Below are 113770 nucleotides of genomic sequence, written 5' to 3'. Positions count from 1 at the left end.
CTTTCTCATCGCCGCCGGGCGCTGGTTGCTGCTGGGCGCCCTGGCCGATCACCTGGCGGTGCTGCTGTTCGCCCAGTTGCTGCATGCGGCCACCTTCGGCTGCTTCCATGCCGCCGCCATCCAGTTCGTCCAGTCCCATTTCGACCGCCGCCGCCAGGGCCAGGCCCAGTCGCTCTATGCCGCCCTGTCCGGGGCTGGCGGGGCGCTCGGCGCGCTGTATGCTGGCTATGCCTGGCAGGTGTCCGGTGCCCTTGCCGCCTTTGCCGGCGCCTCCCTGGCGGCGCTGGCCGGGGCCTTCCTCATCCTCTTGTCCGTTAGGTCCAGTACGAAAAGTGCCTGCGCTCGGTGATGCTTCGTTGAAAAACACTTCGGAATGCTCATTTACCTCTCGTAAACTCCGCTTCCTCAGCGTTTTTCGCCTCGCCTGACCGTCGCTCGGCGACTTTTCGTACAGAACCAAGGAGAACCCTCCATGATCCAGCAGCGTGAGCAACTGGCCCGGGAAATCATCGATGCCGGTCGCTTCCTCTATGGCCGCGGCTGGTCGCCGGCCACCAGCAGCAACTATTCGGTGCGGCTGTCCGACAGCCGCCTGTTGCTGACCGTGTCCGGCAAGCACAAGGGCCAGCTGGAGCTGGACGACATCCTCGCCACCGATCTCGATGGCACGCCGTTGGAGGCCAAGAAGCCGTCCGCGGAAACCGCGCTGCACACCCAGCTCTATCGCTGGCAGCCCGAGATCGGTGCCGTGCTGCACACCCATTCGGTGAACTCGACGGTGCTGTCGCGCCAGCTCGAAGGGGATCGCCTGCTGCTGGACGGCTACGAGCTGCAGAAGGCGCTGCACGGCGTCACCACCCACGAGGTGCGGGTGGAAATCCCGGTGTTCGACAACGACCAGGACATCCCGCGCCTGGCCGACAAGGTGCAGACCTGGCTGGACGTGCACCCCGACTGCGTGGGGTACCTGATCCGCGGACACGGCCTCTATACTTGGGGCCCGCGCATGGCCGATGCCCTGCGCCACGTGGAAGCCTTCGAATTCCTCTTCGAATGCGAACTCAAGACCCGGAGCCTGCGTCCATGAGCCGACTGACCGTCTACCACGATGCCGAACCGCGCCAGCCGCTGAAGGTGATCAGCGATGGCGAGCACATCGCCGCCACCCTGGCCGAGGTCGGGGTGCGTTTCGAGCGCTGGCAGGCCACCGCCCCGGTGGCACCCGGCGCCAGCCAGGATGAGGTGATCGCCGCCTATCGGCCGGAGATCGATCGCCTCATCCAGGAGCGCGGCTACCAGACCGTCGACGTCATCAGCATGCATCCCGAGCATCCGCAGAAGGAGGCGCTGCGCGCCAAGTTCCTCGAAGAGCACCGGCACAACGAGGACGAGGTGCGCTTCTTCGTCGCCGGGCAGGGGCTCTTCACCCTGCACATCTACGATCACGTCTACGCCGTGCTTTGCGAGAAGGACGACCTCATCTCGGTGCCGGCCGGCACCCCGCACTGGTTCGACATGAGCGAGTCGCCGTCCTTTGTCGCCATTCGCCTGTTCGACAATCCCGACGGCTGGGTGGCCCACTTCACGGGCGTCGACATCGCCCAGCGCTTCCCGCGCCTGGAGGTCGAGGCGTGACGATCAAGGCCATCCTCACCGATATCGAAGGCACCACCAGCGCCGTCAGCTTCGTCTTCGACGTGCTCTTTCCCTATGCCCGCGAGCACCTCCCGGCGCTGGTGCGCGCCCAGGCCGGGGAGCCGGCGGTGGCGGAGCAGCTCGACGCCGTGCGCGCCGAAGCCGGCGAGCTGGACGCCGACGTGGAGCGGGTGATCGCCATCCTCCTGGAATGGATCGCCACCGACCGCAAGGCCACCCCGCTCAAGGCCCTGCAGGGGAAGGTGTGGGAGCAGGGCTATCGCGCCGGCACCCTCAAGGGGCACGTCTATCCCGACGCGGTCCAGGCGCTGCGCCAGTGGCACGCGGCCGGGCTGCCGCTGTACGTCTATTCCTCGGGCTCGATACAGGCGCAGAAGCTGATCTTCGGCTGCTCGGAGCACGGCGATCTCACCCCTTTGTTTTCCGGGTATTTCGATACCCTGACCGGCGGCAAGCGCGAGGCCGCGTCCTATGCGCGCATCGCCTCGGCCACCACCCACGAGCCATCGGACCTGCTGTTTCTCTCCGACGTGGTGGAAGAGCTGGATGCCGCGCGCCAGGCGGGTCTGCCGACCTGTGGCCTGGTGCGTGCCGGTGGCCAGCTCGGCGATCATCCGTGCGTGGCGTCCTTCGCTGACATCGATCTCGCGGCCTTCAGCTGAAGCCCACGACCGGCGCCGCTGCCAAGCGAGCCGGCCGAACTCGACGCCGCTCTTGCCAGTCCCAATTGACGAGACCTGTGTCCTCGCAACGGGAGTCGCGACATGATCAATTCCACCATTGGCGGTGTACTGGGCTTCATCGTCTTCCTGCTCGACATCTGGGCCATCGTCAACGTCATCCGCAGTGACAGCACCAGCAACGCCAAGATCGGCTGGACCGTGCTCATCATCGTGCTGCCGGTGATCGGCCTGATCGCCTGGGCGGCCGCCGGCCCGCGCGGCAATCGCTCGGCCACCGCGCCCACCCACAAGGGTTAGCCAGCACAACACTGGAGCCTGTCACATCCAGCTCTTACAATGCCCGGCTTTTGGCCGGGCATTGCTCGTCTCGGCCTGCCACCTGCGGAGATCGACATGAGCGACTACCTGGAAACCCTCTACGACGGCTATGGCCAGCGCTTCACCGTCGAGCGCATGCTGCACGAGGTGCGCACCGAGCATCAGCACCTGGTGATCTTCCAGAACGCCGTGCTGGGCAAGGTCATGGCCCTGGATGGCGTGATCCAGACCACCGAGGCCGACGAATTCATCTATCACGAGATGCTCACCCACGTGCCCCTGCTGGCCCATCCGGCGCCCAAGCGGGTGCTCATCATCGGCGGCGGCGACGGCGGCATCCTGCGCGAAGTGGCCAAGCACCAGGGGGTCGAGCACATCACCATGGTCGAGATCGACGGTTCGGTGGTGGAGATGTGCAAGGAGCACTTCCCCGGCCATTCCGCGGGTGCCTTCGAGGATCCGCGGCTGAATCTGGTGATCGACGACGGCATGAACTTCGTCGCCAACACCACCGAGCGCTACGACGTCATCATCTCCGACTCGACCGATCCCATCGGCCCGGCCGAGGTGCTGTTCTCGGAAAACTTCTACCAGGCCTGCCATCGCTGCCTGAACGAGGGCGGCGTGATGGTGGCCCAGAACGGTACCCCCTTCCTGCAACTGGACGAGGTCAGGACCACTGCCGGCCGGATGTCCGGGCTGTTCGCCGACTGGCACTTTTATCTGTCAGCGGTGCCTACCTACATAGGGGGCGTCATGACCCTCGCCTGGGGCAGCAAGGACGTGACCTTGCGTCGGCAAGATGCCGAAACCCTGGCGCAGCGCTACAGTGATACAGGCATCCAGACCCGTTACTACACCCCGGAGCTGCATGCTGCTGCCTTTGCTCTACCTCGATACGTGCTGGAGGCCATCGGCAAGGCGTAAGCCCTGGCGGTCGCGGCACCGTTCGAGTTTTCAGCCGCGACTCGCCGGACGTCGGTAGCGACGCTTCGGCGAGAAGATCATCCGAACCAGAGGAGGGTTGTCCTATGTCCTTGTCGTTTGCCGATGATGTGAGCTTGAACCTGCTGCAGCGGATGAAGGAGGGCGGCTTCGATTTCGCCCGCTTCCATCCAATCGACTTCTTCGCCATCTTCGCCGATGAAGGCAAGGCCCGCATCGCTGCGGACCAGTTTCACGGCGAGTCCCTCAATGCCCAGGTGATGCCGCACGAAGAGGGGGGTTGGCATCTGCAGGTCAGCAAAGTGATGTTCGCCACCCACGCCACCATCGACGATTTCGAAAGCGATCTGGAAGCGGTGGTGGTGCCCCTGGGCGGCCAGCTCGACGGCTGGGGCGTGACCCAGGAAGTCAGCCGCAGCTCTGCCTGATCCAAGCCCTGCCGAGGCGGCATCCCGCCGGGGATGCCCGTCTCACCCTCTGAAATCACCCCGCCGCTCAATCATCGCACTTTCCGCCCGCCGCACCGTCTTAGGCTCATGACGGAAACGTTGCGGTGCATGCGCACGCTTACGTGCCTGGCTTTGGTGCACCGCGCGACCCGATGCCGCGCAAGAGCTTGATCTACAAGCCTCTTGCGCTGGCACGCGGCTTGCGAAGCTGCACCGTGGGTGACAAGGAGATCGGCATGAGCCGCCAACTGTATAACGAGATGTATGACGTCCAGGCGCAATGCCGACCGCACTATGGTCGCTATGCGCAATGGCTGAGCGAGACACCCCCGGAACTCCTGGCCCAGCGGCGGCGTGAAGCCGACCTGCTGTTTCATCGCGCCGGTATCACCTTCACCCTCTATGGCGACGAGCAGGGTACGGAGCGCCTGATTCCCTTCGATGCGCTACCGCGGGCCATTCCCGCCAGCGAATGGCAGATCATCGAGCGCGGCTGCATCCAGCGCGTCCAGGCGCTGAATCTCTTTCTCCACGACCTCTATCACGACCAGCGCATCATCAAGGCCGGGGTCATTCCCGCCGAGCAGGTGCTGGCCAACGACCAGTACCAGCTGGCGATGCAGGGGCTGGACCTGCCCAACGGCATCTATGCCCATATCGCCGGGGTCGACTTGGTGCGCGATGGCGACGGAGCCTACTACGTGCTGGAGGACAACCTGCGCACCCCCAGCGGGGTGTCCTACATGCTCGAGAACCGCAAGATGATGATGCGGCTGTTTCCCGAGCTGTTCACCCTGGAGCGCATCGCGCCCATCGACCACTATCCGAATCTGCTGCTCGACACCCTGCGCAGTTCCACCCCGGTCAACAACCCCACGGTGGCGGTCCTCACCCCGGGTCGCTTCAACAGCGCCTACTTCGAGCATGCCTTCCTGGCCCGGGAGATGGGCGTGGAGCTGGTGGAGGGCGCCGATCTGCTGGTACGCGACGAACAGGTGTTCATGCGCACCACCTCGGGCTTCCAGAAGGTCGACGTCATCTATCGCCGCCTCGACGACGCCTTCCTCGATCCCCTGGCTTTCAATCCGGATTCCCTGCTTGGCGTCCCTGGCCTGCTGGCGGCCTATCGCGCCGGCAACGTCATCCTGGCCAATGCCATCGGCACCGGAGTGGCCGACGACAAGTCGATCTATCCCTATGTCCCGGAGATGATCCGCTTCTATCTCAGCGAAGAGCCGATCCTCTACAACGTGCCCACCTGGCAGTGTCGCAAGCCGGACGAACTGTCCCATGTGCTGGCCAACCTGCCCGAGCTGGTGGTCAAGGAAGTCCATGGCTCCGGCGGCTACGGCATGCTGGTCGGCCCCACCGCCAGCAGCATGGAGATCGAAGCCTTCCGCGCCCGGCTCAAGGCCAATCCCAGCGCCTACATCGCCCAGCCCACCCTGTCGCTGTCCACTTGCCCGACCTTCGTCGAGAACGGCATCGCGCCGCGGCACATCGACCTGCGGCCCTTCGTGCTGTCCGGTCGCAAGACGCGCCTGGTGCCCGGTGGCCTGACCCGGGTCGCCCTGCGCGAAGGTTCGCTGGTGGTGAATTCCTCCCAGGGCGGTGGCACCAAGGACACCTGGGTGGTGCAGGACTAGATCGCCACAGAACAGTGGCCGCCCCGGCGGCCTCGCAAGGACCTTTGAAAGGCGACCCCACCATGTTGAGTCGTACCGCTGCCGATCTGTACTGGATGTCCCGCAACCTGGAGCGCGCCGAGAATCTCGCGCGGATGCTGGACGTCAGCTATTCGCTGTCGATGATGCCGCAGAGCGGGCAGGGCGGAGGCCTGGACGAGCTGGCCATGCCGCTGCTCATCACCGGCACCCTGGATGACTACCGGGAAAAGCACGGCGCTCTGCACCCCGAGCGCCTGCTGCATTTCTTCGCCCTGGACGAGCGCAACCCCGGCAGCATCTATTGCTGCCTGCAGGCCGCGCGCAGCAATGCCCACGCGGTGCGTGGACGCATCACCGCCGACATGTGGGAGAACGTCAACTCCACCTGGCTGGAGATGCGCGAGATTGCCGTCACCGGTCTGATCCGCTTCGGCATCAGCCGCTTCTGCGAATGGGTCAAGGAGCGCTCCCACCTGTTCCGCGGCGCCACCGTCGGCACCATCATGAGAAACGACGCCTATCGCTTCATCCGCCTGGGCACCTTCGTCGAGCGCGCCGACAACACCCTGCGCATGCTCGACGCCCGCTACCAGGTACTGGGGGAAGAGGAGGCGGAAGCCATCAGCGACGCCTCCGCCCGCGGCTTCTATCAGTGGAGCGCCCTGTTGCGCGCCCTTAGCGCCTTCGAGGCCTACACCGAGCTCTATCGCGATGCCCTCAACGTGCGCAATGGCGCCGAACTGCTGCTGTTGCAGGAAGACCTGCCGCGCTCGCTGCTGGCCTGCGTGATCGAACTGCACCGGGTGCTGGCCAGTCTGCCCGGCGAGAACGGCCGCGAGGCCAAGCGCCTGGCGGCCGGTCTCGAGGCGCGGCTGCGCTATACCAGCATCGACGAGGTGCTCGAAGAAGGACTCCATGCCTGGATCGGCGACTTCATCGTCCATGTCCGCCAGCTCGGCAGCGCCATCAATACCGCTTACCTGGAGACCGTATGAGACTCGCGATTCATCACGAAACCCTGTATCGCTACGCCGACCAGGTACGCGCGAGCATCCAGTACCTGCGGCTCACGCCCCAGGATGATGCCCGTCAGCGGATCCTCGGCTGGGAGCTGGCCTTGCCACGGCCGGCGCGGGCGCAGCGCGATCCCTTCGGCAACATCCTGCATGTGCTGACCCTGGATACGCCGCACGACGCCATCACCATCACCGCCAGCGGCCAGGTGGAGATCGACGAGACCTTCGAGGCGGAACCCTGCCAGGCCTCGGCCTTTCCCTTCCTGCGCCAGACCCGGCTGACCGAGGCCGACGAGGCGCTGACCGCCTTCGCCCGCGAGGTCTGCGACGGTCGCCGCGATCGCGACACCCTTATCCAGCTGATGGAGCGCCTGCACGAGCGCATGACCTATGTGCCCGGCTCCACCGAGGTGGACGGCAATGCCGCCCAGGCCTTCGCCAAGGGCGCCGGGGTCTGCCAGGACCATGCCCATGCCTTCCTGGCTTGCGCCCGCAGCCTGGGGATCCCGGCGCGCTATGTGTCCGGCTATCTGTGCACCGACGACAGCGCGCACCTCTCCAGCCATGCCTGGGCGGAAGCCTGGCATGACGGCGCCTGGTACAGCTACGACGTCACCAATCGCCTGGCCCGGCCGGAGCGGCACCTACGGCTGGCCATCGGTCTGGACTACCTGGACGCCTGTCCCGTGCGCGGCATGCGCCGCGGCGGCGGGGTGGAGCACATGGAGGCCAGGGTGATGGTCGAGCCCTTGCAGCAGGCGCAGCAACAGCAATAATCGGCGCTGCCCATAGCAGACGAAAAGGCGGCCAGGGGCCGTCTTTTCTTTTGCTGTCGGGCGCTGTCGCGTCGACCGTTCGATCAGCCGAGGTTCGCATGACCTATTGCGTCGCCATGAAACTGCAAGATGGCCTGGTATTCGTCGCCGATTCCCGTACCAATGCCGGGGTCGACAACATCGCCACCTTTCGCAAGCTGCACCTGTTCCGTATCCCTGGCGAGCGCCTGATCGTCATCCAGTCGGCAGGCAATCTGGCCACCTCCCAGGCGGTGATCAGTCTGCTGCGACAGCGCCTGGACAGCGAGCAGGACAACCTGCACGGCGTACCCACCCTGTACGACGCCGCCCGGCTGCTGGGGCAGACCCTGCGCGAGGTCCTGCAGCGCGATGCCGAGGATGCGCCCAGCGGTCACGGCCTGGACCTGAGCTGTTCCTTTCTGCTGGGTGGGCAGATCCGCGGGGCGGAGCCGGAGCTGTTCAATCTCTATCCCCATGGCAACTTCATCAGCGCCACCGAGGACACGCCTTACTTCCAGATCGGCGAGAGCAAATACGGCAAGCCCATCCTGGATCGGGCGCTGACCTTCGCGACGCCGCTGGAAGAAGCCCTGCGCTGTGCGTTGCTGTCCTACGACGCCACCATTCGCAGCAACCTGTCGGTGGGGCTACCGCTGGATCTGGTGGTCTATCCGCGTGATCGACTGGCGCAGGTCAGCAGTCATCGGATCGACGAACAGGATCCCTACTTCCAGGCCCTGCGCACGGGCTGGGGGGAGGGGCTGCGTGATCTGCTGGCAGCCTTGCCGGCAGCGCCTGCGGATTACTGGCGCTAGGGATCAGCCAAAGAACCGCGAGAGGTTGGGGATGACCAGCACGACGGTGGTGACGATGAGCACGAAACTCGCCTGGCGCCACTTGGGGACGGGATTCTTGAACATGACTCGGGGCCTTTATTGTTAGCTGTTTAGAGCCTTTACGTCTTCAGCGGGAAGCGCTTGCGCAACAGCGGCATGCAGTTACTGATACCCGCAGGCTTGAGCACTATCCAGTAGCTATAGAACATAAATTTCAGTTTTGTGGCGGTAACCGGCCAGGCGGTTATCAGAAATGTCGTACCAGGGGATTTTTCCTTTGCTTTCAGGTGATTAGGAAACTGCGTGCGACGCTACCGTTGGTCGGAGGTATCAATGGTTTGGAGCGAGGGAGGAGCGACCAGCCGGTCATCCCGTGAACGGGGCAGGGCGCAGGCCCTTCCAGGTCGTGAATGCAAATGTATGAATCGATTGAAGAAAAAGCTTGCCATCGAAATCGCCTTTGCCTATAGTTGCGCGCCTCGGTGATGCAGATGCAGCCACTGAGCAAATCTGGTGAGGTGTCCGAGCGGTTGAAGGAGCACGCCTGGAAAGTGTGTATAGGAGAAATCTTATCGAGGGTTCGAATCCCTCCCTCACCGCCAGATTAAGAAACCCCTGAGAGCCTAGCTCCAGGGGTTTTTTCTTGCCTGCGATTTGGCCAGGCCCTCCGGGGATCAGGCAGCCTGGGCAAAGGTCGCGGCGGTATCCCGGGCGTTGGGCAGCACGGCCGTCAGCTGTTCCAGGTCGATGCTGGCGAACAGCGGGCCGCTCAGGTCCTGCACCTTGCTGTCGCCGGCATTCTCGTGCAGCACCTCGGCCACGGCGACCGCCTGAGCCACGATCAGCGCATAGCCGTTGCCTTCCGGCGCCTGCAGCGGGCGGGCCTGATAGCCGATCGCATCGCGCAGCACCTGGGGCAGTTGCCAACGACGGGCCAGCTCGGCGCCCACTTCCGGATAGCCGAAGCCCAGTTGCAGGGTCTCGTCGGCGGCGCGATGGCTGCTGGCTGTGGCACGACCGGCCAGGCTGGGGGCCAGCTCCGGCGCACCGCTCTGGATCAGCAACTCGCCGATGTCATGCAGCATGCCGCAGGTAAAGGCGGTTTCCTGATCCAGGCCGGCCTGCTTGGCCAGCGGCTTGCACAGGCTGGCGACCAGGAAGCTGTTGTACCAGAAGGCCTGCAGATCGAAGCCGGGTGCGGCCTTGAAGCCGCCGGCGAAGGCCGAAGCCAGGACCAGGGTGCGCAGGGTGTTGAAGCCCAGGCGCAGGGCGGCGTCTTCGATGCTGGTGGATTCGCGGGCGCCGCGGAAGCGCGCCGAGTTGGCCAGGCGCAGCACCTTGGCGGCGATGACCGGGTCACGCGCCACGGTGCGCGACAGGGTTTCGATGCTGGTGTTGGGGTCGTCGAATTGCCGGATCAGGACCTGCGCCACTTCGGGGACGTTGGGCAGGTTGTGCAGCTGGGCAAAGAGGGTGTCGAGTTGCATGGGCGTCTCCGCGGAAAAGGGTTACATCTCCTTACACCCTCGTCATCGGTCGCCTGCGCGGATTTCTGTAGTCGCCATGTGACGATCGGTCGCAGCCCGGGCGACCAGCACCAGGTGGCCGCGCAGGATTGCCTTGCCGGTCAGGGACTTGCCGCACGCAAGCCAGGCTTGCCTGGCTGCGTCATTACCGTTCGTCGAGGGCGAAATCGACCTGGCTCAGGCCCGCCGCGCTGGCTTCCAGCACCCAGCCGCGACGGTCCCAATCGCCCAGCACGATACGTTCGGCCGGCTGGCCATCGAGCAGCAGCTCATGACGGGCGGGTCTGTGGGTATGGCCGTGGATCAGCGTGGTCACCCGGGCGGCGCGCATTTCCCGCTCGACCTCCGCCTCGGTGACATCGGTGATGTCCATGGCCTTGGCTCGGGTCTGCTGGCGACTTTCGCTGCGCAACTTGCGCGCCAGCTTCTGGCGGCTGGCCAGCGGCAGGTGGCGCAGGACGAAGAGGGTGAGGGGGTTGCGCAGGATGCGGCGCAGCTTCTGGTAGCCCTCGTCGCGGGTGCAGAGGGTATCGCCGTGCATCAGCAGCACGCGACGGCCGTGGAAGTCGGCGATATGGCGATCCGGCAGCAAACGGCAGCCAGCCTGGCGGCAAAAGGCCTTGCCGATGAGAAAGTCGCGATTGCCGTGCATCAGGTAGAGGGCCGTGCCGCTGTCAGCCAGCTGGCGCAGGGCCGTGGCGATCTCCTGCTCGAAGGCACCCATGGCGTCGTCGCCGATCCAGGCTTCGAACAGATCGCCAAGGATGTACAGGGCCTCGGCACCGCGGGCGCGGGTTTCGAGGAGATGCAAAAACGCCCGGACCAGGTCCGGGCGTTGCGGTTCGAGATGCAGGTCGGAGACCAGTAGGATCACTCGACGATCTCGGCCTTCTCGATGATCACGTCTTCGCTCGGCACGTCCTGGTGACCGGCCTTGCTGGTGGTGGCGACGCCCTTGATGGCGTTGACCACGTCCATGCCTTCGACGACCTTGCCGAACACCGCATAGCCCCAGCCCTGGCTGGTGGGCGCGGTGTGGTTGAGGAAGGTGTTGTCGGACACGTTGATGAAGAACTGCGCCGAGGCGGAGTGCGGGTCCATGGTGCGGGCCATGGCGACGGTGCCGATCGCGTTGGAGACGCCATTGTTGGCTTCGTTCTTGATCGGGGCGCGGGTCGGCTTCTGCTTCATGCCCGGCTCGAAACCACCGCCCTGGACCATGAAGTTGCTGATCACACGGTGGAAGATGGTGCCGTCGTAGTGACCGCTCTTGACGTATTCCTTGAAATTGGCCGCGGTTTCGGGCGCCTTGTCCTCGAAGAGTTCCAGGGTGATGACGCCGTGGTTGGTGTGCAGCTTGATCATGGCAGCGAATCCGTAGCTAAGGGGGACAGCATCCAGACCCGGCGAAGGCCTCAAGGGTTTCGCCGGGACTTGACGGGTTGGGCTATGATACGGGTTTACCTTTGCCCGGCCTACCCTGGCCGCGCGTCTGCCCAGTTAAGGATCCCATGAGCAAGCCGACTTCCGACTCGTCCACCGCCGCCAAAGCCGCCCCCGCGCATTTCCTGCGGCAGATCGTCCAGGCTGACCTGGACGCCGGCAAGCAGGCCAAGATCGTCACCCGCTTCCCCCCGGAGCCCAACGGCTACCTGCACATCGGCCACGCCAAGTCGATCTGCGTGAACTTCGGCCTGGCCAAGGAATTCGGCGGCGACTGCCATCTGCGCTTCGACGACACCAACCCGGCCAAGGAAGACCAGGAATACATCGACGCCATCAAGAGCGATGTGCACTGGCTGGGCTTCGACTGGGCCGGCGAGGTGCGCTACGCCTCCAGCTACTTCGACCAGCTCTACGCCTGGGCCGTCAATCTGATCGAACAGGGCCTGGCCTATGTCTGCGACCTCACCCCCGAGCAGGCCCGCGAATACCGCGGCAGCCTCACCGAGCCGGGTCGCAACAGCCCCTTCCGCGACCGTTCGGTGGCCGAGAACCTGGACCTGTTCGCCCGCATGAAGGCCGGCGAATTCAAGGACGGCGAGAAGGTGCTGCGCGCCAAGATCGACATGGCCTCGCCCAACATGAATCTGCGCGATCCCATCCTCTATCGCATCCGCCACGCTCATCACCACCAGACCGGCGATGCCTGGTGCATCTATCCGAGCTATGACTTCACCCATGGCCAGTCCGATGCCCTGGAGGGCGTGACCCACTCCATCTGCACCCTGGAGTTCGAGGACCATCGCCCGCTGTACGAGTGGTTCCTGGCCAAGCTGCCGGTGCCGGCGCAGCCGCGCCAGTACGAATTCGCCCGCCTCAACCTGAACTACACCGTCACCAGCAAGCGCAAGCTCAAGCAGCTGGTGGACGAGGGCCACGTGCACGGTTGGGACGATCCGCGCATGTCGACCCTGTCGGGCTATCGCCGTCGTGGCTACACCCCGGCCGCCATCCGCAACTTCTGCGAGATGATCGGTGTGACCCGCTCCAACGGCGTGGTCGACGTCGCCATGCTGGAATTCGCCATCCGCGAGGACCTGGACCAGAATGCCCCGCGCGCCATGTGCGTGCTGAAGCCCCTCAAGGTGGTGATCACCAACTACCCCGAGGGCCAGGTGGAAAATCTGGAACTGGCGCGGCATCCCAAGCAGGACCTGGGCGTGCGCCAGCTGCCCTTCACCCGCGAGCTGTACATCGACCAGGGCGACTACGAAGAGAATCCGCCCAAGGGCTACAAGCGCCTGGAGCCGGGTGGCGAGGTGCGCCTGCGCGGCAGCTACGTGATCCGCGCCGACGAAGCCATCAAGGACGCCGACGGCAAGGTCATCGAGCTGCGCTGCAGCTACGATCCGGACACCCTGGGCAAGAACCCCGAAGGCCGCAAGGTCAAGGGCGTGATCCATTGGGTGCCGGCCGAGGGTAGCGTGGAGTGCGAGGTACGCCTCTACGATCGCCTGTTCCGTTCGGCCCAGCCGGAGAAGAGCGAAGAGGGCGGCAGCTTCCTCGACAACATCAACCCCGAGTCCCTGGTGGTGCTCAAGGGCTGCCGCGCCGAGCCGTCCCTGGCCCAGGCCCAGCCGGAAGACCGCTTCCAGTTCGAGCGCGAAGGCTACTTCTGCGTCGATCTCAAGGATTCGGCGCCTGGCAAGCCGGTATTCAACCGCACCGTGACCCTGCGCGACTCCTGGGGGCAATGATGGCGCTGCACCTCTACAACACCCTGACCAAGACCAAGGAAGCCTTCACGCCGCTGGTGCCGGGGCAGGTGCGCATGTACGTCTGCGGCATGACCGTCTATGACTACTGCCACCTGGGCCATGGCCGCAGCATGGTGGCCTTCGACGTCATCACGCGCTGGCTGCGCCATAGCGGCTATGACCTGACCTACGTGCGCAACATCACGGACATCGACGACAAGATCATCAACCGCGCCAACGCCAACGGCGAGCCCTTCACCGACCTGGTGGCGCGGATGATCGAGGCGATGCACGAGGACGAGGCGCGGCTGAACATTCGCAAGCCCGACCAGGAGCCGCGCGCCACCGATCATATCGACGGCATGCACGCCATGATCCAGACCCTGATCGACAAGGGCTACGCCTATGCCGCGGGCAATGGCGACGTCTACTACCGGGTCAATCGCTTCGCCGGCTACGGCAAGCTGTCGCGGCGGCGCGTCGAGGACCTGCGCATCGGTGCCCGCATCGAGCCGGGCGAGGCCAAGGAAGATCCGCTGGACTTCGTGCTGTGGAAGGCCGCCAAGCCGGGCGAGCCGAGCTGGCCGTCGCCCTGGGGCGCCGGGCGTCCGGGTTGGCACATCGAGTGCTCGGTGATGTCCACCTGCTGCCTGGGCGAGACCTTCGACATCCACGGCGGCGGCAACGACCTGGAATTCCCGCACCACGAGAACGAGATCGCCCAGAGCGAGGCGGCCACCGGCAAGACCTACGCCAATGCCTGGCTGCACTGCGGGATGATCACCATCAACGGCGAGAAGATGTCCAAGTCGCTGGGCAACTTCTTCACCCTGCGCGAGGTGCTGGAGAAGTACCACCCCGAGGTGGTGCGCTACCTGCTGATCGCCAGCCACTACCGCAGTCCGATCAACTATTCGGAAGACAACCTGCGCGAAGCCAAGGGCGCCCTGGAGCGTTTTTACCACTCGCTCAAGGGGCTGCCGCAGGCTCCTGCGCAAGGCGGCGAGGGCTACGCCGAGCGCTTCGCCCAGTGCATGGACGACGACTTCAACACCGCCGGTGCCTGTGGCGTGCTGTTCGAGCTGGCCCGCGAGATCAATCGCCTGCGCGAGAGCGATCCCGCCGCGGCGGCCGGCCTGGCCGGACGTCTGCGCGAACTGGGTGAGGTGCTGGGCGTGCTGCAACTGGAGCCGGAAGCCTTCCTGCGCGCCGATGCGGCGGGCCGGGTGGATGCGGCCGAGGTCGAGGCGCTGATCCAGGCGCGCCTTGCTGCTCGTGCCGAGAAGAACTGGGCGGAATCCGACCGTATCCGCGACCAGCTCACCGCCCTGGGCGTGGTGCTGGAAGACGGCAAGGGCGGCACCACCTGGCGCCTGGCGGAGTAGGTCTGCGATCAGGCGGATGACGGTTCCGCGTCATCCGCCTGCTCTGGCCGGGTCCACCATCCCCGGAAAACGCTGCGCGGTTTTCCAGGCTACAAGGTGGGGGCCGTAGGGTGGACAACGGCGCAGCCTTGTCCACCATTCCTGGGCTCAGGGCTTCTTGCGCGCCTTGCCGAAACCCGGCGCCTTGCGCACCGACTTGACCTTGGGCTTGCCGTCTTCTACCCAGCGGCCCAGGGGCTTGTCGGATGCCGGACCGCCCACCTTGGGTTTCTTCGGCTTCTTGGGTTTCTTCATGACCAGGCCGCCCGGGCCGGTCTGGGGCACGCGATGGTCGGGGATGAAGTCCGGCTCGTCGCGGCGCATGAGGATCTGGCCGATCAGGGTCTCGATGGCCGCCAGCTGCTCCACTTCATCGGCGCACACCAGGGACACCGCCTGGCCCTGGTTGCCGGCGCGGCCGGTCCGGCCGATGCGGTGGACATAGTCTTCCGCCACGATGGGCAGGTCCAGGTTGACCACCAGTGGCAGGTCCTGGATGTCCAGGCCACGGGCGGCCACGTCGGTGGCGACCAGGATGTCGGCCTCGCCGGCCTTGAAGCGGGCGAGGGAACGCAGCCGCGCGGGCTGGGGCTTGTCGCCATGGATGGATTCCGCCGCCAGCCCCTCGGCCTGCAGCGCCTCTACCAGTTGCTCCACACCCTTGCGGGTCTTGGCGAACACCAGCACCTGGCCATGGCGACCGCTGCGATAGAGGTGCAGGAAGAGTTCGGTCTTGCGCTTCTTGTCGACCGGCACCACCCACTGCTTGACGGTGACCGCGGCGGTGTTGCGCGGACTGGCGTCGATAGTCTGGGGATCACGCAGTACCGGGGCGGCCAGCTGACGCACGGCGTCGGAGAAGGTCGCCGAGAACAGCAGGGTCTGGCGCTTGCGCGGCAGCATGACGAACAGCTCGCCCAGTTGCCGGGAGAAGCCCAGGTCGAGCATGCGATCGGCTTCGTCCAGCACCAGCAGCTGTACCTGGTCGAAGCGCACGGCGTTCTGGTTGAACAGGTCGAGCAGGCGCCCGGGGGTCGCCACCAGCACGTCCACGCCCTTGCGCAGCTTCATCATCTGCGGATTGATGCTCACGCCACCGTAGGCCACGGCCGTGCGCAGTGGCAGGTGCTGGGCATAGTCGCGCAGACTGGCATGGACCTGCTCGGCCAGCTCGCGGGTGGGGGTGAGGATCAGGGCGCGAATATGGTTTGGCGCCACCGCCGGGCCTTCCTGCACCAGTCGCTGCAGGAGCGGCAGTCCGAAGGCGCCGGTCTTGCCGGTGCCGGTCTGGGCGGCGGCCAGCAGGTCGCGACCGGCCAGCACCGCCGGGATGGCCTGGCGCTGGATGGGCGTGGGGGAGCTGTGCTCCAGGGCGGTGAGCGCCTGCAGCAGCGGATCTATGAGGCCGAGGTCGGCAAAGGTCATGACAGGCCCGGATGGCGTCGAAAAGGGAGCGAATTCTAGGCCGACTGTGAAGCGCGCTCAAACTTTGTAGCCAGGCGGCGGCTGCAGCCGGAATCCCGGCACGGCATAGTGGTAAGTTGCGTGGCTACAGGAGACCCCATGAGCGCTACCCCTACCTTGCCCCCGGTGTTGGCCGGCCCTTTGCTGCGGCGCACCGAAGCGTCCCGGTTGCTGCTGTGGCTGGTGACCCGCTCGGCCGAGACGCCCGTGCCGCGGCTGTGGCAAGGGGCGACCGAGCTCGGCGTGCAGGGGGAGACCCAGTGCCTGCGCCTGGGCGAGCAGGCCTATCTGCAGCTGATCGAGGTCCGGCCGGAGACCGAGTTGCCCACGGACACCTTCCTCCGCTACGACCTGCAGCTGAGCGCCGGTGGAATCCGCGACTGGGCGCCGCATCTGCTCTCCGCCGAGGGCGAATTGCCGCGCTTCGTCCTGCGCGCGCGTTTCGATCATCTGCTGCACGGCTCCTGCCGCAAGCCTCACCATGCCTCGGCCGACGGCCTGATCGCCGTGGATCGCCTGCTGCAGGGCTGCACGATCCCTGAGGAGTCGCCGGCGGCGCTGCTGCTCACGGGCGACCAAGTCTATGCCGATGACGTCGCCGGGCCGATGCTGCTGGCGGTGCAGGCGCTGATCCGCCGCCTCGGGCTCTATGGCGAGGACCTCGAAGGGGCGGTAGTGGCGGACAGCGAGGCGCTGATGGCCCATGCCGCCAACCTCTACCACCGCGAGGACCTGCTGCCGGCCTTCAAGTCCAACCGGGCGCTGCGCGAGAAATTCTTCGGTGGGGTGGAGAAACCCATCTTCACCTCCACCAATGCCCACAACCACCTGGTGACCCTGAGCGAGGTGCTGGCGCTCTATCTGCTCTGCTGGTCGCCGACACCCTGGACGCTGATCGAGGTGGTGCCACCGGCGCTCGACGCCAAGGACGATGAGCGCTACGCCGCCGAGTTGCGCTGCATCGAGGGCTTCGTCGCGACCCTGCCGCAGGCGGCGCGGGCCCTGGCCGGCGTGCCGACGCTGATGATCTTCGACGACCACGACGTCACCGACGACTGGAACCTCTCCGCGCGCTGGGAAGAGACCGCCTACGGCCATCCCTTTTCCCGGCGCATCCTCGGCAATGCGTTGCTGGCCTATCTGCTCTGCCAGGCCTGGGGCAACGCCCCGGAAGCCGTGGCCGAACCCCTGGCGGCCACGGCCCGGCTGCTGGACACGGCGGGTGACGACGGCAAGCTGGAGTGCCCGACGCAGAACGCCTGCATCGACGACCTGCTGCGCTTCCAGGGCTGGCACTACGTGCTCAAGACCAGCCCGCCGCTGATCGTGCTGGACACCCGGACGCGTCGCTGGCGCAGCGAGCGGCGCCTGGAGCACCCCTCGGGGCTGATGGACTGGGAAGCCCTCTGCGAATTGCAGCAGGACCTGCTGGACCATCCCTCGGCGGTGATCGTCTCGGCTGCGCCCATGTTCGGGGTCAAGCTGATCGAGGCGGTGCAGCGCATCTTTACCTGGTTCGGCCAGCCGCTGATGGTGGATGCCGAGAACTGGATGGCCCACCCCGGGGCGGCCAAGACCATGCTCAACATCTTTCGCCACCGCCGCACCCCGGGCAACTACGTGGTGCTTTCCGGCGACGTGCACTATTCCTTCGTCTACGACATCCGCATCCGGGACCGGCGCGGTGAGCCGCGGCTCTGGCAGATCACCAGCAGCGGCATCAAGAACGAATTCCCACCGCGCCTGCTGGCCACCCTGGACCGACTCAATCGCTGGCTCTATGCGCCCTGGTCGCCGCTCAACGGCTTCACCAAGCGCCGCCGGTGGGAGCTGCAGCCGCGCCTGCCGGATCGCCGCGAGGCTGGCGAGCGACTGTGGAACGGTGCCGGCATCGGCCAGGTGCTGCTGGACGGGGAAGGGCGCCCGGCGGTGATCCGCCAGCACAATGCCGATGGCTCGCCGGCCACCGAGTTCGTCGAGCGCCCGGCCTGAGCTCGGCGCCGCGGCGCCCTAGGGGCTTCCGGGTGACAGGCGCCTGATCAGCCAGGTCGAGAGCCAGTACACCGGCTCCAGCACCAGAAAACCCAGCAGGATGCCGCCCAGTCGTGCCATGCCTGCCACCGGGTCGATATGGTCATAGTGGTCAGGCACCATCACCACCAGAAACGCCAGCGCGAACTGCATGCCGAGATAGCCGATACCGAGCGGACCATTCTCGAGGTGTCTGCCGATCAGCACACCGAGCGCAACGCCCGCCAGCGTCAGCCAGAGGCTTTCCTGGCTGACCAGCAGCAGAAGGGCCGCCAGGCCACCGCCGAGCAGGCAGCCGAGCATTCGATGCAACAGCCTTCTGGAAACCGCCTTGCCGGCGCTGCTCAGGCCGTCGAAGGGAACCACCATGACCGCCAGGATGGTGATGGCCGCCTGGCTGACATCCACCCCGATCTCTGCCGTCGCGCCCAGGGACAACAGGGCCAGAGCCAGACCTCCCTGCAGCGCATGGCGCAACGCCAGGGGCTGCCAGACACCCAGGGTTCGCGGTGTCGAGGCCACCGTGGTCGGCACCTTGGGCCACAGGCGCGCACGGACGCCGTAGGTGGAAAGGGCGCTCACCAGCACGCACGCCGAGGTGCCGAGCGCCACCTCCAACAAGCGTGACAGGGCGTATTGCTCGAGCTGCTCGGGCGCCTGGAGGCTCGCCAGGACCACCATGGCGTAGGTGAGGCCGCCCAGCAACCAGGCATAGCCATAGCGGCCCACCAGTGTCAGATAGAGGGTGATGCTGCCCACGGTGCCCAGCAGGACGGCCTGCTCGTAGGGGTTCAGCTGCAGGTGGCGCAGGACCAACAGAGCGCCTGCGGCGCCGATACAGGTACCCAGCACCCGAAGGCAGCCGCGCGAGAAACTGTCGCGGACATCTGACCTCATCACGATATAGCCGCTGAACGCCGCCCAACCGACATGCTGAACCCCGGCCAGGTGGCCGAGCAGGATCGCCAGCAGGACCGAGGTCAGGGTTTCCAGTTCGTCGACCAGGCGGCGCCGGTCGCGGCCGAACTGGCGGAGATCGCCTGCCAGATCGCGCAACAACTGCCTGAATTCCGACAACGCCTGAGAGGGAGACATGGATCCCTGATGAGTACCGTGATCGCTGCCTATGTTACCGCCGCTGATCGCCGTCTGGCAGCACGGGAGCCGGCCGCGAACGGTAGAGGCGCATCGCGACGGGACCGCTCAGGCCGAGCTGCCACCAGTGGCCAGCCAGCGCAGCACGCCCTGGCCCGCCGCGCGGCCACTGGCGAAGCAGGCCGTGAGCAGATAGCCGCCGGTGGGCGCCTCCCAGTCGAGCATCTCGCCGGCGCAGAAGACGCCCGGCAGCTGCCGGAGCATCAGGCCGTCGTCCAGCGCTTCCAGGGGTACACCGCCCGCGCTGCTGATGGCTTCCGCCAGGGGCCGCGCTCTGACCACGGTGAGGGAGACGGCCTTGCAGGCCTCGGCCAACCGGCCCATGTCCTGGAAGGTCTCCGGTGGGGCCAGCTCGCGGAGCAGGGCGGCCCGGGCGCCGTCGATCCCGGCATGGCGCCGCAGGTGGTTGGCCAGAGACTGGCTGCCGCGGGGCTTGGCCAGGGCCCGGCCGAGTTCCGTCAGGTCCCGCTGCGGCGCCAGATCCAGGGTCAGGGTCGCTTGGCCATCCCGTTCGATTGCCGTGCGGATCTCGGCGGACAGCGCATAGACCAGGCTGCCCTCGATCCCGGTGTCGGTCAGCACGAATTCGCCCTGGCGTGGCGGCTGACCCGCCAGGGCCAGGGCCGCGGGCTTGATTGGCGCGCCAGCATGGCGGGTCTTGAGGAAATTGCTCCAGCCGGCCACCTCGAAACCGCAATTGGCCGGTTCCAGCGGACGCAGTCCAACTCCTCGCGCGGAGAGCAGGGCCTGCCAGGCACCATCCGAGCCCAGCCGCGGCCAGCTGCCACCGCCCAACGCCAGTACCGTAGCCTGGGGCTGCAGGAGCCGCTCACCCTCCAGGGTGGCCAGGCGCAGCCGGCCCTCGGCGTCCCAGCCCAGCCAGCGACTGCGAGTGTGGATGCGTACGCCTTGCTCGCGCAGGCGATGCAGCCAGGCACGCAGCAGGGGTGCGGCCTTCATGTCGGCGGGAAACACCCGGCCCGAGGTGCCGACAAAGGTCTCGATACCCAGCTCATGGATCCAGGCGCGCAGGGCATCGCTGTCGAAGCTATCGAGCCAGGGGCTGACGCCGCTCTCACGCTCGCGATAACGCTGACGAAAGGCAGACTGCTCCTCGGCATGGGTGATGTTCATGCCACCCACGCCGGCCAGCAAAAACTTGCGGCCTACCGAAGGCATGGCATCGACGAGGTCCACAGGGACGCCTGCGGCGGCCAGGGTCTCGGCCGCCATCAGCCCGGCAGGGCCGCCCCCGATGACAGCGACGACGGGCGTGGCAGAAAGGAGAGACATGGCGGCATCCAGGAGCTGAGGAAAACCGCCATTGTACGCGACGCGACTAGACCACGCCGGCCTGGCCCAGGGGCGCCGCCAGGGGTTCTTCCAGTCGTTCGGGAATCAGCGGCTCGCTGCGTCCGGGCGTCAGGATCACCTTGCGGCAGTCCTCCTGCTTCTTGTCGAAGATCTTGTAGCCCTCGACCGCCTGCTCCAGGGACATCCGGTGGGTAATGATAGCCTCCGGCGCCAGGTCACCGCGCTCGATGTGTTCGAGCAGCTCCGGCAGATAGCGCTGCACGTGGGTCTGGCCCATCTTGAAGGTCAGGCCCTTGTCGAAGGCGTCACCGAACAGGAAACCGTGGATGAAGCCGGCATAGACGCCCGGTACGCTCACGGTACCGCCACGGCGTACCGCGGCGATGCACTGGCGCAGGGCCTTGCCGCTGCTGCCTTCCAGCTTGAGGTTGGCGAGGATGGTTTCGGTGGTGCTGCCCTTGGCCTCGAAGCCCACCGCATCCACCACGCCGTCGACGCCGCGCTTGCCGGGCGTCTGCTCGATGATGGTGGCGGCCGGGTCGTCGTCTTCGTCGAAGTTGATCGGGATGACGCCATAGGTCTGCTGGGCATAGGCCAGCCGATAGGGGTGGTGATCGACCATGAAGATGCGCTCGGCGCCCAGCATCCGCGCACAGGCCGCAGACAGCAGGCCGACCGGGCCGGCGCCATAGATGGCGATGCTCGATCCCTGGCCGATGCCGGTGTTGAGCACGGCCTGCCAGGCGGTGGGCAGGATGTCGGACAGGAACAGCACCTTTTCGTCGGCCAGGGTGCCGGGCACCTTGAAGGGACCGGTGTTGGCCTTGGGCACCCGCACGTATTCGGCCTGGCCGCCCGGCACGCCGCCATAGAGATGGCTGAAGCCGAACAGCGCGGCGCCCGGCGGGATCTGTTTCTTGTTGAGGATGGCGCCGCGACCGGTATTGGTGGTCTCGCAGGCGGCGTAGAGATCCTGGTTGCAGAAGAAGCAGCTGCCACAGGCGATGACGAAGGGAATCACCACCCGGTCGCCTTTCTGCACGGCAGTGACGGCCGGGCCGGTTTCCTCGACGATGCCCATGAATTCGTGGCCGAAGATATCGCCGTGTTCGACGGTGGGAATCTTGCCGCGGTAGAGGTGCAGGTCCGAACCGCAGATGGCCGTGGCCGTCACCCGCAGGACGATGTCGTCGGCGTCCTGGATGGTCGGATCGGGGACGGTATCGACGCGGACATCGTGGGCACCGTGGTAGGTCAAGGCTCGCATGGCGGTCTCCGTAGGGCGGTAAGCACCTAGGGTGGAGGCCGCCGTCAGCCGAGCGGTTCCGTGAGGTCGGACCGGTGGTATGGCGATCTGATAGCGACAGTTCGCGACTTTTCGCCGCTATTGCCCGGGCCAGAGCCGGGCAGGCGCAGCGGCGTCAGCGGTTGCGGATATAGACGGCCTTGCCGGCGCTGCCGTCGGCGGGATCGCGTTCCTGGACTTCGAAACGATCGCCATGGGCCTTGACCAGGCCGCTGAATTTGCGGTGCCCATAGAGGCGGGCGTCGAAATCCGGACGCACCTTGCCGAGGTTGGCCCCGACCATGCCCAGATTGGCCCAGCCGCCTTCGTCGGAGGCGTCTTCCACCGCCTGCTCGATGAGCTTGAGGATGGTGCTCAGCTTGGGCTTGCCGCGGTTGGTGGTGGCGGGCTTGTCGCTGGCGCCGGCGGCCTCGCGCGGCTCTTCCCGCGGCTTGGACCTGAGGATCTCGGTGTAGATGAATCTGTCGCAGGCCGAAACGAAGGGATCCGGCGTCTTCTCCTCGCCGAAGCCGTAGACCGTCAGCCCTTCCTCGCGCAGTCGCGCCGCCAGGCGGGTGAAGTCGCTGTCGCTGGAGACCAGGCAGAAGCCATCGAAGCGGCGGGTGTAGAGCAGGTCCATGGCGTCGATGATCAGGGCGCTGTCGGTGGCGTTCTTGCCCTTGGTGTAGCCGAATTGCTGCACCGGCTGGATGGAGTGGTCGAGCAGTACCTTCTTCCAGCTGTTGAGCTGGGGTTGGGTCCAGTCACCGTAGATGCGCTTGACGCTGGCCACGCCGAAGCGGGCGATCTCGGCCATGAGACCATCGACGATGGCCGCGGGGGCGTTGTCGGCGTCGATCAGCACGGCCAGGCGTGCCTGGCTGGATTCGGGTGTCTTGGCGGTCTTGCTCATGGAAACTCCTGTTCAATGCAGGCCGAGCTCGTGCCAGACCTGGGTCGCCGTGTGATGGAGGATGCCGTGACGACGGGCCAGGGCCAGGCGATCGGCCGAATAGCCGCCGCCGATCACCCCCACCACGGGTATATCCGCCGCCAGGCAGCGCCGCAAGACGAAACCGTCGCGCGCCGCGAGACCGGCATCGGTCAATTCGAGGTAGCCCAGGGCGTCGTCGCGATGGACGTCCACCCCGGCGTCGTAGAGCACCACGTCGGGCTGGTGGAGCGGCAGCAGGTAACCCAGGGCGTCGTCGAGCACCCGCAGGTAGCCGGCGTCGTCCAGGCCGCGGGGCAGGGGGATGTCCCAGTCGCTTTGCGCCTTCCGCGCCGGATAGTTGGTGGCGCAGTGCAGGGAGACGGTGACGGCGTCGGGCACCTCGGCCAGGATGCGCGCCGTGCCGTCGCCCTGGTGGACGTCGCAGTCCAGGATCAGCACTCGTCCGGCGCGTCCGCTTTCCAGCAGCGACAGCGCCAGGATCGCCAGGTCGTTGAAGATGCAGAAGCCGGCTGGATAGTCGTGATGGGCATGGTGGGTACCCCCGGCGAGGTGACAGGCCAGGCCATGACGCAGCGCCAGCTCCAGGGTGAGCAGGGAACCGCCCACGGCGCGGATGGTGCGGCGCACCAGGGCTGCGCTCCAGGGCAGGCCCAGCTGGCGTTGTAGCGGCGGCGGCAGTTCGCCGGCCTTGAACGCCTGGATGTAATCGGGGGCATGCGCCAGCGCCAGTAGCTCGTCCGGGCAGAGTTCGGGCCGTTGCCAGTTGTCCGCGCCCAGGATGCCGCTGGCACTCAGGTGTTCGTGCAGCAGCCGGAATTTCTCCATCGGAAAACGATGGCCAGCGGGGAAGGGCGGACTGTAGTCCTCGTGGTAGACCAGGGGCAGGCGTGTGCTCAAAACACCAGAAGCTCCAGGATGAACCAGAGGATACCGGTACAGAAACCCAGCGCCAGGAGAAACAGCAGGCCGTCGCGGGCGATCAGCGACAGGGCGAAGGAGGTCAGCGCCAGCCCCGCCGTGGTGTTGGCGAAGGGCACCAGATCCAGCACCGGCATGGTCGCGGCGATGAGGATGCAGAGCAGGGCGGTGACGAAGTGCGCCGGGCGCGAGGTGAGTACCCGCAGCCGCGACTTGACCACCTTGTCGACCCAGCGCGCCGGCTTCTGCAGCAGCCGCAGCGACTTGCGCAGCTTGCCACGGGAGACGGAGCGCTGCAGCACCCAGCGCGGCAGCCAGAAGTGGTCGCGCCCCAGTAGCAGCTGACCGCTCACCAGCATCACGAAGACGGCGATGGCGGTGGCGATACCGGGAATGCCGGTGAGCGGCGAGATCGCCAGCACGCCCGGCAGGAGGATCATGGGGCCGAAGGAGCGACTGCCGATGGCGTCGATCAGGTGCTGCACCGAAACCTGGCTGGGGCTGTGGCCCACCCGCTCCAGGCAGGCCAGAAAGCTCTGGAGGTCCACCGGGCCATCCTGCCCGGTGTCGCAGCTGGCGGGCTCGCGCTCCAGGGCCTCCTCTTTCATGGCTGGGCGCTGTCCAGCATACGGCGGATCCAGCGGGTCAGGTCCTGGCGGCCATAGGGCTTGTTGAGGATGGGGAAACGCTCGCCGTTGCCTTCTTCCAGTTCCAGGGCGTTGTTGGCGTAGCCGGTGGTGAGCAGGATGCGCAACTCGGGCTGCCGCCGCTGGGCCTCCTTGGCCAGCATCACGCCATTCATGCCGCCAGGCATGATCAGGTCGCTGAACAGCAGGTCGATGGTGGGTTCGCGCGCGAGAATGTCCAGCGCCTGCTGGCCATTGTGGGCGACCAGCACCTGATAGCCGGTCTCTTCCAGGATGGCCTGGGCCAGGGCCGCCACGTCCGGGCGATCGTCCACCACCAGGATGGTCTCGGAACCGCCGCTGTCCTCGTGCGGGGTCGGCAGGGGCGCCGGGTGTTCGCGCGCCTCCTCTTCGGAAACGGGGAAGTAGAGACGCACCGAGGTGCCTATACCGACTTCGGAATAGAGCCTGACCAGGCCGCCCGACTGCTTGAGGAAGCCGTAGACCATGGACAGGCCCAGGCCGCTGCCCTGGCCTTCGTCGCGGGTGGTGAAGAAGGGGTCCAGGGCGCGCCCGAGCACGTCGGTCGACATGCCGCAGCCGGTGTCGGTCAAGGCGATGCAGACATAATGCCCCTGGGCCAGGCCGCCATGGGCCAGGTCCTGGCCATTGACCTCGACGTTGAGGGTTTCCAGGGTCAGGGTGCCGGTGCCGCGCTCCTGCATGGCCAGGCGAGCGTTGTCGACGATGTTGAGCAGCGCCGTCTCCAGCTGGATCGGATCGAGCCGGCAATTCCACAGCGCCGGTGCCGGGCGGAAGATGAAGCGGAAGGGACCGCCCAGGGCCTGGGCCAGGCGACTCTGGCGGGCATTGATGAGCTTGTTCAGGTCCACCGCGCGCCCGGTCAGGCGCTGCTTGCGGGCGAAGGCCAGCAGCTGCTGGGTGAGGGTCGCCGCCCGGTTCACCGCGTCGCGGGTGTTGTCGACATGGCGCTTGGCCTTGTCCCTGTCCAGTTCCGGACGGTCCAGGTTGATCCTCAGGATATCCAGGTAGCCGACCATCACCTGTAGCAGGTTGTTGAAATCGTGGGCGATGCCGCCGGTGAGCTGACCCAGGGCTTCCATCTTCTGCGCCTGGCGCAGGGCGTCTTCGGCGTCGCGGCGGCGGGAGACGTCCAGCTGCGAGGCGAAGAAATAGCGCAGCTGGCCGGCGGGATCGAGCACCGGCGAGATGAACAGCGCATTCCAGAAGGTCGAGCCGTCCTTGCGGTAATTGAGCAACTCGATGTCGCAATCGCGCTGCTCGCGGATGGCGTTGCGGATCTCGGCGATGTGCTCCTGGCGAGTGTCGGGTCCCTGCAGGAAGCGGCAATTGCGACCCAGCACCTCGTCCAGGGCATAACCGGTGGTACGCAGGAAGGACTCGTTGGCAAAGATGATCGGGTTATCCGGCTGGTGCGGATCCGTCACGATCATCGGCATCCGGGTCTTCTTCACGGCGGCAAAGAAGATGTCGTCGTGGCCGAGACCCTTGCCCAGCTCCGCGATCTGGGCCGCGGCGGGGTGGGAAGACGAAGCGTTTGCGGTTTCGGTCATGGAGAGGAAGCCTGCGAGCGGACAGCGATACCTTTATTGTGACCCTTTATACGGCCACAAGCTCCACCAGTTATCGTCATACGATGAGCAATGTGTCTGGAAGCACGGCGAACGCACAGGATTTGACCGGTTTTGCGTATGATGATCGCTCTCTGTCAAGGAACCCTACCCATGAGCAAGGTGCTGGACAACCTGGTCGATCTACTGACCCTCGAATCCCTGGCCCCCGATCTGTATCGGGGCGGCAGCCAGGATCTGGGCTTTCCCCAGCTCTTTGGTGGTCAGGTCCTGGGGCAGGCGCTGTCGGCGGCCAGCCAGACCGTGCCGGTGGAGCGTCGGGTGCACTCGCTGCACGGTTACTTCCTGCGCGCCGGGTCGGCGGTGGAGGCGGTGACCTACCAGGTGGATCGCATTCGCGACGGCGGAAGCTTTTCCACGCGCCGGGTCACCGCCTTCCAGGGCGAGCAGCCGATCTTCTTCTGCAGCGCTTCCTTCCATATCGAGGAGCCGGGTTTCGAGCATCAGACGACCATGCCGGAGGTACCGGCACCCGAGACCCTGCAATCGGAAATCGCCCACGCCCAGCGCTATGCCGAGCTGATTCCTGCGCCGCTGCGCGACAAGCTGCTCGGCCCGCGCCCGATCGAGATGCGCCCGGTGGTCTTTACCGACCCCTTCCAGCCGCAGCCCACCGAACCGGTCCGCCACGTCTGGTTCCGCGCCACCGGCGACCTGCCGGACCAGCCGGCCCTGCATCGCTATCTGCTGGCCTACGCTTCGGACTTCAATCTGCTGCCCAGTTCTCTGCTGCCCCATGGCACCAGCTTCTGGGACCGCTCGCTGCAGATCGCCAGCCTCGACCATGCGGTCTGGTTCCACCGCGATTTCCGCCTGGACGACTGGCTGCTGTACGCCATCGACAGCCCCTGGGCCGGCGGCGCCCGCGGTCTGTGCCGCGGCAGCATCTACAACCGCGCAGGTCAGCTGGTGGCCTCGGTGGCCCAGGAAGGACTGATTCGCAAACGCGGCTGAGATCCAGCCGTCCGGCTGGCTATTTGGTTATCACCCTTATAGGCTCTTGCCTGCGAAGGACTGGATGCCCGCGGCTGGGCGTCCCAGGCACAACATTAGTTTGAGGCATCGTTCTTGAATCGACTCGCGCGCGTCGTAACCGGTATCCAGGGGCTGGATGAGATCTTGAAGGGAGGCCTGGTTGCAGGTGCGTCCTATGTCATCCAGGGGCGTCCGGGTTCCGGCAAATCGATCATGGCCAACCAGATCGCCTTCAACCATGTGCGCGGTGGTGGGCGGGTTCTGTTCGCCACCATGCTGTCGGAAACCCACGAGCGGATGTTCCAGTTCTTTTCCACGCTGGATTTCTTCGACCGCTCCTGCATCGGCGACCAGGTCCAATACCTGAGTGCCTTCGACACCATGGAAGGTGAGGGGCTGGACGAGGTGGTCCGCCTGCTGCGTCGCGAGATCAGCCGGCAGAAGGCCAGTCTGCTGGTGGTCGATGGCCTGCTCAATGCCCGGTCGCGCGCGGAAACGCCGATCGACACCAAGAAATTCATCGCCGAGTTGCAGGGGCATGCGGCCTTTGCCGGTTGCACGGTCATCTTTCTCACCAGCGCGCGTCTCGAGGACGGCAGCCCGGAACACACCATGGTCGATGGTGTGCTGGATCTGCACGAGGAAGAAATCGGCAGTCGCACCATCCGCCGCCTGGCGTTGCGCAAGACCCGTGGCAGCGGCGCGCTGCCGGGCTTTCACGAATTCACCATCTCCGATGCCGGCATCACCGTGTTTCCGCGCCTCGAGGCGCTGTATCGCGATCCTTCGGCCGGCGCGACCTATCGCGTCGGTCACCAGCGCGTGCCCAGTGGCATGGCGTCGCTGGATGCGATGATCGAAAACGGCCTGCCGGAGAGTTCGACCACCCTGCTCATGGGGCCATCGGGTGCCGGCAAGACCTCCATCAGTCTCAACTTCCTGGCGGCCTCGACGCCGGAAGCGCCCGCGCTGATGTTCGGCTTCTACGAGCCCCCGGAGCGACTGCTGCTCAAGGCGAGTGCCCTGGGCCTCGATCTGGCCAGCCGGGTCGACGAGGGCGCCTTGCATCTGCACTGGCAACCGACCACCGAGATGCGCCTCGACGAGGTCGGTCTCGAGCTGCTGGCCATGGTCAGACGGCACGGCATCAAGCGGCTGGTGATCGACAGCCTGGGCGCCATCGCCCGCTTCGCCCTGCCGCAAGGACGGCTCATCGAATACTTCAGCGCGCTACTGAACGAGCTGCGCACCCAGGGCGTCACAGTTCTAGCCACCTGGGAGTTGCGTGACGTCTTTGGCGCGGACATCGCCGCGCCGGCGCCCGAACTTTCCAGCATGGTGGACAATCTGATTTTGCTGCGATTCGTCGAGGCCGAGGCCGAGATCAAGCGGGTGCTGTCGATCCTCAAGGTCAGGGACAGCATCTACGATCCAGCGCTGTGCGAACTGATCATCGACGACTCGGGAATCGAACTGAAAAAGGCATTCAAAGACATGGTGAAGGTACTTTCAGGTTCAGCCATGCCCTCCACACAACCATGATCGCGTCGGGTGGGAGAATCTCCAGATGACGACGATACTGGTAGTCGATGACGAATTCCTGATAGCGGACATCCTGGCCTTCGCCCTCGAAGACGAAGGCTACATGGTGGTCAAGGCGAGCAATGGTCGCCGAGCGCTTGACGTCTTCGATCGCGAACTACCGTCCCTGGTCATCACCGATTTCATGATGCCGGTGATGAACGGCCGCGAGCTGGCAGAGGCCCTGCGTGAACGTCAGGGCTTGCAGCATCTGCCCATTATCCTCATGAGCGGCGCCCAGGCGCATCTGGCTCAGGAGAGTTCGGAGCTGTTCGATTCCGTGTTTCAGAAGCCGTTCAACATCAGCGACATCGTCGATGCGGTGCACAAGCACCTAGTGACCCTGGAGCAATGACGAACCCATAGCAAAAAGGCCTGTCTAGACAGGCCTTTTTGCTATGGGGCTGGCGCAGCGGCCAGCCCCGCGTCTCCGATCAGGAGCGCGAAAGCAGTACGCCCAGCACGAAGCCGACGCCGCCGGCGATGGCCAGGGCAGTGAAGGGCTTGTCGGCGGTCACGTTGCGCGCGCAGTCGATGGCCTGGCCATACTGCTCCTGCAGCTTGCCTTCCAGCTGACGGGCCTTGCCCTGGGCTTGCCAGTCGGCATTGCCGGTCGCCGCGCCAAAGCTATCCTGGACCTTGCCGGTAGCGTCCTTGGCATTGCCTATGATCTGATCGGTATTCATAAATGCACCTCGTGTGGGAAAACGGGGGAGGTCATGCCAAGCGGCATGCTTCCTTTATTGATCCGCGCCAGACGCATTTCGTTCAGGTCAATTTGCTGTTCGCGACGTGTATCGCGGTTCCCTGCCGAGAGGATCCATGATCTCCAGCCGTTTTTCCGCCCTTTGCCTGCTGTCGCTCCTGGCGGGCTGCAGCACTCAGCAGCCGCCGGCCGAAGCCCCGACCGGGGCCGATGACCTCTTCGCCCGTCCTATCATCGCCGAGAGCGTTCTGCGCGAGGGTTCGCGTCTGCAGATGGCGCTCGCCCTGGCCGATGGCGGCTCCGCCCTGGTCTCCCTGGATTGCGTGGCTGACCAGGCCGAGTTGCTCTACCTGGATGGCGCTCAGCGGGTCTATCCGGGGCGGGTGAATGCCTATGCCGCGCCCTTGCCGTTGAGCGCGGCCAAGGTCGCGGCGCTCAAGCAGCGTCCCGATGTGGCGGCGCTCTGCGCCCGGCCCGCCAACGCCGACTGGCGCGCCCTCGCCAGGGGCCCCGGCGGCGACACCCTGGTGATTGATCGCAACAGCCTGGTGGACGATAACGGCGTGCGCCGTTTCTGGGCGGGTCAGCAACTGCCCGTCGTCCTGCAGACGCCACGCTACGGTGCTCCGGTGCGCCAGTGGCGCGAATCCCTGGCGGCCGACTGCACGGCGCGCCGTTACCTGCTACTGGCGCGCTACGGCCTGGACGATGCGGGGCGGGTGACCGATAGCCAGCCGAGCGCCCAGGGCCAGGAAGCCTTCACGGCGGCGCCGGCCGAACGGCGTACCCTGCTGGAAGCCGCCTGTGATCGGCGAGACGCCTTGTTGGCTACGCCGCGCATGGAAGAGGTCAGGGCCGCCGCCACACCGCCGGCTGCTCCGCCGCCTCCCGGCGAACTACCCGCGGCCCAGGCGCAGCCCCTGCAGGCGCTCAAGGCGTTGGCGCTGCCCGCGCCGCGGGTGGCTGTGCAGCGCTTCGTGGAGGAGGGCGAGAGCCGCTACGAAGGCCAGACCCATGCCTATCGCGAAGAGGTGCAGGTCAGCCCTGGCGCCCAGCCCGGACTGCTGCGCTTCAGTGCCCAGGGCAAGGCGGCCCGGGTCGATTCGCTCACCTGGCGCGGGCTGATCGACCTGGTACGCCGTACCCGTATCGACAACGGCAACCTGCCGGTGGAAGAAGTCGCCAGCCTGGATCAGCTGACCTTCAGCGGCGACTGGCGCGCCCTCGCCGTTGGCAGCCAGGTCGGTTACCAGGCGCGGCAGACCCTGACCGGCAATCTCAAGGGCGCCGAGCAGCGCGAGATCAGGCTGTCTTGCAAGGTGGTGGGCGACGGCGAGGCGCGCCGGGTATTGGCCAGCCTCAGCGGCCGGGCCAAGACCCTGGAGTGCCGGCATGGCGAGGCGGGCCATGGCCCCCTGAGTCGCTGGACCTACCTGGAGGACTACGGCTTCTTCCACCTGACCAGTGTCGGAGCCGGACGCGCCATGGGCCTGGAAAAGCACCTTAGCGACCTGCGATAGCCGGCCCAGAGCCCCTGGTCAGGCCGGGGGCTGCTGCATGAGGTCTGGAAGTTCCCAGGTGATATTTTCCTCAGAGGTAAATATTACTCTCTAAAAGGACTCTTTTTGGCGAATTAGTACTGGGAGTACGCTGTGTCTATCGAAACAGCACAACCAAGAGGTATTCGCTATGAAAGTCCTGGGTGTCCAAGCCATCGTCGCCGTCCTGTTCATGGGCCTGCTGTCGGGCACGGCGTCCGCCGCCAGCCGCGATATGTCGAGCAAGTCGATTCGCGCCAACGCTCAAGCCCAATTCCAGTCGGAGCATCCCAACCGGGTCTCCGCGCTCTACCAGAACAACGCCAACTAATCTGGCGGCTGTCTCGACGCCCCGGCGACCCACTCATCGCCGGGGTGTCGTCCTGTCTGGCCCCTTATCAGCCGGACTATCCATGTCTTCCCCCTCCGGTAACGTCGCTCCCTCAGCCCCCTGACCGTCTTCCATCCTTGCTGCGGCGGCTCCGGCACGGCAGGCTGTGCACCTCAGCTCAACGAGACAGGATGATGAAGATCGGCGAATTGGCCAGGCGCACCGATTGCGCCGTCGAGACCATCAGGTACTACGAGCGCGAAGGGCTGCTGAGTCCGGCGGCGCGCAGCAGCAGCAACTACCGCAGCTATGACGAAAGCCAGGTCGAGCGCCTGGTCTTCGTTCGCCATTGCCGGTCGCTGGACATGACGCTGGAAGAGATTCGCGCCCTGCTGGCCCTGCGCGATACCCGCGAACCCGGCTGCGCCCAGGTGGACGCCCTGATCGGCGACCATCTGCATCATGTCGAGGTGCGTATCCGCGAGTTGAATCAGCTGCGTGAACAGCTGGTGACCCTGAGGCGCCACTGCCAGGGAGAGGGCGAAGGGGACCGTTGCGGCATCCTGCGCGAACTCGGTCAGCCGGCGGCGCCATCGGCGACCACCGCCAGCTGCAGTGCGGCCGGGCACGCCCATGTGCCCGGCACCCACCGCCTGCATGACTAGCTAGGAATCAGAGCGCCTCTGCCCAGAGGTCGTACTCGTCGGCGTCGGTGACCCGCACCCAGACCTTGTCACCCGGCTTCAGCGGATTGGCGCTGTCGACATAGACGTTGCCGTCGATTTCCGGGGCATCGGCATAGGAACGGCCGATGGCGCCCTGGTCGTCCACCTCGTCGATCAGCACCTCGATCTCGCGACCGATCTTGAGCTGCAGGCGCGCGGCGGAGATGGCCTGCTGGTGCGCCATGAAGCGCTCCCAGCGCTCCTGCTTGACCTCGTCCGCAACCGGCTCCAGGCCCAGCTCGTTGGCGGGTGCGCCCTCGACCGGCGAGTACTGGAAGCAGCCGACGCGATCGAGCTGGGCCTCGGTGAGCCAGTCCAGCAGGTACTGGAAGTCTTCCTCGGTCTCGCCGGGAAAGCCGACGATGAAGGTAGAGCGGATGGTCAGCTCCGGGCAGATCTCGCGCCAGCGCTTGATGCGCGCCAGGGTCTTGTCCTCGAACGCCGGGCGCTTCATGGACTTGAGCACCTTGGGGCTGGCGTGCTGGAAGGGGATGTCCAGGTAGGGCAGCAGCTTGCCGGCGGCCATCAGCGGAATGACGTCGTCGACATTGGGGTAGGGGTAGACATAGTGCAGGCGCACCCAGACGCCCATGCCCGACAGCGCCTCGCACAGCTCCAGCATGCGCGTCTTGACCGGCTGGCCGTTCCAGAAGTCCAGCTTGTACTTGAGGTCGACGCCGTAGGCACTGGTGTCCTGGGAGATCACCAGCAGCTCCTTGACGCCGGCCTTGACCAGGCGCTCGGCCTCGGACAGCACGTCGCCCACCGGGCGGCTGACCAGCTTGCCGCGCATGGAGGGGATGATGCAGAAGCTGCAGCTGTGGTTGCAGCCTTCGGAAATCTTCAGGTAGGCGTAGTGGCGCGGGGTCAGCTTGATGCCCTGGGGCGGCACCAGATCGATCAGCGGATTGTGCTCCAGCTGCGGCGGGACCACCTCGTGCACGGCGCTGACCACCTGCTCGTACTGCTGCGGACCGGTCACCGCCAGCACGCTGGGATGCACGCCACGGATGTTGCCCTCGTCCACACCCATGCACCCGGTGACGATCACCTTGCCGTTCTCGGCGATGGCCTCGCCAATGGCGTCCAGGGACTCGGCCTTGGCGCTGTCGATGAAGCCGCAGGTGTTGACCACCACTACGTCGGCGTCTTCATAGGTCGGCACGATCTCGTAGCCTTCCATGCGCAGCTGGGTGAGGATGCGTTCGGAGTCGACGGTGGCCTTGGGACAGCCGAGGCTGACGAAACCGACCTTGGGGGCGGACGTTTGGATGGACATGGGCTAACCTCGGCGGGCGCTCAGGAGGCGCCTTGATCAAAAAACGCGCGATTCTAGCCATCTCTGCCGCTGCTTGGAAGGGGCAGGCAGGTCCTGGCGACCGCGCAGAGCTTTTTGCCGACCAAGGAGTCTATGGTGCTGGAAGCGCTGCGCTGAGAGGTTGCGCGCGCCACGCTACCGGCCTTTTCAACTTGATCCTGACGCCGCTTCGGCGCAGGATGCGCCGATTTTAGACTCTAGGAGCCCTGCATGAGCCGTCCGGAACACGAGCACGGTGGTAAAGCCCCTTCGGCCTTGGGAATGATCGTGCTCGCCACCGGTGTGGTATACGGCGACATCGGCACCAGTCCTCTCTATACCCTCAAGGAAGTCTTTTCGCCGCACTACGGCTTGCCGCTGAATCACGACAGTGTGCTCGGCATCCTGTCGCTGATCTTCTGGTCGCTCATCTGGGTCGTCACCCTCAAGTACATCACCTTCGTCATGCGTGCCGACAACCAGGGCGAGGGCGGCATCATGGCGCTCACCGCCCTGGCCCGGCGTGCCGCCCAGGGCTCGCCGCGCCTGGCCACCACCCTGGTGCTGCTGGGGCTGTTCGGCGCCGCACTCTTCTACGGCGACAGCATGATCACCCCGGCGGTCTCGGTGCTGTCGGCGGTGGAGGGTCTGGAACTGGCCTTCGATGGTCTGGAAGCCTGGGTGGTGCCCATCGCGCTGGTGATCCTGGTCGGCATCTTCGCCATCCAGAAGCGCGGTACCGCCACCATCGGCAAGTTCTTCGGGCCGGTGATGGTGCTCTGGTTCACCACCCTGGGCGCCCTGGGTGTCTATGGCATTGTCCAGCAGCCCGAGGTGCTCAAGGCCTTCAATCCCTACTGGGCGGTGCAATTCTTCGCCGATAACCCGGTGAAGGGCTTCATCGTGCTGGGCGCGGCGGTGCTGGCGCTGACCGGCGCCGAGGCGCTCTACGCCGACATGGGGCACTTCGGCCGCAAGCCCATCGCCCGGGCCTGGCTGCTGCTGGTGCTGCCGGGGCTGGTGCTCAACTACTTCGGTCAGGGCGCGCTGCTGCTCGCCGATCCCGCGGCGGTGCGCAATCCCTTCTATCTGCTGGCCCCGGAATGGCTGCTGCTGCCGATGATCGGCCTGGCGACCCTGGCCACCGTCATCGCCTCCCAGGCGGTGATCACCGGCGCCTTCTCCATGACCCGCCAGGCCATCCAGCTGGGCTACATCCCGCGCATGCAGATCCAGCACACCTCCAGCCAGGAGCAGGGGCAGATCTACATTCCGCTGATGAACTGGGCGCTGATGCTGGGGGTGATCTTCCTGATCCTGACCTTCCAGTCCTCGGCCAACCTGGCCGAAGCCTACGGTGTGGCGGTGACCGGCACCATGCTGATCACCAGCTGCCTGGTGTCGGCGGTGATCCTGCTGCTATGGAAATGGCCACGCTGGATCATGGTGCCGCTGCTGATCGGCTTCCTGCTGGTGGACGTGCTGTACTTCTCCGCCAATGCGCCGAAGATCTTTTCCGGCGGCTCCTTCCCGGTGATCGCCGGTATCGTCATCTTCATCCTGCTGACCACTTGGAAGCGGGGCCGGCAACTGGTGGTGGAGCGCCTGGATGACGGCGCGCTGCCGCTGCCGATCTTCATCAGCAGCATCCGCGCCCAACCGCCGTTCCGTGCCAAGGGCACCGCGGTGTTCCTGACCGCCCGTACCGACGTGGTCCCTCACGCCATGCTGCACAACCTGCTGCACAACCAGGTGCTGCACGAGCAGGTGGTGCTGCTCACGGTGCGCTACGAGGATCGTCCGCGGGTGTCGCGCGGCGAGCGCATGGAGGTCGAGGACTTCGGTGATGGCTTCTATCGGGTGGTGTTGCACTACGGCTTCATGGACGAACCGGACATTCCCCTGGCGCTCAGCCATTGCCCCTATCCGGGACTGGATTTCACGCCGATGCGTACCACCTACTTCCTCAGCCGGGAGACGGTCATCGCCTCCAAGCGCCTGGGCATGGCGCCCTGGCGCGAGAATCTCTTCGTCTTCCTGATGAAGAACGCCAACGGCAACCTGAGATTCTTCAAGCTGCCGGTGAACCGGGTGATCGAACTGGGTACCCAGGTCGAGATCTAGCCGAGCGCGAAAAGCACAAAGGCCCCAGCAGGGGCCTTTTCTTTGCCTAGTTTAACACTGGCGGGGGAAGGGCGTCGGGATCGGTGATGAAGGGCATCTGCCAGCTGTCGAGGGTCTGGCCGCGGCTCTCCAGCTCGCTGCGTACCGTGCCGATATAGCCGGCCAGGCGCAGGGGATCGGCGTAGTCCGCTTCGCCGAGCTGTTCTTCGGTATAGAGTGTCTTGCCCTGGGCATCCACCACGCCCAGTGCCAGGTCATGGCCATCCGCACCGGACGACACCACGCAGCCAAGGGGTTGGAAGGCATCCACCAGGATCTTGCTGGCGGCATCGGCGGAAAGCGGTGTGCTCATGTCGTGGGTCTCCGTGGCTGTTGCAGCCATAGACCGCGGGAGACCGGCTCCTTGTTCCGGCCGTTCGTCCGGGCCCGCAGGCCCGGACGGGATACGCTATTGCGGCGTACGGGCCTCGATGGCCTTGACCATGAAGTCGGCCAGCTTGTCGTAGTTCTCGTCGAAGTGGTGACCGCCCGGGCGGCCCAGCTTCTCGCCCGGCTGGCCCGGCTGGGTACAACCGCTGTCGTCCTTCTCTTCCTCGCCATAGACGCAGAACAGCTTGGCGGCGGGGATCTTGCTGGTTTCCGGCAGGGTGTCGGCTTCGTCACCCGGCTTGCCCAGCCAGCCTTCCACGGCGATCTCGAAGTTGCTCTTGCGGCTGAAAGCCAGCAGCAGCAGCGAGGTCACCTGGTCCTGATCCGCCTTCGGCAGGCGGTTGTAGACCGCCGGCAGGATGTCGGCACCAAAGGAGTAACCGGCCAGCACGAAGTGCTTGGCGTTCCACTTCTCGCGGTATTCCTGCATCAGGTTGGCCAGGTCGGCGGCCACCTGTTCCGGACTCTTGTGCTGCCAGAAGTAGCGCAGCGCATCCACGCCTACCACCGGATAGCCCGCTTCGTTCATGGCCTGGGCGGAGAGCCGGTCGATGTCGCGCCAGCCGCCGTCACCGGAGTAGAAGATGGTCACCACGTCGGGATGGCCGGGCTTGACGTCGGGATCGGCCGGCATCTCGATGGTCGGGATGTCGTTGTGCTGACCCAGCAGGCGGTTCTTGAGCTGGGTACGCAGCACCACCGGCAGGGCGGTGCCGTAGTCGGCGATGGTCAGGTCGGCGTTGCTCTGCTGGCGCACGAAGATCGCCGAATCATCGGTCGGATGATCGTTCCAGGCGATGTGCCACTGGCCGGCTGCCGCCTTGGCGGGCAGGGCGTCCGGGCAATCCAGGGTTTCCAGGTTGAAGCCGACGCTCAGGGCGGCGGCCTTCGGGTTGTCCCGGGTGGCCAGCCAGCGCCAGGCGCGGGCAGCGCCCGGGCCGATGCCGCCGACAAAGGTCGGCGCGCCGCTCAGCTGCTTGGCGGCGTTGGCGAAGTCGTCGTTCTGCGCCTGGCAGTTGTTGGAGACCTGGACCTCGTACTGGACGATCTCGGCGCCGGTGTTGGTCGCCAGCCCCAGCAGATCGGCGTCCGCCAGCTGCAGATCCGCAGGTGTGGCCAGAACCACGCGAGCGTGTGGCTCGCCCTTGGGCGCGGCCATGGTCAGCAGGCGACCGTCCGGCTGCGCCATGACCTTGACCTGGGGCGCCGAGGGCCAGCGATGGAGCCACCACCAGCCGAGGCCCCCCGCGATCAGCAGGATGACGAGCAGTACTGCGAGTGCACGTTTCAGCATAGGAGTCTCAACGTTTGACCAGGCCGGTATAACCCCCGGCGATTAGGGCGGCGGTATCGGCGAAGGCGACCAGGGGGTCCAGGCCGGCGGGGACCGCCATGTAGCGCGGTTCCCATTCCGGATCGAACTTGTCCTTGAAGCGGCGCAACCCCTGGAAGTTATAGAACTGTTCGCCACGTCTGAACACCATGGCGCCCAGACGCTGGGTGATGGGGGCGCCGCGGCGGGGATGCAGGCCGGCCAGCGGGACCATGCCCAGGGAGAAGCGCGCGAAGCCGGCGGCCTTGAAGTGCAGGATCAGCCCGAGCATGAGGAATTCCATGGTCTGCTTGGGCGCATCCGCGGTGACCCGCATCAGGTCGATGCTGGCCAGATCCGGGCGTTCGGTCTCCAGGAGGTTGGCGAAGGCCACCGCCTTGCCCTGGAAGCGCACCACGGCGATGCGGAAGTGCCTGAGATAGGTCGGATCGAAGCGACCCAGGGAAAAGCCCTTCTCGCGCACCTGCTTGCTTTCCAGCCAGACGTCGGAGATGGCCTTGAGCTCGTCCAGGGGCGCCTCGCCCGGGGCGTGGAATTCGATGGCCAGGCCATCGCGCTGACCACGATTCCAGGTGTATCTGAGGTCCTTCTTGCCCTTGCTGTCGAGATCGAAGGCATGCAAGTCGACCCGCGCCTCTTCGCCGAGCTTGAGCGCGGTGAGACCGATGTCCATGTAGAAGGGCAGGTTCTCCGCCCGTACCTGGTAGAACACCGGGCGTGCATGGTGCAGGTCGCAGAGGTCGCGGAATTTCCAGATCAGCTCGGCGCGGGGCTGGGAGCGGCCGATGGGATCGAACAGGGCGATCAGGCTGCGGCCCCGCCGTCCGTACATCAGGAAGGCATCGTCGCTTTCGTGGAAGAGCAGGGCCTTGTCCCCGGTCATCACCAGGCCGCCATCCGGCTGGCTGGACTTGCGCACGATGCCGAAGGCGCGCTCGAGCTCGGCGCCGGTGGGCGCTTCGATGGGCGGCGGCGCGGCGCGCAGCAGCCAGCCCAGGGCGATGATCAGCAGCAGGACGGAGCTGCCCAGGGCGGCCCGCAGGCCGCGCGGGGCATCGGCGTCCAGCGCGAATTGCCACCACAGACGCGTTTCGTAGGGGACATCCTGGTAGGCGAACAGCAGCAGCCACACCGAGGCGGCGACCACGCAGATGCTGGCGGTCACGTACAGCGGCGAGAAGGGCTGCTCCATCAGCCGGCTGCGGCGATAGAAGGATTTACGAAAGATGGCGAGCAGCGCGGCCGTCATCGCCAGAATGGAGGCTTCCTCCCAGTCGAAACCTTTCAACAGGGACAGCAGGCAGCCCAGCAGCAGCAAAACCAAGGTCACCGCCCAAGCCGCGGAGAGGCGCCGGCGCAATCCCTGCGCCAGCAATAGACAGACGACGCCGATCAGGCTCGCGCCCAGGTGGGAGGCATCGATCAGCCGCTGGGGGAGCAGGAAGTCCATACCCTCCAGGCGGGTGTCTATTTCAGGGGTGACCCCAGAAAAAAGCAGCACCACCCCAGAAAAAAAAACCAGGATGGCGAGGATGGGTGCGGCCAGGCCGGAGGCGACCCGTACGGCCGGGCTGTTCGACAGCAGGCGCCGGCCTTCGCTGAACAGCAGCACCAGGCAGGCGATCACGAACGGCAGCAGCACATAGAAGAGGCGGTAGACCACCAGCGCCGCGGCTAGCTGCGCGGCGCCCAGCTCATTGGCGAAGGCGGCCAGCAGTACCGCTTCGAACACGCCGACACCGCCTGGAACATGGCTGAGCACCCCGGCGGCCAGGGCCAGCAGGTAGACCAGCAGGAAGGCACCGAAGGGCGGCGCCGTGGGCAGCAATAGATAGAGCACCATCGAGGCGGCGGTCACGTCGAGGATGGTGATCACCAGCTGCAGCACGGACAGCCGCAGGGTCGGCAGGCGCAGGGCGCGCTTGCCGATGCGGAAGTGCAGGGCATGGGCGCACGGCTGCTCGGGCGCGCGCCAGCGACGCAGCGCCAGGATGCCCACGGCATAGCCGATCAGGATCAGGGCAGCCACCGTGACGATGACCGCTTCCGGCACGCGCAGGGCCTGGGTGGAGGCCGGCAGGTTGGTCAGGGCGGCGATGGCGGCCAGCGGCGGCAGGGCGGTGCCCAGCGCCAGACTGGAGAATACCGTCATCTGCGCCACTTCCAGGGCACTGAGCCCCTGACGGGCATAGAGGCGATAGCGCACCGAGCCGCCGGACAGCATGGACAGGCCGATCGCGTTGCCGATGGCGAAGGCGGTAAGACCACCCATGGTCCAGGTGCGGGCCGGCAACTTGACGTCGGCGAAGCGCATGGCCGACCACTCGTAACCGAGCAGGATGGTGAAACCGGCGGCCGCGGCGATGAGGGCGCCGATCAGCGAGGAATGGGGGATATCGTGGAGGGCATCGTGAAGGGCTTCGCCATCGATGCTGCTGAGCAGGTGCCAGCAGACCACCAAGGCGGCGGCGAACAGTACCAGGGTGACGCCCAGTTCGATGGGTTGTCGATAGGCCGTCAACCGCTCCAGAAGGCGCCAGGGTAGCGCTTGAGGGGGCGCTACGGGGTGGTCCGCAGGGGATGCCGGCTTCGAGGAGACCTCTTTGGCTGGATCAGGTGCAGTCATGCAAACTCCTCTAGACAGGAACGCGCGTCAGATTACTGGTCGCGCGCGGTTTGCCAAGCCTTGTACAGATAAAAAAGCTCTATACCAACCTTTGTAGCTCTTGCAGCTGCCAAGTTCGCACCGCTTGGATCTGACCTGGGTCAAATTCAGCGCAAAAAAAAACCACTCAAGAGAGTGGTTTTTTCGAATTTGGTTGCGGGAGCTGGATTTGAACCAACGACCTTCGGGTTATGAGCCCGACGAGCTACCAGACTGCTCCATCCCGCGTCCGATGGGGCTCAGTATAGGGCCAAGAAAAAATTCGTCAAGAAAAATTTAATAGCGATCAAAGGCTTATTTACCAAGCAAGGGCGGGCCTACTTGTCGCCGTCGCTTTTCTGCATCTGCACGGATGCCTTTTCACCGCTCGAGCGATTCTGTTGATCCGACTGGTCGCGATCGAAGCAGCCACCCAGCATGAGGCTGAGGAGCAGGGCGGAGGACAGGAATAGAGGGCGTTTCATGAGGGTTCTCCTAGAGGTACGTCCTCAGTCGACCTGTCCTGGCGGCAAAGAGTCCGGAAACCCGATGAGAGTGCCTCTTCGATCAAGTGAGAAGGTGATAGCAAAACGCCGCTAAGCGGTTAAGGCGGGTGGTGGCCATGTGCTACCCTTGATGAGTGTTATGGAGAACCTCATGCAGCCTTCCCAGGATTCGAGTTGTCTGGATCAGCGCATCATGCGCGTGATGGATCACGATATAGCGACACTGGTCGCCCAGTTGTGCAATCTTTCCCTGGCGCTCACCGGCAGCAGTGCCAAAGGCGCGGCGGAGATGGCACTTCAGGTCGTGGAGAAAGTCGAATTGCTCGTCGACGACATGCAGACGCTCCGCGCCGCTGCGCAGGAATTGCTGGACACCACGTCCCGCCATGTTCGCTCCGGCCATATAGAAGATCGGACCGCCATCGCCGGCGACGAGAGTGCACCTTTCGACGATGGGCAGCGCGACCGGACCGTTTGACCAGGAAAGTCCGAGGGGCCGCCATGAATCTCCTGCTGGAAACCTTGCTCCACCATCTCCAGGGCCTGGGTCGCATCGAGTTCTTCGAGCGCAGCGAGCATTTCGCACGATTGATGATCACCACACCCGACGGCGTGATCGCCGAACGCCACCTTTATTACGATCAGCTGCACCACGCCCACGATCTCAAGGCGGTGGTCGATGAGCTGCGCGAAGAGGTCGTGCACCGGCAACGCCTGCTGCAAGACGTCGGTTGACGGGTGATTCGTCGTTCGCCATGGACAAATCCGGGCGGTCTTGGCTTACTGTACGGATAATCAGCCGTCATGCCCGGCCCGGCATCTCCTCCCATGGCTCCGGACACTTCTCCCGCCCAGCTCCCACCCAAGCGCCAGCGCAAGATCATCCATGTCGACTGTGACTGCTTCTATGCGTCCATCGAGATGCGTGACGATCCGCGCCTGGGCGGCAAGCCGCTGGCGGTAGGCGGGACCCCCGATCGGCGCGGGGTGGTCGCCACCTGCAACTACGAAGCCCGGGCCTTCGGGGTGCGTTCGGCCATGTCCTCCCATCAGGCGCAGAAACTCTGTCCCGACCTGGTGTTCGTCAAGCCGCGCTTCGAGGTCTACAAGGAGGTGTCGCGGCAGATCCACGGGATCTTCCAGGACTACACCGAGCTGATCGAGCCGCTGTCCCTCGACGAAGCCTACCTGGATGTCACCCAGTGTGAGCTGTTCAATGGCAGCGCTACCCTGATCGCCCGTGATATCCGCAGGCGGGTGTGGCAGGAGCTCAACATCACGGTGTCCGCCGGGGTCGCGCCCAACAAGTTTCTCGCCAAGATCGCCAGCGACTGGAAAAAGCCCAACGGGCTGTTCGTCATCGCTCCCCACGAGGTGGCTGACTTCGTCGCCGCGCTGCCGGTGGCCAAGCTGCACGGCGTCGGCAAGGTCACCGCCGACAAGCTCAAGCGTCGCGGCATCGTCCTCTGCAGCGATCTGCATACTTGGTCGCGCTTCGATCTGCTGCGCGAATTCGGCAGCTTCGGCGAGCGCCTCTGGTCGCTGGCCCATGGCATCGACGAGCGCCAGGTCAAGGTGGACAGCCAGCGGCAGTCGGCCAGCGTGGAACGCACCTATGACCGCGACCTGCCCGACGCTGCCGCCTGTGCACAGGAATTGCCCGACTTGCTGGCCAAGCTCGAAGAGCGCCTGACGCGGCTGGCGGACCGCTATCGCCCGGAGCGGCCCTTCATCAAGGTCAAATTCCACGACTTCACCCAGACCACCCTGGAGCAGCAGGGCGCCGGTCGCGATCTCGACAGTTATCGGCGCCTGCTGGAGCAGGCCTACCGCCGGGGCAATCGGCCGGTACGGCTGCTGGGCGTGGGCGTGCGCCTGACCGATCTGCGCGAGGCGGCGCTGCAGCTGAGGCTGTTCGAGGACTAGCCCGCTAGAGCGGGCTCTTGGCCTGGGTCGACAGATTGACGATGGCCGCGTCCAGTTCTTCCAGCGCCGGGCTGGAGGTGGGAGCGCCCTGCTTGAGCAGGGTTTCGCTGTGCTGGCAGGCCGCGCGCAGCTGGGGTACGCCACAATAGCGGGTGGCGCCATGCAGGCGGTGAACACGCTCGATGAGGGCGATCCGATCGCCGTCTTCGCGGGCCTGGCGGATGGCCTGGCGATCCGCGGCCAGGGAGGCGAGCAGCATGCTCAGGAGATCCTTGGCCAGATCCGGCTTGTTGGCGGCCAGCCGCAGGCCTTCGTCGGCATCCATTACCGGCAGGGTGGAGATGTCCTGGCCACCGCTGTTGAGGCTGGTGACCTCGGGCGCCGAGCTGTGCAGCAGGCGCAGGCCGGTCCACTTGAGGATGACCTGGGCCAGTTGCCGATCGCTGATCGGCTTGGTGAGGTAGTCGTCCATGCCGCTCTGCAGCAGCGCGCGTTTCTCGTTGGCCATGGCGTGGGCGGTGAGGGCGACGATGGGCACCGGGGTGCCGCCCTCGCTGGCTTCCCAGTCGCGGATCGCCTCGGTGGCCTGGCGTCCGTCCATGCCGGGCATCTGCACGTCCATGAACACCAGGTCGAAGCGCTCCTGCTGCACCGCTTCCACCGCGGCATAGCCGCTTTCCACCGCCGTGACCTGGGCGCCCAGGTCGGTCAGCAGGGTCTCCACCAGCAGCAGGTTGGCCGGATTGTCGTCCACGCAGAGCAGTCGCGGCGGGCGGTCGGTGATGCCCAGGCCACCGCTTTCGTTGCGCTGCGGCCGCTGGTTGAGCAATTCGGCCACCGCCTGCTCCAGCTTGCGACTGCAGGCCGGTTTGGAATGCAGCTGGCAATGGACATCGGGCAGCGAGGCATGGAAGACCGCCTGGTCAGTGGTCGGGCAATAGACCAGGGTGTTGCAGTCCTGGCGGCCCAGTTCCCAGATGCGCTCGGTGAGCAGATCCGGCGGAATGCTGCGGGCGCTGACGCCGAGTACCGCCAGGCTGACCGGCAACTTGCCGGAGGCCGGATGGGCGACGGCTTCGCTGAGCTGCTCGAGGGTCTCGAACGGCTCCACGCTCAGGCCGCATTCTTCCAGCTGGTGCTGCAGCGCCTGGCGGGTGAGGGGGTGGGGCTCCACCAGGCCGACGCGGCGACCGGCCAGGGCGATGCGCTTGTGACTCTCGACGCTGCCGTGGGCCTTGGGCAGGTTGAGGGTGATCCAGAATTCCGAGCCCTCGCCGGGGATGCTCTCCAGGCCGATCTCGCCGCCCATCTGCTCGATCAGGCGCTTGGAGATGACCAGGCCGAGGCCGGTGCCGCCGGCCTGGCGGGTCAGGGAGTTGTCTGCCTGGGAGAAGGCCTGGAACAGCATCTGCCGGTCTTCGTCGGTGAGGCCGACGCCGGTGTCCTGGACGCTGATGCGCAGCTGGGCGTGGTCGTCGGTCTCTTCCTCGACCATGGCACGCACGGCGATGGTGCCGGAGTGGGTGAACTTGATGGCATTGCTCACCAGGTTGGTGAGCACCTGGCGCAGACGCTGCGGATCGCCGACCAGGTGGGTCGGGGTGTCGCGATAGACCAGGCAGACCAGTTCCAGGTGCTTCTCATGGGCCGAGGGCGCCAGGATGGTCAGGGTGTCCTGGATCATGTCGCGCAGGTTGAACGGCAGATTCTCCAGCACCAGCTTGCCGGCTTCGATCTTCGAGAAGTCGAGGATCTCGTTGATGATGCCCAGCAGGCTCTCGGCGGAATTCTGGATGGTGCTCAGGTAATCCTGCTGGCGCGGGGTCAGTTCGCTCTTTTGCATCAGGTTGGTGAAGCCGATGATGCCGTTGAGCGGGGTGCGGATCTCGTGGCTCATGTTGGCCAGGAATTCCGACTTGATGCGGCTGGCCTCCAGCGCGGCCTTGCGCGCCAGATCCAGCTCGATGTTCTGGATCTCGATGGTCTCCAGATTCTGGCGCACGTCCTCGGTGGCCTGGTCGATGTTGTTCTGCATCTCGAACTGGGCGTTTTCCATGGCCTCGGCCATGCGATTGATGCCGGTGGCCAGTTCGTCGAATTCGGGACTGCCGAGCTGGGTCGGCAGGCGGGTCTCCAGGCGACCTTCCTGCAGCTGGCTGACGCCCTGGGCGATCACCTGCAGCGGTCGGTTGATGCGCCGACCCATGCGCACCGCGATGAAGGCGGTGAAGGCCAGGCCGAGCAGGATCAGCAGGAGGCCGGCCACCAGGTTGCGATAGCCGCGCAGCAGGGTGGCGTGATGGGAGAGTTCGAGCTGGATCCAGCCCAGCGTCTGGGGGGTGGCCGGGCTGCCGTCGCTGCGGGTCAGGCGCAGGTCGTGGGTCTGCACCGGCAGGTTGAAGTGGGTGATGTCCAGACCGGATCTCATGCTGATGGTCTGGTAGTCGCGCCCGGTGAGCTCCACCGTCATCGAGGGGCCGGCATGGGCGAGGACGTTGCCGTCGGCATCCAGGAAGGTGATGGCGCGGACATCGGCCTGGTCGAGGGCGCGCTGGGCGATGCGGTTGAGCTGGTCGTTGTCGCCGGTGCGCATGGCCGGGGCGATGAGCGGCGCCATCTGCTGAGCCACCAGCTGGCCGTGCTCGATGAGCTGGCTGCGCATGTCGGACAGCTGCACCCAGCTGAAGTAGACCCCCAGCAGGGCCGCCATGCAGCAGGTCGGGAGGACGCTCAACAGCAGGATGCGCCCCTTGAGTCCCAATTCGTCCAGCACTGCACGTCCCCCAAAGGAAATTTGGCCAGTCTAACCCCTTTACCAAATGTAAAGAGAGTCTTTGCGAAAGGGGTCGCACCCCCTGGCGCTCTGATTCGAGAAAATCCGCGAAGGCTGCCACGGTCCCTGGCCGCGGTGCACAACCATTGAACCCATCGGCGGTCTGGTAGGGACTGCCGGTCGTTCCGGTGCGGTTGCGTTCGAGGAGATCCTTTGAAGAAGAGTTGCAGTCTGATGCTGGCGGGCGCCCTGTTGCTGGGGACCGGCTGGCTGGCGCCGACCCAGGCCCAGGAGCCGAAGAAGACCACCCTGGTGGAGCGGGGGTCGATGTACTACAGCTTCGAGACGCACCTGCTCGACTCTGCGGATGGCAAGCGCCGCTATCGGGTCTATATCGGTATTCCCAAGCAGCCGGCGCCGATGATGGGCTATCCCGCGCTGTTCCTGCTCGATGGCGATGCCGCCCTGGCGCAACTCCAGGATGTCTGGCTGTCGCCCCATAAGCTGAAGAGTGCCCCGGTGCTGGTGGCGATCGGCTACGCCGATGCCGCGGACGCCATGCAGGAGCGCACCTACGACTACACCCCGGCGGTGGGCAATGGCCGCGCCCGCGATGACGTGCGCAAGGACTGGCCGGCAGGAGGCTCGCGGGCCTTTCTCGACCTGATCGAGCAGCGCATCAAGCCGCTGCTGACCCAGAGCGTGCCGGTGGACCCCAATCGCCAGACGCTGTGGGGCCATGGCTACGGCGGCCTCTTCGTGCTCGACACCCTTTATAGACAGCCGCAGGCGTTCCAGCGCTATGTGGCGAGCGATGTCGCCTTTGGCTGGCAGCAGGGCTTCATTCTCAAGCGCGCGCAGGAATTCCAGGGCGTGGGCGGGGCCCGGCCGGTGCAGCTCTGGCTGTATTCCGGTACCGAGGACCTGACCCGCAAGGTGGCGCCCGATGCCGCCAAGCGACTGGCCGAGCGTCTGGCCGGACTGCCGGGGATGCAGGTGACGCCCGAGATACGTCCCAACCTGGGTCCGGAGGGCGTGCTGTCAGTGAGCCTGCCCGCGGCCTTGGAAGTGGCCAGCGACGGTGCCGCCACGCGCCGACCCTAGCCAGGCGCCGGACGGGTAGGGTCAGCGGGGCTTTGGGAGTATCATGGAAGGCTTTCACCCTTGGCGGAACGAGCTGATTCATGAGTCTGCACTATCCCACCATCGCCGATTGCATCGGTAACACACCGCTGGTGCGCCTGCAGCGCCTGGCCGGCGACACCCGCAGTACCGTGCTGCTCAAGCTGGAAGGCAACAACCCGGCGGGCTCGGTCAAGGACCGCCCGGCGCTGTCGATGATCCGCCAGGCCGAGGCCCGCGGCGACATCCAGCCCGGGGATACCCTGATCGAGGCCACCTCCGGCAATACCGGGATCGCTCTGGCCATGGCGGCGGCCATCATGGGCTACCGCATGATCCTGATCATGCCCGACAACTCCAGTGCCGAGCGCAAGGCGGCCATGACCGCCTATGGCGCCGAGTTGATCCTGGTGAGCAGGGAAGACGGCATGGAAGGGGCGCGGGATCTGGCCACCCGCATGCAGGCCGAAGGCCGCGGCAAGGTGCTCGATCAATTCGGCAACGGCGACAATCCGGTGGCCCACTACCTGGGTACCGGTCCGGAAATCTGGCGCCAGACTCATGGCAGCATCACCCATTTCGTCAGCTCCATGGGCACCACCGGGACCATCATGGGCACCTCGCGCTACCTCAAGGAGCAGAATCCCAAGGTGCAGATCGTCGGTCTGCAGCCGGAGGAGGGCGCGGCCATCCCCGGCATCCGTCGCTGGCCGGAGGCCTATCTGCCAAAGATCTACGAGGCCAGCCGCGTGGATCGCATCATCGACATGGGCCAGCAGGAAGCCGAGGACACCATGCGCCGCCTGGCGCGGGAAGAAGGCATCTTCTGCGGCGTGTCGTCCGGCGGTTCGGTGGCGGGCGCCCTGCGCATCGCCCGGGAAGTGGACAATGCGGTGATCGTCGCGATCATCTGTGACCGAGGCGATCGCTACCTGTCGACCGGCGTCTATGACGCGCGCTAAGCGGGGCGGTGGCGGACTGCGCTTCCAGCCGGCCGGTGGCGCCCGGGCGACCGGGGTACCGACCGGCAAACGGCAGCTGCTGGGCATCGAGCGGCTGTCCCATGACGGGCGCGGCATCGCTCACGAAGGCGGGCGGACCTGGTTCGTCGCCGGCGCCCTGCCGGGCGAACGGGTCGAGGCGCGGGTGCTCGGTGCCCGCAGCCAGGTGGTCGAAGCCCGTACCCTTAGAGTGCTGGAGGCCAGTCCGCTGCGGCGTACGCCGCCCTGCAGCGTGGCCGACCGCTGCGGCGGTTGCACCCTGCAGCACCTGCCCCATGCCGATCAGCTGACCCTCAAGCAGGAGGCCCTGGCCGAGCAGTTCCGCCGGCTGGCCGGGGTGCAGCCGCTGGCCTGGGCCGCGCCCATGGTCGGACCCGAATTCGGCTATCGCCGTCGCGCCCGCATCGCGGTGCGCTGGGACGAACGCCAGGGCCGCCTGGAGGTGGGCTTTCGCACCGAAGCCAGCCAGGACATCGTCACCCCCGACGACTGCCTGGTGCTGGTGCCGGAACTGCAGCCCCTGCTGCGGGCGCTGCCGGAGCTGCTGAGCGGGCTGGAACGGCCCCAGGCGATCGGACATGTCGAACTCTTCCAGGGGACGGCAACCGCCTTGCTGGTGCGCCATACCCAGGCGCTGCTGCCGGGTGACCAGGCGCGCCTGCGCGACTTCTGCGCGGCGGCCGGCGTCCAGCTCTGGTGGCAGGGCAAGGGCGAGCCGCAACCGGACCAGGCCGACGCCAGGCTGGGCTATCGGCTGGCGCCCTGGGACCTGACGCTGGCCTATCAGCCGGGCGACTTCGTCCAGGTCAATGCCGCCATCAACGAAGCCATGGTCGCCCAGGCGCTGGACTGGCTGGCGCCCAAGGCCGACGACCGGGTCCTCGATCTCTTCTCCGGCCTCGGCAACTTCGCCTTGCCGCTGGCGCGGCAGGCGGCGGCCGTCACCGGGATCGAAGGGGTCGCGGCGATGACATCCCGGGCAATACAAAATGCGCGTGACAACGGCATCGGCAACGCGCACTTTCTACAGGTGGACCTGTCGAACCCGCTACCCGCCGATCTGGGCAGCCATTCGCTGGCGCTGCTGGATCCGCCGCGCGACGGTGCGCTGGAAGTGGTCCGGCAACTCAGCGGCCTGGGTATCGGGCGACTGGTCTATGTCTCCTGCAATCCGGCCACCCTGGCGCGGGACGCGGGAGAGCTGGTCCGACAGGGCTATCGCATGACAAGAGCGGGCATTCTCGACATGTTCCCGCAGACCGCCCATGTGGAAGCCATGGTGTTGTTCGAAGCGGGCGGGATGCCCGGGTAACGACGGCTCGCCAACCGATGCGAGCCAATCCGGCGAAGGCACCGCCGTGAGGAAGGGGTAGATGGTACAGGTCAGAGCGCATCAGCCAGTCAACGTCGATGGCAGCATCAACCTTCACGCCTGGCTGGATCACATCCAGAGCGTGGATCCGAATCTCGATCGCGAGACCTTGCTGGATGCCTGCGGCTTCGCCCGCACGGCGGAGGAGAATTCCGGCCAGGTCGAGCACACCTGGGCGGAGGGCACCTCCAGTTTCCATACCGGGCTGGAGATGGCCGAGATCCTGGCCGATCTCAAGCTGGATCAGGACAGCCTGATCGCGGCCATCGTCTACCGGGCGGTGCGCGAGGGCAAGGCGACCCTGGAGTCGGCCGCGGAGCATTTCGGGCCGGTGGTGGCCAAGCTGATCGAAGGCGTGCTGCGCATGGCGGCGATCAGCGAGAGTCTCAATCCGCGCAAGTCCATGGTGCTGGGCAGCCAGACCCAGGTCGACAACCTGCGGCGCATGCTGGTGGCCATGGTCGACGACGTGCGCGTGGCCCTGATCAAGCTGGCCGAGCGCACCTGCGCCATCCGTGCGGTCAAGAACGCCACCGAAGAACGCCGCAACCGGGTGGCTCGCGAGGTGGCCGACATCTATGCACCCCTGGCCCACCGCCTGGGCATCGGTCATATCAAGTGGGAGCTGGAGGACCTGTCCTTCCGTTACCTGGAGCCCCAGCAGTACAAGCAGATCGCGACCCTGCTGCACGAGCGGCGGCTGGATCGCGAGCAGTACATCGCCGATGTCATGCAGCAGCTGCGTGACGAACTCACCGCCACCGGTATCAAGTCCGACATCAGTGGCCGGGCCAAGCACATCTATTCCATCTGGCGGAAGATGCAGCGCAAGGGCCTGGAATTCAGCCAGATCTACGACGTGCGCGCGGTGCGGGTGTTGGTACCCGAGGTGCGTGACTGCTACACCGCGCTGGGTATCGTGCATACCCTGTGGCGGCACATTCCCCGCGAGTTCGACGACTATATCGCCAACCCGAAGGAGAACGGCTACCGTTCCCTGCACACCGCGGTGATCGGTCCTGAGGGCAAGGTGCTGGAGGTGCAGATCCGCACCCACGCCATGCACGAAGAGGCCGAACTGGGGGTCTGCGCCCACTGGCGCTACAAGGGCACCGACGTCAAGTCGGCCTCCAACCACTACGAAGAGAAGATCTCCTGGCTGCGCCAGGTGCTGGAATGGCACGAAGAGCTGGGCGACATCGGCGGCCTGGCCGACCAGTTGCGCGTCGACATCGAGCCGGACCGGGTCTATGTCTTTACCCCCGACGGCCACGCCATCGACCTGCCCAAGGGCGCGACGCCGTTGGACTTCGCCTACCGGGTGCACACCGAGATCGGCCACAACTGCCGCGGCGCCAAGATCAACGGCCGCATCGTGCCGCTGAACTACCAGCTGCAGACCGGCGAGCAGGTGGAAATCATCACCGGCAAGCAGGGCTCGCCCAGCCGCGACTGGCTCAACCCCAACCTCGGCTACGTCAACACCTCGCGGGCCCGGGCCAAGATCGTCCACTGGTTCAAGTTCCAGGCGCGTGACCAGAACGTCGCCGCCGGCAAGGCCATGGTCGAGCGAGAGTTGTCGCGCCTGGCGCTGCCGCCGGTGGACTTCAATACGCTGGCCGAGAAGGTCAACTACAAGGGTGCCGAGGACATGCTGGCAGCCCTGGGCGCCGGTGACCTGCGCCTGGCCCATGTGATGCACGCCGCCCAGCAGCTGGTGGAGCCGGACAAGGGCGTCGATACCCTCGATCTCCTGCCGCGCAAGCCGACCAACAAGCCGGGCAAGCGCGGCGATGTGCAGATCCAGGGCGTGGGCAACCTGCTCACCCAGATCGCCGGTTGCTGCCAGCCGGTGCCGGGCGATGCCATCGTCGGCTACATCACCCTGGGGCGCGGCGTGACCATCCACCGGCAGGACTGCGCCAACGCCCTGCAGCTGGCCAGTCGCGAGCCGGAGCGGACCATTCAGGTGAGCTGGGGCCCGGTGCCGGTGCAGACCTATCCGGTCGATATCGTCATCAAGGCCTTCGACCGCTCCGGTCTGTTGCGCGATGTCTCGCAGATCCTGCTCAACGAGCGGATCAACGTGCTGGCGGTGAACACCCGCTCCAATCGCGAGGAAAACACCGCCAACATGCTGCTGACCATCGAGATCCCCGGCCTGGACGCCCTCGGTCGTCTGCTCGGGCGAATCTCCCAGCTGCCCAACATCATCGAAGCCCGGCGCAATCGCGCCGCCTGAGCCGGTGACGATGCCCCGACGAGGCGCCTCCTGGCGCCTCGTTCTTTTTCCAGTGACAGGATTCACCCAATGTACAAGCTCGACGACCTGCTGCACCTCATGGCCCGGTTGCGCGACCCCCAACACGGCTGCCCCTGGGACCTGCGCCAGGACTACGCCAGCATCGTGCCCCACACCCTGGAAGAGGCCTACGAGGTCGCCGACGCCATCGCCCGGCGGGATTTTCCGCAGCTGCGCGACGAGCTGGGCGATCTGCTGTTCCAGGTCGTCTACTACAGCCAGCTGGGGCGCGAGGATGGCCATTTCGACTTTGCCCAGGTGGTGGATGGCATCACCCGCAAGCTGGTGCGGCGCCACCCCCATGTCTTTCCCGATGGCGACCTGCATGGCCCGCTGGACCTGCCGCGGCTGGACGAGGCGACCATCAAGCGCCGCTGGGAAGAGATCAAGGCCGAGGAGCGCGCGGAAAAGGCCGCGGCGCCCGAGCAGCTGTCGCTGCTGGACGACGTGCCGGCCGCGCTGCCGGCCCTGAGTCGCGCGGCCAAGCTGCAGAAGCGTGCGGCCAATGTCGGCTTCGACTGGGCCGATGCCACGCCGGTGGTGGCCAAGATCCAGGAGGAACTGGATGAGGTGCGCGAGGCCATGGCCAACGGCCAGGCGGCCCAGGTGGCGGAAGAGGTCGGCGATCTGCTGTTCGTGATGGTCAACCTGGCGCGGCACCTGCAGGTCGACGCCGAAGACGCCCTGCGCCAGGCCAACGCCAAGTTCGAGCGGCGCTTCCGCTTCATCGAAGAGGCGCTGAAAGCCCAGGACCGCACGCCCCAGGAGGCCAGTCTGGAGGAGATGGATGCCCTGTGGGACGCCGCCAAGGTGGAAGAGAAGGGCGCCGTCGGGCATTCGTTGCGGCGGGGGTAGGGGAGGTTTTTGCGGGTTTTGTCGCGGCCATGCCGGTGCGCCGTAGCGACCGCTCTGACGTGGACTATCGCGGCCATGGGCCGCTCCTACAAGAGCATCACTCCCTGTAGGAGCGGCCCATGACCGCGATAAGAGAATTGAGCTGGATATCTACGGCATCCGCTCCCAACCGTACGACAGATCCGGCTGGTCGGCCAAGTGTGCCGGACACTTGCCCTTGAGGTGCCAGGCGAAGGCGATGATCTCGGCCAGGGTGCGATAGAGCGCCTCGGGGATTTCCGCGCCCAGCTCCAGGCGCGCCAGGATGCGCACCAGGTCGGCGTTCTCATAGATGGGCACCTCGTGCTCCCGGGCGGTGGCCAGGATGAGTTCCGCCAGTTCGGCGTCGCCCTTGGCGGAGAGGATGGGGGCGCTGCTGCCGTCATAGGACAGTGCGATGGCCTGGCGGGCGGCGGTCGTGCTCATGCGGTGTCGTCGATCCAGCGTTGTTCGAGGGAGGTGCGCGGATGGCGTGCGGGACGGCCCTGGCGGCTGCTGAGGTCGCCGACCACGAAGCCGGCGGCCAGCAGGCGCTCGCGCAGATGGGGCAATTCGGTATCGATCAGGGTGGCGGTGGCGCCTTTTTCCGCCCAGAACTCGCTCGACAGCCGGCCACTGGCCAGTTGCGCGCGTACCTGCAGCGGGCCGAGCGGCGCCAGATCGAAGGCCAGTTCCACCTTCCACAGGCTGTCGCGGGCTTCGCCGCGGCTGTCCGGCGGCGGTCGTTCCTCCTGGAAGCGCACCTGCACCGCGCCAAGGCGCTCGCCATCGCGCCAGGGGATCTCGGTCTGCCAGGTGGAGAGGTAATAGCCGTCGGGCAAGACCTGGGTCTGCGCCAGGCTGGCGAGCTGGTGGGTCTGCAGCCGGGCGATGACGCCAGTGGCCAGTTGCAGCAATTCGTCGAGTTCGGCGTTGGCGGCACTGAGGCCGCGACCGTCGCGCTCACCCAGGGGAAAGTCCAGGGCGGTGGGCTGGCGACTGGCGGTGGCGGCGTCGCCCAGCGCCCGGCGCAAGGCATCGGGCAGATTCTGCTGGGCGGTTTGGATCGCGACCTGGGGATTGCGCAGGGTCTCGCCCGGTACGCTGGCCAGCAGCCGATCCACCAGGCGCAGCAGGTTGGCCTTGAAGTCTTCCTGCAGCTCGGGACCGCCGCGATCCAGCAGTTGCTGCTCCAGTTGCAGACCGCTGCGCGCCAGGGCGCGCGCCCAGCCCTGCGGGGTGGTCAGGGCCTCGGTGTGTTCCAGATTGGCCAGCAGGGACTTGAGCGCCGCACCCACCGACGGTGGCAGGTCCGCCTCGGGGACGTCCTCCAGCCATTGCAGCAGGGCATTCATCGACAGCTGGCGCTGTCCCTGGCCCTGCAGTTGGCGGTCGATGTCGAGCTGGTCGAGACGCTGGGCCATGGGCAGCACCGTGACCTCCTGGCTGTCCTTGATCACCACGGTCAGCAGGCTGCCCACCGGCACCGGGCGGGGCGATTCCAGCTTGAGCTGGCGACCTTCGAGACTGGAGCTCAGGGCCTTGGCGATCACCTCGTAGGTAGGCGCCGCACCGGGTGGCTGTTGCAGCAGGCTGCTCAGCACCCGCAATTGCAGGGTGGTGCCCACCGGCAACTGGCGCAGGTCCAGTTGCTGCAGCGGCGGCGGTGGCGCGTCGCCCTCCAGGCTCTGCAGCAGTACTGCCAGCTGGGTGGAGCCAAGGGTGCTCACCAGCAGCTGGCTGCCCACCGGCAGGTTGTTGGTCGGACTCTGGGTGGTGAGCAGGACGCTGCCGCCCTCGGCCAGCTGCAGTTGCAGCAGGAACTGGAAGCTCTGGCCGGCCGGACGGGTGGCCAGCACCTCGGCGGTGGCCGTGCTGCCGGGCGGAATCAGGTCGTCGAGGGATTGCAGGGCCTGCAGGATCTGCGCCCCCGCGTCCGACGCCTGCGCCGCCGCGGCCCGCACGGGCAGGGCGGGCGAGACGCCAGCGCTGGGTTGGATCGCGGAGATGGAGGTCATCGGGCAGGTCCGGTGGAATCGCCTGTGTATAATGGCGCGCCTTCAAGGGCGTGTGCCGGGTTAACGGCCAGCGCCCGACCGACTTTAGTGCCGTGAGAACCCCTGTCTTGAATCAGCCCCTGCTCGACGCCGTCGCGCTCCGTTGCGAACGGGGCGGTCGCCTGCTGTTCGACGACCTGAGTCTGAGCGTGGCGGCGGGCGAATCGCTGCAGATCGGGGGCGTCAACGGCAGTGGCAAGACCAGCCTGCTGCGCATCCTGGCGGGACTGCTGCCGGCGGATGCCGGTACGGTACGCCGGCCCGCCGCCGCCGAACTGCTCTGGCTGGGGCATGCGCCCGGCATCGCCGAGGGGCTGACCGCGGCGGAAAATCTCCATAGCCTGGCCAATCTGTGGCGCCCGACGACGCGGGAGGCCTGCCGGACCGCCCTGGCGGCCGAGGGACTGGCCGACTGGGCGGACGAGCCCTGCCGGCAGCTCTCGGCGGGTCAGCGTCGCCGCGTCGCCCTGGCCCGTCTCCAGCTGCCCGAACCGCCGCGGCTCTGGTTGCTGGACGAACCCTTCACCGCCCTCGACGCCAGCACCTGCGCGCGGCTGGAAGCGCGCCTGCAGGCGCATTGCGCCGCGGGTGGCGCCCTGGTGCTGACCAGTCACCGCGAGCTGGAAGCCGCCCCGGCCGCCCATCGCCTGCTCTGGCTGGACGCTGGTCGATGAGCGGCGCCTGGCTGGCCATCCTCGGGCGCGAAGGGCGCCTGGCCTGGCGCCGACCGGCGCTGTGGCTCACGCCTCTGGCTTTCCATGCCCTGGTGGTGACCCTCTTTCCCCTGGCCCTGGGGCCAGATAGCCAGCAGCTGGCCGCCCTGGCGCCGGGCTTGCTGTGGATCGCGCTGTTGCTGGCCCTGCTGCTCGGTCAGGAAGCCCTGTTTCGCAGCGAGTGGCAGGACGGCTCCCTGGAACTCTGGCTGCTGGCGCCCCAGCCCTTGCCGCTGCTGGTCCTGCTCAAGCTGCTGGTGCACTGGTGCTTCGCCGGCCTCGGCCTGGTGGCCCTGACGCCGGTACTGGCGCTGATGCTGGGGCTGCCCGCCGCGGCCCTGCCGGCGACCCTGGCGGCCCTGACCCTGGGCAGTCTGGCCCTGACCCTGATCGGCGCCATCGGCGCGGCCCTCACCGTGGGCCTGGCCCGTGGCGGGCTGCTGCTGGCGCTGCTCAATCTGCCGCTACAGATCCCGGTGCTGATCCTTGGCGCCAGCACCCTGGACGCGGCGCGGCTGGGCCTGCCGGTAGCGGGGCTGCTGCTCTGGCTGGGCTGCCTCACCCTGCTGGCCCTGACCCTGGCCCCCCTGGCGATCGCCGCCGGCCTGCGCATCGGCGCGGCCCAATGACGAGGACGACATGAACTGGACCTGGCTGCATCGCCTGGGCTCTCCCGCCATCTTCTATCGCCTGGCCGGCCGGCTGCAGGGGCCCTGCCTGGCGCTGGCCGGACTGCTGCTGGCCGTCGGCCTGAGCTGGGGGCTGTTCCTGGCGCCGCCGGACTATCAGCAGGGCGACAGCTTTCGCATCATCTATGTGCATGTGCCGGCGGCCTTTCTGGCGCAGTCCTGCTATCTGCTGCTGGCGGTCGCCGGGGCCATCGGCCTGGTCTGGCGCCTCAAGCTGGCCGATGTGGCCCTGCGCTCGGCCGCGCCTATCGGCGCCTGGATGACGGTGATCGCCCTGGCCACGGGGTCGCTGTGGGGCATTCCCACCTGGGGCACCTGGTGGATATGGGACGCCCGGCTCACCTCGATGCTGGTGCTGCTGTTTCTCTATCTGGGCGTGATCGCCCTGGGGCAGGCCATCGACCATCGCGAGAGCGCCGCCCGGGCCTGCGCCATCCTGGCGCTGGTGGGCTCGGTCAATCTGCCGATCATCAAGTATTCGGTGGAGTGGTGGAGCACCCTGCACCAGCCGGCCACCTTCAGCCTGGTGGAGCGTCCCCCGATGCCGGCGGCCATGTGGCTGCCGCTGCTAGTGATGGTGCTGGCGTTCTACCTGTTCTTTGCCGGCGTGCTGCTGCAGCGCATGCGTCTGGAAGTGCTCAGGCGCGAATGGCGCAGTCGCTGGGTACGCCTGGAACTGGGCGAGGAGGGCGCGTGAGCGGCGTGGACTGGGCGCAAGCCCTTGGCATGGGGCGTCATGGCCTCTATGTCTGGCCGGCCTTCGGCCTGACCCTGATCGTCCTCGGCGGCCTGCTGCTGCACGGCTGGCAGGCGCGTCGCCGGCTGCAGCGGGAGTTGCGCCAGCGCTGGCGGCGGGAGCGGCGTCCATGAATCCGGTTCGTCGTCGTCGGCTGCTGTGGATCCTGCTGCTGTTGCTGGGCGTAGGGGGCGCAGCGGCGCTGGCCCTCAGCGCCCTGCAGCAGAATATCAACCTCTTCTATACCCCGAGCCAGATCGCCCGAGGCGAGGCGCCGCGCGATACCCGCATCCGCGCCGGCGGCATGGTGGAGCAGGGCAGCCTGGTACGCGCCGCGGATTCCCTGGCGGTGAGTTTCGTCATCACCGATTTCCAGCAGGAGGTGCGGGTGAGCTATGCCGGCATCCTGCCGGATCTGTTCCGTGAGGGGCAGGGCGTGGTGGCCCTGGGTCGACTCGACGACCAGGGGCGCCTGGTGGCCGACCAGATCCTTGCCAAGCACGACGAGAAATACATGCCCCCCGAAGTGAGCCAGGCGCTGCGCCAGGCCGGACGGCCGCTCGACGGCGCGAGGCCGGCGCCATGATCCCGGAACTCGGACAACTCTGCCTGCTGCTGGGGCTGGCCATGGCTCTGGTGCAGGGCACCCTGCCGCTGCTGGGCGCCTGGCGCGGTCAGGTCGACTGGATGCGCCTGGCGCGCCCGGCCGCCTTCGGCCAGTGGCTGTTCCTGGCGCTGGCCTTTGCGGCCCTGACCTGGGCCTTTCTGCAGGACGACTTCTCGGTGGCCTATGTGGCGGCCAACTCCAACAGTCGCCTGCCCTGGTACTACAAGGTCAGCGCCACCTGGGGCGCCCACGAGGGCTCCCTGCTGCTCTGGGCGCTGATCCTGGCGGGCTGGAGTCTGGCGGTGGCGTGCTGTTCGCGATCCTTGCCCCAGGCGCTGCTGGCGCGGGTGCTGGGCATCCTCGGGCTGGTGGCCACCGGATTCCTGACCTTTCTGGTCGCCACCTCCAATCCCTTCGCCCGCCTGCTGCCGCAATTTCCGCGGGAGGGCAACGACCTCAATCCGCTGCTGCAGGACCCCGGGCTGATCCTGCATCCGCCCATGCTCTACATGGGCTACGTCGGCTTTTCGGTGGCCTTCGCCTTCGCCCTGGCGGCGCTGCTGGAAGGCCGGCTGGACGCCGCCTGGGCGCGCTGGGCCCGGCCCTGGACCCTGCTCGCCTGGGCCTTTCTCGGCTGCGGCATCGTGCTCGGCTCCTGGTGGGCCTACTACGAACTGGGCTGGGGTGGCTGGTGGTTCTGGGATCCGGTGGAAAACGCATCCTTCATGCCCTGGCTGGTGGGCACGGCGCTCCTGCACTCCCTGGCGGTGACCGAGAAACGCAGCCTGTTCAAGGGCTGGACGGTGCTGCTGGCCATCGCCGCCTTTTCCCTCAGCCTGCTGGGGACCTTTCTGGTGCGCTCGGGGGTGCTGACCTCGGTGCATGCCTTCGCCAGCGATCCCACCCGCGGCGTCTTCATCCTGGCCTTCCTGCTGCTGGTGGTCGGCGGCTCCCTGGCGCTGTTCGCCTGGCGCGCGCCGGCGCTCAGCGGCTCGGCGTCCTTTGGCCTGGCGTCGCGCGAGGCGCTGCTGCTGATCAACAACCTGATCCTGGTGACCGCCGCCGCCACGGTCCTGCTCGGCACCCTCTATCCGCTGGTGATCGACAGCCTGACCGGCGCCAAGCTGTCGGTGGGCCCGCCGTATTTCGACCTGCTGTTCGTGCCGCTGATGGCGCTGCTGATGCTGGCCCTGGGCGTCGGGGTGCTGGTGCGCTGGAAAAGCAGCCCGGGTCGCTGGCTGGCGCGCCTGCTGGCACCCATCCTGCTGGGCTGCGCGGCCTTGGCCGGTCTGCTTGGCTGGTGGCTGGATCAGCCCAGGGCGGCGATCCTGGCGGTGCTCGCGTTGGCGGCCTGGATCCTGTTGACCGCGCTGCGCGACGCGCTGGGCAAGGTGGCGGCGCTGGGCTGGCGCCGCGGCCTGCGCAGTCAGCCCCGCAGCTACTGGGGCATGCACCTGGCCCACCTGGGGCTGGCGGTGCTGGCCCTGGGCGTGGTGCTGGCCAGCCAGCTAGATGTGCAGCGCGATCTGCGCCTGGCGCCAGGCGAGCACGTCGAACTCCAGGGCTATCGCTTCGGCTTCGCCGGTACCCAGCGTTACGAAGGGCCCAACTTCACCGCCGAGCGCGCCCTGCTGCAGGTCGAGCGCGAGGGCCGGGTGGTCGCCCTGCTGACCCCGGAAAAACGCCGCTATCTGGCCAGTGGCGCGGTGATGACCGAAGCCGCCATCGACGCCGGCCTGACCCGCGATCTCTATGTGGCCCTCGGCGAGCCGCTGGGGCAGGGCGCCTGGGCCGTGCGCCTGCAGATCAAGCCCTTCGTCCGGCTGATCTGGCTTGGTGGCCTGCTCACCGCCCTGGGCGGCCTGCTGGCCCTGGCCGATCCGCGCTATCGCCGCCGCCGGTCGTCTTCCCCTGCCTCTGCCGCGGAGTCCCGCTGATGCGCCGTCGCCTGTTGCTCTGCCTGCCACTGCTGGCCTTTCTGGTGCTGGCCGGCTTTCTCTTTCGCGGGCTCTATCGCGATCCCCAGGTCCTGCCGTCGGCGCTGGTCGGCCAACCCTTTCCGGCGTTTTCGCTGCCAGGCGTGCAGGACGACCGCCTGTTCACCCGGCAGGACCTGCTCGGCCGCCCGGCGCTGGTCAATGTCTGGGGCACCTGGTGCGTGGCCTGCCGGGACGAGCACCCGCTGCTCACTCGACTCAAGGCCGAGGGCGTGGTGATCCACGGCATCAACTACAAGGATGACAACGCCAGCGCCCGCCGCTGGCTGGCGGAGTTCCACGATCCCTACCAGCTCGATATTCGCGACGACGAAGGCCGGCTGGGGCTGGACCTGGGCGTCTATGGCGCGCCGGAGACCTTTCTCATCGATGCCCGGGGCGTGGTGCGCTATCGCCATGTCGGGGTGATCGATCAGCGCGTCTGGAACGCAGACCTCGGGCCGCGCTATCGCGCCCTGGTAGCGACGCCATGAGGGCCGGCTGGCTGCTGCTGTTGCTGCTCTGGTCGACCCTGAGCCAGGCGGCCATCGACCCCTATGGCTTTCGCGACGACGCTGAGCGTGCGCGCTTCCAGGCGCTGACCCGCGAACTGCGCTGCCCCAAGTGCCAGAACCAGGACCTGGCCGATTCCAATGCGCCCATCGCCGGCGATCTGCGCCGCGAGATCCAGCGCCTGATGGCGGCCGGGCAGAGCGATGCCGAGATCATCGCCCACCTGGAGCAGCGCTACGGTGAATTCATCCGCTATCGACCGCCTTTCGAGGGGCGCACCCTGCTGCTGTGGCTGCTGCCGGGCCTGGGCCTGCTGGGCGGTGCCGGCCTGCTGCTGGTCCTGACGCGGCGGCGCCGGCCGGAGCAGGCCTTGAGCGAGGCCGAACGCCAGCGCCTGGCCGCGCTGCAGGCGGAGGAGGAGCCATGATGCCGACCTTCTTGGGATTGGCGGGGCTGCTGCTGATCCTGGCGCTGCTGATCCTGCTGGTACCGCTCCTGCGCGGCGGACCCGCCACGGCGGACCAGCGCGCGGTGCTCAATCGCACCCTCTATCAGGAGCGCCTGGCCGAAGCTCGGGCGCGGGCGGCCCGGGGCGAGCTGGACGACCAGGCCCTGGCGCTGGCCGAAGCCGAGGCCGGCCGCAGCCTGCTCGCCGACAGTCCTGCCGAGGAGGCTTCGCCCCAGCGCCGCGGCCGTCGCCTGGGGGTCGCGGTCGCCCTGGGTGGCCCGGCCCTGGCCCTGGGGCTCTACCTGCTGCTGGGCGGCTGGCCGGCCTGGCAACTGAGTCAGCGTCTCGCCGCGCCGCCGGCCTCGCCCCAGGCGCTGCTGGCCGATCTGGAGGCAGCGACGCGACTGCAACCCCAGGCGGCCGACAACTGGTACCTGCTGGCACGCGCCTATGCCGGCCTGGGTCGCTACCGGGATGCCGTGGCCGCCTTCGAACAGGTCATTCCTCGTGATGGCCGGCGCGCGGAGGTCCTTGGGCAACTGGCCCAGGCCCGCTTCTTCGCCGCCGGGCGCCAGCTGGATGCCCAGGCCCGGGCGCTGGCCGACGAAGCCCTGGCGGCCAATCCCGGGGAGCCCACCACCCTGGGGCTGCTGGGCATGGCTGCCTACGAACGGGGGGGCTACGCCGAGGCGGCAGGCTACTGGCAGCGGCTGGTCGCCGTGCTGCCAGCGGGCGATCCCCTGCGCGCCACCCTCGCCCAGGGGATCGCCCGGGCGGAGACGGCGGCGCGGGCGGCCGGTCAGGCGCTGGCCAAGCCGGGGCTCGAAGTGGAGGTCCGCCTGGCGCCCGCGGTGGCGCAGCGGGTACGGCCCGAGGACAGCGTCTTCGTGCTGGCCCTGGCGGTGGATCAGCCCGGCCCACCGCTGGCGGTACGGCGATTGCGGGTTGCCGATCTGCCCCTCCGGGTGCGCCTGGACGATCGCGACGCCATGCTGCCGCAGCGCAAGCTGTCCGACCACCGGCGGGTAAGACCCGTGGTGGTGATCGCCCGGGGCGGCGATCCGCTCAGGGGCGACTGGCGGCATGAGGGACAGCCACTGGAGCTCCCTTCTAGTGCGTTCAGCCTATTGCGCGTGGAGGCCGGTGATGCCATTGCGCCATGATCGGCCAGGATTCCAACACGCAGGGCAGGGAAGGCATGTACACCTATGAAGACGCCGTCGCGGCGACCCGCGAACTCTGTCGCCAGATCGAGAACGTGCCTGTCCGGCGGCGGGCGGTCCGCGAGGACTTCTACAGGAGCTTTGGCGACGCCGACAACGATGGCCTGAGCTATGGCGATTCGGAGCTGGCCTTTCTCGACTGGGAAATCCAGGCCGGTGTCCTGGATCCCGTGACCGGCAGCGCCTGGTGGCGCAACGTCAATCTGCACTTCATCTATCTGTCCGAGCTGGCCGGTTGCCTGGCGCAGCATGGCCTGGCCGGTGACCAGGCGCCCTATCCGACGCGCTGCTGGCTGACCTTCATCGCCGATCCCACCCCGCGTCACTGGTACCGGGCGCACAACGCCTCCATCCTCGCCGGCTTCGCCCTGCATCAGGAAGAGGCTCGCGCGGAGAACGCGGTAGGTCAGCTGTTCCTCAACATCACCCTCTATCGGCTGATGTTCGCCCAGGCGCTGGTGGAGGAGGCGACGCTGTTCGCCGAGCTGGGGGCCCTGCTGGCCGATCCGCGCGGCTTCTCGGTCAAGCTGCTGGTCAGCCTCGCCGAGTTCTATCCCCCGCATTATCCCCTCACCGAGGCGGATCGCGAGGTCATCGAGGGGCACGGGCTGGGTATCGAGGAACTGGGCGTGCGCCTCATGGACGGCTGGATTCGCTTCGAATTACCCAAGCTCTACAGCGAGGCCGCCGTCTGGAACCAGGCGCCCGAATTGCTGGCTTACCTGGACGGCGGCGAGCCGTGCTATCCGCCTGCCGTGGACCGCTGCACCGAGCGCGCAGCGGCCCAGACGGTGGCGCTACTGGAAGGCGTCCTCGCCGGGCAGGACCTCACGGTGGCCGAGCAGGGCGCGAGCGGTCTGCAGGCCGGATAGGGTCGCCGACTCCACGCAGCCCATGTTGAAGCCGTTGTCGATCCAGTCGCCGGTCAGGTAGAGGTTGCGGCAGACGCTGCCGTCGGTGGTCAGCCGATGGCGGCTGCTGCCGGCCACGCTCTGCACATAGCGCTCGCTGGGATCGACGTTGGCGCGCCAATATTGATAGTCGAAGCGCGCCTGGCCCTGGACCTCGGGGGGTGCCAGCAGGAAGTCCCAGCGATAGCCCGCCGGGGTCACGGCTTCCGGCCAATAGGCACCCAGCTTGCCGTTCATGAGGTCGAGGAAGGCCTGCTTCACCTTGGCGGCTTCCTGCTGCGGATAGTCATCCTTTTTGCCGATGGGTGGGGCGGCCGCGGCGGCGAGCACCCCGCAGAAATAGCTGATGTCCGCCGGCGGCGTGCCGCTCGACCAGTCCTCCCGCTCCACCAGGTAGCTGACATCGGCCCAGGAGTCCATCGCCTGGGCGGCGAAGCCCAGCAGCTCGGGGGCCTGGCCGCCCTCGGGCGAGCCGCTCCAGCCCAGTTGCCAGGCGTCGCGATTCTGCCAGAGTTGCACCGCCTGGGTGGCGACGGTGGCCACCTGCCGGGTCATGCGCGCGAACGCCGGGTCCAGGGCGCACAGGCTGGGGGCCAGGTCGGCCAGGCCGGCCACGGAGATCCCCAGCACCACCTCGTCGAAGTCGCGGTCGACCTGCAGTTCCAGCCGCTCGACGCCCTGCCAGCCGCTCCAGTTGGATTCCAGGTTGATCTGGCCCTCCTGCAGGTCCCGGGCGATCTGGTCGTCGAGCTGCTCGTACAGCGGCGCCGAGGGCCAGCAGGGCAGGCCCTTGACGTCCACTAGCGGCTGGTAGGCGGCGCCCTTGAGCCTGACCTGGCGCTGGATCTGGAGGCGCGTCACCCGCGGGCCCTGGCCGTCGTCGGCGGCTTCGATGGCGGTCACCTGGTGGAAGAAGCGGAAGTCCACCCCGCGGCGCGCGAGCACCTCGTAGTAGGGCGCGAAGACCACGTCGCCCATGCCGGCCTGCATGCGCCAGATAAAGGAGCCCTTGGCCGTGGTCAGGGCCAGCAGGGCGGCGCGCAGCACGGTGCCGGCCTCGACGTCGGGCTGGGCGAGATCGCCGTCGCGATAGGCGAAGATGCCGCCGTGCAGGGACTTGAACACCGCGCCGTCCAGGGTCGCGGTGCTGGCGCCATGACGGCTCAGCCAGGCCTGGAAGGTTTCTGCGTTGAGCGCCGCGAAGCCCTTGGCATAGACCTCGTCGGCGAGCATGCCGATCAGCACGGTCAGGCCGAAGTCCATCAGCAGCCACAGCCGGTGGGCCTTGACGTGGGTCTGACTGCGGTCGTGCAGGATGTCGCCGAGCAGGCCGCGGAGCTTGCGCAGCAGCGCCAGCAGCACGGGATGGTCGACGCCGTCGGACAGCGCCGTGCGGGCCTGCTGCAGCTGGCGCTCCGCCTCGTTCAGGAGTCGCTCATGCAGCTCCTCGCGGCAATGTGCGCGCAGCCGGGCAAACAGGCCACCTGACGCAGCGGCAGTCGGGGTGTCGTCCACCTCGCCCAGCCGCAGCAGCCACTCCAGCAGATCGCCGAGGGCGGCCATGAAGGGCTTGGGATTCCAGCCCTCGCCGGGCTTGCCGGGCAACGCCAGGGTGTCGATGGGCCAGGTGGTCCACTGCGCCTGGAAGTCGTCGGCGAAGGCGGTGTGGGAATGCGGGAAGAAGGCCTCATCGAGCGTCGCCAGCGGCGCGCCAGCGGGCCGGCCCAATTCCTCGTAGCACTGCCTCAGGCTATGGAAGGCGTTGTAATAGAAGCCGAACCAGACATGGATGCCGTGTTCCTCGATGCGCTGGTGGTCGGCGGCATTGCGTCCGCTGGCCCCCTTGCCGCCGAGACGCCAGCCCTGCTGATACAGGGTGATCTGGTAACGCTCCTGCCAGTTGGGCTCACTAGTAAGACGAAAGGCGGTGGTGACGGCGGACACGCCGCCGCCCAAGATGGCGATCTTGCGGACAGAAGGTACAGCGTCCATGCCTATTGCTCCGAAGTGTGCAAATTGTTGCACCAGTGGACGAATACCAGATGATGGCTAGGGTAATATCACTTTATCGAAAAGTTCCCTTGAGACTTTAGCAAGGCAACGGAAATAGTTGAGGCGCTGGCCCGGCGAAGACCGGTCGGCCGAGGATCGAGGCGAACGCGGTGTTGAGGATTCCAGGCTACAGCTGCAAGACGCGGGTGAGCGAAAGCCGCCATGCCCTGATCTACCGCGGCACACGCCTGGTCGATGGCCAGCCGGTGATCCTCAAGCAGCTGGCCGCCGACTATCCCACGCCCCAGGCCCAGGCCGGGCTGCGCCATGAATTCGAGCTGACCCGCCGCGCCAGTGCCAGCGGGGCGGTGAGCGCCGCCCTGGAACTGCTGGAATACCAGGGTCGCCAGGTGCTGGTGCTCGAAGACATCGGTGGTAGCGACCTGGCCGAGTTGCTCGCCGCCGGACCGCTGGCGCTGGACGACTTCTTCGACTGGGCACTGGCCATTGTCCGCGCCCTGGCGCGGCTGCACCGGCTGCGCATCGCCCACAACGACCTCAATCCGCGCAACATCGTCTGCAACTGCACCACCGGCAGCCTAAGACTCACCGATCTGGGCATCGCCACGGCCTTTGGCGCCGTCCAGGGCAGCGACAGCCGCCTGGAGGGCTCGCTGACCTATCTCGCCCCGGAACAGAGCGGACGGACCGGGCGGCACCAGGACTACCGCAGCGACTTCTATGCGCTGGGCGTGACCTTCTACGAGATGCTCGCTGGCGAGCCGCCGTTCCGCGCCCAGGATCCGCTGGAGCTGGTGCATGCGCACCTGGCGATGCGCGCACCCTCGCTGGTCGAGCGGGTGCCGACGGTACCGCCGATGCTGGCGGCGCTGGTGGACAAGCTCATGGCCAAGGCCGCCGAAGAGCGCTACCAGGGCTGCTTCGGCATCCTGCGCGATCTGCAGCGCTGCCAGGCGGCCCATCAGGCCGGTGAGCGGACGCCCTTCGCCCTCGGGGAGCAGGATCCGCCCGCGCGACTGGTGCCGGTGCGTACCCTGCAGGGGCGCGGCGCGCCGCTGCGCTTGCTGGAAGAGGCACTGGCCCGGGCGACCCTGGGTCGGAGCGAAGCCGTCTTTGTCAGCGGCCAGTCCGGGGTGGGCAAATCGGCGCTGGTGCAGGCCTTCGTCCGCCGCCAGGGCGATCGGGTGCTGCTCGCCCACGGCAAGTTCGAGACCCTTGGCAAGGAGGTGCCCTATGGCGCCCTGCGCCAGGCCGTGCGCGAACTGGTGGAGATCGGCCAGACCCTGGACGAGGCCTTTGCCGACCGCCTGGTGGAGGGCCTGGGGGGCAACGCCGGGGTGCTGACCGAGGTCTCGCCCGAGCTGGCCAGCTGGCTCGGGCCCCAGGCACCGGTGGCCGAGTTGCCGCCGCTGCAGGCCGAGCAACGTTTCGACGAAGCCGTGATCGCGCTGCTGCTGGCCTTTGCCGCGGACTCCCGGCCGCTGCTGCTGTGGCTGGACGATCTGCAGTGGGCCGACAGCCCGTCGCTGCGGCTGATCGAGCGCCTGCTGGCCCGCGGCGATCAGGGGCCGCTGCTGCTGGTGGCGACCCATCGTGAAGAGCAGCTGTCGGGCAGTGCCCTGGAACGGTTGCTGGGTGCGGCGCTGATCCGCAATGTGTCGCTGGGACCGCTGTCGCGGGTGGAAATCGAGCGACTGATCGCCGAGCTGCTGCCGGCACCGGCGGAAGACCAGGCGGCCCTGGCCGGCCTCTGCCTGGACAAGACCCTTGGCAATCCCTTCTTCATCGAGCAGTTGCTGCGCAGCCTGCAGCAGGAAGGCCTGCTGGAATTCGACGGCGAGACCGGCCAGTGGCACTGGGAGCTGGCCCGGCTCCAGGCGCTGGACGTCTACGACAACGTCGTCGACTTCATGGTGGGCAAGCTCAAGGACCTGCCGGCCGCCACCTCGCAGCTGCTGCAATGGGCAGCCTGCCTGGGCACCCATTTCTCCAGCGACCGCCTGGCCGCGCTGATGGCGGAATCGCCCGCGGACATCCGCCGGCGCTGCCAGTCGCTGGTGCAGGAAGGCCTGCTCACCGAGCCCGAGGGTGGCCAGGCGGGTGAGCAGACGCCCACCCACTACAGCTTCCTGCACGATCAGGTACGCCATGCCGCCCATTCGCTGCTGGCGCCCGCCGAGCGCGAACGGGTCCATCTGCGCGCCGGGCAGCTGTATCTGGCCGAAGGCAGCGCCACGCGACTGGACGCGGTCAGTCACCTCAACCTGGCCGTCGCCCTGATCGAGACGCCCGCCGAGCGGCTGCAGCTGCTGGAGCTAAACCTGGACGCCGCCCGCAAGGCGCGCCAGGCCAATGCCTATCCGGCCGCCCAGGATTTCCTGCGCACGGCCGTTACGCTGATCGACGCCGCCGCCTGGGAGAGCTGCCACGCGCTGCTGTTCCAGCTGCATCGGGAATGGGCCGAGGTCGCGCACCTCTGTGGCGATGCCAACGAGGCCCTGCGCATCTGCGAACTGCTGTTGCCGCGCGCGCGCAGCACCTTCGAGGAAGCCGGGGTGCGGGCCCTGCAGATCGATCTCTACAGCGGCCTCGGGCGCTTCACCGAAGCCTTGACCGTGGCCAAGGCCGGTATCCAGGCACTGGACGAGCCTTGGCCGGAGGCACCGGACGCCATCAATCAGGCCATTGGCGCCGACAGCGCCGAGGTCGAGGCCTGGCTGGCCACGCGCAACCCGGCGGCGCTGCTCGACCTGCCGCGCATGGAAGACCCGCGCGCCCAGTTGCTGATCCGCCTGCTGGGCCTGCTCTGGGGGCCGGCGATCAACGTCGACCTGCCAATGAGCCTGCTGGCGGTCATGCGCATCGTCAAGCTGTCGATCCAGTACGGCAACGGCGATCTCTCGCCCTTCGGCTATGCCAACTACGGCTCGCTGCTGTCGGCCTTCCACGGTCGCTACGAGCTGGGTTATCAGGTCGGGCGGCTGGCCGTCGACCTGGTCGACCGCACCGGCAATCTGCCGCTCAAGTGCAAGGTCTACACCATGTTCGCGGTGACCAACAGCCCCTGGTCGAGCCCCATAGCGGACAACGTCGCCCTGCTGCGCGAGGCCCTGGCGGCCGGTCAGCGCACCGGTGAGATCATCTTCACCGCCTACAGCGCCTTCCACATCCTCAAGCACCTGCAGCACGCCGGCGCGCCGCTGGACGACATCCTCGGCGAGACGGCGGAGATCGAGCGGATCCTGCTGGGGATCGGCGATCCCAACACCCTGGAGATATTTACCATCCTGCGCCAGTCGCTGCGCCTGCTGCAGGGCCTCACCCCAAGTCAGGAGACCTGGGACGAGGAGGGCCAGGACGAAGCGGCGCTGGTGCGGCAGATGCAGGACAGCGGGCATGTCCTCTGCCTGAACTACTACGACTTCAACAAGATGCAGGCGGCGCTGCTGTTCCGCCGACTGCCCCAGGCCCGGCAGCACGCCGAAGCCATGGAGGCCTCGCTGGCGGCCAGCTTCGGCTGGTTCAGCATCGCCGAGCACGCCTTCTATCAGGCGCTGATCCTGCTCGCCGAGGGCGAACTGGCAGGCGAGACCCTGGCCAAGATCGAGACCGCCCAGGAGCGGTTGAGTGGTTGGGCGGCGCACTGCCCGGAAAACTTCGCCCACAAGCGCGACCTGGTGGCCGCTGAACGGGCGCGCCGTGAGGGCCGCGCTGACGCCGCCATGGACCTCTATGAGCAGGCCCTGGAATCCGCGCGGCTGCATGGCTTCCGCCAGGGTGCGGCGCTGGCCGAGGAACTCTATGGGCGTTTCTGGCTGGAACAGCAGCGTCCGCGCATCGCCCGGACCTACCTGCAGGACGCCCAGCGCAGCTATCTGCACTGGGGCGCCGCAGCCAAGGCCCAGGCGCTGGAAAACGAATTTCCCCACTGGTTGCGCGTGGCCGAGGCCGCTCCCCTGACGGTGCAGCGCACCCAGGCCCAGTCCACCAGCGACATCATGCGCCTGGACTGGCTGTCGGTGCTCAAGTCGCTGCAGACCATCTCCAACGAACTGGCGCTGGATCAGCTGCTGGCGCGGATGATGCGCATCATCCTGGAGGAGGGCGGCGCTCAGCATGGCTTGCTGCTGTTGCCCGAGGGCGGGCGCTGGCTGGTGCAGGCCTCGGTCTGCAGTGGCGCCGCCGAGCCCAAGGTGCTGCAGGGACTGCCGCTGGCGCTGAACGAGCAGGATGCCGGCGAGGGTCTGGTGCCCCTGACCCTGGTGTCCCATGTGATCCGCCATCGCGAGCCGGTGATTCTCGACGACGCCGCCCGTGCCGGTCGGTTCGTCCGCGACGCCTACATGCGCGCGCGCCGTCCGCGGTCGGTCTGCTGCCTGCCGGTGCTGCGCCAGAATCGCCTGATCGGCATCCTCTATCTGGAAAACAACCTGCTGGCCCAGGCCTTCACCCCGGGGCGGTTGCAGGTGCTGAGCATCCTGGCCACCCAGGCGGCGATCTCTCTGGAACACGCGCAGATTTACGAGACCCTGGAGCAGCGCGTCGGCGAGCGCACCCTCGAACTGGACCAGGCGCGCATTCGCGCCGAAGAGGCGGCCGCGGCCAAGTCGCTGTTCCTGGCGACCATGAGCCACGAGATCCGCACCCCGCTCAATGCGGTGATCGGCCTCAGCCGCCTGACCCTGGGTACCCGGCTGTCCGGCGAACAGCGCGGCCATGTCGGCAAGATCCTCGATTCCGGCGAGACCCTGCTGAGCGTGATCAACGACGTGCTCGACTATTCGCGCAACGAAGCCGGCGGTACCCAGCTCGAACAGCTGGGCTTCAACCTGGCCAAGGTGCTCGAACGAACCCTCAATCTCTGCGCCCTCAAGGCCCATGAGAAGGGTGTCGAACTGGTGCTGGATTGCGGTCCGGACATTCCCCTGGCGCTGGAAGGCGATCCGCTGCGCCTGCAGCAGGTGCTGGTCAATCTGCTGAGCAATGCGGTCAAGTTCACCGAGCGGGGCCATGTGCTGATCCGGGTCGGCGCGGTCTGCGAAGCCGGTCGTGCCCATTTCAGTTTGGCGGTGGAAGACACCGGCATCGGCCTGACCGAGGCCCAGCAGGCACAACTCTTCCAGCCCTTCACCCAGGCGGACGGCTCCATCAGCCGCCGCTATGGCGGGACTGGCCTGGGCCTGGCGATCTCCCGCCAGCTCACCGAACTCATGGGCGGCACCCTCGACGTCCACAGCGAAGCCGGGCGCGGCTCCTGCTTTACCCTGCGGCTGACCCTGCCCGTGGTGGGCGAGCCCGAGCGGCTGCCCAGCCAGACCCCGCGCCAGGTCCTGCTGGTGGACGACCACGGCCTGGCCCGGCGCACCCTGGGGCAACGGCTACGCGAACTGGGCATGCAGGTGGTGGAAGCCGAATCCACCGAGCAGGCCCTGTCGGCCATGGCCACGTCGGTCTTCGAACTGGCCATCGTCGACTGGCGCCTGGGCGGCGAAGACGGCCTGGCCCTGGCGCGCCAGCTGCGCGCCCGGCAGCCGGAGTTGGCAGTGACCCTGCTGGCCTCGCCCTACGAGGCGGAAGAGGTGCGCAGCCTGGGCGAGGATCTGCCGGGTCTGGAGCTTCTCGACAAACCGGTCACCGGTCCCGCCGTGCAGCGACTGCTGTCCGGACTGGGCCTGGCGCCGGTCGCCGCGCCGACGGTGGGCCAGAGTGTGGTGGATCTGCAGGGCATCCGCCTGCTGCTGGTGGACGACAACGCCATCAACCGCCAGGTGGTCATCGGCTTCCTGCAGGGCAGCGGCATCCTGATCGACGTGGCCGAAGACGGCCAGGCCGCGCTGGACCAGCTGGAACAGCAGCGCTACGACCTGGTACTGATGGACGTCCATATGCCACGCCTGGACGGCCTGTCGGCCACCCGCGAATTGCGTACCCGACCGGCGCTGGCTGGGTTGCCGGTCATCGCCATGACCGCCAACGGCCTGCCGGGCGATCGCGAGCGCTGCCTGGATGCCGGCATGAACGATCATCTGGTCAAGCCGCTCGATCCCGCCGAACTGTTCCGCATCATCGCCGCCTGGGCCAATCTCGAGCAGCTGCAACGGGCCGAGCGCAAGGCGGTGGAAGAGGTCGTGGAGGTCAAGGAGATCGGCGTGCTGGCGCGGGCGCGTGCCAGTGCGGTGCTCGAACCCGAGTCGGCGCTGCGCCTGCTGCGCGGCAGCGCCGAACTCTATGAACAGCTGATCCGCGATTTCCGCGTGCAACAGGCCGAATTGCCGGGGCGGATCTCCGCCTGGCGTGCGGCGGACGATGTCACCGCGCTGTTCGAGTGCGCCCACGGCCTGCAGGCCACCGCCGCCTATGTCGGCGCCATCGACCTGCAGGAAGCGGCGCAACGCCTGACCAACAGGATCCGCCTGGCCCAGCCCATCGGCGAGGACGTGCGCCGCCTGCACGCCGAGGCTGAGCGCTGCCTGGCGTCTCTCGACGAGATCCTGGTCGAGGTGGCCGGTGGCGAGGAGGGCACGGTCGAGGAGCTGGAGGCCCTGCTCGAACGCCTGATCGCCCTGCTGCAAACGTCGGATTTCGCTGCCGAGGAGGTCCTCGACACCCTGCTGCGCGCCTGCGTGAGCACGCCCCACAGCGCCGACGTGGTACGCATTCGCGAATGGGTGAACGAGGTGGAGTTCGAGCATGCCGCCGATGCCACCGCGGATCTGCTGCGACGGGTGCGGCAGGCCGGACAGCGGTCGAGCTAGGTGCCCATGGAGGGGCGCCGTCCGGACCTGCCGTTGATCCTCATCGTCGACGATCAGAAGAGCAATCTGCGCGTCCTCGGCGACCTGCTGCGCGACGAGGCGCGCATCATGCTGGCCAAGAGCGGGGTGCAGGCCCTGACCAAGGCCGCCCGCGAGCACCCCGACCTCATCCTGCTGGACGTGGTGATGCCCGGCATCGACGGCCTGCAACTGATCCAGCTGTTCAAGCGCCGCGCCGAGACCAGTGCCATCCCGGTGATCTTCATTACCGCGGCCAATGACCTGCACCGCGAGGTGGAGTGTTTCGAACTGGGCGCCAGCGACTTCATCCAGAAGCCCTTCAATCCTATGGCCGTGCTGGCGCGGGTGCGGCTGCACCTGCAACTGGCCCGCCAGCGGCGACTGCTCGAAGAGCTGGCGCACATGGATCCGCTGACCGCAGTGGGCAATCGCCGCCGCTTCGACGAGCAGCTGGCGATCGAGTGGCAGCTGGCGGTCAGCCGGCGGGGCTCGCTGGCCATCGCCATGCTCGATATCGACTACTTCAAGCAGTACAACGATACCCATGGCCATGGCGCCGGCGATCAGGCGCTGGCGCGGGTCGCCCAGGTGCTGGAACAGCGTATCCGCGAGCGGGACTGCCTGGCGCGTTATGGTGGGGAGGAGTTCGTGCTGCTGCTACCGGGCGCCTCGCGCACGGCCGCCGAAGCGGTGCTGGAACGCTGTCGGCAGGGCATCGCCGAATTGCGCATCGCTCATCCGCTGGCCGAGGACCGGCTCTGGCTGACCATGAGCATGGGCCTGGCCTGCTGTAATCCGACCCCCGAGCAGACCCCGGAGGGCCTGCTCAAGGCCGCCGACAACCTGCTCTACCAGGCCAAGGCCGAAGGGCGTAATCGCCTGGTCAGTCGCAGCTTCTAGGTTGCAGCCGCCGCGTCCCTAGGCCGGGAGGTCCTTGCCGCTGCCCTTGACCAGGTGCACCCGGTTGCGGCCTTCGGCCTTGGCCTGGTACAGCGCCTGGTCGGTGCGCTCGATGAAGGCTTCGTGGTCGTCACCGCTCTGCGGCTGGATGCTGCCGACGCCGATGGAGATGGTGACGAAGCCCAGGTCGCTGCCGGAGTGGGCCACCTGCAACCGCTCGACACCGGCCCGGCAGGCCTCGGCGACCTTGAGCGCGCCCTCGGCGTCGGTCTCCGGCAGCACCATGGCGAATTCCTCGCCCCCGTAGCGGGCCACCAGGTCGGCCGGTCGCTTGAGTTGCTCGGTGAGCACCGCCGCCACCTTCTTCAGGCAGAGATCGCCGCTGAGGTGGCCATAGGTGTCGTTGTAGCGCTTGAAGTGGTCGACGTCGCACAGCAGCAGGGCCAGCGGCTGGCGATTGCGCCGGGCGCGCAGCCATTCGCCTTCGTAGGTCTGGTCGAAATGGCGGCGGTTGTTGATGCCGGTGAGGCTGTCGATGGCCACCAGCTTCTGCAGCTGGATATTGGCCTCGGCAAGCTGGCGCTGGCTTTCGCGCAGGAAGCGAAAGGCCTCGTCGCGCTGGGCGCGCAGCACATGGGCCTCGGAGTGGTAGCGCACCCGCGCCAGCAGTTCCAGCTTGTCGGGCAACTTGACCAGATAGTCGTTGGCGCCGGTGGCGAAGCTCTGCGCCTTGACCTGGGGGTCCTCCTTGGAGGAGAGCACCACGATGGGCACGTCGCGCAGCGCTGGTTCGGCACGGAAACGCTTGACCGTTTCCAGGCCGTCGATCTCCGGCATGATCAGGTCCTGCAGGACCACCGTGGGCTTGAGTTGCAGGGCCATGCTGACCGCCTGGTGGGCGTCCAGGCAGTAATGCAGCTCGATGTCGGGCTGATCGGCGATCATCCGCCGCAGGGCTTCGATGATGATCAGCTGATCGTCCACCAGCAGCAGGCGCACCTTGGGTGCGGTCAGGCTGTCCAGGGTATTACCCTCGTGCGTGGCCATTACTGCGAGTCCTTGTGCGGGCGGGGTCAAACGTCCCGCGTCTCTTCTTGGCCAGTCCCTGCCACTGCGTCGTCCAACGCTCCTGTTGGCGACCTGTCATATGCTGTTCCGCGAGCCGTTGCCGAAGCGTCGTTGCAGCCAGGCACCGATCTGCGTGGGGCTGAGTACGCGCTCCGCGGCGCCCATTCTAACCGCAGCCGCGGGCATGCCGTATACGGCACAACTGGCCTCATCCTGGGCCAGGGTCGGACAACCGCTCTGGCGCAGGGCATAGAGGCCGCTGGCGCCATCACGGCCCATGCCGGTCAGCAGGATCCCCAGGGCCTTGGCGGCCCGCAGCGGGTGGCTGGCGAGGTTGTCGAAGAACACATCCACCGAGGGACGATAGGGGTAATCCACCGGTTCGGCGGTGTAGGCGAAGCGACCGCGCTCGTCCAGCAGCAGATGGTCGTCACCCAGGGCGACGGACACCTGACCGGGGGCGGGCAGGGCGCCGGGCAGGGCGGCGGTGACCGGCCAGGCGATCTGGGTGCCGAGCCAGCCGATGAAGCTGGGGGCGAAGCGCCGATCGATGTGCTGTACCAGCACCACGCTGGCCTGGGGCGTGGGCGCCCAGGCCTCGAACAGACTGACCAGGGCTGCCGGGCCACCGGTGGAGGCGCCGATGGCCACCAGGGTGTCCGGCGTCGCCTGGGCGCGATCGGCGGGAGCGGCAGCGCTGACCGGTTGCGGGCGGGCGGCGCGTTCCGGCAGGCGCACCAGGGGTTCGATACGGGCGATCTTGCGTAGCAGGGCGCCGCCGTCGGCGCCGCCGCTCAGGGCCGGGGTGGCGGTCACGTCGAGGGCGCCGGCGCCCATGGCGCGAAACACGCCTTCGCAGTCGTCGGGGGTGGCGGTGACCATGAGGATGGCGCAGGGCGACTGGGCCATGATCCGGCGGGTGGCCTCGATGCCGTCCAGACGGGGCATCTGCAGATCCATGAGGATCAGATCCGGGCGGTCCTCGGCGCAGCGCGCCACCGCTTCCTCGCCATCGTGGGCGATCCAGGCGACCGTATGGCGACCGTCGCCCGTCAGCAGGCGGCGCAGGGCTTCGGTGGCCAGCAGCAGATCGTTGACGATGGCGATTCTCATGGCGCTCCGATGAGGTCCTGCACGGCGGTGATCAGGGCATCGTCGTGGAAGCTGCCCTTGGTCAGGTAGTAGTCGGCACCGGCCTGCATGCCCTTGAGCCGGTCTTCCGGGCGATCCTTGTAGGACACGATCATCACCGGCAGCGCATGCAGACGCGGATCGCGGCGCACCAGTTCCACCAGTTCGATACCGTTCATGCGGGGCATGTCGATGTCCGACAGCAGCATGTCGAATTCGCCGGCGCGGACGGCGTTCCAGCCATCCATGCCATCCACCGCGACCTCCACCTGGTAGCCCTGGCCTTCCAGCAGCTTGCGCTCCATCTCGCGCACCGTGAGGGAGTCGTCCACCACCAGAATACGCTTGACCCGCCGGCTGTCCAGGACGGCGCCGCTCTGCACCTGGCGCAGGCGGCCTTCGCCGAGCAGGCGCTCGATGCCGGTGAGCAGATCGGCGACGTCCAGCAGGAGCACCGGACTGCCGTCGTCGAGCAGCGCCCCGGCGGTGACCGAGCGCAACTTGCCAAAGATCTCGTCCAGCGGCTTGAGCGCCAGGCCCTGCTCGCCCCGCAGGCGATCCACCACCAGCCCGTAGCGCCGGTCGCCGCTGCCGATCACCAGCACGGCGAGATCGCCGCTGGGTGGCGCGCCGTCCAGCTCCAGCAGCTGATGGGCGGCGACCAGGCCCAGGCGATCTTCGCCGAGCAGGAAGAAGGCCTTGCCCTCCAGCGAGTGCACCGCGGCCGGATCCAGGCGCAGCACCCGTTCGATCCGGTTGACCGGCAGGGCATAGGCCTCGCCGGCGATGTCGACGATGAGGGCGCGGACGATGGAGCGGCTGACCGGAACCAGCAGGTGGGTGCTGAAGCCCAGCCCCGGGCGGGTTTCCAGGCGGACCTCGCCATCCAGGGCGCGAATGGCGTCAGCCACCACGTCCAGGCCCACGCCGCGCCCGGACAGCTCGGTCACCGTCTCCTTGAGACTGAAGCCGGGCAGCAGCAGGAATTCCAGTAACTCCGCCGGGCTCAGCTCGGCGGCCACTGGCGGCGGACTGAGGCGGCGGGCGATCACCGCGGCGCGGATGCGCTCCAAGTCCAGGCCACGACCGTCGTCGTGCAGACTGACCTGCAGGCGGCCGGCGACATGCCGCGCCTCGAGGCGAATCTGGCCGCACTCGGGCTTGCCCAGAGCGCGGCGTTCGGCCGGGGTTTCCAGGCCGTGGTCAACGGCGTTGCGCAGGAGGTGATTGAGCGGGCTTTCCAGCCGCGCCAGCACCTCGCGATCGATCAGGGTGTCGGCGCCGTCCACCTGCAGCACGGCGTCCTTGTCCAGCCCCCGGGCCAGGTCGCGCACCAGTCGCGGAAAGCCCTGGACGGCATCGCGCAGCGGGCGCATGCGCACCCCCAGCACCTCGTCCAGCAGCCCCTGGCAGACCCCGAGCAGGCGCCGCTCATAGGCTTCCAGGGCCTGCAGCTGCTGCTGATAGCGATCGAGCAGGCCTTCCTGGCGCTGACGCAACTCGCTGCTGACCGCCTGGGCCTGGCCGAACAGTCCCTGCAATTCGGCGCGATAGCCCTGGAAGCCCTGGACCAGGCCATGCAGGCCGAGGCCCATGACCCGCGCCTCGCTGGTGAGGGCGAGAATCTGGTTGAAGCGACCACTGTCCACCCGCAGCGGATCCCGACTGCGCTCGGCGTCGGGTGCCGGTTCGTCCTGGACCGCCGGGGCAGGCATCGGCTCCTGGGGGGCGGCCACGACAGGCGGGGGCGCTTCGCTGTCAGTGGCGCTGAGCGCGTGCGCCAGTGCCCGCTGGGCATCACGCTGCTCGCGCTGCCAGCGCTGGCTGGCGCCTTCGTCCAGGCGACTGACCTCGCCGAGAACATCGACGCAGCGAAACAGCTGGTCGATATCCGCCGGTCCGAGCCTGCGGCGCCCGGCCTGAACGGCGACCAGGCAGTCCTCCATGGCATGGGCCAACTCCACCAGGCCGTCGAGATCGACGATGCGCGCCGCACCCTTGATGGAATGGGCCGCGCGCATCATCGGCTCGATCACCCCCGTGTCTGAGGGATCGCGCTCCAGACGCAGCAGGCCGGCATCCAGCGGCTGCAGATGACTCTGCACTTCGCTGGCGAAGAGATCATAGAGGGACATCTCGCGCACATCGCGCGGTGGCTGGCTCATCGCAGCGCCTCCTCCAGGGCCCGCTCCAGCCGTGGCAGATCGAGCAGGCCGACCTGGTACTCGCCTTCGCGATAGACACCGCCCAGATAGCTGAGCAAGTCGCCGCCCAGGGTCGCGGGAGGCGGCTGCACCTCGCCGGGGGCATAGCGCTGCAGCCCCAGCACCTCGTCCACCTGCACGGCCCAGTCGCGGCGGCCGACATGCAACAGCAGCAGGCGCGGAAAGCCACGGGTCTGGGCACCCGGTGCCACCGCCAGCAGCAGCTCCAGGGCAATGCAGGGCTGCAGCTGGCCGCGTACCGGGACGATGCCGCGGAGCAGTGGCGAACGCCGGTGAGGAACGCGGTGCACGGCGGTGGGTTCGGTGGCGGTCACCAGGCAACTGCCCGGCAGCCCCAGCCATTCGGCGCCCAGACGAAAGACCAGGGCGCTGGCCGAGCGCGCCTGGCGGTCGTCCAGGGGTTCGGCATAGTGCTCGGCCCAGGCGGCGCGCTCCAGGGCGCTGAGTTCACGATTCAGGCTCATGCGTCGTCACCGGCGCGGGTCTGGATGCGCGCGGCGCGCTCGCGCAGGCGTCCGGCTTCGTCGAGGCGGCCGGCTCTTTCGCAGATCAGCGCCAGGCGACAGAGGGCGGGATAGTGTCCCGGCTCCAGATAGAGGGCCTGGCGCAGCGCCCGCTCGGCTTCGGCGGCGCGGTCGTCGGGCAGGATCAGCGCCAGCAGGAAGTGGGCACCGGCCTGGCTGCGATCCGCCTCGAGCAGGTCGCGCAGCAGCGCCTCGGCTTCGGCGCCACGCCCGGCGTCGGCCAGGCGCTGGGCTTCATCGAGCGGCTGAGCGCTGCTGGCGACCGGTGTTATCGGAGCGGGTGCGGGTGTGCTTCTGGCGCGCAGGCGGGCGGGCAGCGGCGGCGCCGGGGGCGGCGGTCGCACCGCGGCCTTGCGCCGTGGCGACGCCGGCTGTGGGTGCGGACGCGCGGGTTCGGCGCCTGCGGCCTGGCGTTTGACCAGTGCCGAGGCGTGGGCCACGCCCAGGCTGGCGAAGCCATGCCGCATGGCGCTGACCATTTCCGAACTGCCGACGCAGAGCAGGCCGTCGTCGTGCATCAGGGCGGCCAGGTGGCTGAGAGCACGGCCCTGGGTCTGGTCGTCGAAATAGATCAGCAGATTGCGGCAGAGCACCACGTCGAAGGGCGCGCCGTCGCGCAGGCTGCCCAGCTGCAGGATGTTGCCCTGGCGAAAGCGCACCTGGTTGCGCACCCGTTCGGCCAGGCGCTGGCGATCGCCCTCGGCGTCGAAATAGCGATCGCGAAAGCCGAGGTCGCGGGCGCGAAAGGAATTGCGCCCATAGAGGCCGCGGCGGGCGCGCTCCAGGGACGGCTCGTTGATGTCCACCGCGGTGACCTGGAAGGCCTGTGCGGGCAGGCCGGTATCGAACAGCGCCATGGCCAGGGTATAGGGCTCCTCGCCGGTGGAGCAGGGCAGACTAAGCAGCCGCACCGGCGCGCCGCTGCGGGCGTGGCGCTCCTGGGCGAAGCGGGCGGCGTGGGCGATCGCCTGGGGATCGCGAAAGAACCAGGTCTCGGGGATGACCAGCAGGTCCAGCAGATCGGCGAATTCGCCTTCGTCGTCGAGGATGCGCGCCATATAGGCCTCCGCATCGCCCTCCTGGCGCTCGCGCAGGCGCTGGCGGATGGCGCGACCGAGCATGTCGTCGGCGATGGCCAGACCGGTGCGCGCCCGCACCAGGGGCGCCAGCCGGGGATCGAGCTTCACGCGGCCTCCTGGAACAGCAGGGCGGCCAGGGTTGGCGAGAGCAAGCGATCCGGTTCCAGCCACAGCCAGAGGCCCTCGGGCGTCTCCAGCACTTCGCCGAGCCAGGGGTAGTCGGGCAGGCGGACGCCGGCCGGTCGCGGCGCGCGGGCGGTGACCCGGCGCACGCCGGCGACGCCTTCCACCACCAGGCCGAGCGGACGGCTACCGCCCTCGGGCAGGGTGAAGTCCACCAGCAGGATGCGGGTGTCCTGGCGCGCCCGGGCCGCTGGGCCGCCGCTCATGGCGGTGACGTCGACCACCGGGATCGCCGCGCCGTGCAGATTCATCAGGCCGGCGACGCCCGCGGGCGCCGTAGGAAAGCGGGTGAGCTGCAGCAGGGGCAGCACCTGGCGGATCGCCGTCGTCGGCAGGGCCGCCGCGGCCTCGGCCAGCTGGAAGACCAGGATCTGCATGCTCAACGAGTGACCGAGAAGGTAGCGACGCTGCTCTGCAGGTCCTGGGCTGCCTGCTGCAGATACTGGACCGCCTCGCTGGTAGCCTTGAGCGCCTCGGTGGTCTGCTGGGTGCTGTCGTTGAGCTGGGTGATGGTCTCGGCGATCTGGCCGGCGCCCACGGCCTGGGACTGCATGCCCTCCAGCACGATGTCGAAGCGCGCCGGCAGCTTCTGCACGTCCTCGATCACCTCGGCCAGCTGGTCGCTGACGCTGGCCACCTCCTGCACGCTGCGGCGGATCTCCTCGGAAAACTTGTCCATGCCCATGACGCTGGCGGACACCGCGGAATTCATGTCCTTGAGCATCTGCTCGATGTCGTCGGTGGCGGCGGTGGTCTGGTCGGACAGCCGGCGGATCTCGGTGGCCACCACCGAAAAACCCCGCCCGGCCTCGCCGGCCTTTTCCGCCTCGATGGCGGCGTTGAGCGACAGCAGGTTGGTCTGATCGGCGACCTTGGTGATGGTGGTCAGCACCTTGTTGATGTGGCTGGACTTCTCCGACAGGGCGGCGAGCTTGGCGTTGATGGAATCGGTGGCGGCCACCATGCGCTGCATGGTGCCGTCCATGCTCGCCAGGCTGCTACGCGCCTGCTCCGCGCCCTGGGTGGTCTCGTCGGCGACCTGCACGGCTTCTTCCATGGTGCGCACCAGGGCATTGGCGTTGGCGGCGATCTCCCGCGTGGTGCTCAGCACTTCCACGCTGGTCTGCGCCTGCTCGATGCTGGTGGCCTCCTGCTGGCGGGAGGAGGCGGCGATCTCGGTGGTGGAAGAGGTCACCTGGATACCGGCGCGCTGCACCTTGGCGATCATGCCGCGCAGGTCCTCGATCATCTTGCTCAGGCCGCGAGCCAGTTGGCCGATGGCGTCGTCGCCGGTGACGCTGGTGCGCCCGGTGAGGTCGCCCGCGGCAGCCCGGTTGACCACCCCGAGCAGGTCGTCCACATCGGCGCGCAGGCGGTGCATCAGCGCCTGTTCGCGCGCGTGGTCGTCCTGGATCTGCTGCGCCATCTGATTGAAGGCCAGGCCCACCTGGGCGAGTTCGTCACGGCCTAGCACCTGCACCCGAGCGCCGCTGTCACCGGCGGAGATGCGCGCCACGGTGTCGGTCAGGCGCCGAATCGAGCGCAACAGGTGATGGGACAGCAACCAGGCGATGAGGGCGGCCAGCAGGACGCAGAAGGTGCCGCCGGCCACCAGGGTCCAGGTCAGCTGGTCACGCACTTCCTCGGTATGGCCCGCCCGTTGCGCGGACAGCCGGCGCTCTTCGTCGCCTATGCCCTGGATCTGCTGGCGCAGGTTGGTGACCTGGGTGGACAGGGCGGTGACCAGCGGTTCGTTGGCCAGTTGAGCCGGACTGAGGTTGCCCGTCTCGCGCAGGCGCAGGAGGGGCTCGAAGGTGTTCTGCCGCCAGTTGTCGAGATCGGCGCTCAGGCGCGCGAAGCGCTGCTGCTGGCTGGCGTTGTCCTGGGTCAGTTGCTGGGGCACACGGACGGCCGCGGTCAGGGACGTCAGCGCCTGGCGCGCGGTATCGGCATCGGCGCTAGCGCCTGAGTACCAGAAGGTGCGCAATCTGGCGCGGGTTTCCAGCAGATTGTTGTCCAGCGCCGTAACCGACAGCAGCACCTCGGCGGTGTGCCTGTCCCAGCGGTTGGCGTCGACCAGGCTCTGCAAGGCGGCATAGGTCAGCCAGAGCAGCAGGACCACCAGGGCGATGATGGCGGCGAAGCCGGCGAAGAGTTTGTTCTGGATGCGAATGTTGTTGAGCATGGGCACCGGCGCAGACGGACAGAAGCAGGGAGAGCGAGCCCTGGGGACCACTCGGGTTGTCCGATAAAAGTAGCACGGTCATGCATTTGTGTGAGTTGGAACTCACTGGAGGAGCAGGATAGGCGGCGGGCGGCGGGGCAGGAGGGTAAGCGAGAAGCAAAGGTAGCAGCCGGCCCGGAGTCTCTGATCCGAGGCGGCTGCCATGGGGGCAGAATGCCTCAGGTCGCCGCGGCGTCGTTCGCGGCCTCGGGACGGCGGGTGCCATGGCTGTTCTGGCCACCCTTGCGCCCGGCTTCGGACGCCCGGGCCGGGTTGTTGGCGAAGTTGCCGCCGCTCGCCCGTCCGCCCTTGCGACCCGCCTCGGCGGCGCGCTCGCGATTGTTGGCGAAGTTACCTGGATTGCTACTTTTGTTGGCCATAAGAACTTCTCCCACTTTCAATTATTGAACAGTTGAATGCGTGCCCCCAAAGGCTAAGCGATTCGGATATTGAGAGTAGGGGTTTATAAAGCGAGTTCGAGCGGGCTGATGGAGGGATATATTGTTATACGAGGTGCAACTTCGATACAGACTTAAACTTGAACTTTGTCCTGCTAGAGCCGTTTCCGGAAAAGTTGTACAGGAGCTGTAAAAGAATTCGGCCAAGGTCGGAATAACTTTCCGGTTGGAACCCCTGTCTGGCGCTGAAAATTCTTGAAACATCTTGCTGCAGGGAGCGTTTTCGCTGGGGTTTGATACGCTCAGGCATTCAGACGCCTTTATCGAAGTCGCGTTCTGGAGTCGCCTGAAAATTATCATCTTCGTCGCGCGTACCTGCTTGTTCGATGTTACAGAGTAGCGCTCTTTCGATGCCGGTGGAAGAATGCGGACGGCTTGGCTAGAGCCTCTCGTTGCTGAATGGTCCGGAAAGGCATCTGGATATAACGACGTGCCCGGTAAAGAGTTTCTCCGATAAGGTTTAACGCGATATCAACTTTGGCAGCGGCCTGATGCTACAGGGGTAGCACAGCAGTAACCTTGCACTTTTCTCTCTTATGTGAGAAAAATTCCCTAAATCGGGAGGTGGTCATGCTGGATCAACAACTGGCGGTAAGGCTCAAGGCGCTGCGCCTGGAGCGTGAATGGTCCCTGGAGCAATTGGCGTCCTTGAGTGGGGTCAGTCGCGCGACGCTGTCTCGCCTGGAGAACGCCGAGGTCAGCCCGACCACGGCGGTGCTCGGGCAACTCTGTTCAGCCTACGGCCTGACCCTGACGCGCCTGCTGCACAGCGTGGAAAGCCGCTATCCGGCCCAGGTCCAGCGCCAGGCGCAGCAGATCTGGAGCGATCCCGCGCAGGCGTTCACCCGCCGTTCGGTGTCGCCGCCGGCCCAGGCCCTGGCGGGTGAGGTCATCGAAAGCGCGCTTGGGCCGGGCGTGGACATCCGCTACGAGGCATCGCCCCGCCCAGGCCTCGAACACCATCTGCTGCTGCTCGAAGGCGAGTTGCAGCTGTGGATCGAAGACCAGTCCTACCGCCTGGGCGTCGGCGATTGCCTGCGCTATCGCCTCTGGGGCAGCAGCCGCTTCCTCAGTGGTCCGGCGGGCGCCCGTTATCTCCTGTTCATGATCTGAGGTGTGTCCATGAGTGCGTCCCTGCGTATCGAGCAGCTCGAGGCTGCCGCCTTCACCCGTCATCTGGATGACTTCCAGCGCCTGCTGGCCGCCTGTGTCGAGCAGGGCGCCAGCATCGGCTTCATCCTGCCGCTCGCCGACAGCGTGAATCGGCGTTTCTGGACCGAAGCCGTGGCGCCGGGCCTGGCCCGGGGCACCCGGCTGCTGTTTGCCGCGCTGCAGGACGACCGGGTGGTCGGCAGCGTGCAGCTGGTGCTGGATACCCCGGCCAACCAGCCGCACCGCGCGGACGTGGTCAAGTTGCAGGTGCATCCGGACTGGCGTCGCCAGGGACTGGCGCGCCGGCTGATGCAGGCGGTGGAGGCGGCTGCGCGGGCCGAAGGACGGGAATTGCTGACCCTGGACACCCGCAGCGACGACCATGCCGAGCCGCTCTATCTGTCCCTTGGCTATCAGGTGGTCGGCAGGATCCCTGGCTATTCCCTGGATGCCCGCCAACCGGAACGCCGCGACAGCACCACCCTGATGTACAAGACGCTGAACGCCGTGCCCGTTAAGCTGGGCGCCTTCAGTTAAGGACGCCTATCCACCATGCCGCCTCGCTCCGCTCCCGAACTCTGGCAACTCCTGTGCGCCCAGGCCGAGGCCGGGCGTCGCGATGCTCCGGCCCTGGCCGCGGGGCTGACGCGCGCGCTGCTGCAGCCGGTGGATCTGACGGCAGCCCTGGTCCGGCGCTGCGCCGAGGCCCTGGCGGAGGATCCAGGGCAGGCCGAGGCCCTCGCCGAGCGCTTCGCCACCCTGCATGCCGAGTGGCCGGCATTGACCGCAGCGGCCTGCGCGGACCTGGAAGCGGTGCTGGCGCGGGATCCGGCCTATGCCAGCCTGCTGGAGATCTTCCTGTTCTCCAAGGGCTTCCTGGCGCTGCAGACCCAGCGCCTGAGCCATGCCCTCTGGCGCAACGACGAGCGGCTGCTGGCCCTGCACCTGCAGGCGCGTTGCAATCGGCTGCTGGCCATCGACATCCACCCGGCCGCCCGGCTGGGGCGCGGCATCATGCTCGACCACGGCACCGGTATCGTCATCGGCGAAACCGCGGTGGTGGAAGACGACGTCTCCATCCTGCAGCAGGTGACCCTGGGCGGCACCGGCAAGGAGCAGGGCGATCGGCATCCCAAGGTGCGTCGCGGGGTGATGATCGGTGCCGGGGTCAAGATCCTCGGCAATCTGGAGATCGGCGAAGGCGCCAAGATCGGCGCCAACAGCGTGGTCCTGCACCCGGTGGCGCCCCATACCACGGTGGTGGGCATTCCCGCCCGTCCGGTGGGGCGTCCGCGCGACGCTCATCCGGCCGAGAGCATGGATCAGTCCTTCGACGGCTGAGCGAGAAAGACCTCGGCCTTGGGATAGCGCTCGCTGTTCAGCGCACTCGTCTGCAGGCCCTCGGCCTGCGCCAGGCTGCGCACCAGCTCGCGATTGAAGGCGCTGTTGCCCGGATCCGCCAGGTACTCGGGCAGCGCCAGCCAGCGGGCGTCCTCGATCTCCTCCGGATCCTGGATGGCGATCTCGGCACTCAGTGGATCGAGGCGGCAGACCACATAGAGATTGGACTTGCCGAAGCGGTAGGGATGGGTGGTCACCAGGCCGACCACGCTGCGAAAGGCACTGCGGATGCCGGTTTCCTCCCAGACTTCGCGGACCACCGCCGGCGCCAGGTCTTCGCCCAGTTCGACATGGCCGCCCGGCAGCTTGTAACCCTGGCTGCCGCGCTCCCGGATCGCCAGCAATTCGCCGCGGTCGTTGAGTACCAGGCCGCCCACGCCCAGGCTGTGGGTCGGCACGAAGGGCGCGAAGGCCGTGGGGGTGCCGCGCCAGACCAGGGTCAGCTCCTGCTCCAGGCAGTTGTGAAAGACGAAGCCGGCGGCGGTGGCGATCCCCACCAGATCGCCGAGGGCCAGGGGCAGGGTCAGCCAGATCAGGTTGCGTTCCTCGCGCCGGGCGCGGTCGAGCAACTCCGCTAGCGCCGGGGCAAAGGCCTCGCGGTCGGTGGGCAGCGAGGCGGCATCGATGATCAGGCCGTTGAAGGCGTCTTGGCGGTACTGCACGGGGTTTACTCCGCAGGGCGTGACGGGATGGGCGTGGAGGGTACGATACCGGCTTCGCTGGGCAGCAGCAGACTGGCGCGCGGATTGGCGATCTCGATGCCGCGCTCGCGGAAGCGTTCGAGGATGCGGCGATTGAGTTCGCGCTGCACGCCCCAGCGGCCCTTGTCGAGGCATCTCATCTGGCCGGCGATGGTCACCATGGAGCCGTCGACGGCGTCCACGCCCCAGATCTCCAGATCGGCGAGGATCAGCTCCTTGAAGGCATCGTCGGCGCGCATGCCGGCGCCGATGTCCTTGAGTTCGGCGATGACGCGCTCGATGTCTTCCTCGTAGCCCACGCTGATGCGCAGGGCGGCGTTGCCCAGACCGCGGTTGATGTTGTTGACCGCCGACACCGAGCTGAAGGGCACGATGTGCAGGGAGCCGTCGCCGGCGCGCAGGCGCACGGTGCGGATCGACAAATATTCCACGGTGCCCGAGACCCCGGCCACGGTGACCCAGTCGCCCACCTGCATGGCGTTTTCCAGCAGCAGGAAGATGCCGGTGATGAAATCCTGCACCAGCTTTTGCGAGCCGAAGCCCAGCGCCACCCCGATGATGCTGGCGCTGGCCAGCAGCGGCGTGGTGTTGATGCCCAGCTCGCTCAGGGCGGTGAGGCCGACGATCAGCGCGACCAGGATGAACAGGCCGGTGCGCAGCATGGGCAGCAGGGTGCGCAGCCGGGCGGCGCGCACCGTATCGCCGCGTTCGCTCCAGCTGCTCAGTCGCCGGTTCACCGCGGCGTTGGCGCCTTCCCAGATCGCCACGGCGATGATGGCGGCGATGAGGATGGTGAGGAAGGCGGACAGCAGGTTGCGACCGATGCTGCCCTCGCCGAACCAGTCCAGCACGTCCCAGCCCCAGGACTGGAACAGCGCCAGGGCGGTGATCAGGGTGACGATCACCCCCACCAGCCAGCGCGCCAGCGGATAGTAGCGCTGCAGGTGCAGATCGCTGCCGCTGGCGCCTTCGCTCGCCGCCGGCTGGAACAGCCGACCCAGCAGGCCGAGCAGGAACACCGCCGCCAGCCGCCCGAGGATGACGATGCCGGCGGACAGCGCGACGAAGTTCATCAGCCGCGGCAGGCCGTTCTCGATGTCCAGCGCCCACATGGTCCAGCCGCCCATGACGAACACCGCGGCGAACACCGCCCAGACCTGGCCCAGCCAGGCGCGCAGCACGGCCAGGGCACCACTGCCATCCTGACGCCCGGCGATGCGCGCGGCCACCGGCCGGCGCACATGGAAGATCAGCCCCACCACCAGCAGGTGGGCCAGCAGCGAGACCAGCTTGACGATGGCTTCGCGGCCTTCTTCGTTGGCGCCGAGGATGTCCGCGGCCTGGGCCAGCGCCAGGCCGAAGGTGATCAGGGCGACGAAGGCGTGCAGCCAGCGCAGCAGGGTGCAGGCGAGGGGCGCCTTGACCTTGAGCAGGCGGATGCCGTGGGCGGCGGGATCGATCAGCAGGCGAATGACGATCAGCGCCAGGCGAGTGGTGAGGTAGGCGCCGAGGAAGCCGCCGACCAGCTCGCGCAGGTTGGCATCCGAGCCCACCAGGTAGTGGATGAGCAGCGCCGCCATGGCCCAGAAGGCCAGCAGCGGCAGCACTTCCAGCACCAGCAGCCCGAGGGCGAAGGGCAGGTGTCGCAGGGTGGTCCAGTGCTCTTCGCCGCTGCGTCGGGCGGGGCTGGCGGGAGCGGGATCGGCCGGGATGGAGCTGGGCGCGGGCTCATCCGGCACCGGTGCGGCGCTATCGGACGGGGCGATGGGCACCTCTTCGAGCTGATCCACGCCGTCGCGCTGGGTCATGACCAGGGCCACCGCGGGTTCGGCCGGGCGGGTGGCGGCCTCTTCGGAGGCCGGTGCCGCGGCCGCAGGCGGTGACGGCTGGGCCGCCTGCTGCTGGGCTTGGCGGCGGGCGCGGCTGTCGGCGTGATCGGCCTGGCGCTGCAGCCGTTGCCGAGGGCGCTGGAGTGCGCGGCGGATCAGCCACTCGACGAGCAGGCCGGCGGCAAAGAGGGTGGCCAGGGTCAGCAGGGCCTGCAACAGGGCCCGGCGACCCGCTTCGGAGGTGAAGCTGGCGCGCGACCAGTCCGGCAGGCTGCGTACCGCCCGCTGTACCTGATTCAGTTCGCTGCCCAGGTTGTCGGCCCAGCGCCCGACGCGACTGAGCGTCTGGGCGATCAGGCCATTGGCTTCCAGGGGCACCAGCGTCTTTTCTTCGCCTGTAGCCGGGGTGGCGGCCGTGGCCGGCGCAGCGGCGGTTGCCGCGCTCGCCGGCGCCGGGTTGGTCGCGGCCGCACTGGCCGGCTGGTTGGCAATGGCCTGCAGGGTCAGGATCAGCTCCTGGCGCCGCTGCGGATCCTGCAGCAGGGCCGCGACCTGGCGCGCCTGCTGGGGATCGAGGCCGGTCGCGGCCTGGGCGGGGGTTTCGGCGGCGCGTAGCGGCAGCGCCAGGCACAGCAGTAGCAGGGCAAACAGGAAATTGGGCATGGGGCGAGCGCAGTCCTGGTGAAGGATCAGGCAGTTAGGACCCACGATCGGCGCCTATGCTCCCTTCAGCCGGCCACGCCCTGCCGCTGCAGGCGCCGCCAGTCGCCCGGGGTCTGGTCGGTCCAGCGCTTGAAGGCGCGCTGGAAGGCGGCGGGGGAGGCGAAACCGAGCAGGTAGGCGATCTCGCCGAAACTGGCCTCGGTGTCGCGGATATAGGCCAAGGCGAGGTCGCGGCGGGTCAGGTTGAGCAGGGCGCGGTACTGGGTGCCTTCCTCGGCCAGCTTGCGCCTGAGCGTCCAGGAGGGCAGGCGCAGCCGGCTGGCGATCTGTTCCAGGGTCGGCTCGCCATGCCGCAACAGCGGCCCCATGACCTCGACTACCCGCTCCGTGAGTCCACGGGTGCGGGTCAGCCGGCCGTGCTCGGCGTCGCTCAGTGCCAGCAACTGGCGCCAGGTGGCGGGGCAGTGTTCGGGACCGGACCGGCTCAGGGTCGCGGCATCGAGCAACAGGGCATTCTCGGCGGCGCCGAATTCCACCGGGCAACCAAAGGCGGTCGCGTAGGGCGCGAGGTCCGCCGGGGCAGGGTATTCGATGAGCACGCGGCGCGGTTGCAGCGCCTGGCCGGCCACCGTGCCCAACAAGGCCAGCCATGCGCTCAGCACCGCGTCCACCACGAAGCGGTTGTAGGCGTTGTAGGGGCTGATGCTATAGAAGTGCAGCCAGGCGTCGCGACCCTGGGCGGCATAGCGCGACCGACCCCGGTAGTTGCGGCCATAGAGCGGCTCCAGCCTGAGCAGCGTCTCGGCGGCGTGGCGCACGTCCGGCGCCTGGCCCACGGTGACGCCGGCGAGACCGAGAAAGGCCGGGCGCATCGCCCGACCCATGGCCAGGCCCAGTGCCGGATCGCCGGTCAGTTCCAGGGCGGCGTGGCCCAGGCGCATGTAATGGGGAATCGACAGCCGTCCGCCGGGTTCGGCCAGCCGCGCCGCGCTCAGGCCGAAGCGCGCCAGCAGGCCGGCGGCATCGGCGCCCCGCTGGTCGACGGCCGCCGCCAGCGCCAGCACGAAGCCGGTGGAGAGATCGCCCAGGCGCAGCGCCGGTGCGCTCATAGCCGCAGGTTGATCAGCTTGCTGCCGGCCCGGGCAGGATCGGTGGCGGCTTCGGCGTCCGGGGTGAAGGCCCGGCTGCCGCCACCGGCCTGCAATTCCCAGAGCCGTCCGCGCAACTGCACCTCCAGCGCGGCGCGAATGCCGGCGGCGCGCAGACGCTGCACATCGAAGGGCGCCGGTGCCGGGGTGGCGCCCGAGGCGAGGGCGGGGATCGCCAGCAGTTCCACCTGGGGATCGTCCAGCACCCTGGCGCGACCGGTGTCGCTGCCCTGGATGACGCCCAGACGGCCCAGCGGCGTCTCCAGCCGCAGCAGGGGTGGACTGAGATCGTCGCCGCGTTCCCGGGCTGTCAGAGGCCGCACCAGCGGCTGGCCGAGCACCTTGCCATCGGGTCCGAAGACCAGGGTGACATTGCGCAGCGGTCCCGTGCCCACCTGCAATTCGCCGTCGACCAGGGTCGGACCGGGCAGCACGATGGAGCCGGCCACCAGGGTGACACCGTACTGGCGGGCGAGTCCGCCGAAGAGTTGCTGATAGGCGCTGGCCATGTCCCAGGCCTTCATGCGCAACAGGCTGTCGGCCAGGCGCCGGTCACCCTCGGCCTGGAACCAGGCGCGGGCCACGCGCAGCGGATTGCCCAGCAGCAGCCACTGGATGGCGTCTTCGCTGCGGGCGGCGGCATAGACCTCGGGTTTCTCGCCCATCAGCGCCAGCGGAGTGCCCAGGTGTTCGGGCAGCACCACGATGGTCTGGGCGCCGATCAGACCCAGGCGCCGCGCATTGGCCAGATAGGCATCGAGCTTGAGGCGCAGTCGCTCGGAATTGCCGTAGTCCAGGGCGATCAGCTCGGGCTCGATCCCCAGCAGGTTGCCGGTGGTGGCGGCCGCCGGCGTGGTGGTCAGGTCCACGGCCAGGCTGCTGCGCAGATCCGACAGGTAATGGAAGGCTGGCCGCTGGGCCACCCAGCCCGCCAGTACGGCGAACAGGGCGATCAGCACCAGGAACACGAGCTTGCGCATCGGCACTCCAGAGCGGTCCGGCCTCCTGGGCCGGGCGGGATAAAGGTGCTCAGGGTAGGAGACCAGACCGCTACTGCCAAGGGGCGGCTGTGCATTTGGGTAAAGAGGTTGTCATTTCCGGTGATTGAGACGGGGCCGCGCTCCTCCTATCGTGGCGCCAGGCTTTCCCAGAAAGGCCAACCACCGGAGACCGCCATGATCGAGCTTGCCCCCCGTAATACCACCCCTTTGGAAAGCTATCCGCATCTGCTCGAACCTCTGCCCGTGGGGTCGATCACGTTGCGCAATCGCGTGGTGATGGGGTCCATGCACACGGGGCTGGAAGAGCGGCCCGGCGGTTTCGCGCGGATGGCGGCCTTTTTCGCCGAGCGGGCGCGGGGCGGGGTGGGGCTGATCGTCACCGGCGGCATCGCGCCGAACGAAGAGGGCGCCGTGGCCAAGGGCGCGGCCAAGCTGACCACCCCCGAGGAAGCCGAGCATCATCGGCCGGTAACGGACGCGGTGCACGCCGCCGGCGGCCGTATCTGCCTGCAGATCCTGCACGCCGGGCGCTATGCCTATAACCCCCAGCTGGTGGCGCCCTCGGCGCTGCAGGCACCGATCAATCCCTTCACCCCGCGCGAACTGGACGAGGCCGAGGTGGAGGGGCAGATCGCCGCCTTCATCCGCTGCGCCACCCTGGCGCAACAGGCCGGTTACGACGGCGTCGAGGTGATGGGTTCCGAAGGCTATTTCATCAACCAGTTCATCGCCGCGCGGACCAATCACCGCACGGATCGCTGGGGCGGCGACTTCGCCCAGCGCTGCCGCTTGCCGCTGGCCATCGTCGAGGGCATCCGCGAGGCGACCGGTCCGGATTTCCTGATCATCTTCCGTCTCTCGCTGCTGGACCTGGTGGAGCAGGGCAGCACCCCCGAGGAATGCCTGCAGCTGGCGCTCTGGCTGGAAGCCGCCGGGGTCAGCCTGATCAACACCGGCATCGGCTGGCACGAGGCGCGCATCCCCACCATCGCCACCCTGGTGCCACGCGGCGCCTTTGCCGCCGTCACCGCCCAGCTCAAGGGCCGGGTGCGGGTGCCGCTGATCGCCACCAACCGCATCAACACCCCCGAGGTGGCCGAGGCCATCCTTGCCGCCGGCCAGGCCGACCTGGTGTCCATGGCCCGCCCGCTGCTGGCCGATCCGGATTTCGTCGCCAAGGCCGCCGCCGGCCGCGCCGACGAGATCAACACCTGCATCGCCTGCAACCAGGCCTGCCTGGACCATACCTTCGCCGGCAAGCTGACCAGCTGCCTGGTCAATCCGCGCGCCTGCCACGAGACCGAGTTGCGGATCCTGCCTGCCGCCGAGGTCCGCACCTTCGCCGTGGTCGGCGCCGGACCGGCGGGCCTGGCCGCCGCCTGCACCCTGGCCGAGCGCGGTCATAAGGTAGTGCTGTTCGAAGCCAGCGAGCGTATCGGTGGCCAGTTCAACGTCGCCCGGCGCATTCCGGGCAAGGAAGAATTCGGCGAGACCCTGAGGTATTTCCAGCGGCGCCTGGAGCGACTGGGGGTGGACGTCCGCCTCAACCATCGCGTCAGCGCCGGCGAGTTGCAGGTCGAGGGCTTCGCCGCGGTGATCCTGGCCACCGGGGTGACGCCGCGGGTGCCGCCCATTCCGGGAGTCGACCATCCCAAGGTACTGGGCTATCTGGATGTCCTGCTGGAGCGCAAGCCGGTAGGCCGACGGGTCGCCCTGATCGGCGCCGGTGGCATCGGCTTCGACGTGGCGGATTTCCTCACCCATGGCCACCAGGAGGCAGAGCCCATCACCGCCTTCTACCGCGAGTGGGGCATAGACCCCAGCTTCAGCAGCCGTGGCGGCCTGGCCCCGGCCGCACCGCCGGCAGTGCCGTGCGAGGTCTGGTTGTTGCAGCGCAAGCCGGGCAAGCCCGGCAAGGGCCTGGGCAAGACCACCGGCTGGATCCACCGCGCGCGCCTGCAGCAGCGCGGCGTCAAGGCCATTGGTGGGGTGGAATACCTGGGCATCGACGATGCCGGTCTGCACCTGCGCCTGCCCGATGGCGGCGAGCAGGTGCTGGACGTCGACAACGTCGTGCTCTGCGCCGGCCAGGAGTCCCTGCGTGAGCTGGAAGACGAACTGCTCGGCGCCGGCATGGCGGTGCATCGGGTCGGGGGCGCGGATGTCGCCGCCGAACTCGATGCCAAGCGCGCCATCGATCAGGCCACTCGCCTTGCCGCCGAGCTGTAACTCTTCGTTGCAATCAGGGATGATTTCTGTGATCCACTCCGCATAACATCGGTTCCGGACCGACCCTCGTCCCAATGTCTGGCCTCTCTTCCATCCCGCCGACCAGGATTGGCTAAGCTGCCGTCCTGATGCGTCGGGTGGGGGCCCGGCGCGTTGGAGCAGTCGGGCGGAGACGCGGATCAAGCGCGTCGCCGCCCGAGGTCGGCGCGCGGATGCAGGTCCGGTCGCCAATTGGCGAGATGCCGGCCTCGGTATTCATGTGGGATCGACAGAGCACGCGGCGAGAGATGGCAGAGACGTTGAACGAAGAGGCGGTACTGACCCCGGTGGTGCTGGGGTTCGGCGACCAGGGTGTGAATCGCGCCTTGCTGTTTCCCGATTTCCAGGCGCTCTGGCAGGGCGACCAGACGCTGCTCGACTGCGCCGGACGGCGCCATCGCTTCGTCTATCTGCTGCTGGACGACCACCGCCGGGTCAAGGCCGCGGTGTTTTTCCTGCTGGCCTTCGATGCCCAGGGCAGTCCGCTGCCGGAGTGGGACCTGCCGCTTACGGAGCTGGCCGAGCGCGGCGATGTCGGTCCCGACCTGGGCGCCGGACCGATCCGTCTGGCCAGTCGCAGCCACTGCCCGATCTCCTGGCACCAGGGCGATCTCTGGGATCCGCGCAGCGAGGCCGAGCATGACGACTGGCAGGCGATCCGCGACTGCCTGGGTCTGGTCGCGCCGCGCGATGGCGAGGTGGAACTGGCCGGGGAATACCACCCCAGTGCCGCCGACGGCATCGATGTCGAGGCCCGTCTCGAACGGGTCCGCCGTATCCTCGCCCAGGAACACCAAGAGGCGCTGGACAAGCTGATCGCCGGCCAGCGCACCCGTCTGCTGACCCTGACCCGCCAGCACCAGGAAGACCTGGCCCGCCTGCAGCGCGATGCCGACGAGGCGCGCGCCGCCAAGGCCGAGCTGGAGGTGCGCTACGCCGCCCTGGCCCAGCACCTGGAGCAACAGCACGACCTGGCCCGCCAGGAGCGCGAGGAACTCAACGAACAGATGCGCACCCTGGAGCGCAATGCCCTCTACAAGATCGAGGCGCTGCGCATCCAGTCCGAAGCCGAAAGCGAAGCCCGGGTGGCCGCCGCGGTGGGCGAGCTGAAGAATCAGCTGACCATCCGCGAGGTGGAACTCAAGTACCGCGACGAGCTGGACGGCCAGTTGCAGGAAGACATCCGCCAGCTGCGCGAGCGCTGCGCCCAGCTGATCGGCGACAGCAACGAAGGCCAGCTGGAGCGCCTGGCGCGCCAGGGCATCCTGTTCGTCACCTTCCAGCCGGGGGCGGGTCATCTGATCCTCAGCCGCCAGGACGTGCCGCGGTTCAGCGCCGATCCCCTGGGCTATGTCGCCGAGCACTGCAAGGTCAGCGGCGAGCAATACCAGCGCTGGCTGGAGCATCACCAGCAGCCGGTGTGCCAGGCCGAGGTGGAGGGCGAGCGCTGCGGGCGGCCGGTGGTGCGGGTCGAGCATCCCGCCCAGTTCGATCCGCTGCGCTCGACGCTGTGCGCCGAGCACCGCGGCGATGACAGCGATGGCGACGTCGCCAATCTCTGAATCCCCGGCGGATGACATCTCTCCCACCCGCCGCGCTGCAGGAGGTACAGCTCGCCGCCCTGGCGGCGCGCGACCTGCGCCTGGCGGTGCTGCGCCTGGATCAGCGCCCGGCCGCGCATAACGGCAACAAGGGCTACAAGCTGCGGCCCTGGCGCGAACGCCTGGCCCGGGGCGAGGGCCGTGGGCTCATCAGCCTCGGCGGTGCCCACTCCAATCATCTGCATGCGCTGGCCGCCCTGGGCCGGGCGGAAGGCTTCGTCACCGTCGGCCTCCTGCGCGGCGAACCCTGCCTGACGCCCACCGTCCAGGATCTGCAGGCCAAGGGCATGACCCTGCACTGGCTCGGCTATGGCGGCTATCGCCGTCGCCATGACGCCGACTTCTGGCAGCCCTGGCAAGCGCGCTATCCCGGGTTGCTGCCCATTCCCGAAGGCGGCTGCGACGAGCAGGCCGCCGCGGCCTGCGCGGCCATCGTCACGGAGTTGCGCCAGGGCCTCGCCGCCCTGGATTGGCCCGATTGCCAGCAAGTCTGGCTGGCCGCCGGCACCGGCACCACCCTGGCCGGGGTGATCCGCGCCGCCGATCCCGCCTGGCAGGTGGTGGGCGGCCTGGCGGTGCCGCCCGGGCACGGCGTCGAAGCCAACCTCGACCGGTTGCTCGCCCAGCACACGGTCCCGAACTGGCGCCTGCTGGACGCTAGCCGCGGTGGCTTCGGCCGCCTCGATGCCGAACTGGCTCGGGCCATGGCGGAGTTCGAGGCGCAGACCGGAATCGCCCTGGAGCCGCTCTATACCGGCAAGCTCTGGTTGGCCCTGCGCCAGGCAATCGAGGGCGGCGCGCTGGCCCCGGGCAGTCGCCTGGTGCTGATCCACAGCGGGGGTCTCCAGGGCCGCCGCGCGCTGGAGCCTCAGCTGGCGAAGTGGGTCGGCGGCTGAAGCGGCCAACCCCCAGGCACCAGGAACAGCCGGGCATCCTCGTCGCCGCGTGCATCGCGCCGCACCAGCAATTGCGGCCAGATCGGCTCGCCGTCCGGCAGCGGCAGGCAGGGCGTATCGGCCACTGCGGGTGCCAGCCAGTGGCCCTTGGGCAGCACCTCCCAGGGACCCTCCGGCAGTTGCCCGCGCGCGCACCACAGCTGGGGTTGTCGGGATGGCAGGGCGTCCGCCGGCCAGGGCAGGGGGCGATCGAGCGGCTGGAACAGATAGCCGCCCAGCCACAGCGCCGCCCGCGGCGGGGCGATGTCCAGCGCCGCCAGGCTGGCCCGGGCCAGGGGTGTGGCCGACAGCGGCAACTGGCGCTGGCGCAGATGGGCGAGCTTGCGCGCCAGCTGGTCTTCGCCGCCGGGGCCCAGCCAGCGGGGCGCGTCCGCCGGGCCTTCGCCCAGGTAGAACTTCACCGCCAGTTCCAGGTGATGGACCCCCTCGGCGTCTTCCACCAGCAGGTCCAGTTCACCCAGGGTACGGTCACCGTCGCGCAGGGGCAGGTTGGCCGCGCGCAACCTCAGCCCCGGCGCGCGCTCCAGGGCGAATTGCCAGAGTCTTTCGTACTGGCGCCCCAGGCGGCGGTCGCTGCCCTGGGCCAGCCAGGTCGCCAGGGCCGCGGGGGCCGCGTCCTGTTGCCGCAGCCAGTCGGCCAGACGTTCGGGGTGGGTCGCCCAGTCGCTGGCGGCCAGCGGATGACGGGTGTCGGCGGCCTCCAGCAAGGGCGGCGCGACCAGAGTCCAGGCGAGATCGCGCACCTGGGGCTGGCTCAGGCGGCGGGGCAGGGCGTGCAGCTCGGCGAAGGGCGTCATGGTGCCAGCATAGGCCAAGCCGGGCCGCTGCGGATCACCGGCGGCGACCCGTGGTCGGATGAGGGCGGTTTGCCGCTGCCACGGCCTTTCGCCCATACTTTCCGCACTTTCCAGCCAACGGGGCCGCCGGCGCGTCATGGACTCCTTTCGTAACATCGGCATCATCGGTCGACTCGGCAGCACCCAGGTGCTGGACACCATCCGCCGGCTCAAGACCTTTCTGCTGCAACGCGGGCGCAACGTCATCCTGGAAAACACCATCGCCGAAGTCTTGCCCGGACACGGCCTGCAGACGGTGTCGCGCAAGCTCATGGGCGAGATCTGCGACCTGGTGATCGTGGTCGGTGGCGACGGCAGCCTGCTCGGCGCCGCCCGCGCCCTGGTGCGCCCGCGGGTGCCGGTGCTGGGGATCAACCGCGGCAAGCTGGGCTTTCTCACCGACATCCGCCCCGACGAGCTGGAGACCAAGGTCGCCGAGGTGCTCGACGGCCAGTACCTGATGGAGACGCGTTTCCTGCTGGACGCCTTCGTCGAGCGCGGCGGCGAGATGATCGGCCAGGGCGATGCCCTCAACGACGTGGTGCTGCACCCGGGCAAGTCCACCCGGATGATCGAGTTCGAGTTGTACATCGACGGCCAGTTCGTCTGCAGCCAGCGCGCCGACGGCCTGATCGTCGCCACCCCCACCGGTTCCACCGCCTACTCGCTGTCGGCGGGCGGTCCCATCATGCATCCCAAGCTGGATGCCATCGTGGTGGTGCCCATGTATCCCCACACCCTGTCCAGCCGGCCCATCGTGGTCTCCGGCGACAGCACCCTGTCGATCCTGGTGTCGCCGAACATGACGATCTATCCGCAGGTCTCATGTGATGGCCAGAATCATTTCACCTGCGCACCCGGCGATACCGTGACCATTCAGAAGAAGCCCCACAAGCTCAGGCTGATCCACCCGCTGGATCACAACTACTACGAGATCTGCCGGACCAAGCTCGGCTGGGGCAGTCGCCTGGGAGACGATTGATGCCCTGCGGCTACGATCTGATCGGCGACATCCACGGCTGCGCCCATACCCTGGACCTGCTGCTGGAGCGCCTCGACTATCAACAGGTGGACGGCGTCTGGCAGCATCCCGAACGCCAGGCGATCTTTCTCGGTGACCTGGTCGATCGCGGCCCGCGCATCCGCGGCGCCCTGCGTCGGGTGCGCGCCATGGTCGAGGGTGGCCATGCCCACTGCATCCTCGGCAATCACGAACTCAATGCCCTGGCCTGGCACACCCCGGCGCTCCCCGGCACCGGCCAGACCTGGGTGCGCGAACACACCCCCCGTCATCGCCAGCTGATCCAGGAGACCCTGGCCGCCTTCGCCGATCATCCCGGCGAGTGGCAGGACCACCTGGACTGGCTCTACACCCTGCCGCTGTGCAAGGACTTCGGTCACTTCCGCATCGTGCATGCCTGCTGGGATCAGCGGCTGATCGACGAACTCCTCCACCACTATCCGGACGCCTGCATCGACGAGGACTTCGTCCGCCAGTCCATCGTCGGTGGCAGCCTCGCCAGCCGGGTCGCCTCGCGCCTGCTCAACGGCGTCTCGCTGCCCTTGCCCCACGGCCTGCGCCTCACCGGCAGCGACGGCTATGTGCGGGCGCGCTTTCGCACCAAGTTCTGGGAAAGCGATCCCCAGACCTATGGCGACGTGGTCTTCCAGCCGGATGCGCTGCCGGCGGAAATCGCCTGCGAACCCCTGAGCGACGAGGAAAAGGCCGGGCTGCTCTGCTACGGCGAGGACGAGCCGATGCTGTTCGTCGGTCACTACTGGCGTGACGGCCATCCCGAACCGCTGCGGCCCAACCTGGCCTGCCTGGACTACAGCGCGGTCAAGTACGGCAAGCTGGTGGCCTACCGCCTCGACGACGAACGCCAGATCGATCCGGCCAAGTTCGTCTGGATCGACGTCCAGCGCGAGGAGGGGCGATGAACCAGCCGCAACCCGTGCTGCGCGTGCCCCTGGGCCGTGACCTGCTTGGCTTCACCCGCCTGCTGCGGCGCCTGCAGATCCGCCACCGGGTGGTGGAAGAGGGCGACAGCCAGGTGCTCTGGGTGCTGGATCCGGCGCGGGTCGAAGAGACCCGCAGCCTCTATGAGCGCTATCCCGACGGCGATCCGCGCGGCGAGGTCCAGGCCGCCCGCGGACCCCGCGGCTTCGGCCTGCTGGCGCAACTCAAGGCCAGTCCGGTCAGCGCCGTCTTTCTCGCCATCACCCTGCTGCTGGGCCTGGCCACCGAACTGGGCGACAACCTGGCGCTGATCCACTACCTGACGCTGCAGGAATTCCGCCTGATCGACGCCGAGCACATCGCCTTCCTCGATCTCGACGCCAGCCTGGCCCGTGGCGAATGGTGGCGGCTGGTCACTCCGATCTTCCTGCACTTCGGTCTGCTGCACCTGGCGATGAACGCCCTCTGGTACTGGGAGCTGGGTCGGCGCATCGAATTCCGCCAGGGCGGCCTGATGCTGCTGCTCCTGACCCTGGTGTTCGCCGCCGGCTCCAACCTGGTGCAGTACGCCTGGACCGGCCCGGCCCTGTTCGGCGGCCTGTCCGGGGTGCTCTATGGCCTGCTCGGCCACTGCTGGCTGTTCCAGTGGCTGGCGCCCAATCCGGCCTATCGCATGCCGCGCGGCGTGGTGGCCATGATGCTGATCTGGCTGGTGATCTGCCTGACCGGCGTCTTCGACCTGCTCGGTTTCGGCTCCATCGCCAATGGCGCCCATGTCGGCGGCCTGGTGCTGGGTTGCCTTACCGGCCTGCTGGGCGGTGGCCTGGCACGCCTGCGGCAGCGCTAGCTAGCGCCGCCGCTTGAGCTCGGGCGAGAGGCTCAGGGCATTGCGATAGCGCCAGCGCCGCTGGCTGCGGCGGCGCAACCAGAGCCCGACCAGCAAGAGCAGCGCGCCGCCACCCAGGAAGCCCTGGGCGGTCTCGCGGGCCAGGGACAGATAGGGCGCCAACTGCGGCAGCTGCAGCAGCGCGGCACCGCCCGCCAGCAGCGCGGCCAAACCCGTCAGCACCGAGAGGGTGCTGAGGCCGGCGGCGAGGGAGGTTAGAAAGGGCCGCCGCAGGCGCAGCGGCGGCGGATCGAAACGGTCTTGCTCGGGCAACTGCATGCTCATACCCCAGGCGCTGTAAGGCCGCCGAGGTTATACGCCTCGGCGGTCCTTGGCGAGCCTGAGAGGCGCGGGCTAGCGCAGCAGCTGTCGGGCCCCCTGCTTGAGCATGTCCCAGCGATTCGGATCACCACTGGCGATGGCGCCGAGGAAGGCCCGCGCCTGCTCGAAGCTGATGTGCGGCGGCAACGGCGGCACGCTGGGGTCGGTGACGAACTCCAGCACCACCGGGCGATCCGCTTCGAAGGCCTGCTGCCAGGCATCGGCCACCTCGTCCGGACGATGGATGCGCAGGCCCTTGAAGCCGAGTAATTCGCCATAGCGGGCATAGGGGAAGTCCAGCACGTCCTGGGCCGGGGCGAACTTGGGATCGCCGGCCAGGGCGCGTTGCTCCCAGGTCACCTGGTTGAGATCGCCGTTGTTGAGCACCATGACGATAAAGGTCGGGTTACTGAATCTCTTCCAGTACTGCTGCAGGGTGACCAGTTCGGCATTGCCGTTCATCTGCATGGCGCCGTCGCCCACCAGGGCGATCACCGGACGATCCGGATGGGCGAACTTGGCCGCGATCGCATAGGGAATGCCACAGCCCATGGTCGCCAGCTTGCCCGACAGCGACCCCAGCATCTGCCCGCTCATGCGGATGTCGCGGGCATACCAGTTGGTGTGGGAGCCGCTGTCGCCGCAGAGGATGGCGTCACGCGGCAGTTGCTGGGACAGCTCATGGAACACTCGCTGCGGATTGATCGGGTCGGCGGGCGCCAGGGCGCGCTGCTCGATGGAGTGCCAGGAGTCGACCACGCTCTTCTCGATGCGCGCGCGCCATTTATCGTGGGGCTTGCTCTGCAGCAGCGGCAGCAGGCGCCTCAGGGTCTCGGCGGCATCGCCCAGCAGCGGCTGCTCGATGGGATACCTCATGCTGATGTTGCGCGCATGCAGGTCGATCTGCACCGCCCGCGCCTGGCCTTCCTTGGGCAGGAATTCGGTATAGGGAAAGGTCGAGCCGACGATCAGCAGGGTGTCGCATTCCTTCATCAGCAGATCGCTGGCCTCGGTGCCGAGCAGGCCGATGGAGCCGGTGACATAGGGCAGTTCGTCGGAGACCACGCCCTTGCCCAGCAGCGCCTTGGCCACCCCGGCGCTGAGCTTCTCGGCCACCGCCATCACCTCGCTGCGCGCCTGCAGGGCACCGGCGCCCACCAGCAGGGCCACCTTCTTGCCGGCATTGAGGATGTCGGCGGCGGCCTGCAGGTCGTCTTCCTGGGCATAGGGCCGTGGCGGGATGGCACCGGCCCCGGAAAGGACATTGGCGTGCTGGTGCGGCGGGCTTTCCACCGCGGGCAACTGCTGGATGTCGTTGGGAATGATCACCGTGGCCACCTGGCGCTCGGCGATGGCCACGCGAAAGGCGCGGTCGATGACATGGCGCAGTTGCGCCGGATGCACCACCGTCTCCACGTAGGCGGACACGTCCTTGAACAGGGTGTGCAGATCGACTTCCTGCTGGTAGTCGCTGCCGAGCGAGGAGGCGGCCTGCTGGCCGACCAGGGCGACCACCGGCATATGGTCCATCTTGGCATCGTACAGGCCGTTGAGCAGTTGGATGGCCCCGGGCCCGGAAGTGGCCAGGCAGACGCCCACCTCGCCGGTGAACTTGGCATGGGCGCAGGCCATGAAGGCGGCCATCTCCTCGTGGCGCACCCGGACATAGTCGAACTGCTCGGCCACCCGCCCCAGGGCACCCATGATGCCGTTGATGCCATCGCCGGGATAACCGAAGACGCGCTCGACGTTCCACTGCCCGAGGCGCTCCCAGAGATGGTCGGCTACGGTCTTGCTCATGACGTTCTCCTAACTGGACCTTTAGGCTTTGTCCGAAAAGTGCCTGCGCTCGGCCATGCTGCGTTAAAAAACCGTTCGGAATGCTCATTTACCACTCGTAAACTCCGCTTCCTCACGGATTTTTGCCTTGCCTGACCTTCGCTCGGCGACTTTTCAAACAAGCCTAGGTTAGGAAGAAGGGGTCCGGCGTTAAGTTCCTGCAGCCGGACCGGGCGCGGGTTAGAATGCGCGGCTGATCATCCGGAGCCTTTCATGAGCGAATCCCGCCTGCGCACCTTGCGCGACCACATCCGCTGGGCCGTCAGCCGCTTCCATGCCGAAGAGCTGTTCTTCGGCCATGGCCACGACAACGCCTGGGACGAGGCCCGCGCCCTGGTGCTGGGCGCCGTGCACCTGCCCTGGGACACCGCCGACCGCTACCTGGACTGCGCCCTGGAAGACGACGAGCGCTACGAACTCGGGGTGCTCTTGCACAGGCGCATCCAGGAGCGCGTGCCGACCGCCTATCTGCTCGGCGAAGCCTGGTTCTGCGGCCTGCCTTTCACCGTCGACGAGCGGGTGCTGGTGCCGCGTTCGCCCATCGGCGAGCTGATCGAAGCGCAATTCGCCCCCTGGCTGCCGGCCACGCCGGCGCGCATCCTCGATCTCTGCACCGGCTCGGGCTGCATCGGCATCGCCTGCGCCTATGCCTTCCCCGAGGCCGAGGTGGCCCTGGGCGATCTGTCCTACGACGCCCTGGAGGTGGCCTGGCAGAACATCGAGCGCCACGGCCTGGAGGAGCGCGTCTATACCGTCCAGGGCGACGGCTTCGCCGGCCTGCCGGGGCAGCGCTTCGACCTGATCGTCAGCAATCCGCCCTACGTGGATGCCGAGGACTTCGCCGACATGCCGGCCGAGTACCAGCACGAACCGGCCCTGGGCCTGGCCTGTGGTGACGACGGCCTGGATCTGGTGCGACGGATGCTGGCCGAGGCCGCCGATCACCTCACCGAGCAGGGCATCCTGGTCGTGGAAGTGGGCAACAGCCAGGTCCACGTCGAGGCGCTCTATCCGGAAGTCGATTTCACCTGGCTCGAATTCGAGCGCGGCGGCCATGGCGTCTTCCTGCTCGCCGCCGCCCAGTGCCGCGAGCACCAGGCGCTGTTCCGCAGCCGTCTGGTCCCCTGATCACCTGCGGTCGCCGGTGGCGGCCGCCTTTCTTTACCGAGGTCTACCCCGTGTTTACCGAACTCGCTCTGCACGAGCGCCTGCTCAAGGCCCTCGACACCCTGGGCTTCAAGACGCCCACCCCGGTCCAGGCCGCTGCCGTGGGCCCGGCCCTGGAGGGACATGACCTGCGCGTCACCGCCCGTACCGGCAGCGGCAAGACCGCGGCCTTCCTGCTGCCACTGCTGGATCGACTGCTCAAGGATCCCAAGCCGCGTTCCGGTGCCCGCGCCCTGATCCTGCTGCCGACCCGCGAGCTGGCCCAGCAGACCGCCAAGGAAATCGAACGCTTCGGCCAGTTCACCTTTCTCAAGGCCGGCCTGGTGATCGGCGGCGAGGACTTCCGCGTCCAGGCCGCCGGCCTGCGCAAGAATCCCGAGATCCTGGTGGCCACCCCCGGTCGCCTGCTGGAGCAGCGCAACGCCGGCAACGTGGATCTCAAGGACATCGAGATGCTGGTGCTGGACGAAGCCGACCGCATGCTCGACATGGGCTTCTCCGAGGACGTGCTGCAGATCGCCGCCAGCTGCGAGCGCGAAGGCCGCCAGACCCTGCTGTTCTCCGCGACCAGCGGGGGCAACAGCCTGCGTCAGGTGGTCGAGCAGGTCCTGCGCGAGCCGCAGAATCTCATGCTGGACCGCACCGGCGAGCTCAACGAAGCCGTGGTGCAGCAGGTGATCCTGGCCGACGAGCCTCCGCACAAGGAGCGCCTGCTGCAGTGGCTGCTGGCCAACGAGACCTATCGCAAGGCCATCGTCTTCACCAACACCAAGGTGCAGGCCGATCGCCTGACCGGTCGCCTGGTGGCCGAGGGCCTCAAGGTCTTCGTGCTGCACGGCGACAAGGACACCAAGGACCGCAAGCTGGCCGTGGAGCGGCTGCAGAGCGGCGCGGTCAAGGTGCTGATCGCCACCGACGTGGCCGCCCGCGGCCTGGACGTCGACGGCCTGGACCTGGTGATCAACTACGACCTGCCGCGCAGTGGCGACGAATACGTCCACCGCATCGGCCGCACCGGGCGCGCCGGCGAGGCCGGTCTGGCGATTTCTTTCGTCACCCATGGCGACTGGAATCTGATGTCCAGCATCGAGCGCTATCTCAAGCTGAGATTCGAGCGTCGTCACCTGCCGGGTCTCAAGGCCAGCTACAGCGGTCCGAAAAAGCTCAAGGCCTCGGGCAAGGCCGCGGGCGTGAAGAAGAAAAAGACCGAGGGCAAGAAGGACGGCAAGGCCAAGACCAAGGCCAAACCCAAGTCCGAACGCCGTCCCGGCGCCTTGGTGCCGAGCTCGGCCGACGGCTTCGCGCCGCCGCGCAAGCGCACCCAGGAGTGATCTTGCGGCGCGCCTGAGGCGCCAACCCGCGGCGAGACCGCAGGGCAGGGCGCCTCAGTGCTTGGCGGCGTTGTCGAACAGCTGGAAGACCGGCGCACGCCGCGTAGGGCGTCGTTGCAGATCCGGTTGCTGGATCAGCAACCAGGCCTGCAATTCCGGTTCGGGCATGGGCTTGCCGATCCAGAAGCCCTGGCCTTCGTCGCAGCCCATGGCCAGCAGGCTGGCCAGGGCCTCGGCGGTCTCGATACCCTCGGCGGTGATGCGAAAGCCCAGTTGATGGGACAGTTCGATCAGCGAGCTGACGATCAGCCGGTCCTTGGTGCGGTGGGTCAGCTCGCGGACGAAGCTGCGGTCGATCTTGATGGTGTCGGCCGGCAACTCGCGCAGGTGCGAGAGGTTGTTGTAGCCGGTCCCGAAGTCGTCGATGGCGATGCCGATGCCCAGCTCGCGCAGGGCGGCCAGCTGCCGATGGATCAGCGCCACGTCACCCAGCAGGGCATTCTCGGTGACCTCCAGCTCCAGGCGCCGGGGGTCGACCGGATAGCGCTGCAGCAGGTCGGTGGTGTGCTCGGTGAAGTCCGGATCGTTCAGGTCATGGGCGGAGATGTTGATCGCCACCCCCAGGCCCCGGCCCTCGCGTTGCCAGGCATAGGCCTGGCTGATGGCCTGCTGCATGACCCAGCGACTCAGCGCGGTGATCAGCGCGGTCTTTTCCGCCAGCGGAATGAATTCCGCCGGACTGACCGGGCCAAGGTGCGGATGCTGCCAGCGCAACAGCGCCTCGACGCTGTGGCAGCGACCGGTGGCCAGATCGATGCGCGGCTGATAGACCAGGCTCAACTGGTCCTCGGCGCGCAGTGCCTGGGGCAGGGCGCTGAGCAGGGCGAAGGCGCGGCGGTAGGCGGCGTCATGCTGCGGATCGAAATACCGGCAGCCGCGCATTTCGGCGCGGGCATCGTCGGCTGTGGCGATCAGGGCACGCAGCCAGTCGGTGGGATGGTCGTCGGTCAGGGACATCACCCCCAGGCCCAGCCGGGTCTGGATGGGAATGCCATTGTAGTCGAGCACCCCGGTCAATTCCTGCTGCAGGCGCTCAAGCAGCGCCCGCTGCGCGGCCTCGTCGGCGTCGTGCAGCAGAAAGCCGAAGCGGGCCGGTCCGAGGCGATACAGCGGTTGTTCAGCCGGTAGCAGGCGGCGCAGGTGCTGCTTGATGGCCCGTTGCAGGCCATCGAAATGCGCCTGGCCCATGGCCTTGATGAAGTCGTTGAGATAGCTCTGGGCGAACAGATCGGCCGCCACCGCCACCACCGAGGTACCGGCCCGGGCCAGGGCTTCGGCATCCTCGCTGAAGCGCTGACCATTGGGCAGCTGGGTGACCGGATCCCAGAAGGCTTCGGTGCGCAGCAATTCGATGTGCTGGCTGGCAAGGGCCGCCAGTTGCTGCAGCGCCACCAGCCGATCCTGGGGCAGGGCGGCGCGGGGAGCGGCATCGAACAGGCAGAGACTGCCGAGCATCAGCCCTTCGGCGGTGCGCAGCGGCGCGCCCAGGTAATAGCGGATGTTCGGTGCACCTCTCACCACCTGGAGGTCGGCGAAGCGTGCGTCATCACGCGCATCCTCGACCTGCAGCGGCAGGACGGATTCCTGCAGGTGCTGGCAGAACGACTGGGTGCGCGGAACGGTGAAAGGCTCGCAGCCTACGGTGGCTCGACAATGGACCTGCTGGCCGTCAAGAAAGCAGATCATTGCATAGGGCACATCGAACAACCGGGCGCAGAGATCGGTGAGATCCTGGAAGGCACGGTCGGCAGGGCGGTCGATCAGGGCAAGATCGCGCAGCAGTGCAAGACGCTGGCGTTCGTTGGCCGCAGTGAGTGGAGCGGGCTCCATAGCAACGTCTCGGTGCGCTGTAGTAGCAGATTGCTACTTAGAGCGTGATCGGGTCGAGAGTTCCCTCTCTACCCGCCTCACACTCTACCGGTTGTCATTTATCTGTCGAAAGGATCAGGCCGCGAAGTAGAACACGGCGAACAGCCCCTCGGGGTCGGTCCACACCCGCACCTGTCTGAAACCGGCGTCTTCGGCCAATGCACGAAAGCTCGCCAGGCTGTACTTGTAGGAATTCTCGGTATGCAGCCGCTCGCCTTCGCGGAAGGTGAAGCGGCGGCCTTCGAGACGTACCGTCTGGTCGCGGGTACTGACCAGGTGCATCTCGATACGCGCCTGTTCTTCGTTGAAGAAGGCCAGGTGGCGGAAGCGCTGCGGATCCAGATCGGTGTCCAGCTCGCGGCGGATGCGTTCGAGCAGGTTGAGATTGAAGTCGGCGGTCACTCCCGCGGCATCGTTGTAGGCCGCATCCAGCCGCGCCCTGTCCTTGATCAGGTCCACCCCGATCAGCAGGCCCCCGGTCGCCGGCAGCATCCGGTGCAGATTGCGCAGGAAAACGCCGGCTTCTTCCGGGGTAAAGTTGCCGATGCTCGAACCGGGAAAGAAGGCGATGGGGCGCAGGCCGTCGAGACTGTCGGGCAGGGTCATGGGCCGGCTGAAGTCGGCGCAGGCGGCGCTGACGTCCAGCCAGGGATAGTCGGCCGCCAGACGCTGGGTGCTGCTGAGCAGGAATTCCCGGGAGATGTCGATGCCCAGGTAGCCGGCCGGGTGCATGGCTTCCAGCAGCAGTCTCACCTTGCGACTGGCGCCGCTGCCCAGTTCGACCAGGGCGGCGTCACGCCCGGCCAGGCGGGCGATCTCACCGGCCGCCGCGGCCAGGATGCCCTCTTCGGTGCGGGTGGGGTAGTACTCGGGCTGCCGGGTGATGGCCTCGAACAGCTCCGAACCGCGCTGATCGTAGAAGTACTTGGGCGACAGCGCCTTAGGGGTCTGGGCGAAGCCCTGGAGCACATCGTCCCGCAGCGAGCTGTCGGCGACGGTCACCGGTTGCTGATCGAAGAAGCGCACGGCTAGGGCCATGGGTCAGACCTCTCTGGCCAGGCGCAGGCCGGAGAACTGCCAGCGCATGGTGGGATAGAAGAAGTTGCGGTAGGTGGCACGCACATGGTCCTGGGGCGTGGCGCAGCAGCCCCCGCGCAGGACCATCTGGCCGGACATGAACTTGCCGTTGTATTCGCCCAGGCTGCCCGGCAGTGGCTTGAAGCCGGGGTATGGGCGGAAGGCGCTGCCGGTCCACTCCCAGACGTCGCCGAACAGCTGGCGCATGCCCTGGTCCGCATTGGCGACCGGTTGCAGGTGATCCTGGTCGACGAAGTTGCCCTGGATCGGCTGGCGCGCCGCCACGGTTTCCCATTCCGCCTCGGTGGGCAGCCGGGCACCGGCCCAGCTGGCGTAGGCATCGGCTTCATAGAAGCTCAGGTGGCAGACCGGTGCGGTTGGATCCACCGGGGTCAGGCCGCCCAGGGTGAAGTGGTGCCAGACGCCATCGAGCTTCTGCCAGTACAGCGGCGCCTGCCAGCCAAGGGTGCGGATGGCCGCGGCGCCGTCGGACAGCCAGAGATCGCTGCGGCCGTAGCCGTTGTCTTCGATGAAGGCCAGGTATTCGCCATTGGTGATCAGCCGATCGGCCAGCTGGAAGTCGTCCACGAATTGCCGATGCACCGGCGTCTCGCAATCGAAGGCGAAGCCGTCGCCGCCATGGCCGACATGCCGGACGCCGCCCGGATGGGCTTCCCAGCCCAGGGGCGCGACCGCGGCCTTGGGGCCCTTGGCCAGGTCGGCGCGATAGACCGGATGCAGGGGGTTCTGCGCCAGGATGTGCTTGATGTCCATGAGCAGCAATTCCTGGTGCTGCTGCTCGTGGTGCAGACCGAGTTCCAGGCGCCGGGCGATCTCGGCGGCATGTTCGGCGGGCGGCGCGCTGAGCAACTCGGCCATGGCGGTGTCCACCGCCGCGCGAAAGCGATAGACGTCGTCCACGCCCGGCCGCGACAGGTGCCCGCGGGCCGCCCGCGGAAAGGGCTTGCCATGGGTCTCGTAATAGGAGTTGAACAGGTAGTCGTAGGCCGGATTGGGCGTCTGGTAGCCCTTGAGGAAGGGCTTGAGGATGAAGGCCTCGAAGAACCAGGTGACGTGGGCCAGGTGCCATTTCGGCGGACTGACGTCGGCCATGCTCTGGATGACGTAATCCTCGACGGTGAGCGGGGCGCAGAGCGCCTCGCTGGCCCTGCGCACACGCTGGAAGCGCTCGAGCAGGGTGGTGGCGGTGTCACTCGCTGCGGGCAGCTCGCGGGCGAGAGGATTCATGGCGTTCTCCCTGGTCGGCCTTTTGGTTGTCAGGAAACCGACCGGGCGGCATAAGTTTAGTTCGCCCGGTTATGACGGGCGGTCTCGCTTACCCCTGTCTACCACCAGGTTTCCAGCTGCACGCCGAAGTTGTTGCCGTGGCGGGCATCGCCGAAGGCGCCGCTGTCGGACAGCGCCGTACCGGCCACGGCAGCATCCTGGGCACCGCGGTTCCAGCTGGCGTAGGTCCAGTAGAGGCGGATCTCCGGCCGGTCCATCAGCCCCATGCCGCCCAGCGCCAGGGTCGGCGCCACGGTGACCTTGTTCAGCTTGCGGGTGGCGCCGCTGTCGGGATGGATCTGGTCGTGGCCGAACTCCACCTGCAATTTGAACAGACGGGTGAAGGCATAGCTGGGCCGCACGCCGAAGGAGTACCAGGTCTGGCCGCCATCGCCGGGGGCGCGGTCGCGCTGATAGAGCGCCAGCAACTGGCCGCCGAAGCGCGGGGTGAGCTGCCAGCGCGGCGATTCGAGCACGCGCAGGCTCTCGTAATCCCTATCGGCGGTCAGGCTGCCGGTCGCGCCCAGGCCGGTGCCTGGCCCGCGACCGTATTGCACGGTGAAGACGTTGACCCCGCCAAAGAATTGCGCCTGCTTGTGCTCGGCGGTGGCCGACCAGCCGCTGTGGGCGTTCTGTACCTGACCGGCGCGCTGGATGTAGGACAGCCCCAGTTCGATCTCGCCACCGGGATTGGTCTTGATGCCGCCCAGGTTCAGGTCGTGGCGGTTGGCCTTGTCCGGCTGGTCGATGTTGTCTTCGCGACTGAAGGCGTAGCTCAGCCGCAGGCCGCTGTCGCCCAGGCCATAGTCCTCCACGCCGAAACCGGTGCCGCTCGGATTCCAGTAGTAGAAGTCGTTGATATGGATGTCGTGACGTTTGTAGTAGCGACGCCCGGCCCAGAGACCACCGCCATTGAGCGCCGGCAGGCTGAGACTGGTCCAGATCTGCGGCAGGCGCACGTTGCCGTTGTCGCCGCTGAAGGTGGGGGTCTGGTCATAGACGTTGTAGAGGCTGGCCATGCCGTGCACCTTGAGTTCGGTGCCATCGACGCCCTTGTACAGGGTCTGGTGCAATTCGAGTTCCCAGTAGGTCTCGCATTCGTTACCCAGGCGGTACTTGGCGGGTGCGCCGGGCAGCTGGAAGCAGCTCTGCTTGCCGCCTTCCGCGGAGCCGCCGACACCCACTCGGCCGTAGCCGCTGAATTCCAGCGCCGTGGCGGTCAGCGGCAGGCTGCCGGCAAGGAAGGCAAGACAGCAGGTGGTGCCGGCCTGGCGGAGAACTCTGGTCATCCCGAAAATCCCTGTGTGGTTGGCGGACGCCGATCGGACCTGGGCCCGGCTCGACAAGTTGCGCGAATTTCCCAGCCGATCAAGGACTTGCCTTGGTTCGAAGGCACGGATCAAGACCGCCGAAAGCGGCAGCCTAAAGAGAATGGTTGACGACCACGGCTCCTGCTGGCGACGCTTGGGTTTTGCCTCAAGGAAAGTATTACAAAATGAAACCGACGCTGCTGATGGCCCCGCAATTGCCGCAGGGACTGGTGACCCAGCTCGAAGCCCACTACCGGGTCCTGGGGCCCTTTCCTTCGGCCGATCCCGCGGCGCTGCCCGCGGGGGCTGAGGAGGCCGTGGCGCTGCTGACCATCGGCGGCCTGCCGACCCGCGCCGCGCTGCTGGATACCCTGCCGGCGCTGCGGCTGGTGGCCTGCTACGGCACCGGCTACGAAGGCGTGGAACTGGATGCCTGCCGCGCGCGCGGTATCGCCGTGACCACGGCCGGCGATGCCAATGCCACCGCCGTGGCCGAATTCGCCTTTGGCCTGATCCTGGCCAGCGCGCGCCGCCTGCTACAGGGCGACGCCTTCGTCCGCAGCGGCCGCTGGCAGGGCAACGCCGTCGAGCGCATGCCCCAGGTCCCGGGCCTGGCCGGGCGGCGCCTGGGCATCTATGGCCTGGGCGAGATCGGCCGCCGCATCGCCCGGCGTGGCGCGGCCTTCGACATGGAGATCGGCTATTTCAATCGCTCGAGGCGGGAAGGGCTGGACTATGCCTATCACGGCAGTCTGCTGGAGCTGGCGCGCTGGAGCGACGTGCTGGTGGTGGCGGTCCGCGCCAGCGCCGAGACCGCGGGCGCGGTGGATGCCGAGGTCCTGGCCGCGCTCGGCGCCGAGGGCCATCTGGTCAATATCTCTCGCGGCAGCGTGGTCGACGAGGATGCCCTGGCCGATGCCCTGGAGCAGGGGGGGATCGCTGGCGCCGGGCTGGATGTCTTCGCCCGCGAACCCGAGGTGCCCGAGCGCCTGCGCCAGCAGCCCAACCTGGTGCTCAGTCCCCATGTCGCGGCCAATGCGGCCTCGGCCCAGCAGGCCCAGCAAGAGGTGATGCTGGCGAATATCCAGGCCATGCTGCAGGGGGGCGAACTGCGCAATCGCATCGCCTGAGCCGCCGGTCGGCTTGGGTTGTGGCCCCGGATGGCCCCTCCCATATTGGGCGCATGACCTCGAATTCGCCTGCCGCCGTCCTGGCGGACTTTCACGACGCGCCGCGCAGCTGGTTCACGACGCGCTTTCCCGCCCCGACCGAGGCGCAGCTCAAGGCCTGGCCGGCCATTCGCGCCGGTGAATCGGTGCTGGTGGCGGCGCCCACCGGGTCGGGCAAGACGCTGACCGCCTTCTTCGCCGTACTCGATGGCCTGGTGCAGGAAGCGTTGCAGGAGGGTGGCCTGCCCGAGGCCTGCCTCTGGATCTATGTGTCGCCGCTCAAGGCCCTGTCCAACGACATCCGCCTCAATCTCGAAGAACCCCTGGCCGGCATCGGCGCGGCGCTGGAGGCGCGGGGGTTGCCGCCGCTGGCCTTGCGCACGGCGGTACGCACCGGCGATACCCCGCAAAAGGAGCGGGCCGCCATGCGCCGGCGACCGCCGCACCTGCTGGTCACCACCCCCGAATCCCTCTATGTGCTGCTGGGTTCGGATTCCGGGCGACGGATGCTGGCCAGCGTGCGCGGCGTCATTGTCGACGAGATCCATGCCATCGCCGATGGCAAGCGCGGTAGCCACCTGACCCTGAGTCTGGCGCGTCTGGAGGCCCTCACGGGCCATCCGCTACAGCGCATCGGCCTGTCCGCCACCCAGAAACCGCTGGCCGCCGTGGCCGCCTTTCTGGTCGGCCGCGACGCCCAGGGGCAGCCCAGGCCCTGCACCGTCATCGACATCGGTCATCAGCGCCCCCGCGACCTGGCGCTGGAGGTGCCGCCCATTCCCCTGGAGGCGCTGCTGTCCACCCAGGCCTGGGAGCTGATCTACGACCGCCTGGCCGAACTGGCCGAGGCGCACCGCACCACCCTGGTGTTCGTCAACACCCGCCGGCTGGCCGAGCGCATGGCGCGCCAGCTCTCGGATCGCCTCGGCAATGCCCAGGTCGCCGCCCACCACGGCAGCCTGGCCAAGGAGCAGCGACTGGACGCCGAGCAGCGCCTCAAGCGCGGCGAATTGCGCCTGCTGCTGGCGACCGCTTCCCTGGAGCTGGGCATCGACATCGGCGAGGTCGATCTGGTCTGCCAGATCGGCTCGCCGGGTTCCATCGCCGCCTTCCTGCAACGGGTCGGCCGCGCCAATCACCAGGTCGGCGGCCTGCCCAAGGGACGGCTGTTTCCCACCTCGCGCGACGACCTGGTGGAGTGCGTGGCGCTGCTCGACTGCGTGCGCCGGGGCGAGCTGGATACCCTGCACATCCCCGTGGCGCCGCTGGACGTCCTGGCCCAGCAACTGGTGGCCGAGGTCGCCTGCCAGGAGTGGTCGGAAGAGTGCCTGCTGGCCGTGCTGCGCCAGGCCGAACCCTATGCCGCGCTGAGCGAGGCCGACTACCGGGCCGTGGTGGAGATGCTCAGCCAGGGCTATACGGATCGCCGCGGTCCGCGCGCCGCCTATGTCCATCGGGATGCGGTCAACGGACTCCTGCGCGGCCGTCGGGGCGGCAAGGCGACCGCCGTGATGAGCGGCGGCACCATCCCGGAAAGCGGCGACTTCAGCGTGCTGCTGGAACCCCAGGGCCATACCGTCGGCAGCGTCAACGAGGATTTCGCCTTCGAAAGCCTGGTGGGCGATGTCTTCCAGCTGGGCAACACCGCCTACCGCATCGTCAAGATCGAAGGCAGCAAGGTGCGGGTGGAGGATGCCAAGGGTCAGCCGCCCAACATTCCCTTCTGGCACGGCGAGGCGCCGGGGCGCAGCGATGAACTGTCGGCGGGTCTGGCGCGGCTGCGCGCGGAACTCGAACCCCTGCTGCCCGGCGCCGACGAGCCGCCCGAACCGGCCATCGCCCGCATCGGCGCGGCCTATGCGCTGGCCGAGGACGCAGCGCGCCAGCTGGTGGACTATCTCGGTCGGACGCGCCAGGCGCTAGGCGCCTTGCCGACCCAGCAGACCCTGGTGATGGAAAGATTCTTCGACCAGGCCGGCGGCATGCAGCTGATCATTCATGCGCCCTTTGGCAGCCGCATCAACCGTGCCTGGGGCCTGGCCCTGCGCAAGAGATTCTGCCGCACTTTCAATGTCGAGCTGCAGGCGGCGGCGACCGAGAACGCCCTGATCCTCTCGCTGGCCACCAGCCACAGCTTCGTGCTCGATGAGGTCTGGCGCTATCTGCATCCGGCCACCGCCGAGACCGTGTTGATCCAGGCGCTGCTCGACGCCCCGCTGTTCGCGGTGCGCTGGCGCTGGAACGCCACCACGGCCCTGGCGCTGCCGCGCTTCAGCGCCGGGCGCAAGGTGGCGACCCAGGTGCAGCGCATGCGCAGCGAAGACCTCCTGGCCACGGTCTTTCCCGATCAGGCGGCCTGCCTGGAAAATCTCGCCGGCGAGCGCCAGGTGCCGGAGCACCCGCTGGTCCGCCAGACCCTCGATGATTGCCTGCACGAATCCCTCGACAGCCGCGGTTGGCTGGCCCTGCTGGGACGCATCACGGCGGGCCAACTGACCCTGCTGACCCGCGACCTGCCCGGACCTTCGCCGCTGGCCGCCGAGGTGCTCACGGCCAAGCCCTATGCCTATCTGGACGACGCGCCCGTCGAGGAGCGGCGGACCCTGGCGGTGCAGAATCGCCGCTTCGGCGGTGCCGATCCCGACGAACTGGGCGCCCTGGATCCGGCGGCCATCGCCCTGGTCCGGGAGGAAGCCTGGCCACGGCTGGAAAGCGCCGACGACCTGCATGAAGCCCTGCTGGGCGTCGGCTTCCTCACCGAGGCCGAAGTCGCACCGCGGCAGACCCAGGCGCGCCAGCTGGTCAAGGCCGGGCGGGCAGGGCGGCTGCGGCTGCCGGCCGCGACCCTGTGGATCGCGGCCGAGCGACTGCCATTGTTCCAGGCGCTGTTTCCCGGCGTCGCCACCGAGCCGGCGCTCGAGGCACCGCCGGGTTTCGCAGCGCCCGCGGATGCCGAGGCGGCCTTGGTGGAGCTGCTGCGCGCGCGCCTCACCGCCCTGGGTCCGGTAGACCAGGATGGACTGGCCGCCAGTCTAGGGTTGCCGTCGGCCCAGCTCGCACCGGCGCTGCTGGCCCTGCAGGGTGAAGGCTATGTCCTGCAGGGACGCTTCACCGCGGCGGACAGCGCCGGGGAATGGTGCGAGCGCCACCTGCTGGCGCGGATCCATCGCTATACCCTGGGGCGGCTGCGCAAGGCCATCGAGCCGGTGGCCCTGGCCGACTACCTGAGATTCCTGCTGGAGCACCAGCATCTGACCGGTCCGGCGATCCTGAGAGGCAATGAGGGCCTGGAGCAGGTGATCGGCCTGCTGGAAGGCTTCGAGGTCGCCGCCGCCGGCTGGGAAGGCGAGATCCTGCCCAGTCGCCTGCCGAGCTATCAGTTCACCTACCTCGATGACCTCTGTCGCGCCGGTCGCGTGGTCTGGTTGCGCCTGCCCCAGGCGGGGCGCGGGGGCGGCGGACCGGTCAAGGGTTCGCCCATCGTCCTGCTGCCGCGCCGCCACCTGGCCGACTGGAACAGCCTGACCGAGCCCGCCGGCAGCGAAGTGCTGTCACCCAAGGCGCAACGGGTGCTGGAGGTGCTGACGCGCAGGGGCGCCTCCTTTTTCGATGAATTGCTCGGCGAGGCGCGCCTGCTGCGCAGCGAGCTGGAGACGGCCCTGGGCGAGCTGGTAGGGGCCGGTGCGGTCAACGCCGACAGCTTCGCCGGCCTGCGCGCCCTGCTGCAGCCGGCGGCCAAGCGTGGCAGTGGTCGCAGCGGTTCGCGCCGCGGGCGCATGGCGCTCTATGGCGGGATGGAGGATGCCGGCCGCTGGGTCGCCTTGCGGCCCGCCGAGGCGCCGGACGAGGCGCGGCTGCCGGATGCGCTGCTGGAGCGGCTGGTCGGGCTGCTACTGCGTCGCTATGGCGTGCTCTGCTGGCAGCTGCTGCAGCGCGAAAGCGCCGTCCTGCCGCCCTGGCGCGATCTCCTGCGCGCCTGCCATCGCCTGGAAGCCCGCGGCGAAATCCGCGGCGGGCGCTTCATCGCCGGTCTGTCCGGCGAGCAATTTGCCGATCCGGCGGCCATCGCACCCCTGCGTGAGTGGCGCCAGCGTCCGGCCGAAGATCTCTGGGTGTGCGTCTCGGCGCTGGATCCGCTCAATCTGGTCGGCACCCTGCTGCCCGGGGCCAAGGTGCCCGCCGTGGCCGGCAATCGCCTGCTCTATCGCGACGGAGTGCCGATCGCCACGCGGGTGGGAACCAGGGTCGACTGGCTGCTGGAGCTGGACGCAGGAGAACAGGTGCGGGCGCGGCAGGCGCTGCAGCAACTGGGACGGGAACGGCCCCAGGTCGGCATCGGGCGCAGCCTGCTGCGGCAGTAACGACTAGAAGAAGGGGTGCGAGGCCTTGAGCATCAGGGCGCTGTCGCAGTAGGTGTTGTGGCCCGAATACACCGAGCAGTCGGCGCCTCTCAGGCTGGTGCCGCTGTAGGTCAGGTTGAACAGGGTATTCACCCACTTGCGACTCAGATTCACCGACCAGTCGTTGAAGCTGCGCACCATGCCGCCGCTGTCGAGGGTCGTGGGTACGTCCAGCACATAGTTGGTGTACTTGAGCGAGACACCGGTCTTGATCAGCGGCAGGGTCCCCAGGTCGGCATAGACCGAGGCATTGTGGCGCCCCGGGTCATTGGCGAAGGCGGCGCCCAGGCGCTTGCCATAGACGGTCATCCCGGAATACAGCTCGCGACTGGGATCGACGTTCTGGATCAGGTTGCTGTAGTTGATCACGCCCAGTTCGTAGCCATAGCCAGGAGCGAAGCGGTGCTTGTAGCCGGCGTAGGTGTCCATCTCCAGCAGCGGCGCTTCCGCGGACGAGGCGTTGTTGGTCGTCCACTGGCCGAAGTACAGCCCGCTGTCGTGGGTGAGATCGAAGCCACCGCCCATGCCGGCGGAGTTCGGTGCGACCAGTCCCTGGGCCATGCTGCGTGACGGCGCCGTGCCCATTTTCAGATCGAAATCCCCTACCTCGCGCTGCATGCCCCAGCTGGCCGCCAGCGCCGGACTGGCCAGCAGCCCTAAAACGAGGAAGAGAGGTAAGGATCTGGTCATGGGAGCACTCCTGCCGTGCCGGTCACGCAAACTTGAGAAAGGATGTGATGGGGATAACAACAAGCAGGGAGAACATCGAGGTGCGAACACCCTGATGACATCGTTGTTATTGGATGAGAAACCGCGGCTAACCCGTTATCGTCCCTCGATGATAACCAACGAAGAGGGCATTTTTTCGCCATTCGTCAGTTTTCAGATCGAGAATTGAACTCGTCGCTAGGCTCCAGACCGTCGAATTTGATATGGGTTCCGATAACAATCGGCAACCGACTGCTCTGCGAGCGAGCATTCACGCGGCCGCTCCCGTCCAGTAAAAGACACACTTTTTGACAAAGCGCAGCCCTGTTGCGACGAACAACCGCACGCCAGTGGATTGAATCGACAGGGAAAGGCTCAATATTGTGGAGGAGGGCAGCGCGCGCTGCCCGCCATGGCTGTCCCTGACTGAGCGCTGGCTCGAGGAGTTTTCATGAACGACCGTATACAAGCTCTGATGCTGGACCTGCTCGCCCGACTCGGTCTGGTCAAGGCCATCCCGATTCCCAGTCGCGAGCGCGAGCAACTGGCTGCCCAGCGTCGTCGTCAGCAGCAGCACCGCTGAACGCGCTGATGCGAATCCGAGCGGCGGGCGCCGCCGGGTTCGCGTAGGGTCCCCGGCCGGGGACCCGGGCTTACTTCAGATTGCCGCTGAGAAACTGGCGCAGGCGTTCGCTCCGCGGACTGACCAGCACTTCGCTCGGCGGACCTTCTTCCTCCACCACCCCCTGGTGCAGGAACAGCACCTGGGAAGACACCTCGCGGGCGAAGGCCATCTCGTGGGTCACCATGAGCATGGTACGACCTTCTTCCGCCAGGGCGCGGATCACCTTGAGCACCTCGCCGACCAGCTCCGGGTCCA

The 113770-nt window shown here is 67.4% G+C and carries 96 protein-coding genes, 2 tRNA genes and 1 pseudogene (2 of these 99 cut by a window edge); 56 read left to right on the top strand and 43 right to left on the bottom strand.

Features of this window, described 5'->3' with window-relative positions:
* The 12 genes from DBY63_RS01540 to DBY63_RS01485 form a co-directional block, all read left to right on the top strand.
* Positions 1 to 349 carry the end of an MFS transporter gene (locus DBY63_RS01540; protein WP_027599884.1) on the top strand. It extends 815 nt beyond the left edge of the window, so the window shows 349 of its 1164 coding nt (coding positions 816–1164); its start codon lies off the left edge, out of view; the stop codon is at positions 347 to 349.
* 123 nt (positions 350 to 472) lie between these two features.
* Complete coding sequence (locus DBY63_RS01535; RefSeq protein ID WP_027601863.1) at positions 473 to 1087, top strand: methylthioribulose 1-phosphate dehydratase; 615 nt, start codon at positions 473 to 475, stop codon at positions 1085 to 1087.
* Positions 1084 to 1635, top strand: coding sequence for an acireductone dioxygenase (locus DBY63_RS01530; protein ID WP_108581109.1), 552 nt, complete (start codon positions 1084 to 1086; stop codon positions 1633 to 1635). The genes DBY63_RS01535 and DBY63_RS01530 overlap by 4 nt, the downstream gene beginning before the upstream one ends.
* Entirely contained in the window at positions 1632 to 2318 is a 687-nt protein-coding gene (mtnC, locus tag DBY63_RS01525) for an acireductone synthase (protein ID WP_108581108.1), read from the top strand. The genes DBY63_RS01530 and mtnC overlap by 4 nt, the downstream gene beginning before the upstream one ends.
* Before the next feature lie 102 nt (positions 2319 to 2420).
* The gene (locus DBY63_RS01520) at positions 2421 to 2636 is read left to right on the top strand and encodes a PLD nuclease N-terminal domain-containing protein (RefSeq protein WP_007159012.1); all 216 of its coding nucleotides are present in this window, start codon (positions 2421 to 2423) and stop codon (positions 2634 to 2636) included.
* Between the two features lie 96 nt (positions 2637 to 2732).
* The gene (speE, locus tag DBY63_RS01515; RefSeq protein ID WP_027599880.1) at positions 2733 to 3584 is read left to right on the top strand and encodes a polyamine aminopropyltransferase; all 852 of its coding nucleotides are present in this window, start codon (positions 2733 to 2735) and stop codon (positions 3582 to 3584) included.
* A 104-nt stretch (positions 3585 to 3688) separates the two neighbouring features.
* A complete protein-coding gene (locus DBY63_RS01510) occupies positions 3689 to 4030 on the top strand; it encodes a ribonuclease E inhibitor RraB (protein ID WP_007159010.1) in 342 nt (113 codons plus the stop codon).
* Between the two features lie 257 nt (positions 4031 to 4287).
* Entirely contained in the window at positions 4288 to 5697 is a 1410-nt protein-coding gene (locus tag DBY63_RS01505; RefSeq protein WP_007159009.1) for a circularly permuted type 2 ATP-grasp protein, read from the top strand.
* A gap of 62 nt (positions 5698 to 5759) precedes the next feature.
* A complete protein-coding gene (locus DBY63_RS01500; RefSeq protein ID WP_007159008.1) occupies positions 5760 to 6713 on the top strand; it encodes an alpha-E domain-containing protein in 954 nt (317 codons plus the stop codon).
* Positions 6710 to 7510 (top strand): transglutaminase family protein, encoded by an 801-nt coding sequence (locus tag DBY63_RS01495; protein ID WP_108581107.1) that lies wholly within the window; start codon positions 6710 to 6712, stop codon positions 7508 to 7510. Before DBY63_RS01500 ends, DBY63_RS01495 begins: the two co-directional genes overlap by 4 nt.
* Positions 7511 to 7608: 98 nt before the next feature.
* A complete protein-coding gene (locus tag DBY63_RS01490; RefSeq protein WP_108581106.1) occupies positions 7609 to 8346 on the top strand; it encodes a proteasome-type protease in 738 nt (245 codons plus the stop codon).
* Positions 8347 to 8879: 533 nt separating this feature from the next.
* A tRNA-Ser gene (locus tag DBY63_RS01485) sits at positions 8880 to 8969 on the top strand.
* A gap of 72 nt (positions 8970 to 9041) precedes the next feature.
* Here DBY63_RS01485 and DBY63_RS01480 read toward each other — a convergent pair.
* The 3 genes from DBY63_RS01480 to DBY63_RS01470 all read right to left on the bottom strand — a co-directional run bounded on the left by DBY63_RS01480 (position 9042) and on the right by DBY63_RS01470 (position 11258).
* Positions 9042 to 9854, bottom strand: coding sequence for an HDOD domain-containing protein (locus DBY63_RS01480; RefSeq protein WP_007158998.1), 813 nt, complete (start codon positions 9852 to 9854; stop codon positions 9042 to 9044).
* Between the two features lie 184 nt (positions 9855 to 10038).
* Positions 10039 to 10767, bottom strand: a complete 729-nt coding sequence (gene lpxH / locus DBY63_RS01475; protein WP_108581105.1) for a UDP-2,3-diacylglucosamine diphosphatase — start codon at positions 10765 to 10767, stop codon at positions 10039 to 10041.
* On the bottom strand, positions 10764 to 11258 hold the full coding sequence (locus tag DBY63_RS01470; RefSeq protein ID WP_007158996.1) for a peptidylprolyl isomerase: 495 nt from the start codon (positions 11256 to 11258) through the stop codon (positions 10764 to 10766). Before DBY63_RS01470 ends, lpxH begins: the two co-directional genes overlap by 4 nt.
* A gap of 146 nt (positions 11259 to 11404) precedes the next feature.
* On the opposite strand from DBY63_RS01470, the gene DBY63_RS01465 reads away from it, so the two are divergent.
* Positions 11405 to 13093, top strand: coding sequence for a glutamine--tRNA ligase/YqeY domain fusion protein (locus tag DBY63_RS01465; protein ID WP_042133355.1), 1689 nt, complete (start codon positions 11405 to 11407; stop codon positions 13091 to 13093).
* Complete coding sequence (gene cysS, locus DBY63_RS01460; RefSeq protein WP_027601871.1) at positions 13093 to 14478, top strand: cysteine--tRNA ligase; 1386 nt, start codon at positions 13093 to 13095, stop codon at positions 14476 to 14478. The genes DBY63_RS01465 and cysS overlap by 1 nt, the downstream gene beginning before the upstream one ends.
* A 147-nt stretch (positions 14479 to 14625) precedes the next feature.
* Here the strand turns inward: cysS and DBY63_RS01455 are convergent, their stop codons facing one another.
* Complete coding sequence (locus tag DBY63_RS01455) at positions 14626 to 15942, bottom strand: DEAD/DEAH box helicase (RefSeq protein WP_108581104.1); 1317 nt, start codon at positions 15940 to 15942, stop codon at positions 14626 to 14628.
* Between the two features lie 138 nt (positions 15943 to 16080).
* On the opposite strand from DBY63_RS01455, the gene DBY63_RS01450 reads away from it, so the two are divergent.
* On the top strand, positions 16081 to 17973 hold the full coding sequence (locus tag DBY63_RS01450; protein WP_108581103.1) for a hypothetical protein: 1893 nt from the start codon (positions 16081 to 16083) through the stop codon (positions 17971 to 17973).
* 18 nt (positions 17974 to 17991) lie between these two features.
* Here DBY63_RS01450 and DBY63_RS01445 read toward each other — a convergent pair whose 3' ends face one another.
* The 7 genes from DBY63_RS01445 to DBY63_RS01415 form a co-directional block, all read right to left on the bottom strand.
* Positions 17992 to 19107: an FUSC family protein gene (locus DBY63_RS01445; RefSeq protein ID WP_256594332.1), complete on the bottom strand. Its 1116-nt coding sequence runs from the start codon at positions 19105 to 19107 to the stop codon at positions 17992 to 17994.
* Between the two features lie 108 nt (positions 19108 to 19215).
* On the bottom strand, positions 19216 to 20460 hold the full coding sequence (locus DBY63_RS01440) for a TIGR03862 family flavoprotein (protein ID WP_108581101.1): 1245 nt from the start codon (positions 20458 to 20460) through the stop codon (positions 19216 to 19218).
* 46 nt (positions 20461 to 20506) lie between these two features.
* On the bottom strand, positions 20507 to 21748 hold the full coding sequence (locus DBY63_RS01435) for a zinc-dependent alcohol dehydrogenase (RefSeq protein ID WP_042133367.1): 1242 nt from the start codon (positions 21746 to 21748) through the stop codon (positions 20507 to 20509).
* A gap of 154 nt (positions 21749 to 21902) precedes the next feature.
* Complete coding sequence (locus DBY63_RS01430; RefSeq protein ID WP_007158988.1) at positions 21903 to 22679, bottom strand: NYN domain-containing protein; 777 nt, start codon at positions 22677 to 22679, stop codon at positions 21903 to 21905.
* A 12-nt stretch (positions 22680 to 22691) separates the two neighbouring features.
* Complete coding sequence (locus tag DBY63_RS01425; RefSeq protein WP_108581100.1) at positions 22692 to 23618, bottom strand: histone deacetylase; 927 nt, start codon at positions 23616 to 23618, stop codon at positions 22692 to 22694.
* Complete coding sequence (locus DBY63_RS01420) at positions 23615 to 24247, bottom strand: exopolysaccharide biosynthesis protein (protein WP_108581099.1); 633 nt, start codon at positions 24245 to 24247, stop codon at positions 23615 to 23617. Before DBY63_RS01420 ends, DBY63_RS01425 begins: the two co-directional genes overlap by 4 nt.
* Positions 24244 to 25860, bottom strand: a complete 1617-nt coding sequence (locus DBY63_RS01415; RefSeq protein WP_007158985.1) for a histidine kinase famiy protein — start codon at positions 25858 to 25860, stop codon at positions 24244 to 24246. The genes DBY63_RS01420 and DBY63_RS01415 overlap by 4 nt, the downstream gene beginning before the upstream one ends.
* Before the next feature lie 171 nt (positions 25861 to 26031).
* Here DBY63_RS01415 and tesB point away from each other — a divergent pair, with 171 nt between their 5' ends.
* The 3 genes from tesB to DBY63_RS01400 all read left to right on the top strand — a co-directional run bounded on the left by tesB (position 26032) and on the right by DBY63_RS01400 (position 28849).
* Positions 26032 to 26892 (top strand): acyl-CoA thioesterase II, encoded by an 861-nt coding sequence (gene tesB, locus DBY63_RS01410; RefSeq protein ID WP_027599866.1) that lies wholly within the window; start codon positions 26032 to 26034, stop codon positions 26890 to 26892.
* A 114-nt stretch (positions 26893 to 27006) separates the two neighbouring features.
* Positions 27007 to 28455: an ATPase domain-containing protein gene (locus tag DBY63_RS01405; RefSeq protein ID WP_108581098.1), complete on the top strand. Its 1449-nt coding sequence runs from the start codon at positions 27007 to 27009 to the stop codon at positions 28453 to 28455.
* A gap of 25 nt (positions 28456 to 28480) precedes the next feature.
* Positions 28481 to 28849, top strand: a complete 369-nt coding sequence (locus DBY63_RS01400) for a response regulator (RefSeq protein WP_007158982.1) — start codon at positions 28481 to 28483, stop codon at positions 28847 to 28849.
* Positions 28850 to 28928: 79 nt separating this feature from the next.
* Here DBY63_RS01400 and DBY63_RS01395 read toward each other — a convergent pair whose 3' ends face one another.
* Positions 28929 to 29180: a CsbD family protein gene (locus DBY63_RS01395; RefSeq protein WP_007158981.1), complete on the bottom strand. Its 252-nt coding sequence runs from the start codon at positions 29178 to 29180 to the stop codon at positions 28929 to 28931.
* 136 nt (positions 29181 to 29316) lie between these two features.
* Between DBY63_RS01395 and DBY63_RS01390 the strand changes: the two genes are divergently transcribed.
* From DBY63_RS01390 to cadR, 3 genes are all read left to right on the top strand, one after another.
* Entirely contained in the window at positions 29317 to 30720 is a 1404-nt protein-coding gene (locus DBY63_RS01390) for a hypothetical protein (protein WP_027599863.1), read from the top strand.
* A 169-nt stretch (positions 30721 to 30889) separates the two neighbouring features.
* Entirely contained in the window at positions 30890 to 31069 is a 180-nt protein-coding gene (locus tag DBY63_RS01385; protein WP_007158979.1) for a hypothetical protein, read from the top strand.
* 194 nt (positions 31070 to 31263) lie between these two features.
* Entirely contained in the window at positions 31264 to 31734 is a 471-nt protein-coding gene (cadR, locus tag DBY63_RS01380; RefSeq protein WP_042133376.1) for a Cd(II)/Pb(II)-responsive transcriptional regulator, read from the top strand.
* A 7-nt stretch (positions 31735 to 31741) separates the two neighbouring features.
* Here cadR and rimO read toward each other — a convergent pair whose 3' ends face one another.
* Complete coding sequence (gene rimO / locus DBY63_RS01375) at positions 31742 to 33067, bottom strand: 30S ribosomal protein S12 methylthiotransferase RimO (RefSeq protein ID WP_027599861.1); 1326 nt, start codon at positions 33065 to 33067, stop codon at positions 31742 to 31744.
* 306 nt (positions 33068 to 33373) lie between these two features.
* Here rimO and DBY63_RS01370 point away from each other — a divergent pair, with 306 nt between their 5' ends.
* Positions 33374 to 35215 carry a potassium transporter Kup gene (locus DBY63_RS01370; RefSeq protein ID WP_007158976.1) on the top strand — a complete coding sequence of 614 codons (1842 nt, stop codon included), beginning with the start codon at positions 33374 to 33376 and terminating at the stop codon, positions 35213 to 35215.
* Between the two features lie 46 nt (positions 35216 to 35261).
* Here DBY63_RS01370 and DBY63_RS01365 read toward each other — a convergent pair whose 3' ends face one another.
* From DBY63_RS01365 to DBY63_RS24945, 5 genes are all read right to left on the bottom strand, one after another.
* Positions 35262 to 35567: a hypothetical protein gene (locus tag DBY63_RS01365; RefSeq protein ID WP_108581097.1), complete on the bottom strand. Its 306-nt coding sequence runs from the start codon at positions 35565 to 35567 to the stop codon at positions 35262 to 35264.
* 96 nt (positions 35568 to 35663) lie between these two features.
* Positions 35664 to 36938, bottom strand: coding sequence for an AcvB/VirJ family lysyl-phosphatidylglycerol hydrolase (locus DBY63_RS01360; protein ID WP_108581096.1), 1275 nt, complete (start codon positions 36936 to 36938; stop codon positions 35664 to 35666).
* Positions 36939 to 36945: 7 nt separating this feature from the next.
* Entirely contained in the window at positions 36946 to 39603 is a 2658-nt protein-coding gene (gene mprF, locus DBY63_RS01355; RefSeq protein WP_027599857.1) for a bifunctional lysylphosphatidylglycerol flippase/synthetase MprF, read from the bottom strand.
* A gap of 190 nt (positions 39604 to 39793) precedes the next feature.
* A tRNA-Met gene (locus tag DBY63_RS01350) sits at positions 39794 to 39870 on the bottom strand.
* Between the two features lie 89 nt (positions 39871 to 39959).
* On the bottom strand, positions 39960 to 40106 hold the full coding sequence (locus tag DBY63_RS24945; protein ID WP_177411418.1) for a hypothetical protein: 147 nt from the start codon (positions 40104 to 40106) through the stop codon (positions 39960 to 39962).
* A gap of 172 nt (positions 40107 to 40278) precedes the next feature.
* Here DBY63_RS24945 and DBY63_RS01345 point away from each other — a divergent pair, with 172 nt between their 5' ends.
* From DBY63_RS01345 to dinB, 3 genes are all read left to right on the top strand, one after another.
* Entirely contained in the window at positions 40279 to 40605 is a 327-nt protein-coding gene (locus DBY63_RS01345) for a hypothetical protein (RefSeq protein ID WP_042133380.1), read from the top strand.
* Positions 40606 to 40628: 23 nt separating this feature from the next.
* Entirely contained in the window at positions 40629 to 40862 is a 234-nt protein-coding gene (locus tag DBY63_RS01340; protein ID WP_007158971.1) for a hypothetical protein, read from the top strand.
* Between the two features lie 93 nt (positions 40863 to 40955).
* Entirely contained in the window at positions 40956 to 42053 is a 1098-nt protein-coding gene (gene dinB / locus DBY63_RS01335; RefSeq protein ID WP_108581094.1) for a DNA polymerase IV, read from the top strand.
* A 4-nt stretch (positions 42054 to 42057) separates the two neighbouring features.
* Here dinB and DBY63_RS01330 read toward each other — a convergent pair whose 3' ends face one another.
* A complete protein-coding gene (locus DBY63_RS01330) occupies positions 42058 to 44826 on the bottom strand; it encodes a response regulator (RefSeq protein WP_007158969.1) in 2769 nt (922 codons plus the stop codon).
* A gap of 213 nt (positions 44827 to 45039) precedes the next feature.
* Between DBY63_RS01330 and DBY63_RS01325 the strand changes: the two genes are divergently transcribed.
* The 5 genes from DBY63_RS01325 to mazG all read left to right on the top strand — a co-directional run bounded on the left by DBY63_RS01325 (position 45040) and on the right by mazG (position 51478).
* Positions 45040 to 45930 (top strand): alpha/beta hydrolase-fold protein, encoded by an 891-nt coding sequence (locus DBY63_RS01325; protein ID WP_169742403.1) that lies wholly within the window; start codon positions 45040 to 45042, stop codon positions 45928 to 45930.
* 80 nt (positions 45931 to 46010) lie between these two features.
* Complete coding sequence (cysM, locus tag DBY63_RS01320) at positions 46011 to 46910, top strand: cysteine synthase CysM (RefSeq protein ID WP_007158967.1); 900 nt, start codon at positions 46011 to 46013, stop codon at positions 46908 to 46910.
* Positions 46897 to 48261 carry a 23S rRNA (uracil(1939)-C(5))-methyltransferase RlmD gene (gene rlmD, locus DBY63_RS01315; RefSeq protein ID WP_108581093.1) on the top strand — a complete coding sequence of 455 codons (1365 nt, stop codon included), beginning with the start codon at positions 46897 to 46899 and terminating at the stop codon, positions 48259 to 48261. Before cysM ends, rlmD begins: the two co-directional genes overlap by 14 nt.
* A 61-nt stretch (positions 48262 to 48322) precedes the next feature.
* Complete coding sequence (relA, locus tag DBY63_RS01310; protein ID WP_007158965.1) at positions 48323 to 50563, top strand: GTP diphosphokinase; 2241 nt, start codon at positions 48323 to 48325, stop codon at positions 50561 to 50563.
* A 69-nt stretch (positions 50564 to 50632) separates the two neighbouring features.
* On the top strand, positions 50633 to 51478 hold the full coding sequence (gene mazG / locus DBY63_RS01305) for a nucleoside triphosphate pyrophosphohydrolase (protein ID WP_108581092.1): 846 nt from the start codon (positions 50633 to 50635) through the stop codon (positions 51476 to 51478).
* 150 nt (positions 51479 to 51628) lie between these two features.
* Here mazG and DBY63_RS01300 read toward each other — a convergent pair whose 3' ends face one another.
* Positions 51629 to 51943, bottom strand: coding sequence for an EscU/YscU/HrcU family type III secretion system export apparatus switch protein (locus tag DBY63_RS01300; protein ID WP_007158963.1), 315 nt, complete (start codon positions 51941 to 51943; stop codon positions 51629 to 51631).
* Positions 51940 to 53514 (bottom strand): flagellar hook-length control protein FliK, encoded by a 1575-nt coding sequence (locus tag DBY63_RS01295; RefSeq protein WP_108581091.1) that lies wholly within the window; start codon positions 53512 to 53514, stop codon positions 51940 to 51942. The genes DBY63_RS01300 and DBY63_RS01295 overlap by 4 nt, the downstream gene beginning before the upstream one ends.
* 107 nt (positions 53515 to 53621) lie before the next feature.
* Between DBY63_RS01295 and ccmA the strand changes: the two genes are divergently transcribed.
* From ccmA to DBY63_RS01245, 10 genes are read left to right on the top strand one after another with little or no spacing between them, the layout of a single operon-like run.
* On the top strand, positions 53622 to 54227 hold the full coding sequence (ccmA, locus tag DBY63_RS01290; protein ID WP_108581090.1) for a cytochrome c biogenesis heme-transporting ATPase CcmA: 606 nt from the start codon (positions 53622 to 53624) through the stop codon (positions 54225 to 54227).
* A complete protein-coding gene (gene ccmB / locus DBY63_RS01285) occupies positions 54224 to 54895 on the top strand; it encodes a heme exporter protein CcmB (RefSeq protein WP_027599850.1) in 672 nt (223 codons plus the stop codon). The genes ccmA and ccmB overlap by 4 nt, the downstream gene beginning before the upstream one ends.
* Positions 54896 to 54905: 10 nt before the next feature.
* The gene (locus DBY63_RS01280) at positions 54906 to 55652 is read left to right on the top strand and encodes a heme ABC transporter permease (protein WP_108581089.1); all 747 of its coding nucleotides are present in this window, start codon (positions 54906 to 54908) and stop codon (positions 55650 to 55652) included.
* Positions 55649 to 55825, top strand: a complete 177-nt coding sequence (gene ccmD / locus DBY63_RS01275; RefSeq protein WP_074583134.1) for a heme exporter protein CcmD — start codon at positions 55649 to 55651, stop codon at positions 55823 to 55825. The genes DBY63_RS01280 and ccmD overlap by 4 nt, the downstream gene beginning before the upstream one ends.
* Positions 55822 to 56277, top strand: coding sequence for a cytochrome c maturation protein CcmE (gene ccmE, locus DBY63_RS01270; RefSeq protein WP_027601890.1), 456 nt, complete (start codon positions 55822 to 55824; stop codon positions 56275 to 56277). Before ccmD ends, ccmE begins: the two co-directional genes overlap by 4 nt.
* Positions 56274 to 58235, top strand: a complete 1962-nt coding sequence (locus DBY63_RS01265; RefSeq protein WP_108581088.1) for a heme lyase CcmF/NrfE family subunit — start codon at positions 56274 to 56276, stop codon at positions 58233 to 58235. Before ccmE ends, DBY63_RS01265 begins: the two co-directional genes overlap by 4 nt.
* On the top strand, positions 58235 to 58768 hold the full coding sequence (locus DBY63_RS01260; protein ID WP_108581087.1) for a DsbE family thiol:disulfide interchange protein: 534 nt from the start codon (positions 58235 to 58237) through the stop codon (positions 58766 to 58768). The genes DBY63_RS01265 and DBY63_RS01260 overlap by 1 nt, the downstream gene beginning before the upstream one ends.
* Complete coding sequence (locus DBY63_RS01255; protein WP_108581086.1) at positions 58765 to 59214, top strand: cytochrome c-type biogenesis protein; 450 nt, start codon at positions 58765 to 58767, stop codon at positions 59212 to 59214. The genes DBY63_RS01260 and DBY63_RS01255 overlap by 4 nt, the downstream gene beginning before the upstream one ends.
* Complete coding sequence (gene ccmI, locus DBY63_RS01250) at positions 59211 to 60398, top strand: c-type cytochrome biogenesis protein CcmI (RefSeq protein WP_256594331.1); 1188 nt, start codon at positions 59211 to 59213, stop codon at positions 60396 to 60398. Before DBY63_RS01255 ends, ccmI begins: the two co-directional genes overlap by 4 nt.
* Positions 60399 to 60433: 35 nt before the next feature.
* Complete coding sequence (locus tag DBY63_RS01245; RefSeq protein WP_108581212.1) at positions 60434 to 61330, top strand: hypothetical protein; 897 nt, start codon at positions 60434 to 60436, stop codon at positions 61328 to 61330.
* On the opposite strand, the gene DBY63_RS01240 is transcribed toward DBY63_RS01245, so the two are convergent.
* Positions 61256 to 63361, bottom strand: a complete 2106-nt coding sequence (locus tag DBY63_RS01240) for an NAD(P)-binding protein (protein WP_108581085.1) — start codon at positions 63359 to 63361, stop codon at positions 61256 to 61258. The genes DBY63_RS01245 and DBY63_RS01240 overlap by 75 nt on opposite strands.
* A gap of 170 nt (positions 63362 to 63531) precedes the next feature.
* On the opposite strand from DBY63_RS01240, the gene DBY63_RS01235 reads away from it, so the two are divergent.
* Positions 63532 to 70137, top strand: coding sequence for a response regulator (locus DBY63_RS01235; protein WP_108581084.1), 6606 nt, complete (start codon positions 63532 to 63534; stop codon positions 70135 to 70137).
* 6 nt (positions 70138 to 70143) lie between these two features.
* Positions 70144 to 71058 (top strand): diguanylate cyclase, encoded by a 915-nt coding sequence (locus DBY63_RS01230; protein WP_108581083.1) that lies wholly within the window; start codon positions 70144 to 70146, stop codon positions 71056 to 71058.
* A gap of 18 nt (positions 71059 to 71076) precedes the next feature.
* On the opposite strand, the gene DBY63_RS01225 is transcribed toward DBY63_RS01230, so the two are convergent.
* From DBY63_RS01225 to DBY63_RS01190, 8 genes and pseudogenes are all read right to left on the bottom strand, one after another.
* Positions 71077 to 72105: a diguanylate cyclase gene (locus tag DBY63_RS01225; RefSeq protein ID WP_027599840.1), complete on the bottom strand. Its 1029-nt coding sequence runs from the start codon at positions 72103 to 72105 to the stop codon at positions 71077 to 71079.
* Positions 72106 to 72201: 96 nt separating this feature from the next.
* Positions 72202 to 73239, bottom strand: coding sequence for a chemotaxis-specific protein-glutamate methyltransferase CheB (gene cheB, locus DBY63_RS01220; protein ID WP_027599839.1), 1038 nt, complete (start codon positions 73237 to 73239; stop codon positions 72202 to 72204).
* Complete coding sequence (locus tag DBY63_RS01215; protein WP_108581082.1) at positions 73236 to 75422, bottom strand: response regulator; 2187 nt, start codon at positions 75420 to 75422, stop codon at positions 73236 to 73238. Before DBY63_RS01215 ends, cheB begins: the two co-directional genes overlap by 4 nt.
* Positions 75419 to 75946, bottom strand: coding sequence for a chemotaxis protein CheW (locus DBY63_RS01210; protein WP_044340740.1), 528 nt, complete (start codon positions 75944 to 75946; stop codon positions 75419 to 75421). The genes DBY63_RS01215 and DBY63_RS01210 overlap by 4 nt, the downstream gene beginning before the upstream one ends.
* Positions 75943 to 77193 (bottom strand): protein-glutamate O-methyltransferase CheR, encoded by a 1251-nt coding sequence (locus DBY63_RS01205; protein ID WP_108581081.1) that lies wholly within the window; start codon positions 77191 to 77193, stop codon positions 75943 to 75945. The genes DBY63_RS01210 and DBY63_RS01205 overlap by 4 nt, the downstream gene beginning before the upstream one ends.
* Positions 77190 to 77645 (bottom strand): chemotaxis protein CheW, encoded by a 456-nt coding sequence (locus DBY63_RS01200; RefSeq protein WP_108581080.1) that lies wholly within the window; start codon positions 77643 to 77645, stop codon positions 77190 to 77192. The genes DBY63_RS01205 and DBY63_RS01200 overlap by 4 nt, the downstream gene beginning before the upstream one ends.
* 2 nt (positions 77646 to 77647) lie before the next feature.
* Positions 77648 to 79453, bottom strand: coding sequence for a methyl-accepting chemotaxis protein (locus DBY63_RS01195; protein ID WP_027601902.1), 1806 nt, complete (start codon positions 79451 to 79453; stop codon positions 77648 to 77650).
* A gap of 218 nt (positions 79454 to 79671) precedes the next feature.
* A pseudogene (locus DBY63_RS01190) lies at positions 79672 to 79854 on the bottom strand (general stress protein); the annotation flags it as partial.
* A gap of 666 nt (positions 79855 to 80520) precedes the next feature.
* On the opposite strand from DBY63_RS01190, the gene DBY63_RS01185 reads away from it, so the two are divergent.
* Genes DBY63_RS01185 through cysE form a run of 3 tightly spaced genes read left to right on the top strand, consistent with a single transcriptional unit; the run spans position 80521 to position 82443 of the window.
* Complete coding sequence (locus DBY63_RS01185) at positions 80521 to 81063, top strand: helix-turn-helix transcriptional regulator (protein ID WP_027599832.1); 543 nt, start codon at positions 80521 to 80523, stop codon at positions 81061 to 81063.
* Between the two features lie 9 nt (positions 81064 to 81072).
* Positions 81073 to 81639, top strand: coding sequence for a GNAT family N-acetyltransferase (locus DBY63_RS01180; RefSeq protein WP_108581079.1), 567 nt, complete (start codon positions 81073 to 81075; stop codon positions 81637 to 81639).
* Positions 81640 to 81654: 15 nt separating this feature from the next.
* The gene (gene cysE / locus DBY63_RS01175; RefSeq protein ID WP_108581078.1) at positions 81655 to 82443 is read left to right on the top strand and encodes a serine O-acetyltransferase; all 789 of its coding nucleotides are present in this window, start codon (positions 81655 to 81657) and stop codon (positions 82441 to 82443) included.
* Here the strand turns inward: cysE and DBY63_RS01170 are convergent.
* The 4 genes from DBY63_RS01170 to DBY63_RS01155 all read right to left on the bottom strand — a co-directional run bounded on the left by DBY63_RS01170 (position 82425) and on the right by DBY63_RS01155 (position 87824).
* Positions 82425 to 83165: an NUDIX domain-containing protein gene (locus tag DBY63_RS01170; RefSeq protein ID WP_108581077.1), complete on the bottom strand. Its 741-nt coding sequence runs from the start codon at positions 83163 to 83165 to the stop codon at positions 82425 to 82427. The two genes, cysE and DBY63_RS01170, sit on opposite strands and share 19 nt — an antisense overlap.
* A gap of 5 nt (positions 83166 to 83170) precedes the next feature.
* Positions 83171 to 85696, bottom strand: coding sequence for a mechanosensitive ion channel domain-containing protein (locus tag DBY63_RS01165; protein WP_108581076.1), 2526 nt, complete (start codon positions 85694 to 85696; stop codon positions 83171 to 83173).
* Between the two features lie 65 nt (positions 85697 to 85761).
* Entirely contained in the window at positions 85762 to 86805 is a 1044-nt protein-coding gene (locus DBY63_RS01160; RefSeq protein ID WP_074583118.1) for an AraC family transcriptional regulator, read from the bottom strand.
* Positions 86802 to 87824 (bottom strand): hypothetical protein, encoded by a 1023-nt coding sequence (locus DBY63_RS01155; protein WP_108581075.1) that lies wholly within the window; start codon positions 87822 to 87824, stop codon positions 86802 to 86804. The genes DBY63_RS01160 and DBY63_RS01155 overlap by 4 nt, the downstream gene beginning before the upstream one ends.
* A gap of 195 nt (positions 87825 to 88019) precedes the next feature.
* Between DBY63_RS01155 and DBY63_RS01150 the strand changes: the two genes are divergently transcribed.
* The 3 genes from DBY63_RS01150 to DBY63_RS01140 all read left to right on the top strand — a co-directional run bounded on the left by DBY63_RS01150 (position 88020) and on the right by DBY63_RS01140 (position 92610).
* Positions 88020 to 90074, top strand: coding sequence for an NADPH-dependent 2,4-dienoyl-CoA reductase (locus tag DBY63_RS01150; RefSeq protein WP_108581074.1), 2055 nt, complete (start codon positions 88020 to 88022; stop codon positions 90072 to 90074).
* Positions 90075 to 90361: 287 nt separating this feature from the next.
* Entirely contained in the window at positions 90362 to 91675 is a 1314-nt protein-coding gene (locus DBY63_RS01145) for a chromosome partitioning protein ParA (RefSeq protein WP_177411417.1), read from the top strand.
* Between the two features lie 11 nt (positions 91676 to 91686).
* Positions 91687 to 92610 (top strand): pyridoxal-phosphate dependent enzyme, encoded by a 924-nt coding sequence (locus DBY63_RS01140; protein WP_108581072.1) that lies wholly within the window; start codon positions 91687 to 91689, stop codon positions 92608 to 92610.
* On the opposite strand, the gene DBY63_RS01135 is transcribed toward DBY63_RS01140, so the two are convergent.
* Positions 92583 to 93563: a DUF1853 family protein gene (locus DBY63_RS01135; protein WP_108581071.1), complete on the bottom strand. Its 981-nt coding sequence runs from the start codon at positions 93561 to 93563 to the stop codon at positions 92583 to 92585. The genes DBY63_RS01140 and DBY63_RS01135 overlap by 28 nt on opposite strands.
* Before the next feature lie 40 nt (positions 93564 to 93603).
* On the opposite strand from DBY63_RS01135, the gene DBY63_RS01130 reads away from it, so the two are divergent.
* The 3 genes from DBY63_RS01130 to DBY63_RS01120 are packed head-to-tail and all read left to right on the top strand — an operon-like array spanning position 93604 to position 96313.
* On the top strand, positions 93604 to 94488 hold the full coding sequence (locus DBY63_RS01130; protein ID WP_007158929.1) for an NAD(+) kinase: 885 nt from the start codon (positions 93604 to 93606) through the stop codon (positions 94486 to 94488).
* A complete protein-coding gene (locus tag DBY63_RS01125; protein ID WP_027601911.1) occupies positions 94488 to 95447 on the top strand; it encodes a metallophosphoesterase in 960 nt (319 codons plus the stop codon). Before DBY63_RS01130 ends, DBY63_RS01125 begins: the two co-directional genes overlap by 1 nt.
* Positions 95444 to 96313, top strand: a complete 870-nt coding sequence (locus DBY63_RS01120) for a rhomboid family intramembrane serine protease (protein ID WP_044340731.1) — start codon at positions 95444 to 95446, stop codon at positions 96311 to 96313. The genes DBY63_RS01125 and DBY63_RS01120 overlap by 4 nt, the downstream gene beginning before the upstream one ends.
* Here the strand turns inward: DBY63_RS01120 and DBY63_RS01115 are convergent, their stop codons facing one another.
* Together DBY63_RS01115 and DBY63_RS01110 are read right to left on the bottom strand one after the other, a co-directional pair.
* The gene (locus DBY63_RS01115) at positions 96314 to 96631 is read right to left on the bottom strand and encodes a hypothetical protein (protein WP_231501006.1); all 318 of its coding nucleotides are present in this window, start codon (positions 96629 to 96631) and stop codon (positions 96314 to 96316) included.
* A 75-nt stretch (positions 96632 to 96706) separates the two neighbouring features.
* Complete coding sequence (locus DBY63_RS01110; RefSeq protein ID WP_108581070.1) at positions 96707 to 98473, bottom strand: thiamine pyrophosphate-requiring protein; 1767 nt, start codon at positions 98471 to 98473, stop codon at positions 96707 to 96709.
* 252 nt (positions 98474 to 98725) lie between these two features.
* Here DBY63_RS01110 and prmB point away from each other — a divergent pair, with 252 nt between their 5' ends.
* Together prmB and DBY63_RS01100 are read left to right on the top strand one after the other, a co-directional pair.
* Positions 98726 to 99640: a 50S ribosomal protein L3 N(5)-glutamine methyltransferase gene (gene prmB, locus DBY63_RS01105; RefSeq protein ID WP_027599819.1), complete on the top strand. Its 915-nt coding sequence runs from the start codon at positions 98726 to 98728 to the stop codon at positions 99638 to 99640.
* A gap of 50 nt (positions 99641 to 99690) precedes the next feature.
* On the top strand, positions 99691 to 101010 hold the full coding sequence (locus DBY63_RS01100; RefSeq protein ID WP_108581069.1) for a DEAD/DEAH box helicase: 1320 nt from the start codon (positions 99691 to 99693) through the stop codon (positions 101008 to 101010).
* A 54-nt stretch (positions 101011 to 101064) separates the two neighbouring features.
* Here the strand turns inward: DBY63_RS01100 and DBY63_RS01095 are convergent, their stop codons facing one another.
* The 4 genes from DBY63_RS01095 to DBY63_RS01080 form a co-directional block, all read right to left on the bottom strand.
* On the bottom strand, positions 101065 to 102900 hold the full coding sequence (locus DBY63_RS01095) for a GGDEF and EAL domain-containing protein (RefSeq protein ID WP_108581068.1): 1836 nt from the start codon (positions 102898 to 102900) through the stop codon (positions 101065 to 101067).
* A 114-nt stretch (positions 102901 to 103014) separates the two neighbouring features.
* A complete protein-coding gene (egtD, locus tag DBY63_RS01090) occupies positions 103015 to 103977 on the bottom strand; it encodes an L-histidine N(alpha)-methyltransferase (protein ID WP_027599816.1) in 963 nt (320 codons plus the stop codon).
* A 3-nt stretch (positions 103978 to 103980) separates the two neighbouring features.
* On the bottom strand, positions 103981 to 105264 hold the full coding sequence (gene egtB / locus DBY63_RS01085) for an ergothioneine biosynthesis protein EgtB (RefSeq protein WP_042133447.1): 1284 nt from the start codon (positions 105262 to 105264) through the stop codon (positions 103981 to 103983).
* Between the two features lie 98 nt (positions 105265 to 105362).
* Positions 105363 to 106592 carry a carbohydrate porin gene (locus tag DBY63_RS01080; RefSeq protein WP_027601917.1) on the bottom strand — a complete coding sequence of 410 codons (1230 nt, stop codon included), beginning with the start codon at positions 106590 to 106592 and terminating at the stop codon, positions 105363 to 105365.
* Positions 106593 to 106798: 206 nt separating this feature from the next.
* Here DBY63_RS01080 and DBY63_RS01075 point away from each other — a divergent pair, with 206 nt between their 5' ends.
* Both DBY63_RS01075 and DBY63_RS01070 read left to right on the top strand, forming a co-directional pair.
* Positions 106799 to 107743 carry a 2-hydroxyacid dehydrogenase gene (locus DBY63_RS01075; protein ID WP_108581067.1) on the top strand — a complete coding sequence of 315 codons (945 nt, stop codon included), beginning with the start codon at positions 106799 to 106801 and terminating at the stop codon, positions 107741 to 107743.
* A gap of 53 nt (positions 107744 to 107796) precedes the next feature.
* The gene (locus tag DBY63_RS01070; RefSeq protein WP_108581066.1) at positions 107797 to 112143 is read left to right on the top strand and encodes a DEAD/DEAH box helicase; all 4347 of its coding nucleotides are present in this window, start codon (positions 107797 to 107799) and stop codon (positions 112141 to 112143) included.
* A 3-nt stretch (positions 112144 to 112146) separates the two neighbouring features.
* On the opposite strand, the gene DBY63_RS01065 is transcribed toward DBY63_RS01070, so the two are convergent.
* Positions 112147 to 112872, bottom strand: coding sequence for a TorF family putative porin (locus tag DBY63_RS01065; RefSeq protein ID WP_027599811.1), 726 nt, complete (start codon positions 112870 to 112872; stop codon positions 112147 to 112149).
* Positions 112873 to 113341: 469 nt separating this feature from the next.
* Between DBY63_RS01065 and DBY63_RS25115 the strand changes: the two genes are divergently transcribed.
* Positions 113342 to 113473 carry a hypothetical protein gene (locus tag DBY63_RS25115; RefSeq protein ID WP_256594330.1) on the top strand — a complete coding sequence of 44 codons (132 nt, stop codon included), beginning with the start codon at positions 113342 to 113344 and terminating at the stop codon, positions 113471 to 113473.
* 70 nt (positions 113474 to 113543) lie between these two features.
* Here the strand turns inward: DBY63_RS25115 and DBY63_RS01060 are convergent, their stop codons facing one another.
* A protein-coding gene (locus DBY63_RS01060; protein ID WP_007158914.1) for an ATP-binding cassette domain-containing protein crosses the window boundary here: on the bottom strand, positions 113544 to 113770 show its final stretch. The gene runs 538 nt beyond the window's last position; 227 of the gene's 765 nt are visible here — the last part of the coding sequence; its start codon lies off the right edge, out of view; the stop codon is at positions 113544 to 113546.

This window comes from Pseudomonas sp. RIT411, from assembly GCF_003057735.2.
Lineage (GTDB): Bacteria > Pseudomonadota > Gammaproteobacteria > Pseudomonadales > Pseudomonadaceae > Chryseomonas > Chryseomonas oryzihabitans.
The sequence above is the reverse complement of the archived record's forward strand: the minus strand, read 5'-3'. Positions and strand labels throughout refer to the sequence as shown.

Bases quoted from the DNA above. Each gene is read 5' to 3' on its own strand.
- cysE (WP_108581078.1), top strand. From the start codon at position 81,655: ATGCCGCCTCGCTCCGCTCCCGAACTCTGGCAACTCCTGTGCGCCCAG.
- DBY63_RS01165 (WP_108581076.1), bottom strand. From the start codon at position 85,696: ATGCCCAATTTCCTGTTTGCCCTGCTACTGCTGTGCCTGGCGCTGCCG.
- DBY63_RS01185 (WP_027599832.1), top strand. From the start codon at position 80,521: ATGCTGGATCAACAACTGGCGGTAAGGCTCAAGGCGCTGCGCCTGGAG.
- DBY63_RS01395 (WP_007158981.1), bottom strand. From the start codon at position 29,180: ATGAATACCGATCAGATCATAGGCAATGCCAAGGACGCTACCGGCAAG.
- dinB (WP_108581094.1), top strand. From the start codon at position 40,956: ATGGCTCCGGACACTTCTCCCGCCCAGCTCCCACCCAAGCGCCAGCGC.
- DBY63_RS01385 (WP_007158979.1), top strand. From the start codon at position 30,890: ATGAAAGTCCTGGGTGTCCAAGCCATCGTCGCCGTCCTGTTCATGGGC.
- DBY63_RS01195 (WP_027601902.1), bottom strand. From the start codon at position 79,453: ATGCTCAACAACATTCGCATCCAGAACAAACTCTTCGCCGGCTTCGCC.
- DBY63_RS01150 (WP_108581074.1), top strand. From the start codon at position 88,020: ATGATCGAGCTTGCCCCCCGTAATACCACCCCTTTGGAAAGCTATCCG.
- DBY63_RS01180 (WP_108581079.1), top strand. From the start codon at position 81,073: ATGAGTGCGTCCCTGCGTATCGAGCAGCTCGAGGCTGCCGCCTTCACC.
- cysM (WP_007158967.1), top strand. From the start codon at position 46,011: ATGAGTCTGCACTATCCCACCATCGCCGATTGCATCGGTAACACACCG.
- DBY63_RS01200 (WP_108581080.1), bottom strand. From the start codon at position 77,645: ATGCAGATCCTGGTCTTCCAGCTGGCCGAGGCCGCGGCGGCCCTGCCG.
- DBY63_RS01095 (WP_108581068.1), bottom strand. From the start codon at position 102,900: ATGGAGCCCGCTCCACTCACTGCGGCCAACGAACGCCAGCGTCTTGCA.
- DBY63_RS01225 (WP_027599840.1), bottom strand. From the start codon at position 72,105: ATGGCCACGCACGAGGGTAATACCCTGGACAGCCTGACCGCACCCAAG.
- DBY63_RS01360 (WP_108581096.1), bottom strand. From the start codon at position 36,938: ATGCTGAAACGTGCACTCGCAGTACTGCTCGTCATCCTGCTGATCGCG.
- prmB (WP_027599819.1), top strand. From the start codon at position 98,726: ATGAGCGAATCCCGCCTGCGCACCTTGCGCGACCACATCCGCTGGGCC.
- DBY63_RS01455 (WP_108581104.1), bottom strand. From the start codon at position 15,942: ATGACCTTTGCCGACCTCGGCCTCATAGATCCGCTGCTGCAGGCGCTC.
- DBY63_RS01245 (WP_108581212.1), top strand. From the start codon at position 60,434: ATGTACACCTATGAAGACGCCGTCGCGGCGACCCGCGAACTCTGTCGC.
- DBY63_RS01500 (WP_007159008.1), top strand. From the start codon at position 5,760: ATGTTGAGTCGTACCGCTGCCGATCTGTACTGGATGTCCCGCAACCTG.
- DBY63_RS01490 (WP_108581106.1), top strand. From the start codon at position 7,609: ATGACCTATTGCGTCGCCATGAAACTGCAAGATGGCCTGGTATTCGTC.
- DBY63_RS01260 (WP_108581087.1), top strand. From the start codon at position 58,235: ATGCGCCGTCGCCTGTTGCTCTGCCTGCCACTGCTGGCCTTTCTGGTG.
- DBY63_RS01265 (WP_108581088.1), top strand. From the start codon at position 56,274: ATGATCCCGGAACTCGGACAACTCTGCCTGCTGCTGGGGCTGGCCATG.
- DBY63_RS01240 (WP_108581085.1), bottom strand. From the start codon at position 63,361: ATGGACGCTGTACCTTCTGTCCGCAAGATCGCCATCTTGGGCGGCGGC.
- DBY63_RS01120 (WP_044340731.1), top strand. From the start codon at position 95,444: ATGAACCAGCCGCAACCCGTGCTGCGCGTGCCCCTGGGCCGTGACCTG.
- DBY63_RS01070 (WP_108581066.1), top strand. From the start codon at position 107,797: ATGACCTCGAATTCGCCTGCCGCCGTCCTGGCGGACTTTCACGACGCG.
- DBY63_RS01140 (WP_108581072.1), top strand. From the start codon at position 91,687: ATGACATCTCTCCCACCCGCCGCGCTGCAGGAGGTACAGCTCGCCGCC.
- DBY63_RS01115 (WP_231501006.1), bottom strand. From the start codon at position 96,631: ATGCAGTTGCCCGAGCAAGACCGTTTCGATCCGCCGCCGCTGCGCCTG.
- DBY63_RS01215 (WP_108581082.1), bottom strand. From the start codon at position 75,422: ATGAGCCAGCCACCGCGCGATGTGCGCGAGATGTCCCTCTATGATCTC.
- mazG (WP_108581092.1), top strand. From the start codon at position 50,633: ATGTACAAGCTCGACGACCTGCTGCACCTCATGGCCCGGTTGCGCGAC.
- DBY63_RS01480 (WP_007158998.1), bottom strand. From the start codon at position 9,854: ATGCAACTCGACACCCTCTTTGCCCAGCTGCACAACCTGCCCAACGTC.
- DBY63_RS01445 (WP_256594332.1), bottom strand. From the start codon at position 19,107: ATGTCTCCCTCTCAGGCGTTGTCGGAATTCAGGCAGTTGTTGCGCGAT.
- DBY63_RS01295 (WP_108581091.1), bottom strand. From the start codon at position 53,514: ATGACCTCCATCTCCGCGATCCAACCCAGCGCTGGCGTCTCGCCCGCC.
- DBY63_RS01420 (WP_108581099.1), bottom strand. From the start codon at position 24,247: ATGAAAGAGGAGGCCCTGGAGCGCGAGCCCGCCAGCTGCGACACCGGG.
- ccmI (WP_256594331.1), top strand. From the start codon at position 59,211: ATGATGCCGACCTTCTTGGGATTGGCGGGGCTGCTGCTGATCCTGGCG.
- ccmE (WP_027601890.1), top strand. From the start codon at position 55,822: ATGAATCCGGTTCGTCGTCGTCGGCTGCTGTGGATCCTGCTGCTGTTG.
- DBY63_RS01145 (WP_177411417.1), top strand. From the start codon at position 90,362: ATGGCAGAGACGTTGAACGAAGAGGCGGTACTGACCCCGGTGGTGCTG.
- speE (WP_027599880.1), top strand. From the start codon at position 2,733: ATGAGCGACTACCTGGAAACCCTCTACGACGGCTATGGCCAGCGCTTC.
- DBY63_RS01300 (WP_007158963.1), bottom strand. From the start codon at position 51,943: ATGAGCACGACCGCCGCCCGCCAGGCCATCGCACTGTCCTATGACGGC.
- DBY63_RS01390 (WP_027599863.1), top strand. From the start codon at position 29,317: ATGATCTCCAGCCGTTTTTCCGCCCTTTGCCTGCTGTCGCTCCTGGCG.
- DBY63_RS01155 (WP_108581075.1), bottom strand. From the start codon at position 87,824: ATGCGCAAGCTCGTGTTCCTGGTGCTGATCGCCCTGTTCGCCGTACTG.
- DBY63_RS01535 (WP_027601863.1), top strand. From the start codon at position 473: ATGATCCAGCAGCGTGAGCAACTGGCCCGGGAAATCATCGATGCCGGT.
- DBY63_RS01415 (WP_007158985.1), bottom strand. From the start codon at position 25,860: ATGACCGAAACCGCAAACGCTTCGTCTTCCCACCCCGCCGCGGCCCAG.
- DBY63_RS01345 (WP_042133380.1), top strand. From the start codon at position 40,279: ATGCAGCCTTCCCAGGATTCGAGTTGTCTGGATCAGCGCATCATGCGC.
- rlmD (WP_108581093.1), top strand. From the start codon at position 46,897: ATGACGCGCGCTAAGCGGGGCGGTGGCGGACTGCGCTTCCAGCCGGCC.
- DBY63_RS01465 (WP_042133355.1), top strand. From the start codon at position 11,405: ATGAGCAAGCCGACTTCCGACTCGTCCACCGCCGCCAAAGCCGCCCCC.
- DBY63_RS01280 (WP_108581089.1), top strand. From the start codon at position 54,906: ATGAACTGGACCTGGCTGCATCGCCTGGGCTCTCCCGCCATCTTCTAT.
- egtD (WP_027599816.1), bottom strand. From the start codon at position 103,977: ATGGCCCTAGCCGTGCGCTTCTTCGATCAGCAACCGGTGACCGTCGCC.
- cheB (WP_027599839.1), bottom strand. From the start codon at position 73,239: ATGAGAATCGCCATCGTCAACGATCTGCTGCTGGCCACCGAAGCCCTG.
- mprF (WP_027599857.1), bottom strand. From the start codon at position 39,603: ATGACTGCACCTGATCCAGCCAAAGAGGTCTCCTCGAAGCCGGCATCC.
- DBY63_RS01065 (WP_027599811.1), bottom strand. From the start codon at position 112,872: ATGACCAGATCCTTACCTCTCTTCCTCGTTTTAGGGCTGCTGGCCAGT.
- egtB (WP_042133447.1), bottom strand. From the start codon at position 105,264: ATGAATCCTCTCGCCCGCGAGCTGCCCGCAGCGAGTGACACCGCCACC.
- tesB (WP_027599866.1), top strand. From the start codon at position 26,032: ATGAGCAAGGTGCTGGACAACCTGGTCGATCTACTGACCCTCGAATCC.
- DBY63_RS01340 (WP_007158971.1), top strand. From the start codon at position 40,629: ATGAATCTCCTGCTGGAAACCTTGCTCCACCATCTCCAGGGCCTGGGT.
- DBY63_RS01450 (WP_108581103.1), top strand. From the start codon at position 16,081: ATGAGCGCTACCCCTACCTTGCCCCCGGTGTTGGCCGGCCCTTTGCTG.
- DBY63_RS01110 (WP_108581070.1), bottom strand. From the start codon at position 98,473: ATGAGCAAGACCGTAGCCGACCATCTCTGGGAGCGCCTCGGGCAGTGG.
- DBY63_RS01230 (WP_108581083.1), top strand. From the start codon at position 70,144: ATGGAGGGGCGCCGTCCGGACCTGCCGTTGATCCTCATCGTCGACGAT.
- DBY63_RS01435 (WP_042133367.1), bottom strand. From the start codon at position 21,748: ATGCGAGCCTTGACCTACCACGGTGCCCACGATGTCCGCGTCGATACC.
- DBY63_RS01520 (WP_007159012.1), top strand. From the start codon at position 2,421: ATGATCAATTCCACCATTGGCGGTGTACTGGGCTTCATCGTCTTCCTG.
- DBY63_RS01430 (WP_007158988.1), bottom strand. From the start codon at position 22,679: ATGAGCAAGACCGCCAAGACACCCGAATCCAGCCAGGCACGCCTGGCC.
- DBY63_RS01135 (WP_108581071.1), bottom strand. From the start codon at position 93,563: ATGGGCGAAAGGCCGTGGCAGCGGCAAACCGCCCTCATCCGACCACGG.
- DBY63_RS01495 (WP_108581107.1), top strand. From the start codon at position 6,710: ATGAGACTCGCGATTCATCACGAAACCCTGTATCGCTACGCCGACCAG.
- DBY63_RS01530 (WP_108581109.1), top strand. From the start codon at position 1,084: ATGAGCCGACTGACCGTCTACCACGATGCCGAACCGCGCCAGCCGCTG.
- DBY63_RS01365 (WP_108581097.1), bottom strand. From the start codon at position 35,567: ATGAGCACACCGCTTTCCGCCGATGCCGCCAGCAAGATCCTGGTGGAT.
- DBY63_RS01080 (WP_027601917.1), bottom strand. From the start codon at position 106,592: ATGACCAGAGTTCTCCGCCAGGCCGGCACCACCTGCTGTCTTGCCTTC.
- DBY63_RS01510 (WP_007159010.1), top strand. From the start codon at position 3,689: ATGTCCTTGTCGTTTGCCGATGATGTGAGCTTGAACCTGCTGCAGCGG.
- ccmB (WP_027599850.1), top strand. From the start codon at position 54,224: ATGAGCGGCGCCTGGCTGGCCATCCTCGGGCGCGAAGGGCGCCTGGCC.
- cysS (WP_027601871.1), top strand. From the start codon at position 13,093: ATGGCGCTGCACCTCTACAACACCCTGACCAAGACCAAGGAAGCCTTC.
- DBY63_RS01505 (WP_007159009.1), top strand. From the start codon at position 4,288: ATGAGCCGCCAACTGTATAACGAGATGTATGACGTCCAGGCGCAATGC.
- DBY63_RS01370 (WP_007158976.1), top strand. From the start codon at position 33,374: ATGATCGTGCTCGCCACCGGTGTGGTATACGGCGACATCGGCACCAGT.
- DBY63_RS01440 (WP_108581101.1), bottom strand. From the start codon at position 20,460: ATGTCTCTCCTTTCTGCCACGCCCGTCGTCGCTGTCATCGGGGGCGGC.
- DBY63_RS24945 (WP_177411418.1), bottom strand. From the start codon at position 40,106: ATGAAACGCCCTCTATTCCTGTCCTCCGCCCTGCTCCTCAGCCTCATG.
- DBY63_RS01130 (WP_007158929.1), top strand. From the start codon at position 93,604: ATGGACTCCTTTCGTAACATCGGCATCATCGGTCGACTCGGCAGCACC.
- relA (WP_007158965.1), top strand. From the start codon at position 48,323: ATGGTACAGGTCAGAGCGCATCAGCCAGTCAACGTCGATGGCAGCATC.
- DBY63_RS01400 (WP_007158982.1), top strand. From the start codon at position 28,481: ATGACGACGATACTGGTAGTCGATGACGAATTCCTGATAGCGGACATC.
- DBY63_RS01210 (WP_044340740.1), bottom strand. From the start codon at position 75,946: ATGAGCCTGAATCGTGAACTCAGCGCCCTGGAGCGCGCCGCCTGGGCC.
- DBY63_RS01125 (WP_027601911.1), top strand. From the start codon at position 94,488: ATGCCCTGCGGCTACGATCTGATCGGCGACATCCACGGCTGCGCCCAT.
- DBY63_RS01255 (WP_108581086.1), top strand. From the start codon at position 58,765: ATGAGGGCCGGCTGGCTGCTGCTGTTGCTGCTCTGGTCGACCCTGAGC.
- DBY63_RS01075 (WP_108581067.1), top strand. From the start codon at position 106,799: ATGAAACCGACGCTGCTGATGGCCCCGCAATTGCCGCAGGGACTGGTG.
- DBY63_RS01470 (WP_007158996.1), bottom strand. From the start codon at position 11,258: ATGATCAAGCTGCACACCAACCACGGCGTCATCACCCTGGAACTCTTC.
- DBY63_RS01160 (WP_074583118.1), bottom strand. From the start codon at position 86,805: ATGAGCGCACCGGCGCTGCGCCTGGGCGATCTCTCCACCGGCTTCGTG.
- DBY63_RS25115 (WP_256594330.1), top strand. From the start codon at position 113,342: ATGAACGACCGTATACAAGCTCTGATGCTGGACCTGCTCGCCCGACTC.
- cadR (WP_042133376.1), top strand. From the start codon at position 31,264: ATGAAGATCGGCGAATTGGCCAGGCGCACCGATTGCGCCGTCGAGACC.